The sequence below is a fragment of the Halomarina salina genome (genome assembly GCF_023074835.1).
Classification (GTDB): Archaea; Halobacteriota; Halobacteria; order Halobacteriales; family Haloarculaceae; genus Halomarina; species Halomarina salina.
On the sequence record NZ_JALLGW010000001.1, the window covers coordinates 1,509,135 to 1,620,985 of the forward strand.

The 111,851-nt window shown below is 67.9% G+C and carries 109 protein-coding genes (2 of these 109 cut by a window edge); 46 read left to right on the forward strand and 63 right to left on the reverse strand.

The window, feature by feature from the left end:
• Together MX571_RS07620 and MX571_RS07625 are read left to right on the forward strand one after the other, a co-directional pair.
• Nucleotides 1–891 carry the 3' portion of a branched-chain amino acid ABC transporter permease gene (locus MX571_RS07620; RefSeq protein WP_247415143.1) on the forward strand. The gene continues 48 nt to the left of window position 1, outside the view, so the window shows 891 of its 939 coding nt (coding positions 49–939); the start codon falls outside the window, past its left edge; its stop codon occupies nt 889–891.
• Nucleotides 888–2,000 carry a branched-chain amino acid ABC transporter permease gene (locus tag MX571_RS07625; protein WP_247415145.1) on the forward strand — a complete coding sequence of 371 codons (1,113 nt, stop codon included), beginning with the start codon at nt 888–890 and terminating at the stop codon, nt 1,998–2,000. The genes MX571_RS07620 and MX571_RS07625 overlap by 4 nt, the downstream gene beginning before the upstream one ends.
• 84 nt (nt 2,001–2,084) lie before the next feature.
• Here the strand turns inward: MX571_RS07625 and MX571_RS07630 are convergent, their stop codons facing one another.
• Entirely contained in the window at nt 2,085–2,459 is a 375-nt protein-coding gene (locus MX571_RS07630) for a nuclear transport factor 2 family protein (RefSeq protein ID WP_247415147.1), read from the reverse strand.
• Nucleotides 2,460–2,566: 107 nt separating this feature from the next.
• Between MX571_RS07630 and MX571_RS07635 the strand changes: the two genes are divergently transcribed.
• From MX571_RS07635 to MX571_RS07645, 3 genes are all read left to right on the forward strand, one after another.
• Nucleotides 2,567–4,000 carry an FAD-dependent oxidoreductase gene (locus MX571_RS07635; protein WP_247415152.1) on the forward strand — a complete coding sequence of 478 codons (1,434 nt, stop codon included), beginning with the start codon at nt 2,567–2,569 and terminating at the stop codon, nt 3,998–4,000.
• Complete coding sequence (locus MX571_RS07640) at nt 3,997–5,385, forward strand: MmgE/PrpD family protein (RefSeq protein ID WP_247415153.1); 1,389 nt, start codon at nt 3,997–3,999, stop codon at nt 5,383–5,385. The genes MX571_RS07635 and MX571_RS07640 overlap by 4 nt, the downstream gene beginning before the upstream one ends.
• 68 nt (nt 5,386–5,453) lie before the next feature.
• Nucleotides 5,454–6,230: an IclR family transcriptional regulator gene (locus MX571_RS07645; RefSeq protein WP_247415155.1), complete on the forward strand. Its 777-nt coding sequence runs from the start codon at nt 5,454–5,456 to the stop codon at nt 6,228–6,230.
• Between the two features lie 416 nt (nt 6,231–6,646).
• Here MX571_RS07645 and MX571_RS07650 read toward each other — a convergent pair whose 3' ends face one another.
• The 3 genes from MX571_RS07650 to MX571_RS07655 form a co-directional block, all read right to left on the reverse strand.
• Nucleotides 6,647–6,850 carry a hypothetical protein gene (locus tag MX571_RS07650; RefSeq protein WP_247415158.1) on the reverse strand — a complete coding sequence of 68 codons (204 nt, stop codon included), beginning with the start codon at nt 6,848–6,850 and terminating at the stop codon, nt 6,647–6,649.
• 85 nt (nt 6,851–6,935) lie between these two features.
• A complete protein-coding gene (locus tag MX571_RS22965) occupies nt 6,936–7,547 on the reverse strand; it encodes a hypothetical protein (protein WP_497007252.1) in 612 nt (203 codons plus the stop codon).
• Between the two features lie 772 nt (nt 7,548–8,319).
• Entirely contained in the window at nt 8,320–8,625 is a 306-nt protein-coding gene (locus MX571_RS07655; RefSeq protein WP_247415160.1) for a hypothetical protein, read from the reverse strand.
• A 534-nt stretch (nt 8,626–9,159) separates the two neighbouring features.
• On the opposite strand from MX571_RS07655, the gene MX571_RS07660 reads away from it, so the two are divergent.
• The 5 genes from MX571_RS07660 to MX571_RS07680 all read left to right on the forward strand — a co-directional run bounded on the left by MX571_RS07660 (nt 9,160) and on the right by MX571_RS07680 (nt 12,882).
• Nucleotides 9,160–9,474, forward strand: coding sequence for a hypothetical protein (locus MX571_RS07660; RefSeq protein ID WP_247415162.1), 315 nt, complete (start codon nt 9,160–9,162; stop codon nt 9,472–9,474).
• On the forward strand, nt 9,467–9,802 hold the full coding sequence (locus tag MX571_RS07665; RefSeq protein WP_247415164.1) for a hypothetical protein: 336 nt from the start codon (nt 9,467–9,469) through the stop codon (nt 9,800–9,802). The genes MX571_RS07660 and MX571_RS07665 overlap by 8 nt, the downstream gene beginning before the upstream one ends.
• A 291-nt stretch (nt 9,803–10,093) precedes the next feature.
• A complete protein-coding gene (locus tag MX571_RS07670; RefSeq protein ID WP_247415166.1) occupies nt 10,094–10,339 on the forward strand; it encodes a homing endonuclease associated repeat-containing protein in 246 nt (81 codons plus the stop codon).
• 278 nt (nt 10,340–10,617) lie between these two features.
• Complete coding sequence (locus MX571_RS07675) at nt 10,618–11,277, forward strand: helix-turn-helix domain-containing protein (RefSeq protein ID WP_247415168.1); 660 nt, start codon at nt 10,618–10,620, stop codon at nt 11,275–11,277.
• Nucleotides 11,278–11,508: 231 nt separating this feature from the next.
• Nucleotides 11,509–12,882, forward strand: a complete 1,374-nt coding sequence (locus tag MX571_RS07680) for an aminomethyltransferase family protein (protein WP_247415170.1) — start codon at nt 11,509–11,511, stop codon at nt 12,880–12,882.
• An 84-nt stretch (nt 12,883–12,966) separates the two neighbouring features.
• Here the strand turns inward: MX571_RS07680 and MX571_RS07685 are convergent, their stop codons facing one another.
• Both MX571_RS07685 and MX571_RS07690 read right to left on the reverse strand, forming a co-directional pair.
• Complete coding sequence (locus MX571_RS07685) at nt 12,967–13,833, reverse strand: methylenetetrahydrofolate reductase (RefSeq protein ID WP_247415172.1); 867 nt, start codon at nt 13,831–13,833, stop codon at nt 12,967–12,969.
• Between the two features lie 58 nt (nt 13,834–13,891).
• On the reverse strand, nt 13,892–14,962 hold the full coding sequence (locus MX571_RS07690) for a DUF8073 domain-containing protein (RefSeq protein ID WP_247415174.1): 1,071 nt from the start codon (nt 14,960–14,962) through the stop codon (nt 13,892–13,894).
• 212 nt (nt 14,963–15,174) lie between these two features.
• On the opposite strand from MX571_RS07690, the gene MX571_RS07695 reads away from it, so the two are divergent.
• From MX571_RS07695 to MX571_RS07710, 4 genes are all read left to right on the forward strand, one after another.
• A complete protein-coding gene (locus tag MX571_RS07695; protein ID WP_247415176.1) occupies nt 15,175–17,745 on the forward strand; it encodes a GcvT family protein in 2,571 nt (856 codons plus the stop codon).
• 240 nt (nt 17,746–17,985) lie between these two features.
• The gene (locus MX571_RS07700; RefSeq protein ID WP_247415178.1) at nt 17,986–20,541 is read left to right on the forward strand and encodes a GcvT family protein; all 2,556 of its coding nucleotides are present in this window, start codon (nt 17,986–17,988) and stop codon (nt 20,539–20,541) included.
• 92 nt (nt 20,542–20,633) lie between these two features.
• On the forward strand, nt 20,634–21,896 hold the full coding sequence (ilvA, locus tag MX571_RS07705) for a threonine ammonia-lyase (RefSeq protein WP_247415179.1): 1,263 nt from the start codon (nt 20,634–20,636) through the stop codon (nt 21,894–21,896).
• A 143-nt stretch (nt 21,897–22,039) separates the two neighbouring features.
• Nucleotides 22,040–22,483, forward strand: coding sequence for a universal stress protein (locus MX571_RS07710; protein WP_247415181.1), 444 nt, complete (start codon nt 22,040–22,042; stop codon nt 22,481–22,483).
• Nucleotides 22,484–22,565: 82 nt separating this feature from the next.
• On the opposite strand, the gene MX571_RS07715 is transcribed toward MX571_RS07710, so the two are convergent.
• Nucleotides 22,566–22,727: a hypothetical protein gene (locus MX571_RS07715; protein WP_247415183.1), complete on the reverse strand. Its 162-nt coding sequence runs from the start codon at nt 22,725–22,727 to the stop codon at nt 22,566–22,568.
• A gap of 53 nt (nt 22,728–22,780) precedes the next feature.
• Nucleotides 22,781–23,197: a hypothetical protein gene (locus tag MX571_RS07720; protein ID WP_247415185.1), complete on the reverse strand. Its 417-nt coding sequence runs from the start codon at nt 23,195–23,197 to the stop codon at nt 22,781–22,783.
• A gap of 423 nt (nt 23,198–23,620) precedes the next feature.
• On the opposite strand from MX571_RS07720, the gene MX571_RS07725 reads away from it, so the two are divergent.
• The gene (locus tag MX571_RS07725) at nt 23,621–25,387 is read left to right on the forward strand and encodes a BCCT family transporter (protein ID WP_247415187.1); all 1,767 of its coding nucleotides are present in this window, start codon (nt 23,621–23,623) and stop codon (nt 25,385–25,387) included.
• A gap of 128 nt (nt 25,388–25,515) precedes the next feature.
• Here the strand turns inward: MX571_RS07725 and MX571_RS07730 are convergent, their stop codons facing one another.
• Nucleotides 25,516–26,094: a hypothetical protein gene (locus tag MX571_RS07730; RefSeq protein WP_247415189.1), complete on the reverse strand. Its 579-nt coding sequence runs from the start codon at nt 26,092–26,094 to the stop codon at nt 25,516–25,518.
• Between the two features lie 228 nt (nt 26,095–26,322).
• Here MX571_RS07730 and MX571_RS07735 point away from each other — a divergent pair, with 228 nt between their 5' ends.
• From MX571_RS07735 to MX571_RS07750, 4 genes are all read left to right on the forward strand, one after another.
• On the forward strand, nt 26,323–28,047 hold the full coding sequence (locus MX571_RS07735) for a formate--tetrahydrofolate ligase (RefSeq protein WP_247415191.1): 1,725 nt from the start codon (nt 26,323–26,325) through the stop codon (nt 28,045–28,047).
• A gap of 78 nt (nt 28,048–28,125) precedes the next feature.
• Nucleotides 28,126–29,349, forward strand: a complete 1,224-nt coding sequence (locus MX571_RS07740) for an NAD-binding protein (protein ID WP_247415193.1) — start codon at nt 28,126–28,128, stop codon at nt 29,347–29,349.
• Between the two features lie 103 nt (nt 29,350–29,452).
• Nucleotides 29,453–31,309 (forward strand): BCCT family transporter, encoded by a 1,857-nt coding sequence (locus tag MX571_RS07745; RefSeq protein ID WP_247415195.1) that lies wholly within the window; start codon nt 29,453–29,455, stop codon nt 31,307–31,309.
• A 398-nt stretch (nt 31,310–31,707) separates the two neighbouring features.
• Nucleotides 31,708–32,670 (forward strand): bifunctional 5,10-methylenetetrahydrofolate dehydrogenase/5,10-methenyltetrahydrofolate cyclohydrolase, encoded by a 963-nt coding sequence (locus tag MX571_RS07750; protein WP_247415196.1) that lies wholly within the window; start codon nt 31,708–31,710, stop codon nt 32,668–32,670.
• Between the two features lie 12 nt (nt 32,671–32,682).
• Here MX571_RS07750 and MX571_RS07755 read toward each other — a convergent pair whose 3' ends face one another.
• From MX571_RS07755 to MX571_RS07800, 10 genes are all read right to left on the reverse strand, one after another.
• Complete coding sequence (locus tag MX571_RS07755) at nt 32,683–33,321, reverse strand: helix-turn-helix domain-containing protein (RefSeq protein ID WP_247415198.1); 639 nt, start codon at nt 33,319–33,321, stop codon at nt 32,683–32,685.
• A gap of 102 nt (nt 33,322–33,423) precedes the next feature.
• Complete coding sequence (locus MX571_RS07760; protein ID WP_247415200.1) at nt 33,424–34,215, reverse strand: ABC transporter permease; 792 nt, start codon at nt 34,213–34,215, stop codon at nt 33,424–33,426.
• Complete coding sequence (locus MX571_RS07765) at nt 34,212–35,009, reverse strand: ABC transporter permease (protein ID WP_247415201.1); 798 nt, start codon at nt 35,007–35,009, stop codon at nt 34,212–34,214. Before MX571_RS07765 ends, MX571_RS07760 begins: the two co-directional genes overlap by 4 nt.
• Nucleotides 35,009–35,824 carry an ABC transporter ATP-binding protein gene (locus tag MX571_RS07770; RefSeq protein WP_247415203.1) on the reverse strand — a complete coding sequence of 272 codons (816 nt, stop codon included), beginning with the start codon at nt 35,822–35,824 and terminating at the stop codon, nt 35,009–35,011. Before MX571_RS07770 ends, MX571_RS07765 begins: the two co-directional genes overlap by 1 nt.
• Before the next feature lie 2 nt (nt 35,825–35,826).
• Nucleotides 35,827–36,966 (reverse strand): ABC transporter substrate-binding protein, encoded by a 1,140-nt coding sequence (locus MX571_RS07775; protein ID WP_247415204.1) that lies wholly within the window; start codon nt 36,964–36,966, stop codon nt 35,827–35,829.
• A gap of 179 nt (nt 36,967–37,145) precedes the next feature.
• Nucleotides 37,146–38,240, reverse strand: coding sequence for a LeuA family protein (locus tag MX571_RS07780; RefSeq protein ID WP_247415205.1), 1,095 nt, complete (start codon nt 38,238–38,240; stop codon nt 37,146–37,148).
• Nucleotides 38,240–39,472, reverse strand: coding sequence for a CaiB/BaiF CoA transferase family protein (locus MX571_RS07785; RefSeq protein WP_247415207.1), 1,233 nt, complete (start codon nt 39,470–39,472; stop codon nt 38,240–38,242). Before MX571_RS07785 ends, MX571_RS07780 begins: the two co-directional genes overlap by 1 nt.
• 115 nt (nt 39,473–39,587) lie before the next feature.
• The gene (locus tag MX571_RS07790) at nt 39,588–40,238 is read right to left on the reverse strand and encodes an isochorismatase family protein (protein ID WP_247415209.1); all 651 of its coding nucleotides are present in this window, start codon (nt 40,236–40,238) and stop codon (nt 39,588–39,590) included.
• Between the two features lie 55 nt (nt 40,239–40,293).
• Nucleotides 40,294–42,141, reverse strand: a complete 1,848-nt coding sequence (locus MX571_RS07795) for a hydantoinase B/oxoprolinase family protein (RefSeq protein WP_247415211.1) — start codon at nt 42,139–42,141, stop codon at nt 40,294–40,296.
• Nucleotides 42,138–44,201: a hydantoinase/oxoprolinase family protein gene (locus MX571_RS07800; RefSeq protein ID WP_247415213.1), complete on the reverse strand. Its 2,064-nt coding sequence runs from the start codon at nt 44,199–44,201 to the stop codon at nt 42,138–42,140. The genes MX571_RS07795 and MX571_RS07800 overlap by 4 nt, the downstream gene beginning before the upstream one ends.
• Before the next feature lie 461 nt (nt 44,202–44,662).
• On the opposite strand from MX571_RS07800, the gene MX571_RS07805 reads away from it, so the two are divergent.
• A complete protein-coding gene (locus tag MX571_RS07805; RefSeq protein WP_247415215.1) occupies nt 44,663–45,853 on the forward strand; it encodes a hypothetical protein in 1,191 nt (396 codons plus the stop codon).
• Between the two features lie 99 nt (nt 45,854–45,952).
• Here the strand turns inward: MX571_RS07805 and MX571_RS07810 are convergent, their stop codons facing one another.
• The gene (locus MX571_RS07810; RefSeq protein ID WP_247415217.1) at nt 45,953–46,441 is read right to left on the reverse strand and encodes a hypothetical protein; all 489 of its coding nucleotides are present in this window, start codon (nt 46,439–46,441) and stop codon (nt 45,953–45,955) included.
• 126 nt (nt 46,442–46,567) lie between these two features.
• Entirely contained in the window at nt 46,568–46,810 is a 243-nt protein-coding gene (locus MX571_RS07815) for a DUF6199 family natural product biosynthesis protein (RefSeq protein ID WP_247415218.1), read from the reverse strand.
• 212 nt (nt 46,811–47,022) lie between these two features.
• Here MX571_RS07815 and MX571_RS07820 point away from each other — a divergent pair, with 212 nt between their 5' ends.
• Together MX571_RS07820 and MX571_RS07825 are read left to right on the forward strand one after the other, a co-directional pair.
• Nucleotides 47,023–48,576 carry an aldehyde dehydrogenase family protein gene (locus MX571_RS07820; protein WP_247415220.1) on the forward strand — a complete coding sequence of 518 codons (1,554 nt, stop codon included), beginning with the start codon at nt 47,023–47,025 and terminating at the stop codon, nt 48,574–48,576.
• Nucleotides 48,577–48,922: 346 nt separating this feature from the next.
• On the forward strand, nt 48,923–49,561 hold the full coding sequence (locus MX571_RS07825; protein WP_247415221.1) for a TMEM175 family protein: 639 nt from the start codon (nt 48,923–48,925) through the stop codon (nt 49,559–49,561).
• A gap of 743 nt (nt 49,562–50,304) precedes the next feature.
• On the opposite strand, the gene MX571_RS07830 is transcribed toward MX571_RS07825, so the two are convergent.
• Nucleotides 50,305–50,688: a hypothetical protein gene (locus MX571_RS07830; protein WP_247415224.1), complete on the reverse strand. Its 384-nt coding sequence runs from the start codon at nt 50,686–50,688 to the stop codon at nt 50,305–50,307.
• A 285-nt stretch (nt 50,689–50,973) separates the two neighbouring features.
• Between MX571_RS07830 and MX571_RS07835 the strand changes: the two genes are divergently transcribed.
• On the forward strand, nt 50,974–51,840 hold the full coding sequence (locus MX571_RS07835; protein WP_247415226.1) for a winged helix-turn-helix domain-containing protein: 867 nt from the start codon (nt 50,974–50,976) through the stop codon (nt 51,838–51,840).
• A gap of 66 nt (nt 51,841–51,906) precedes the next feature.
• Nucleotides 51,907–53,016, forward strand: coding sequence for a M23 family metallopeptidase (locus MX571_RS07840; RefSeq protein WP_247415228.1), 1,110 nt, complete (start codon nt 51,907–51,909; stop codon nt 53,014–53,016).
• A 219-nt stretch (nt 53,017–53,235) separates the two neighbouring features.
• Here the strand turns inward: MX571_RS07840 and MX571_RS07845 are convergent, their stop codons facing one another.
• Together MX571_RS07845 and MX571_RS22675 are read right to left on the reverse strand one after the other, a co-directional pair.
• Entirely contained in the window at nt 53,236–54,909 is a 1,674-nt protein-coding gene (locus MX571_RS07845; RefSeq protein ID WP_247415230.1) for a dihydrolipoamide acetyltransferase family protein, read from the reverse strand.
• A 66-nt stretch (nt 54,910–54,975) separates the two neighbouring features.
• Nucleotides 54,976–57,168, reverse strand: coding sequence for an alpha-ketoacid dehydrogenase subunit alpha/beta (locus MX571_RS22675; protein ID WP_368408999.1), 2,193 nt, complete (start codon nt 57,166–57,168; stop codon nt 54,976–54,978).
• Between the two features lie 630 nt (nt 57,169–57,798).
• On the opposite strand from MX571_RS22675, the gene MX571_RS07860 reads away from it, so the two are divergent.
• The 4 genes from MX571_RS07860 (at nt 57,799) to MX571_RS07875 (ending at nt 62,031) form a co-directional block, all read left to right on the forward strand.
• A complete protein-coding gene (locus MX571_RS07860) occupies nt 57,799–58,590 on the forward strand; it encodes a helix-turn-helix transcriptional regulator (protein WP_247415232.1) in 792 nt (263 codons plus the stop codon).
• A 299-nt stretch (nt 58,591–58,889) separates the two neighbouring features.
• Nucleotides 58,890–59,705, forward strand: coding sequence for a hypothetical protein (locus MX571_RS07865; protein ID WP_247415234.1), 816 nt, complete (start codon nt 58,890–58,892; stop codon nt 59,703–59,705).
• Between the two features lie 538 nt (nt 59,706–60,243).
• The gene (locus MX571_RS07870; protein WP_247415236.1) at nt 60,244–60,510 is read left to right on the forward strand and encodes a hypothetical protein; all 267 of its coding nucleotides are present in this window, start codon (nt 60,244–60,246) and stop codon (nt 60,508–60,510) included.
• Nucleotides 60,511–60,585: 75 nt separating this feature from the next.
• Nucleotides 60,586–62,031, forward strand: coding sequence for an MATE family efflux transporter (locus MX571_RS07875; protein ID WP_247415238.1), 1,446 nt, complete (start codon nt 60,586–60,588; stop codon nt 62,029–62,031).
• Nucleotides 62,032–62,088: 57 nt separating this feature from the next.
• On the opposite strand, the gene MX571_RS07880 is transcribed toward MX571_RS07875, so the two are convergent.
• Together MX571_RS07880 and MX571_RS07885 are read right to left on the reverse strand one after the other, a co-directional pair.
• Nucleotides 62,089–63,093 (reverse strand): Cdc6/Cdc18 family protein, encoded by a 1,005-nt coding sequence (locus MX571_RS07880; RefSeq protein WP_247415241.1) that lies wholly within the window; start codon nt 63,091–63,093, stop codon nt 62,089–62,091.
• Nucleotides 63,094–63,496: 403 nt separating this feature from the next.
• A complete protein-coding gene (locus MX571_RS07885; protein WP_247415243.1) occupies nt 63,497–63,640 on the reverse strand; it encodes a hypothetical protein in 144 nt (47 codons plus the stop codon).
• Between the two features lie 96 nt (nt 63,641–63,736).
• Between MX571_RS07885 and MX571_RS07890 the strand changes: the two genes are divergently transcribed.
• Entirely contained in the window at nt 63,737–64,060 is a 324-nt protein-coding gene (locus MX571_RS07890; protein WP_247415245.1) for a HalOD1 output domain-containing protein, read from the forward strand.
• Between the two features lie 259 nt (nt 64,061–64,319).
• On the opposite strand, the gene MX571_RS07895 is transcribed toward MX571_RS07890, so the two are convergent.
• Entirely contained in the window at nt 64,320–64,490 is a 171-nt protein-coding gene (locus MX571_RS07895) for a hypothetical protein (RefSeq protein ID WP_247415247.1), read from the reverse strand.
• A 102-nt stretch (nt 64,491–64,592) separates the two neighbouring features.
• On the reverse strand, nt 64,593–66,068 hold the full coding sequence (locus tag MX571_RS07900) for a lipase maturation factor family protein (protein ID WP_282594600.1): 1,476 nt from the start codon (nt 66,066–66,068) through the stop codon (nt 64,593–64,595).
• Nucleotides 66,069–66,233: 165 nt separating this feature from the next.
• Between MX571_RS07900 and MX571_RS07905 the strand changes: the two genes are divergently transcribed.
• On the forward strand, nt 66,234–67,481 hold the full coding sequence (locus MX571_RS07905) for a sulfite oxidase (RefSeq protein WP_247415251.1): 1,248 nt from the start codon (nt 66,234–66,236) through the stop codon (nt 67,479–67,481).
• 125 nt (nt 67,482–67,606) lie between these two features.
• Here MX571_RS07905 and MX571_RS07910 read toward each other — a convergent pair whose 3' ends face one another.
• Nucleotides 67,607–68,029, reverse strand: coding sequence for a hypothetical protein (locus tag MX571_RS07910; RefSeq protein WP_247415253.1), 423 nt, complete (start codon nt 68,027–68,029; stop codon nt 67,607–67,609).
• 154 nt (nt 68,030–68,183) lie between these two features.
• Here MX571_RS07910 and MX571_RS07915 point away from each other — a divergent pair, with 154 nt between their 5' ends.
• Nucleotides 68,184–69,455: an ATP-binding protein gene (locus MX571_RS07915; RefSeq protein WP_247415255.1), complete on the forward strand. Its 1,272-nt coding sequence runs from the start codon at nt 68,184–68,186 to the stop codon at nt 69,453–69,455.
• 64 nt (nt 69,456–69,519) lie between these two features.
• On the opposite strand, the gene MX571_RS07920 is transcribed toward MX571_RS07915, so the two are convergent.
• The 3 genes from MX571_RS07920 to MX571_RS07930 form a co-directional block, all read right to left on the reverse strand.
• Nucleotides 69,520–70,032, reverse strand: coding sequence for a hypothetical protein (locus MX571_RS07920; RefSeq protein ID WP_247415257.1), 513 nt, complete (start codon nt 70,030–70,032; stop codon nt 69,520–69,522).
• Between the two features lie 288 nt (nt 70,033–70,320).
• Nucleotides 70,321–71,169, reverse strand: a complete 849-nt coding sequence (locus MX571_RS07925; protein ID WP_247415259.1) for a zinc metalloprotease — start codon at nt 71,167–71,169, stop codon at nt 70,321–70,323.
• Between the two features lie 202 nt (nt 71,170–71,371).
• Nucleotides 71,372–71,608, reverse strand: a complete 237-nt coding sequence (locus MX571_RS07930; protein WP_247415261.1) for a hypothetical protein — start codon at nt 71,606–71,608, stop codon at nt 71,372–71,374.
• A gap of 172 nt (nt 71,609–71,780) precedes the next feature.
• On the opposite strand from MX571_RS07930, the gene MX571_RS07935 reads away from it, so the two are divergent.
• On the forward strand, nt 71,781–72,239 hold the full coding sequence (locus MX571_RS07935; RefSeq protein ID WP_247415263.1) for a GyrI-like domain-containing protein: 459 nt from the start codon (nt 71,781–71,783) through the stop codon (nt 72,237–72,239).
• Nucleotides 72,240–72,374: 135 nt separating this feature from the next.
• On the opposite strand, the gene MX571_RS07940 is transcribed toward MX571_RS07935, so the two are convergent.
• The 5 genes from MX571_RS07940 to MX571_RS07960 form a co-directional block, all read right to left on the reverse strand.
• The gene (locus MX571_RS07940) at nt 72,375–73,562 is read right to left on the reverse strand and encodes an ABC transporter ATP-binding protein (RefSeq protein ID WP_247415264.1); all 1,188 of its coding nucleotides are present in this window, start codon (nt 73,560–73,562) and stop codon (nt 72,375–72,377) included.
• A 3-nt stretch (nt 73,563–73,565) separates the two neighbouring features.
• Nucleotides 73,566–74,492 (reverse strand): carbohydrate ABC transporter permease, encoded by a 927-nt coding sequence (locus tag MX571_RS07945; protein WP_247415265.1) that lies wholly within the window; start codon nt 74,490–74,492, stop codon nt 73,566–73,568.
• Between the two features lies 1 nt (nt 74,493).
• On the reverse strand, nt 74,494–75,468 hold the full coding sequence (locus tag MX571_RS07950) for a carbohydrate ABC transporter permease (RefSeq protein ID WP_247415266.1): 975 nt from the start codon (nt 75,466–75,468) through the stop codon (nt 74,494–74,496).
• A 3-nt stretch (nt 75,469–75,471) separates the two neighbouring features.
• Complete coding sequence (locus MX571_RS07955) at nt 75,472–76,914, reverse strand: extracellular solute-binding protein (protein ID WP_247415268.1); 1,443 nt, start codon at nt 76,912–76,914, stop codon at nt 75,472–75,474.
• Nucleotides 76,915–77,192: 278 nt separating this feature from the next.
• Complete coding sequence (locus MX571_RS07960) at nt 77,193–77,978, reverse strand: hypothetical protein (protein ID WP_247415269.1); 786 nt, start codon at nt 77,976–77,978, stop codon at nt 77,193–77,195.
• Nucleotides 77,979–78,078: 100 nt separating this feature from the next.
• Here MX571_RS07960 and MX571_RS07965 point away from each other — a divergent pair, with 100 nt between their 5' ends.
• The gene (locus tag MX571_RS07965; RefSeq protein ID WP_247415271.1) at nt 78,079–78,921 is read left to right on the forward strand and encodes a hypothetical protein; all 843 of its coding nucleotides are present in this window, start codon (nt 78,079–78,081) and stop codon (nt 78,919–78,921) included.
• Nucleotides 78,922–79,080: 159 nt separating this feature from the next.
• Here the strand turns inward: MX571_RS07965 and eif1A are convergent, their stop codons facing one another.
• Nucleotides 79,081–79,365, reverse strand: coding sequence for a translation initiation factor eIF-1A (gene eif1A, locus MX571_RS07970; RefSeq protein ID WP_282594475.1), 285 nt, complete (start codon nt 79,363–79,365; stop codon nt 79,081–79,083).
• Between the two features lie 225 nt (nt 79,366–79,590).
• On the opposite strand from eif1A, the gene MX571_RS07975 reads away from it, so the two are divergent.
• The 3 genes from MX571_RS07975 (at nt 79,591) to MX571_RS07985 (ending at nt 81,102) form a co-directional block, all read left to right on the forward strand.
• Nucleotides 79,591–79,749 (forward strand): DUF1059 domain-containing protein, encoded by a 159-nt coding sequence (locus MX571_RS07975; RefSeq protein ID WP_247415272.1) that lies wholly within the window; start codon nt 79,591–79,593, stop codon nt 79,747–79,749.
• A gap of 13 nt (nt 79,750–79,762) precedes the next feature.
• A complete protein-coding gene (locus MX571_RS07980; protein WP_247415274.1) occupies nt 79,763–80,560 on the forward strand; it encodes a helix-turn-helix transcriptional regulator in 798 nt (265 codons plus the stop codon).
• Between the two features lie 185 nt (nt 80,561–80,745).
• The gene (locus MX571_RS07985) at nt 80,746–81,102 is read left to right on the forward strand and encodes a hypothetical protein (protein ID WP_247415275.1); all 357 of its coding nucleotides are present in this window, start codon (nt 80,746–80,748) and stop codon (nt 81,100–81,102) included.
• Between the two features lie 89 nt (nt 81,103–81,191).
• On the opposite strand, the gene MX571_RS07990 is transcribed toward MX571_RS07985, so the two are convergent.
• The 3 genes from MX571_RS07990 to MX571_RS08000 form a co-directional block, all read right to left on the reverse strand.
• On the reverse strand, nt 81,192–81,632 hold the full coding sequence (locus MX571_RS07990; RefSeq protein WP_247415277.1) for a hypothetical protein: 441 nt from the start codon (nt 81,630–81,632) through the stop codon (nt 81,192–81,194).
• Between the two features lie 195 nt (nt 81,633–81,827).
• Nucleotides 81,828–82,184 (reverse strand): DUF5789 family protein, encoded by a 357-nt coding sequence (locus tag MX571_RS07995; RefSeq protein ID WP_247415278.1) that lies wholly within the window; start codon nt 82,182–82,184, stop codon nt 81,828–81,830.
• 113 nt (nt 82,185–82,297) lie between these two features.
• Nucleotides 82,298–83,491: a redox-regulated ATPase YchF gene (locus MX571_RS08000; protein WP_247415279.1), complete on the reverse strand. Its 1,194-nt coding sequence runs from the start codon at nt 83,489–83,491 to the stop codon at nt 82,298–82,300.
• 438 nt (nt 83,492–83,929) lie between these two features.
• Here MX571_RS08000 and MX571_RS08005 point away from each other — a divergent pair, with 438 nt between their 5' ends.
• Nucleotides 83,930–84,220, forward strand: coding sequence for a hypothetical protein (locus tag MX571_RS08005; protein WP_247415281.1), 291 nt, complete (start codon nt 83,930–83,932; stop codon nt 84,218–84,220).
• Between the two features lie 222 nt (nt 84,221–84,442).
• Here MX571_RS08005 and MX571_RS08010 read toward each other — a convergent pair whose 3' ends face one another.
• The 6 genes from MX571_RS08010 to MX571_RS08035 form a co-directional block, all read right to left on the reverse strand.
• Entirely contained in the window at nt 84,443–85,249 is an 807-nt protein-coding gene (locus MX571_RS08010; protein WP_247415282.1) for a phosphorylase family protein, read from the reverse strand.
• A gap of 46 nt (nt 85,250–85,295) precedes the next feature.
• Nucleotides 85,296–85,946, reverse strand: coding sequence for an HAD family hydrolase (locus tag MX571_RS08015; RefSeq protein WP_247415284.1), 651 nt, complete (start codon nt 85,944–85,946; stop codon nt 85,296–85,298).
• Nucleotides 85,947–85,977: 31 nt separating this feature from the next.
• Nucleotides 85,978–87,177, reverse strand: coding sequence for a M24 family metallopeptidase (locus MX571_RS08020; RefSeq protein ID WP_247415285.1), 1,200 nt, complete (start codon nt 87,175–87,177; stop codon nt 85,978–85,980).
• A 57-nt stretch (nt 87,178–87,234) separates the two neighbouring features.
• Complete coding sequence (locus MX571_RS08025; RefSeq protein WP_379751941.1) at nt 87,235–88,578, reverse strand: metallophosphoesterase; 1,344 nt, start codon at nt 88,576–88,578, stop codon at nt 87,235–87,237.
• Nucleotides 88,579–88,664: 86 nt separating this feature from the next.
• Nucleotides 88,665–89,381 carry a fumarylacetoacetate hydrolase family protein gene (locus MX571_RS08030; protein WP_247415288.1) on the reverse strand — a complete coding sequence of 239 codons (717 nt, stop codon included), beginning with the start codon at nt 89,379–89,381 and terminating at the stop codon, nt 88,665–88,667.
• A 180-nt stretch (nt 89,382–89,561) separates the two neighbouring features.
• On the reverse strand, nt 89,562–90,515 hold the full coding sequence (locus MX571_RS08035) for a D-2-hydroxyacid dehydrogenase (RefSeq protein ID WP_247415290.1): 954 nt from the start codon (nt 90,513–90,515) through the stop codon (nt 89,562–89,564).
• A gap of 81 nt (nt 90,516–90,596) precedes the next feature.
• Between MX571_RS08035 and MX571_RS08040 the strand changes: the two genes are divergently transcribed.
• Complete coding sequence (locus tag MX571_RS08040) at nt 90,597–91,109, forward strand: gamma carbonic anhydrase family protein (protein ID WP_247415292.1); 513 nt, start codon at nt 90,597–90,599, stop codon at nt 91,107–91,109.
• Nucleotides 91,110–91,240: 131 nt separating this feature from the next.
• On the opposite strand, the gene MX571_RS08045 is transcribed toward MX571_RS08040, so the two are convergent.
• Both MX571_RS08045 and MX571_RS08050 read right to left on the reverse strand, forming a co-directional pair.
• The gene (locus MX571_RS08045; RefSeq protein WP_247415293.1) at nt 91,241–91,927 is read right to left on the reverse strand and encodes an SOS response-associated peptidase; all 687 of its coding nucleotides are present in this window, start codon (nt 91,925–91,927) and stop codon (nt 91,241–91,243) included.
• A gap of 133 nt (nt 91,928–92,060) precedes the next feature.
• Complete coding sequence (locus MX571_RS08050; RefSeq protein ID WP_247415294.1) at nt 92,061–92,552, reverse strand: RDD family protein; 492 nt, start codon at nt 92,550–92,552, stop codon at nt 92,061–92,063.
• A 170-nt stretch (nt 92,553–92,722) separates the two neighbouring features.
• Here MX571_RS08050 and MX571_RS08055 point away from each other — a divergent pair, with 170 nt between their 5' ends.
• Both MX571_RS08055 and MX571_RS08060 read left to right on the forward strand, forming a co-directional pair.
• Nucleotides 92,723–93,115 (forward strand): hypothetical protein, encoded by a 393-nt coding sequence (locus MX571_RS08055; RefSeq protein WP_247415296.1) that lies wholly within the window; start codon nt 92,723–92,725, stop codon nt 93,113–93,115.
• 103 nt (nt 93,116–93,218) lie between these two features.
• Nucleotides 93,219–94,460, forward strand: a complete 1,242-nt coding sequence (locus tag MX571_RS08060; RefSeq protein ID WP_247415297.1) for an ornithine cyclodeaminase, nickel-pincer nucleotide-dependent — start codon at nt 93,219–93,221, stop codon at nt 94,458–94,460.
• Here the strand turns inward: MX571_RS08060 and MX571_RS08065 are convergent.
• Together MX571_RS08065 and MX571_RS08070 are read right to left on the reverse strand one after the other, a co-directional pair.
• Nucleotides 94,439–94,702: a DUF7553 family protein gene (locus MX571_RS08065; protein WP_247415299.1), complete on the reverse strand. Its 264-nt coding sequence runs from the start codon at nt 94,700–94,702 to the stop codon at nt 94,439–94,441. The genes MX571_RS08060 and MX571_RS08065 overlap by 22 nt on opposite strands.
• A gap of 40 nt (nt 94,703–94,742) precedes the next feature.
• Nucleotides 94,743–95,141: a universal stress protein gene (locus MX571_RS08070; protein ID WP_247415301.1), complete on the reverse strand. Its 399-nt coding sequence runs from the start codon at nt 95,139–95,141 to the stop codon at nt 94,743–94,745.
• Between the two features lie 51 nt (nt 95,142–95,192).
• On the opposite strand from MX571_RS08070, the gene MX571_RS08075 reads away from it, so the two are divergent.
• Complete coding sequence (locus MX571_RS08075) at nt 95,193–96,584, forward strand: phosphoribosylamine--glycine ligase (RefSeq protein WP_247415302.1); 1,392 nt, start codon at nt 95,193–95,195, stop codon at nt 96,582–96,584.
• Nucleotides 96,585–96,839: 255 nt separating this feature from the next.
• Nucleotides 96,840–97,802, forward strand: coding sequence for a phytoene/squalene synthase family protein (locus MX571_RS08080; RefSeq protein WP_247415305.1), 963 nt, complete (start codon nt 96,840–96,842; stop codon nt 97,800–97,802).
• 17 nt (nt 97,803–97,819) lie between these two features.
• Here the strand turns inward: MX571_RS08080 and MX571_RS08085 are convergent, their stop codons facing one another.
• The 4 genes from MX571_RS08085 to crtID all read right to left on the reverse strand — a co-directional run bounded on the left by MX571_RS08085 (nt 97,820) and on the right by crtID (nt 101,664).
• Complete coding sequence (locus MX571_RS08085; protein WP_247415306.1) at nt 97,820–98,305, reverse strand: CBS domain-containing protein; 486 nt, start codon at nt 98,303–98,305, stop codon at nt 97,820–97,822.
• Nucleotides 98,306–98,411: 106 nt separating this feature from the next.
• On the reverse strand, nt 98,412–99,269 hold the full coding sequence (gene cruF, locus MX571_RS08090) for a bisanhydrobacterioruberin hydratase (protein ID WP_247415307.1): 858 nt from the start codon (nt 99,267–99,269) through the stop codon (nt 98,412–98,414).
• Nucleotides 99,266–100,141: a prenyltransferase gene (locus MX571_RS08095; RefSeq protein WP_247415309.1), complete on the reverse strand. Its 876-nt coding sequence runs from the start codon at nt 100,139–100,141 to the stop codon at nt 99,266–99,268. Before MX571_RS08095 ends, cruF begins: the two co-directional genes overlap by 4 nt.
• On the reverse strand, nt 100,141–101,664 hold the full coding sequence (gene crtID, locus MX571_RS08100) for a bifunctional phytoene desaturase/3,4-desaturase (protein WP_247415311.1): 1,524 nt from the start codon (nt 101,662–101,664) through the stop codon (nt 100,141–100,143). The genes MX571_RS08095 and crtID overlap by 1 nt, the downstream gene beginning before the upstream one ends.
• 154 nt (nt 101,665–101,818) lie before the next feature.
• Here crtID and MX571_RS08105 point away from each other — a divergent pair, with 154 nt between their 5' ends.
• Both MX571_RS08105 and MX571_RS08110 read left to right on the forward strand, forming a co-directional pair.
• Nucleotides 101,819–102,517: an SDR family NAD(P)-dependent oxidoreductase gene (locus MX571_RS08105; RefSeq protein ID WP_247415313.1), complete on the forward strand. Its 699-nt coding sequence runs from the start codon at nt 101,819–101,821 to the stop codon at nt 102,515–102,517.
• Between the two features lie 46 nt (nt 102,518–102,563).
• On the forward strand, nt 102,564–103,433 hold the full coding sequence (locus MX571_RS08110) for a ZIP family metal transporter (RefSeq protein WP_247415315.1): 870 nt from the start codon (nt 102,564–102,566) through the stop codon (nt 103,431–103,433).
• Nucleotides 103,434–103,535: 102 nt separating this feature from the next.
• On the opposite strand, the gene MX571_RS08115 is transcribed toward MX571_RS08110, so the two are convergent.
• The 3 genes from MX571_RS08115 to MX571_RS08125 all read right to left on the reverse strand — a co-directional run bounded on the left by MX571_RS08115 (nt 103,536) and on the right by MX571_RS08125 (nt 105,839).
• Nucleotides 103,536–104,939, reverse strand: a complete 1,404-nt coding sequence (locus tag MX571_RS08115; RefSeq protein ID WP_247415317.1) for a cytochrome P450 — start codon at nt 104,937–104,939, stop codon at nt 103,536–103,538.
• A gap of 149 nt (nt 104,940–105,088) precedes the next feature.
• Entirely contained in the window at nt 105,089–105,415 is a 327-nt protein-coding gene (locus MX571_RS08120) for a DUF7130 family rubredoxin-like protein (RefSeq protein ID WP_247415319.1), read from the reverse strand.
• Nucleotides 105,416–105,518: 103 nt separating this feature from the next.
• Nucleotides 105,519–105,839: a transcription factor S gene (locus MX571_RS08125; RefSeq protein ID WP_247415320.1), complete on the reverse strand. Its 321-nt coding sequence runs from the start codon at nt 105,837–105,839 to the stop codon at nt 105,519–105,521.
• A gap of 90 nt (nt 105,840–105,929) precedes the next feature.
• Between MX571_RS08125 and MX571_RS22680 the strand changes: the two genes are divergently transcribed.
• Nucleotides 105,930–106,556: an HVO_2922 family protein gene (locus MX571_RS22680; RefSeq protein ID WP_368409001.1), complete on the forward strand. Its 627-nt coding sequence runs from the start codon at nt 105,930–105,932 to the stop codon at nt 106,554–106,556.
• Nucleotides 106,557–106,565: 9 nt separating this feature from the next.
• Here MX571_RS22680 and thiD read toward each other — a convergent pair whose 3' ends face one another.
• The 3 genes from thiD to thiE are packed head-to-tail and all read right to left on the reverse strand — an operon-like array spanning nt 106,566 to nt 108,951.
• On the reverse strand, nt 106,566–107,447 hold the full coding sequence (gene thiD, locus MX571_RS08135) for a bifunctional hydroxymethylpyrimidine kinase/phosphomethylpyrimidine kinase (RefSeq protein WP_247415322.1): 882 nt from the start codon (nt 107,445–107,447) through the stop codon (nt 106,566–106,568).
• Entirely contained in the window at nt 107,444–108,310 is an 867-nt protein-coding gene (gene thiM / locus MX571_RS08140) for a hydroxyethylthiazole kinase (RefSeq protein WP_247415324.1), read from the reverse strand. The genes thiD and thiM overlap by 4 nt, the downstream gene beginning before the upstream one ends.
• Nucleotides 108,307–108,951 carry a thiamine phosphate synthase gene (thiE, locus tag MX571_RS08145; protein WP_247415327.1) on the reverse strand — a complete coding sequence of 215 codons (645 nt, stop codon included), beginning with the start codon at nt 108,949–108,951 and terminating at the stop codon, nt 108,307–108,309. The genes thiM and thiE overlap by 4 nt, the downstream gene beginning before the upstream one ends.
• A gap of 124 nt (nt 108,952–109,075) precedes the next feature.
• Here thiE and MX571_RS08150 point away from each other — a divergent pair, with 124 nt between their 5' ends.
• On the forward strand, nt 109,076–109,837 hold the full coding sequence (locus tag MX571_RS08150) for an SDR family NAD(P)-dependent oxidoreductase (protein WP_247415328.1): 762 nt from the start codon (nt 109,076–109,078) through the stop codon (nt 109,835–109,837).
• 41 nt (nt 109,838–109,878) lie between these two features.
• On the opposite strand, the gene MX571_RS08155 is transcribed toward MX571_RS08150, so the two are convergent.
• Together MX571_RS08155 and MX571_RS08160 are read right to left on the reverse strand one after the other, a co-directional pair.
• Nucleotides 109,879–111,606 carry a heme-binding protein gene (locus MX571_RS08155; RefSeq protein ID WP_247415329.1) on the reverse strand — a complete coding sequence of 576 codons (1,728 nt, stop codon included), beginning with the start codon at nt 111,604–111,606 and terminating at the stop codon, nt 109,879–109,881.
• Between the two features lie 116 nt (nt 111,607–111,722).
• Nucleotides 111,723–111,851, reverse strand: partial view of a formate/nitrite transporter family protein gene (locus MX571_RS08160; protein ID WP_247415330.1) — the 3' portion only. 726 nt of this gene lie beyond the right edge of the window; only the last 129 of its 855 coding nucleotides appear in the window; the start codon falls outside the window, past its right edge — the gene reads right to left on this strand; the stop codon is at nt 111,723–111,725.

Sequence of the window (111,851 nt, forward strand, 5' to 3'; positions counted from 1 at the left end):
TTTCTGAGCGACGTGGCTGCGCTCGACCCGCTGATACTCCAGCTGGCGGTCTTCGGTCTCCTGCTGGGGGGTATCTACGCGCTGGCCGCACTGGGTCTCACGATGATCTTCGGCGTGATGGATATCGTCAACTTCGCACACGGGTCGTTTCTCGTTCTGGGGATGTTCTCCTCGTGGTGGGTCGCGACGACGTTCGGTATCTCTCCGTTCATCACCATCGGGGTCAGTGCGCTCTTCTTGCTCCTGGTCGGGGTGGTCGCGAGCGTACTGACCATCGAACCGATAATCGAGGAACCCGCGGAGAACCAGTTCATCGTCACGCTGGGTATCTCGTTCATCATCGTCGCACTGCTCGAGATGCAGTTCGGCGCCCAGTCGCGGTCACTGGGGCTCCAGTTGGGCTCCTACCAGTTTCTCGGTGCGCTCATCCCGAAGGCCCAGCTGTACGCGCTCATCATCGCGGTCGGCGCGATCGCCGCGTGCTGGGGGTTCCTCTACTACACGAAACTCGGGCGGGCCCTCCGAGCGACGGCCGACAATCGCGATGCCGCCTGGTACATGGGCGTCGACGTCCCCCGTGTCGACCACCTCACGTTCGGTCTCGGTGCTGCGCTCGCAGGACTCGGCGGCGGCGCTATCGTGCTGTTCTCGCCGTTCGACCCGTTCGCGGGTGAGAGCTACCTCGTGACGGCGTTCGTCATCGTCATCCTCGGCGGTCTCGGGTCGTTTCCCGGCGCGCTCGTCGGGGGTATCATCATCGGCTTCATCGAGGTGTTCGGCAGCTATTACCTCCCGGGGACGGTGTACCAGGTCGTGATATTCGGACTGTTCGTCGTGTTGCTCTACCTCAAACCGACCGGGCTGTTCGGTGAGGAGGAGGTCGAACGATGAGTTCCGAGCAGTCGTCGCTCGGGAGTATCCGGACGGTCTACGACCGGGTCGACGGCTGGCGCTACGGCTCGGTCCTGAAGCTACTCGTCGTGTTCGGTATCCTCGCGGCGTTGCCGCCGCTGCTCGACGTCTACGTGTTCGGCATCGGCCTGGGGTCGTTCATCAGCACCAACATCCTCATCGTGACCCTGGTGTACGCGACGGCCGGCCAGGCGTGGAACATCATGTCGGGCTACACCGGCTACTTCTCGTTCGGACACGCGGCGTTCTTCGGCGTGGGGGCGTACGCGACGAGCAAGCTGAGTGTCACGTTCGGCATCAGCCCCTGGGTCGGCCTCCTCGTCGGGGGAGTCGTCGCCGCGCTGGTCGGCCTCCTCGTCGGGTATCTGAACTTCCGCTACGGGTTGCGGGGTCACTACTTCGCGCTGGCGACGTTCGCCATCGCGTTGCTCCTGCAGGTCGTCGTCCGAAACATGGGTGAACTCGGCGGGGCCGTCGGTATCTACCGGCCGTTCCCGAGCGACTACGGTGCGGAGTTCGGTCTCATCGCGATGCAGTTCCGGGATGCCACGTCCTACTACTACGTCATCTTCGGATTCCTGGTGGTGGTGACCGTCGCCGCCTGGCTGATCAAGCGCTCGCAGTACGGGCTCTACCTGTTCGCGATTCGCGAGAACGAGGAGGCGGCAGCGAGTCTCGGCATCTCACCGTTCCGCTACAAGATGTTCGCCATCGGTACCTCTGCGTTCTTCACCGCGTGGGCTGGCGCGTTCTGGAGTATGTACGTCGAGATCATCCGCCCGTCGACCGTCTTCGGCATCAATCGGAACGTCCAGATCCTCCTCCCGTCGGTCGTCGGTGGCATCGGGAGCGTCGGCGGGACGATTCTCGGCGCGTTCGTCGTCTTCCCACTCGGCGAGGCGCTGCGTCTCTCCTTCCCGGACACGCCAGGCCTCGACACGGTGGTCTACGGCGGTGCACTGGTGCTCATCGCACTGTTACTGCCGAACGGCCTCGTCTCCCTCGGCGGGGTGTTCGGCCGGGACAGCTCCGACGACGAGGACGGGGACAGCGCGACGAACGACGAACGGGCTCCATCCGACGACTGAGCGAGTCGGTGTCGTGTCGCGGCCATCTGCCTCTTCGTGGTACCGCCGTCCGACGACCACTACGAGACCGACGAGCCGAGCCGGCTACTCTACGACGCCGTCGACGACGAGGTCGTTGTGGACGACCATCCGCTCGACCCGACCGTCGGTCACCTCGTAGACGTCGACGAAGCGAACGCCGTCGAACCGTTCGCCCTTCGAGTCGACGCCGTAGAGGGTCCCGAGGCAGACGACGTCCTTTCCCGAGACGACCCAGCGGTCGAACTCCTTGTCGGCCCACTCGTACCGCGACGAGAACCAGTCGAGCATCTCGTCGGCGGCGTCCGGCCCCTCGAAGCGAGCGGCGGGAAGCGTGATGACCGCCGTCGGGGCGAACAGTTCGCGGATGGTCCCGCGGCGCTGTTCGTCGGCCATCCGCTCGAACAGTTCCTCGACGACCGCGCGTGGTGTCGACGCCATACTCGTTCTCACTGTGGAGGTGGCTAAACTGTTGCTCCAGTCCGACCCGCTGGAGGCGAGTTCCCCGGTGAGGTAGCTTTACGGCGCCCCCGGCCGACGTGTGCTGTATGGCATCACGTAACGACAGCCCCCCGACTATCGAGGAAGCCGACGGTGAAGTCGTCACGGCCGACGAGGTCGACTGGGCCGTAGAGACCGACGTCCTCGTCGGTGGGGGCGGTGGCACCGGTCTCGTCGCCGGACTCGCCGCTGCGGAGAACGAGGCGTTGACCGTGACTATCCTGGAGAAGTCCGGGTCGTTCGGCGGGAACACGTCGCTATCGACGGGGATGATTCCCGCAGCCGGGACGAAGCTCCAGCAGGCGGCCGGCATCGAGGAAGCCCCCGAGGACATGGCCCGCGACATCCTCGAGAAGAACGGGTACGCCGCGGACGAGGAGCGGGTGCACCACCTCTGTCGGGAGAGCGCCCCTCTGATTCACTGGCTGGTCGACGACTGGGGTATCGACCTCCACCTCGTGAACGACTTCAAGTACCCCAAACACTCGGAATTCCGGATGCACGCCCCTCCGGGGCGGAACGGCGACAACCTCGTCTCTCAACTCGTCGACCGGGCGGAGGCGACCGAAAACGTCGAACTGCTCACCGACGCGCCGCTGCGGAAACTGGTCACCGACGACGACGCCGTGGTCGGCGCCGTGACGGGGAAACGGCACACGGAGGCGGTCGCCGCTCGTGCGGTCGTCCTCGCGACCGACGGGTTCGCCGGGAACCGGCGAATGGTCGCGAATCACTGCGAGGAGATCGCCGACGCTCTGTACTTCGGGTCGGACGGGAACACCGGTGACGGCATCCGCTGGGGTGCACAGCTGGGCGGGGAGCTGTCGTGTATGGACGCCTACCAGGCGCACGCTACCGTCGCTCACCAGACGGGGTCGCTGTCGACGTACGCGGTCGTGATGAACGGCGGCATCCTCGTCAACGAGGCGGGACGGCGGTTCGGCGACGAGACGAAGGGCTACTCCGCCTTCGCCGTCGACGTCCTCGAACAGCCCGAGGGGCTGGGGTACGAGCTCTTCGACGCCGACATCTTCGACCGGCTCGAAGGCGAGTTCGACGACTTCGACGAGGCGGCCGCGCTGGGCGCGTACGCTTCGGCCGACGACGTCGCGACGCTAGCCGAGGAACTGGGGTGTGACCCGGCGGAGGCGACGGCGGCCGTCGAGCGGTACAACCAGGCCGTCGAAGCGGACGAACCGGACGAGGTGGGGCGGACCGACGGTCGGTCGACGCTGGAGGCGCCGTTCTACGGCGCGAAGATCACCGGTGCGCTGTTCCACACGCAGGGCGGACTGTCGGTCGACGAGCACGCGCGCGTCGTCCGGACCGACGGGTCCGTCGTCGAGAACCTCTACGCGGGCGGTGGGGCGGCCGCAGGTATCAGCGGTCACGGCCCCGGCGGGTACCTCAGCGGGAACGGACTGACGACCGCCCTCGGCTACGGCCGACTCGCGGGCGAGCACGTCGCGGAGACGCTATGACGCGCGAGCCACCGGAGCCCGTCCGGGAGTGGGAGGCCGCAGTGTTCGAGTTCCTCGATGCCCCGGTGCCCGAGGAGGTGCTCGAACACGGCGCGAAGACGGTCGCCGACGTCCTCGCCGCGACGGTCGCGGGGAGCGCGGCCCCGCCGTACCGTGAGACCTGGGCGGCGATGGACCTCCCGGCAGGACCCGCGACCGTCCTCGGGACCGACCGGACGACCGCTCCGATGCAGGCGGCGGCTCTCAACGGTACCGCGGCCATCGTCCAGGAAGTCGAAGAAGGGCACAACACCGGTGGACACGTCGGCTCGGGTATCGTCGTCGGCGGTCTCGCGGTGGCGGAGGCGACCGACGCCAGCGGTGAGCAGTTCGTGGAGGCGTGTGTCAGAGCCTACGAGGTCTGTGCCCGTCTGGAGGAGGCGCTGTTTCGCATGAAGGGGCGCATCAACGACGCTGTTCCCTGGTTAGTCCGCAATCCGCACGCGACGTGGACCGTCGTGGGGCCGGCGCTCGCAGGTGTCCTCGCGACCGGTGCGGACACCGCGACGGTCCGGGAGACGTTCCGCCTCGCGGCGAACCGCGCCGTCGTATCGATGGACGACCCGTACGCGAGCGGGCCGCCGTCGCGGAACCTCACCGCCGGAGCGAGCGCGAGCGTAGGCGTACTGATGGCTCAGCAAGCGCGGGCGGGGATGACGGGCTCCGGTGGGGTCATCGAGGCCGTCTACGACCCGTTCGACGACGACGAGGCCGACCCTGGGTGGCTCACCGACCGATTCGCCGACCTCGGGGAGCGCTGGGAGTCGACGTACAACTACTTCAAGCCCTATCCGTCCTGTCGGTACACCCACCCGCCGCTGGACGCACTGCGCGACGTCGACGGCGTCTCACAGTTCGACCCCGACGACATCGACCGAATCGTCGTCGAGACGTACGCCAACGCGGCAGAGATGAGGCGACAGGACCCTGATACCCTCACTGGGGCCAAGTTCTCTATCCCCTACGTCCTCGCTCGGTATCTCCAGAGCGGCGAGGTAACGTTGGAGCACTTCGACCCCGAGAGCATCGCCGACCCTGCGGTCAGGTCGCTCGCCGAGCGCGTCGAGGTGCGAGTCGACAGCGCGTTCGAGGCGGCGTTCTCCGAGGACTGGGGTGCGCGGGTGACCGTCGAACTGACCGACGGGTCTCGCCACGCTGCCGAGCGGACGTACCCCCGAGGCGACTACCGCGACCCAATCGACGACGAGGCGTTCGACGAACGGCTCCGGACGCTGCTCGCCTGGGGTCTCCCCGACGCTGCGGTTGCCGACGCACACGACGCGCTCAGCACACTCCGTCGTTCAGCGGTCAGGGACACGGCTACAGCACTCGCTACCGACAGTTGAAATAGCGTTCGCAATTAGCGAACACAAGCGGTACTCCTTTGTCGTCAGTCACCCAATCAGAGACAACCATGTCCAGACCCCCCGAATCCGGGCCCGCCACGGTGAGCGCGACGGAGACGTCGTTCGCAATCATCGAACAGCTGTCCGAAGTCAACGGCGCTGGGGTCTCCGAGCTGGCGACGGCACTGGGCCGCTCGAAGAGCAACGTGCACAAACACCTCGTGACGCTCCGGGAGCTCGGGTACGTCACCAAGGACGAGGACGACACCTACTACGTCGGACTCCGGTTCCTCGGACTGGGCGACCGGGCACGCGCTCGGTCGTCGTTCTATCAGGTGGCGAAGGACGAGACGGATTCGCTCATCGACGAAGTCGGCGAACGCGGGCAGGTGATGGTCGAGGAGGACGGCCGCGGTATCTACATCTACCAGGCGACGACCGACCAGGCGGTACAGACCGACTCACACATCGGAACGGTCGTTCGGTTACACGCGACAGCCGTGGGGAAGTCGTACCTCGCGTTTCTCGACGAAGCGAAGCGTGAGGAACTTCTCGACTCGCTCGACCTCTCCGCAGTCACTGACGGTACGATCACCGACCGCGAGACGCTGGAAGCGGAACTGGCGACGATTCGCGACCGTGGAGTCGCGTTCAACAACGAGGAGCGAACGGTCGGAATGCGAGCCGTGGGGGCTCCGATACTCACCGACCAGGGCGGTGTCATCGGGGCGATCAGCGTCTCGGGCCCGACGACGCGTATCAACGGTGACTGGTATCGGGAGGAGATCCCACAACTCGTCCGGCGGTCCGCTCGGGTCATCGGGCTGAAAGCGACGTACTCGTAGCTGGACCCACCGCCAGATAGCCTGTGGTGGCCCGAGACACCAGTCACCCTCGACGGTCCGACGACGCCGTAGCACTGAGAGTGGGGTCTAGCGTGCACTCCCGGCGGAACTACGAACGTACGTTCGCAATGTCCGAACAGCGTTCGCGGATCGACGGCGCTGGAATAACAGAAATATGTTTGTTATTCGAACCGCGAGGGGATGGACGTATCCGAGTGACAGGAGGTCCTGGCGACCGTCCGCAGGAGGTATCGGGTCGGCGGGAGGATGGAAGGGCAACCCTCCGTCCGAGACGAACCGAACCAATGCAGAAGTAATTGCTCATAACTGTACCGACTCCGACGCTCAGAGAGCTGGTGTCATCGAGTTATCTCGGGCGGGGGTGTTCCAGACCGACGACTGGTGGCGTCGGACGTTCAGAACAGGCGTCTGATGTGCAGGTCCGAGCGCTCGATGACACGTTCGTCGAGCGAGAACTGCTGGACGGGAGGTGGATTGCACCGAGCAGCGTCGAGTCCGCACTCATCGGGGTACCGCTCGCCGGACGCCTCGAACTCGTTCCTGTGTCCTGCTGCGAGGTCCGGCGGTCTATCTGGGCCGAGTCGCATCTCGAACCGCATTTTCGACCGGTCCGCCGTCGAATCGTGCGAGTCAGTCGTAGGCCGTCGTCCGTGAGCCGCCATCTCCCTCCACACTGTCGGTGAGCTACCGTACCGATGGTCGAGCGCCAGTAAGACGGTCATCTCGACACGAGAATCGGTCTGGTCCAGGGCGCTCCGACGACCCCTCTCCGATAGACGATAGACAGCGGCCAGTACGCGCTCGTTGGTCGAACCATTCCGTGTAATCACTTCTGGTGCGAACCGTGGGTCGGCGCCCGGCGTCTGCGAACGGTCGCGAAGCGTCGGCCCCGACTGGGGGTGACTCGGTCGCCGCGAACGCGAAGCAGCGTCGTTCTTTCGCCGTGGCTTCGCGCATCACGTCCGCTCCAGCGAGTGACCAGTGGGGGACCGCTGTGACGTAGTCGGCGTGGAACTGTGGACGGGTCTCCTCGCCGTAGAGATACGCGGGCTCGGAGTAGTGGGCGACCGGACGGATATCGCCCCACGTCGCCGCTGCCCGCTCGAACGCCTCGCGATACGAGAGGCCGCGACTCGCGAACTGGTGGTGGTAGTCGAAGACGACCGTGACGGGCGCTCGCGTCGAGCGAGCAGGCGGGTACGCTGACGCTGCCTCGGTCCCAGAGCCGACGTGACTCGTGGGCCTGCGTGGCCCCACTCGCTCTACCGAGTCGGTAGCGACCGACGGAGGTGCCATTCGCCATGACTGCTTCCGTCGAAACTCGCGCTGCTGGGGGCGGGGACGACCGGGGCGGCGAGTCTATCGCGATGACAGCGCCCGTCGAGACGACCGGCACTGACCAGGTGACGATGTCGTTGAGCGACGTCTCAGGACGGTACTCGAAAAAACGGTATCGAACCAGCGGGAAACTCCCCGGTTTCTCCGCTACGACGCGCCGTTCACGCCTCCCTGGTTCCGGACGAACGAGGTCGGCGTCGCGGTGGACTCCGACAGCGTCCGACGCGCGCTCGGAACCCACCGATTCTCGATGACGATACTCGGCAGCGAGCATTTATCTACGGATATCCGTAATCCACGGCTATCGAGGGCCAGGACGACGACTCGGGTGGTCGTCACTGGACTGGGGGAACACCACGTGCTCACTCAAATTACGATCAAGTGTGTCGAGTGCGATCGAACGTACCGAATCGAAGCGTGGTCTGACGGGCACATCGACGCTCCTGGACAGAGACGGTCCTGCCCGTGTGGCAGCGCCACGTTCGAAGTGGTCGAAAGCGACGTGAAAAGCTCCTGACGGGTGACTTCGACCGATTGGAAGCGGCGGTTCTGGAAGCGCTGCTGAAGATAGTTAGTAGTGGTAGAAGCGGATCTCGTCGATGGCCTCTCCTGGAAGTGATAACGTCTACGAGATACCCTCACCGGCGTCAATAAACGCCGGTGGAGGGTGAGGATTCCTCGGGCGTGATGCAGCCGGCCGTCGGCTGTTCGGTCCCTGTCTCGGTCGTGTTCAGTCGTCACCGACGGCGAACTCGGCGACCGTCGAGTCCGGTGTCGGGGGCGGCGACGGAACGAGTCGCTCGCGGATGCCCGAGCGCAGGTAGGCGAGCAGCGCCCACATCAGACAGCCCAGCCCAGCGCCGGCAGCCGGATACGTCATCCCCATCGACCCGAACATCAGCGTCTTCACGAAGAGGCCTGCCGTCGTCAGACCAGACGTCGCGAGCGGGATGTGTGCGTGTCGGTCGCGAATCGTCGGGAGAACCGAGACCGTCAAAACGAGCGTCACTGCGGTGATAATGTACTCTTGCCACATTGATATCGAACCTCGCTGCACCCAGAGAGCACCGAACCGAGAGGAAGCGAAACCGGGCCGCGATATCTTAACTCTGGTTCGAGCAAATATATATCTTAAGTTGTGAATCCGTGAACGATAGGCCGTCTCACGGGAGAATCAGACACGGACGCACAGTGCTGTGGGGATGACTCGCTCTCGTCGTTCGGGCCACAGAGGGTGCGGGTATAGCCGAGTAGACAGAACACGAGGCGAGTCGCGGACTCGCCCCGTCCCCGAACCAGCGGGCGGCAGGCCACCACTCGCTGGCGCTGACATGGTATGCGGTACTCGGCCGAGCAGGAGCATCGAAATCGCTCCACCGACCGGTGGGTCGGTGACGGGACGCTGGGCGACTGTCCAGTGGGGTATATGACCTCCGCGGTGAACGTCGCGTGAGTGCAACCGGAATTTGTCCCACCTGAAAGCCCACTATACGTGGGCGAGTCGGCCCAGACGCGGTTCCGACGACCGCCCCTCTCTGGCACACAGACTCCCCGGGCCGGTCACGCCACGGTGGGGACGGCGTACCGGCCATCCTCTCGTTTCCTCCGGATCCTCGCTGGCGACGGTGATCGTACTCCGCATCCTCCGCTCCCACGGGAGACGTTCAGAGAGCATCCGAACGAGGAGACGGTCGGCCACGGAGTCGTCTCGAGCCTCGGCGGTCTGGGTCTCTACGAAGCGGGCGGCACGACTGGCGATACTAGTCGCGACCAGTTGCTGGTCGAGGCAAGCATTGACGTATTACGTCTATCGAGAATATCGATGTTGTATGTCGAGCGATACGTCTTCGACGACCGACGAGACGCTTCCCGGACCGATGAGTGACGACGGTCAGTTCGCGATCGACGCTGTCGCGGACGACGATCAGCAACTGGCCATCCTGCGGTGGCTGGACGACAACGCGCCGGTCTCCGAAAAGCAGGTCGCACAGCGAGTGCGCGCCTCTCCAGTCGCGGACCTCGACCTCGGCGAACTGCTCTGGCTGTACCGACGCCTGGGCTTGCTCACGCGAATCACGCGTCCGGATGGCCCGTACCTCGATACGACGTCGACGGTCGAATCGATGGTCTCACAGCCGTCGACCGAACAGGGCGAGCGATCGCGGTCCATCGGGACGACGCCCACTGACCGTTGGGCCCGCGACCTGAGTTGACTGGAAACAGTTTCGGTCAGAGCGACGTGGCTCAGAGGAACCGGGCGCCCGTGCTGATAGACGCGGGGCGTGGACGTGCCACTCGCTCCGCGGTCGGCGACTGGGGAGCTTCGAACCGTGAACTGCCACCGAGGGCTACATCGTCAGTCGTCGTCGGGGGCTGGAGTCTGACCGCCCTCCTGGTCGGAGGACGCCCGGTCACGGACCCCATCTATCAATATAGATGGTGTCACTCTCAGAAATAATACTCGCTCGGCAATGTTTATCTCGTACATCGGGTGAGTTGCGTGTATGACCGTCAGCAGTGAGACGCTCCTCCGGGACCTGGAACGACTGGAAGCGTCCCTCGGTCGGTTTCCGACCGCCAACGACGTGATTCGAGATGGTCACCACTCGGTCAACACCTACTACAAGCGCTTCGGTCACCAGTGGCGAACGGTCGAACAGGCGTACGACGACTGGACGGCGTCGGGTGAGTCTCCCGTCGAAGCCACCCGGTTCGACTGGCGGTCGCTAGAGGGCGCTGCGAAGGACTGATTCGCTGGCGCACTCGGTCTCCCACGTCGCTCCCTTAGTGAGTGAACCGGCCGTGGACGGAGTCGGCCGTCGACTCTCCGTGTCGGCTCTGCACGTCCTCGTCGCAGTTCCCCGTCGTTCTCCTCGGAACTCCTGTACGAAGAGTAATGTGAACGCTGCCGTTGTTTGGAATACAGCTATCCGCCGTGCCGACCTGGCTGCTCACGGCGTATCGGTCGAGCACCCGTCGTGTCGGTCGTCGGGTGGACGAACGTACAGAGACGAGCGGCCCGAACCGTATGTCGATAACCGTAACCATCCACATCTCCCACGACCGGCTCGCTCTCGTCCCGACACTCGGTAGGCTCGCGGACGTGACGATGGAGGTGATTCCACACGGCAACACCAATCCGGGGGCGACGGTGTTCCCGTTCCGTATCGACTACCCCGACCCGGAGGCGCTCGAAGCGGCACTGGACGACGACCCGACCGTCGAGGCCTACGACCTGATCGACCGGACCGGCGACCAGAGTATCTACTACATCGAACACTCCGCCGAGACGAGACTCATCAGCACCGTCGTCACGGACGTGAACGGGTTCCTGCTCCACACCGAGACGACGGGGAACGGCTGGTTCGTCCGACTCCTGCTCCCGGACCGGAGCGCGCTCAACGAGATCTGGAACTACGCCTCCGACCAGGACATCACGCTCGACATCATCGAGATATACGCGAACGAGGACGCGGGGGGCGAGACCTCCTACGGACTCACCGAGCACCAGCGGACCGCGCTGGCGCTGGCGTACGAGCGCGGCTACTTCGAGGAACCGCGAGACGTCTCACTCGACGACCTGGCGTCGGAGATGGACCTGTCGTCGACGGCGATGAGCGGTCGGCTGCGGCGAGGCATCCGGAACCTCCTCGCGGCGACCATCGCGGAACACGACCACCACGAGTGACTCGGCCGTCGACGGAGGCGTCGTAAAGCGCGTCGTTCCGAGACCTGTCGTTCCATCCGGGGGTCCCTCGTGGCTCTCCGCACGGCCGAAGCGGCTACTGCCGACCGCAGAGCGGACGACAATCGACCGCCACCGCTACCGGGTCACACGGCTGTGGTATTGACTAGCATAAAAACACCATGTACTCTCAGCAACCTCGTTTATTAGCGAGTGCAGGGGACTCTCTCAGGTATGTCAGACAACACAAAGCACCCCAACTACCCCAGCGTAGACCAGTCGGACAGAGTGCTTCCCCGGAACCTCCGCCAGAGCGGCGACCCCGGCATCGAGATGCTCGTCTCGACCCGTGTCAGGAAGTCCCCGTTCTTCCACAAGTCGTACAACGAGGAGGGAGCGTGGCGGTGTACCGTGTACAACCGTATCTACCACCCCAGAGGACTCGTCAAACCGGAGGACGGCGGCGCGATGGCGGAGTACGAAGCGCTCACCGAGGCGGTGACGCTCTGGGACGTCGCCGTCGAGCGCCAGATTCGGGTGAAGGGACCGGACGCCGAGGCGCTCACGGACTACGTCATCACGCGCGACGCGACGGCAATCGACCCGATGCGCGGGAAGTACGTCATCCTGTGTAACGAGGACGGGGGCATCCTGAACGACCCCGTGTTGCTCCGCGTCGCCGAGGACGAGTTCTGGTTCTCCATCTCGGACTCGACGCTCATGCAGTGGTTGCAGGGCGTCAACGTCGGGATGGACTTCGACGTCGAGATCGACGAGATCGACGTCGCGCCGATGCAGATTCAGGGACCGCTCTCCGAGGACGTGATGGTCGAGGTCGTCGGCGAGGAGGTCAGCGACATCCCGTACTACGGGCTGATGGAGACCCAGGTGAACGGCTGTGACGTCATCGTCAGTCAGACCGGCTTCTCCGGCGAGAAGGGGTTCGAGATCTACGTTCGCGACGCGATGGAGAACGCCGAGCGCGTCTGGGACCCCGTACTGGACACGGTCAAAGCTCACGGCGGGATGCAGATAGCGCCCGGCCACCACCGCCGAATCGCCGCGGGCATCCTCTCGTGGGGCCAGGACATGGACCACGAGACGTCGCCGTTCCAGGTCAACCTCGGCTATCAGGTCCCGAGCGAGAAAGCGGGCGACTATATCGGCAAGGAGGAACTCGAACGACAGCAGGCGCTCATCGAGGACGGCGAGTACCCGTTCTCGCTGAAACTGGTCGGCCTGAAGATGGCCGGCGAGCCGATTCGCGACTACGCGCCCGACTTCTGGCTCGTCTCGGACCCCGAGACCGGCGAGGAGTGTGGCTACATGACCTCACCGTGGTGGAACCCGGAACTGGAGACGAACATCGGCCTCGGGTTCGTTCCGGCCGAGAAGCTCCAGGCAGAGACCGATTCGGCGCTGAACGACGAGATATACGAGGAGGACCTCGACATCGAGTTCGCGGTCCACCTCCCCGACGAGTACGCCGAGACACCGGGCGAACCGGTGTTCGCGACCGTCGCGGAGGTGCCGTTCAAGGAGTCCGTCAATCCGAGCGCGAGAGAGCAGGCGAAACTCGACGCGCGACGGGACGCGAACGACGACTGAGCGAGTCGAAGTCGAGAGCCACCTCGATTCCCCGCCGATTCCGCTGGCAGTTCGTGGCCGCTCGTCTTCAGGACGATTCCGAGTTCAGGACGATTCCGAGAGCCGTTCGCGTCGCCACGCCTCGGTGTCGGCCGTCTCGTTGAACGTGTAGATGTGCAGGCCACCGATGCCGTACGCCTCGTCGTCCGCGTACGGGGCGAGTCCGTCGACGAGGTCGTCGGGCGTGTACGCTCCCCGCGAGCCGACGAGCTGTCTGACGAACCCGAGGATACCCGACGTCTTCTTGAGGAACTTCACCGAGTCGCCGACGCCGACCTTCTGGGAGATGGTCAGCAGCCGCTGGTACTTCAGCACGCCCGGAATCCCGACCTCTATCGGTAAGTCGACACCTCGGTCACGGACCACTTCGATCCAGTCGACGATGGCGTCCGGGTCGTAGCACAGTTGCGTGACGACGTACGTCGCGTAGGGTTCCTTCGCCGCCATCGCATCCGAGAGCGTCTGGTCGTCGAGGAACCCGTGTCCCTCCGGATACCCCGTGATGCCGACGTGGTCGAAGCCGTACTCGGTCTCCTCGAGCGCTTCGAGCAGGTCGAGCGCCGACTCGAACTCGCCGACCGGTTCGTCGCGGTCACCGCCAGGGACGAAGATATCGGTGATGCCGGCGTCGGTCAGGCGTCGAGCGATGTCCTCGAGGTGGTTCTGGTCGGTGACGTAACGCGCGGCGATGTGTGGCGAGACATCGAACCCGGCGGCGGCCGCCTGCTCGGCTCGCTCGACGGTGCGCTCGATACCGAGCTGCGGCGACGTCGTGATGGCGATGGTCGCGTCGTCCGGGAGGTACCGAATCTCGTCGTCGAAGCTCTCGAACGGCATCAGCTCGAACCGCGCGTTCGTCAGGAGCGTCCCGACGCCCGTCGTGTCGGCGACGGACGACGTCTCCAGCGACATGATGGGTGGAGGGAGGAGACGTTGTATCATCGTTCTGTGGGTGGGTCAGCGAACCCGTTTATACCACCGAGCGGCTGTCGCTCGGTCGTGTCGTCTTCTCCGCGATACGTTCCAGCACCTCCTCGGAGGAGGTCTCCCGCCTCGGGTCGTCGCTGATACGGTGCACCACGAACTCCAGGAGGTCGAACTCGCCGAGTAGTCGTCTCGTCGTCCGTCGGTCGAGCCCGAGGCGCTGCTGGACCTGGTACACCGTGACCGAGGCACAGACCGCGGCGACGAGGTCGTCGAGCGTGACGCCGTCGGGGTGCGAGACGGTCTCGTCGGCGATGCGCTCGAAGCCGTGTTCGATCACCGCGGTGTCGACCGTCTCCTCGTCGGTGGTCGCGCCGCCGTCGACCCGGTCGTCGGTCTGCCGGTCGTCGGTCTGTCGGGCGTCTCTCGCCGTCGTCTCGTAGGAGACCGCCGTGTGGACGCCCGCGTCGATCATGTACCGGCGGACGGTCTCGGTCGAGACGTCCATCTCGACGTATCGGTTCATCTCCGCGAAGGTGTCACAGGACTCGTAGAGCCGGGTCAGGAAGGCGGTGTCCTCGTACGGCGGCAGCGTCTCGTCTCTGACTGTCGCGAGTCGCTCGGCGATGGCAGGGTCGCGGTCGTCGTCACCGCTCGGTGCTGGGGGGTCGTCCGCGGACGAATCGTCCTCGGGCGGGACCGTCACCGTCTGGGCTCCCGCCGTCGAGGGTGGTGTCTCCGCCGGACCGCCCTCGGAGGGGTCGATACACAGGCGCACGGTCAGCACGACCCCGTCGTCGGTGACGACCGTCTCCTCTACGCGTGTGTCGACGGCGTTCGCCGTCGCCTCGTCGAGACCGTCGAGCATCGGGGTCGAGAACTCGATTCGAACGCCGTCCGGTCCGGTCGGTGTCGCGGTCGTCGGTTCGAGACGAGCGCCGGTGTCGCTCCCGGGGGCCGGACAGAACGAGACTGGGAGTTCCAGCGTCGCTTCGAGCCGACCGGCCGCCGTGTCCGTCGTCCGTACCTCGACGTTCTCGACCGCCTGGCCGTGCGACTCGTACTCCTCGACGACTCGAGAGAGGATATCGAACGAGGGGCCGAGTCCCACAATCATGCTACTTCATGACACGTTGTGGAGGATAAGGATAGATGCTGACTATCGAACCCCTTCAAGACCACCCGGTGCGGGCGTCGCGTCGCCCGTCACTCCCGCTGTGGCGGTCGAGACCCGCCCGCTCGACCGGTACGGTGTCGGATACGTCGAGGAGTCGGCCGAGGGTGGCAGTAACTATATTGTCACACCTGCGGCACATCCGAGGGAGATTCATGAACCCAACCGAAAGCCTTCCGACGGACGCGTCTACGGTCGTCGTCGGTGCCGGTATCGTCGGCTGTAACGTCGCCTATCAGCTGACGGCACTCGGCCGAGAGGACGTGGTGGTGGTCGACCAGGGACCGATGCCGACGACGGGCGGTTCGTCGACCCACGCGCCGGGCATCATGTTCCAGACGGCCGAGGAGAAGATCCTCACCAAGTTCGCCGACTACAGCCGCCAGCTGTACTCGACGCTCGAAGGGGCCGACGGTGAACAGGCGTACCGCGAGGTCGGTGGCATCGAGGTCGCCCGGAGCGACGAGCGCATGGACTTCCTCCAGCGCCGCGTCGAGAACGCGCTGGCGTGGGGTATCGACGAACCACAGGTGCTCGGCCCGGAGGAGGTGGTCGAGCACCTCCCGCTGGTCGACCCCGAGGCGATTCAGGGGGGGTACTACTCCCCGACCGACGGTCAGGCGTCGGGCGTCGTCGCCTGCGACGCGCTCGCTCGGGAGGCGATGGACCGGGGTGCGACGTTCGTCCCCCACACGCGAACCGAGGACGTCGAGGTCGGAGCCGACGGGGTCGAGGCGGTCGTCACCGAGCGCGGCCGCATCGAGTGCGACGAGGTGGTCGTCGCGACGAACATCTGGGCACGCCAGCTGGGCGAGACGTTGGGCGTCCACCTGCCCGTCGCACCGGTCGAACACCAGTACACGATGACCGAACCGCTCGCGGAGCTCGCCGACAACGCCGTCGACGTCACCGACCACCCGCTGTACGAGAACTACGAGAACGTCTCGGGCGAGAAGGCCGAGCGACTGCTCGCGGCTCCCGACCGGCCCATCCTCCGCGACCAGGACAACGCGATGTACTACCGGACGCACGGGGACTCCTACGGTATCGGATCGTACAACCACGACCCGGTCGTCCCGAACCCCGAGGAGCTCGGCGGCAACGACCCCGACGGCAACCAGGCGTCGGTACACGACTTCACCGAGCGGTTCATGAACGAGGCGACACATCCCGACCGCCCGGACAAGGCACCGCGCCAGGCGAGCGACGAACTCATCCCCGCGACGGCCGGGAAGGACCTGGAGTTCAAGTACAACGGGATGTTCGCGGAGTCGCCCAACGGCCTCCCCGTCATGGGTCCCGTCGAGGGGTACGACGGGCTCTGGACGGCCGCAGCCATCTGGATTACACACGCGGGCGGGGCGGGGAAGGCCCTCGCGGAGTGGATGGTCAACGGCACGCCCAGACTCCCCGACGGTCCCATCGACCTCGCACACGCCGACGTCAACCGGTTCGACGAGCACGAGGGGAGCTGGGAGTTCACCCGCGACATCGGCGGCGAGCAGTACCGTATCGTCTACAACGTCATGCACCCGAAGTGGGTCTGGGAGGACACGCAGCGGGACATTCGGCGGACGCCGATGTACCACGTCCACGAGGAGTACGACGCCGAACTGTGGGCTGAGGCCGGGTGGGAGGTCCCCCAGTGGTTCGAGTCGAACGCCGACCTCCTCGAGGAGTTCGGCGACCGCATCCCCGACCAAGAAGGGTGGGAGGCGACGTACTGGTCCCCGCTCGAAGGCGCGGAGGCGCTGAACGTCCGGGAGAACGTCGGGCTCCACGACATGACCTCGTTCAACAAGATCGAGATCGTCGGCCCGGACGCCGGCGAGTTCGTCCAGCGCCTCTGTACGAACGACATGGCCATCGACGTCGGGCAGGTGCGCTACACGCTCATGTGCAACGAGTCCGGCGGCGTCCGTGCGGACGTCACCGTCACCCGGACCGACGAGGACCGATATCTCCTGCTGACGACCGGTCGCGAGGTGGGGAACAACCACGTCGCGTGGGTGCGCGAACACGCCCCGGCGGGCGTCGTCGTCACCGACGTCACCTCCAGCCTCGCCGCGATGGTCTGTACCGGCCCGAACGCTCGCGACGTCCTCTCTGAGGTCACGGACGTCGACCTCTCGGACGATGCGTTCCCGTTCTTCACGAGTCAGGAGTGCTTCGTCAGGAACGTGCCCGTGACCGCTCTGCGCGTCTCCTACGCCGGCGAACTCGGCTGGGAGCTGTACACCCCCTCGGAGTACGGCGAGACGCTCTGGCGGTACCTGCTGGAGGCGGGCGAGGACCACGGACTCCGACCCTACGGCAACGGCGCGCTGAACGCGCTGCGCATCGAGAAGGGGTTCCGGCTGTGGGGCGTCGACCTCGACACCGAGCAGAACCCCTACGAGACGGGACTGGGGTGGGCCGTGGACCTCGACACCGACTTCATCGGGAAGGAGGCCGTCGCGGCGGCCGCCGACGGCGACCGCTCGAAGCGGGTCGCCTGCATGACGCTGGACGACCCGGAGGCCGTCGTCCTCGCCGACCGGCCCGTCCTCGACGGCGACGACCCCGTCGGCTACGTCCACAGCGCGGAGTACGGCTACACCGTCGGGGCCTGTGTCGCCTACACCTACCTCCCGCCCGAGTACGCCGAGCCGGGGACCGAACTCGACGTGCGCTACGAGGGCGACCGGTACGCGGCGACCGTCCGCGAGGAACCGCTCGTCGACTGACCTCGGTCGGCCGCACGACCGGCGTCTCCTCGTGTGTCGATTCTGTCACGCTGTGGTTCGTGGACGCGTCGAGGTGCAGTCGGGCCCCCGACAGAACGCAGTCGGCCGACCGTCGAGGTACTGACCGAGAAATGCCGCGTCGGCGCTCCTGAGGCGTCTTCGACACCGTTTCGTCGTGAGCGCCGGCCCGCCCGCCGGAGTACTTAATATTCCGAGCGTTCGAGATTGTGACCGATTGACATGAGTTCTGGCGAGCTTCCATCCAGTGCCGAGACCGTCATCGTCGGTAGCGGGGCGGTCGGGTGTAGTGTCGCGTACCACCTCTCGGAACTCGGTGCGCAGGACGTGGTCGTCGTCGACCAGGGACCGCTGCCGGTGACCGGCGGGTCGTCGGTCCACGCGCCGGGCATCATGTTCCAGACGTCGCCCTCGAAAGTGCAGACGAAGGCGGCTCACTACACGAGTCGACTGTTCTCGGAGATGGGCGTGTACGACGAGGTGGGCGGTATCGAGGTCGCTCGGAGCGACGAGCGCATGGACTTCCTCCAGCGCCGCGTCGAGAACGCACGCTCGTACGGATTGCCGGACCCGCAGTTGCTCGGCCCCGAGGAGGTGGTCGAGCACCTCCCGCTGGTCGATTCCGACGAGATTCTCGGCGGCTACTACTCGCCGACCGACGGTCGCGTCGACGGTATCGGTGCCCTCCAGTGGTACATCGAGCACTCGGACGCGACGTTCTACGGCGACACCGAGGTGACCGACCTCGTGGTCGAGGGTGGGACGATTCGAGCGGTCGAGACCGACCGTGGACGCATCGACTGCGAGCGGTGCGTCGTCGCGACGAACAACTGGGGCTACCAGACGGGCCGTCTCGCGGGTATCGACCTCCCCATCGCCCCGGTCGAACACCAGTACGTCGTCACCGAACCGCTCGACGAACTGTCCGAGTACGGCAGTTCCGTGGGCGACAACACCACCGACCTCGACGTGCCGGGGAACCGCGACATCCAGGAGTTCATGAGCGAAGCCCCCACGCAACCCGTGGGCCGCGACCAGGACCACTCGCTGTACTTCCGCAACCACGGCGACGCCCTCGGGATGGGGTCGTACAACCACGAGTCGCTCCCGGTCGACCCCGAGACGATGGGGGCGAACAGCGAGGACCGCCAGGCGTCGGTCCGGGAGTTCTCCCGACGACACTGGGAGCGGGCGACCCACCCCGACCGGGACACGTCGGCGAAGCAGGCGTTCGACGAACTGCTGCCCGCCAGCGTCGACGCCGAGTACGCCGTGACCGAGAACGGCATCTTCGTCTTCACGCCGGACGGGATGCCCGCCGTCGGACCGACCGCACAGGTCGAGGACCTCTGGAGCGCGCTCGCCATCTGGTGGACCCACTCCGGGGGGTACGGTCGCCTGGTCGCCGAGTGGATGGAGAACGACGTCCCGCGCCTCCCGTCGGGGCCGGTCGACGTCGGCGGTATCCACGTCCGCCGGTTCGCACCGCACACCGGGGAGAAGGGGTACTTCGTCGACCGGGGTTCGACCCGGTATCGGCAGGTCTACTCCATCGTCGAACCGCGGTGGCAACCCGAGGACCACCGCGGCCTCCGACGGAGTCCGTTCTACGACCAGCAACGCGAGTTGGGTGCGAACTTCGTCCAGAGCGGCGGGTGGGAGAGCGCCCAGTGGTACGAGTCGAACGCCGACCTCGTCGAACGGTACGCCGAGGAGATTTCCGAGCAGGACGGGTGGGAGTCCATCAACCGGTCGCCCATCGAGGGGGCGGAGCACCTCCACACCCGCGACGCGGTGTCGATGTTCGACATGACCTCGTTCAGTTCCATCGTCGTCGAGGGGCCGGACAGCGGGGCGTTCCTCCAGCGCACGTGTAGCAACGACGTGGACATCGACGTCGGACAGGTCCGCTACTCGCTGCTGTTGAACGAGGGCGGCGGCATCCTCGCCGACGTCACCGTCGTCCGACTGGACGACGAGCGGTACATGGTGACGACGGGCGGGGGGAACTCGCCGGGCATCCACGGTACCTGGCTGAGGGAACGCGCTCCGGACACGGTCTCGGTCACCGTCGAGGAGGGCGCGAGGTCGACGGTCGGCCTGTGGGGACCGAAGGCGCGGCTCCTGTTGCAGCGCTGTACCGACGCCGACATCTCGAACGGAGGTCTGCCGTACTTCCGGGCGAAGCGGCTCTACGTCGGCGAGGTGCCCGTCGTCGCACTGCGGGTCTCGTACGTCGGGGAACTCGGCTACGAACTGTGGGCACCGGTCGAGTACGGCCAGCGCCTCTGGGAGACGCTGTGGGAGGCGGGTCGTGACCTCGACGTCCGACCGATGGGCGGTGGTGCCCTCGAATCGATGCGACTGGAGAAGGGCTATCGACTGTGGGGGACCGACATCGACACCGACGCGAACCCGTTCGAAGCCGGTCTCCCGTTCGCCGTCGACCTGGACACCGACTTCGTCGGGAAGGCGGCGCTGGAGGAGGCCCGCGAATCGGGCGTCGAGAGCCGAATCACCCCCATCACGCTCGACGACTCGACGGACATCCTGTCGAGCGGGCGTCCCGTCTTACACGACGACGGCGAGGCCGTCGGCTACGTCCAGGCGGCGGACTTCGGCTACTCCATCGGGGAGTCCATCGCCTACACCTACCTCCCGAGCGAGGTGGCCGAGGCGGGGACGGCCGTCCAGGTCCTCTGTGAGGGGGTGACCTACGACGCGACCGTCCGCGACGAACCGCTGTTCGACCCCGGACGGGACCGTATCCTGCGATAACGAGGGACGGACCGACGACCGACATCGACACTCGGCCCAGACGACCGACACCCGGCACAGACCACTACCCTCGACCACACCACGACAGACTCATGCCACCGACCGACGCCACCGACGCACCCGACCTGCCCGTGACGTACCGGGACATCGAACGAGCACGCGACCGCCTCGACGACGACACCGTGGTCAAACAGACCCCCGTCGAGACGAGTACGTCACTCGGTGCGCTGGTCGACGCGGAGGTGTTCCTCAAGATGGAGCATCTCCAGTGGACGGGGTCGTTCAAGACCAGAGGCGCGTACAACAAGATCTGTCAGGACACCGACCGTGGCGTCGAGTCGTTCGTCGCCGCGAGTGCCGGAAACCACGCGCAGGGGGTCGCCCTCGCCGCGACGAAGTGCGGGGCGTCGTCGACCATCTACATGCCGGAGACCGCACCGCAGGCGAAGGTCGACGCCACGCGAAGCTACGGGGCGACGGTCGAACTCGTCGGGAAGGACTTCCAGGAGACGATGGCGCACGCCAAGGCGGCCGTCGAGGAGACCGACGCCGAGTTCGTCCACGCCTACGACGACCCGGACATCATCGCCGGACAGGGGACGCTCGGCACCGAACTGTACCACGGCTGTCCGCACATCGACACGGTGGTCGTCCCCATCGGCGGCGGCGGCCTCATCAGCGGTGTCTCGACGGCCATCAAGCACCTCTCGCCGGACACTCGCGTCGTCGGCGTTCAGGCCACGGGTGCGGAGACGGTCCACGAGAGCCTCGAGAAGGGGATGCCGGTCACCCTCGACGAGGTGGACACCATCGCCGACGGCATCGCCACGGGCGGCATCAGCGAGACGACCCTGCGCATCATCGAGCGGAACGTCGACGAGGTCGTCACCGTCACGGACACCGAGATAGCGCAGGCCATCCTGCTGCTCCTGGAGCGGGCCAAGCAGGTCGTCGAGGGGGCGGGCGCGGCGTCGGTCGCCGCGATACTGAGCGACTCGCTCGACGTGTCGGGCGAGACCGTCGTCCCCCTCCTCTGCGGCGGGAACCTCGACATGACGAGACTCCAGACTGTGTTGGTTCACGCCCTGACCGCCCGCCAGCAGATACTCAGACTCCGGATCCGGATCGACGACCGGCCGGGGACGCTGCAGGACATCGCCGGGACCATCGCCTCGTTCGGGGCGAACATCCACGACGTGCGCCACGACCGGTCGGTCGACGACCTCGAGATCGGCGAGGCGTATCTGGTCTTCAGGGTCGAGACGAGCGGGGAGAGCCACGCGGCGGCCATCGTCGAGGCGGTCGAATCCAGCGGCTATAGCGTCGAGAACATCGCGACGACCCTCGAGACGTAGGCAGTCGGACGGGCGGAGTGCGGAGCAGTCGGGTCAGCGGGGTGAGACGACACTGGCCGCGACCGGGTTCGACCGCCGCTCGCGCCCCTCGCTCGTGGCAACATATAACATGGGTCATTTAGAACTACGAACAGGTGTCACGGATGTACCAACATATACTGATACCCTACGACGGGAGTGAAGAGGGGCTTCGAGGAGCGACGCACGGTATCGAACTCGCGAGTGCGGTGGGTGCGACGGCCCACGCGCTGTACGTCATCGACCTGCCGGGGGTACCCCGTGCCCTGTCGCTTCGTGACGACGAGGAGCAACTCAGAGAGGAGTACAACGCGTACGCGGACAAGATCCTCGACCAGATACAGGAGGTGGCGGCGGAACACGGCGTCGAGTGCGAGACCGACCGTCGAAGCGGGTCGGTCGCCGAGGAGATCTCCGACTACGCCGAGGAGAACGATATGGACGTCATCGTACTGGCGTCGGCGTACCGCGGCCGAATCGGGACGCTCCTCGGGGGGACGACGGACAAGGTGGTGCGGACGGCGACGGTACCGGTCCTCACACAGCGGATGGGCTACGACGAGATCTGAGGGGGTCTACCGGCCAATCGACGGTCGGCGGCCCCCAGGGACCGACGGCCAGGTGGCGGACAGACGGGCCCGTCCTCGTCGGTCAGTGCGCCACGAAGAACCGCTCCCGGAGGTAGATGACGATGCTGGCGCTCAGAAAGCTGACGCCGGCGATTCCGAACTCACCGCCGGTCATCGCGAGGGCGGCGAAGCCGATGAGGACGGCGGCGACGAGCGCCGCCACCGCCGCCGGAACGTTCACCATGTCTCCCGGTCGGTGACACGACGACATGAAACTGTACGCTCTCCGACCGGTCGCTAGAACAGGTGGCCGAACTCCCAGTGGTACCGACACCGGTGACAGGTCGCCCACTCGGGGACGTCGAACGCGTTGGGGTGTCGGATGCCGTGTTCCATCGCGTCGCCACAGACCGGACACTGGAGTCGCCTGAGCGTCAGGTCGGCGAACTCGGCGGGGGGAAACACCGCCACGCAGCGGGGACAGTCGATCTTCTCGCGAGCGTCCCGCTGGTGGATGTCCGCCCCGCACCGCGGACACGCCAGCCAGGCCGACGGCCGACTGGCCCACCCCGTGTCGCCGTCTATCGTCGTGTTGTGCGTCTCGGGGATAGCGAGGTCGAACTTCGTGGCGTCGGGGTCCTTCCTGAGTGGCCCGACGAGGATGCCGACGAGCCGTTTCAGTTGCCCGAACAACACCCCGAAACGGTCGCTCATCGCCGGTACTAGCAGGGCGGTGTGGATACGCTCAGCGCTCGTCAAAGAGCAAGAGTGTCTCGAAAAATTGATAGTCGTGTTCCATACGTCCACGGCTCTGTCAGAACTCCATGGATTCCTCTCTTCTCTGCCGATTTACCGGTTCATCCTACACGTGGTGCCCGGAAATCACGCGAACACTTATCATACCACGATTACATTTTGGGGGGTGAGGGTGTGTGGCACACTCATACGGCTCCCGGCCGTACTGTGTAGAGCGTCGTGTGCGAGTGGAGTCGTGGTCGCGTCGATGTGCTGTCCGGTCGACAGGGCAGTGGCCTCGACCGGGGCCGTACACGAACGAGCGAACGAGAACGGACACGAGGTCAATGATTCAACTCGACAACGGACGGGCGACAGGGTATCTGTACCGTGGGGTGACCGATGGCGGATAAATCCGATGCGACGGGGGAGATGTCCGAGGGGCTCCAGGTGGAACTGTTCCACCCGGACTCCGACCGGAAGCCGGGCGACACGAACTACCAGGGCTACGGGTTCGACGTCCACCCGATCGTGTTCCCGGTGGCACTACTGATAATCGGCGTGTTCGTCGCGGTGACGATCCTGCTGGGTGAGGGTGCAGGGGAGATGTACAGCGCGGTCAGATCGTTCTTCGAGACGACGTTCGGGTGGTTCTTCCTGCTGGCGGTGAACATCTTCATCGTCACCATCCTCTACTTCGCGTTCAGCAAGTACGGGAAGATTCGAATCGGTGGGGTGGAGGCGAGAAAGGAGTTCAGCGACTTCTCGTGGATGGCGATGCTGTTCAGCGCCGGCATGGGCATCGGGCTCATGTTCTTCAGCGTCGTCGAGCCGGTGTTCTACTTCAACAGTCCGCCGGGCTTCTTCGGGGCGGAGGCCGGAACCGGTGCGGCCGCCTCCGCCGCGATGGCACAGACGTTCTTCCACTGGGGGTTCCACCCGTGGGCCATCTACGGCCTCGTCGGGTTGGGGCTCGCGTTCTTCTCGTTCAACCGGGGGCTGCCGCTGACCTTCCGGTCGATCTTCTGGCCGCTGCTCGGTGACCGCATCTACGGCTGGCCGGGCCACGTCATCGACCTGGTGACGGTGTTCGCGACGCTGTTCGGTCTCGCGACGTCGCTCGGACTGGGCGTGGCGCAGGTCAACGGTGGTCTCGCGTACGTCAGCGGTGACGCGGTCCTCGGTGTGGCATCGATTCCCCAGACGACGTTGATTCAGGTGCTGCTCATCGCCGGAATCACCCTCATCGCGACGGCGTCCGTCGCGGCGGGGCTCGACAGCGGGGTCAAGCGCCTGAGCACGCTGAACCTCTACCTGATGCTCACGCTGCTGGGGTTCCTGCTCGTCGTGGGACCGACGGTGTACATCTTCGGCACGTGGGTCCAGGGGCTGGGGACCTACTTCGGCAACCTGCTCTCGCTGTCGTTCTTCACCGGCGCGCAGGGGTCGGGAGGAGACATCGTCCAGGGGTGGACGATCTTCTACTGGGCGTGGTGGATCGCGTGGTCGCCGTTCGTCGGCATGTTCATCGCGCGCATCTCGAAGGGGCGAACGGTCCGTGAGTTCGTCATCGGCGTGCTGTTCCTGCCCAGCATGTTCTCGACCATCTGGCTGTCGACGTTCGGTGGGAGTGCGCTGAACAACGCGCTCGCCGGCGGTGCCGTCCAGACGCAGTACAACGCGCTCGAGTACGGCGTGTTCGAGACGCTCGGCATGTTCATCGCGCTGAACCAGTACCCGCTCGGTGCCATCTCGGGCATCCTCGCCACACTGCTCGTCATCACGTTCTTCGTCACGTCGTCGGACTCGGGGTCGCTGGTCATCGACCACCTGACCTCCGGGGGCAAACACGACGTGCCACGTGCCCAGCGCATCTTCTGGGCGCTGACCGAGGGGGGCGTCGCGGCACTCCTGCTGTGGGGTGGCGGTCTCAACGCGTTGCAGACCGCCTCCATCGCGACCGGCTTCCCGTTCGCGGTCATCCTGCTGTTGATGTGCTACACGGTGTATCTGGGGCTCAACAACGAGTACGAGATCCTGGAGTCCGAAGAGTTCGCCGAACGCATCCAGGACGTCACCAGGCGTGACGAGGTCGACGTGGTGTCGAGCGGCAGCGACGTGGTGACCGACGTCTCGGGAGGTGGTTCCGGCGCGGAAGGCAGCGACTGACGCGACGACGGCGACCCGACCCCTCCTTCTTTCGACCGACGACCGCGACCGGCGTGAGCCCGCGAGCGACTGCTGTCGCGGTCGTCACGGGCCACCCACGCGCCGTCGTCGTGAGGAGGGTCGACGGCTCACCCCGGGGTCGCTTCCGCCTCGTCGGCGTGTATCCAGCGCCGCGTCGGTCCGCCCACGCCGAGGCACGCGAGGGCCAACCAGACGACGGCGGCGACTGCGAACGGGAGGACGAGCCAGACCGTCGCACAGACGAGCCCGACCGCGACGAGGCCGACCCAGGGTTCACGACCGCCGACCGCCGTCGTCAGCCACGCGCCGACGACGACGAACCCGAACCCGGACAGCGAGAGGACGAGCAGACACAGTACGATGAGTAGCAACGTCGCGAGCACGCCGGACGCGACACCAAACCGCGACAGCTGGCTGACCGCGTAGCCGACGAGGAAGACGACCAGCCCGAACGCGACGAGTCCGTAGACGACCGACACGAGGGGGTTCGCCATCGAGGCGTCGACGGCGTCGTCGATGCGACCACCCGCGACGGAGAGGACGGCACCACCGGAGAGGACCGTCGCCACGAACGCGAGCGTCGCCAGAACCGGACCAGAGGCGTCGAGGATGGCGGCCGGCTCGACTGCCTGCACGGCGGTGAACCAGCCGTCGGACCCGACGCCGAACGCGGCAGTGCCAGCCACAGTCATATCTCGTGACTGTGACAGGTGGTGCTGAAAAGCTATCGACCGCCTGCTCCCCGGCCGTCACGCGCCGTCGGGTCCCCGTCTCGACGTCGGCATCCTCGGTCCGTCGGGTTCCGGAAGTGTCGTGGCTCGGTCGGCTCGACCGCACGACGACGACCACATCGTCTCTCGATTCTGGCAGGTGTACCAACGTTCTTGTCGCGGTGCTCGGAAGCTCACTGCGAGATGTCATCACCAGACGAGGTAGCGGGGCCGCTCCCGACGGACTACGAGATCGCACAGGCGACCGAGATGGAACCGATCTGGGAGCTGGTCGAGCCGTGGGGGCTTGGACTCGACGACCTCCAGTACTTCGGCTCGTACACGGCGAAGGTGAAACACGACGCCATCGACCGGCTTCGAGAGCAGGCCGAAGAGCGGCCCCGGAACCTCGTGCTTGTGACCGGGATGACGCCGACGCCGAAGGGTGAGGGGAAGACCGTGACGACGGTCGGTCTCGGTCAGACGCTGAACCACATCGGCGAGGAGGCGATGATAGCGATTCGGGAACCCTCGCTCGGGCCGGTGTTCGGCGTCAAGGGCGGGGCAGCGGGCGGCGGCCGGTCGCAGGTCCTCCCGATGGAGGAGATCAACCTCCACTTCACGGGCGACCTGCACGCGCTCACCTCGGCGCACAACCTCATCGCGGCGATGCTCGACGCGAAGATAGCGCAGGGCAACGACCTCGACATCGACGTCAACGATGTCTCCTGGCCGCGAGCCATCGACATGAACGACCGCGTGCTCAGGGAGACGGTCGTCGGTCTCGGCGGGAAGACCGGCGGGACGCCGCGGGAGAACCAGTTCCTGCTCACCGCGGCGTCGGAGCTGATGGCCGTCCTCTGCATGGCGAGCGGGCTGGCCGACCTCAAAGAGCGCGTCGCACGCATCATCGTCGCCTACGACGGCGAGGGGGACCCGGTGACGGTCAACGACATCGAGGCCACGGGCGCGGTGACGATGCTGCTTCGGGACGCCATCAAGCCGAACGTCGTCCAGACCATCGAGGGAACACCGGCCTTCGTCCACGGCGGTCCCTTCGCGAACATCGCCCACGGCACCAACTCGCTGATGGCCGACAAGGCCGCGTTCGGGATGGCCGACTACCTCGTCACCGAGGCCGGGTTCGGCTCCGACCTCGGAGCCGAGAAGTTCCTGAACATCGTCTGTCGACTCGGCGAGATGGAACCCAACGCCGTCGTCCTCGTCTCGTCGGTCCGGGCGCTGAAGTACCACGGCGAGAACATGTGGCCCGCCGACTACGACGACATCGACGCCGCCGGAACCGGTGCGGTCGAGCGCGGGCTGGAGAACCTCGACAAACACGTCGAGAACCTCCAGAAGTTCGGCGTCCCCGTCGTGGTCGCCGTCAACCGCTTCCCCGACGACGCGGACGAGGAGGTGCAGGTCGTCCTCGACCACTGTCGCGACGACCTCGACGTCCCCGCCGCGGAGTCGACCGTCTTCGAGGAGGGGAGCGAGGGCGGCGTCGACCTCGCAGAACGCGTCGTCGAGGCAGTCGAGAGTGGAGAGGCGGAGTACGCGCCGCTGTACGAGGACGAGGACTCCATCAAGGAGAAGATACACACCGTCGCGACCGAGGTGTACGGCGCGGACGGCGTGAAGTACACCGGCGGTGCCGACCGGGACATCGAGCGGATGGAGGACCTGGGGTTCGGCGACTTCCCGGTCTGTCTGTCGAAGACGTTCCACTCGCTGAGCGACGACGCGAGCAAGAAGGGCGCGCCGACCGGGTGGGAACTCGAGATTCGCGAGGTGTACCCCTCGGCGGGCGCGGGGTTCCTCGTCGCACTCACCGGCGACGTCCTGACCCTCCCCGGTCTGCCGAGCGACCCCGCCGCCGCGGGGATGGACATCGACGCCGACGGGAACATCTCGGGCCTGTTCTGAGTCACCGAGGCGGCCGAGTGTCCCCGTCGGGCGATGGCCGACACGCCGCGTTCCTTTTGTACCACCTCGACGAACTGTATGGTAGTGAATAGCTCGCAAGGCGAAGGGGACGAGCGCGCGTACGAGGCCCTGTTCTACCGGACGGACCGGGTCGCGCTCGTCGAGTGGCGACAGTTCTCCGGGGCGAAGCCGACCGTGTTGCTGGTCGGCGTCGTCGCGCTCCTCGCGTTCGTCACCGGGCTCTCGAACATGACCCAGCAGTCGCTCGTACTGGCCGGGCCGCTGGCGGGCGTCGTGCCGGACGCGGTGGTGTTCGCCCGGTTCGCCGGCGTGCTGTTCGCGTTCCTGTTGGCCCCCCTCACGCTCGGTCTCCAGCGGCGCAAACGGCTCGCCTGGCAGGTGGCTGTCGTCTCCCTCCCGGTGCTGGCGACCCTCCCGCTCGTCACCTTCCAGACGACGGACGTACCGCTACTGCTGGCGCTGGTCGCGGCGTATCCGCTCCTCGTCGTGAATCGGGGCGAGTTCGACCGGCCCATCGAACTCTCGCCGCTCCAGGTCGCGTCGCTGGCCGCCATCGTCGGCGTCGGCCTGTACGGGACGGTCGGTGCCTACGGCCTCCGCGAGCAGTTCCTCGGCCTCGACGACTGGGCGGACGCCGTCTACTACGTCATCGTCACCATCGCGACCGTCGGCTACGGCGACATCACGCCGACGACCCCCGAAGCGCAGTGGTTCTCGCTCTCGGTCATCGTCCTCGGGACCGGCGCGTTCACCGTCGCCATCGGGGCGCTGGTCGCCCCGGCAATCGAAGCCAGAATGGCAGCCGCATTCGGAAGCATGACCGCATCAGAACTCACACTCCTGGAGGATCACGTCGTCGTACTCGGGTACGGCGACCTCACCGCACCGTTACTCGCTCGACTCGCCGACGAGACGTCGTTCCTGGTCGTCACGCCCGACCCGGACGTCGCGTCCTCGCTCACGTTCGACGGAATGAACGTCCTCACCGGCGACCCGACCGACGAGGAGACGCTCGAAGAGGCCCGCGTCGACGTCGCCCGCGGCGTCGTCGTCTGTAGCAACGACGACGCGAGGGACGTGCTCGCCGTCCTCGCCGTCAAGAGCCTCGCACCGGACGTCCGGGTCGTGGCGGCCGCGAACGAGGAGAAACACGTCCCCAAGTTCGAGTCGGTCGGTGCCGACGACGTCGTCAACCCGCTCACCATCGGCGGTCGACTCCTCGGCGCGTCCGTCCTCGGCGCATCCTCCCCCATCGCCGACGCGATGGACGACGACGGGTGACTCCCGGAGGCTCCCGATGGTGGTGACACACCGTTCTCGGGTTCCTGACGTTCGTCTCAGCTGCTAGGAGGATACTTGGCCTCCCAGTGGAAACTGACAGCGTATGAGCGGGAGTGAGGCCGGAGAGACCGGTGGCGTCCTCGCTGGAGTGTTGCTCCCGCTCTGCATCGGGTCGGGGGCGGTCGTCGTCGCGGGGTTCTTCTTCCCGGAGTTCGTCGGCGACGCCGTCGACGGCCACGTCTGGCTGGTCGTCGCGCTGACGTTCTTCGGCTCCGGGCTGGGCTACCTCGCCGTCCTGCCACACGCAGCGACGGCCGGCGAGGAGCACCGGCCACCGGCGCTGCTCCGAATCAGGCGACACTCCGTGCGTGTGACCCTCGGCGAGTTCCTCGCCCGTCACGACCCGGTCGTGCTCGGCGTCCCGGTCGCCGTCTTCGCCCTCTTCTGCGCGTCGCAAGCGCTGTTCCCCGGAGCGACGACGGCCGTCGTGGACGGCGTCTCGAACACCGTCCTCCTCGGTGGCGGTCCGCTGTTCCTCGGCGCGATGTTCCTCGCGGTGTGTTACTGCCTGGTCCTGCTCGTCGGCCCCTGGGGCGACGTGAGACTCGGTGCGCCCGACGCCGAACCGACGTACACCTACCCGACGTACTTCACGCTCGTCTTCACCGCCGGCATCGCCGCCGGGGTGGTCGTCTGGGGGCCGGCGGAGGCGCTGTTCCACTACCGGACGCCCCCGCCGACCGTCGACGCGCAGCCGCAGTCGGCGGCGGCAATCGACGGAGCGCTCACCTACGTCCTGTTCCACTGGGGGCTCTCGGCGTGGAGTGCGTACGCGGTCATCGGCCTCCCCATCGCGTACTTCGTGTTCAGACACGACGCCCCGCTCCGGGTCTCGACGATTCTGGCCCCGTTCCTCGGCGTCGACGGCCTCGACTCGCTGTGGGGTCGCCTCGTGGATACGCTCGCCGTGTTCGCGACCATCGGTGGCATCGCCACGTCCGTCGCGCTCGTGAGCGAGCAGTTCCTCGCCGGCATCACCTTCCAGTGGGGGGTGACGACCGGCCGGACCGGGTCGGTCGTGTTCATCGCTGGGCTGACGCTCGTCGTCCTGCTCTCGTGTGTCACCGGCGTCCACCGGGGCATCCGGCGCATCGCCGCGCTCACCGTCGCCCTGTTCGCCCTGTTCGCTCTCGTCGTGTTCGTCGTCGGGCCGCGGTCGTTCGTCGTCTCGCGGGGCCTCGACGCGGTGGGCGCCTACGCGCTCGGCTTCGTCCCGCTGAGCCTCACCCTGGGAGACGGGTGGGTCACCGACTGGACCGTCTGGAACTGGTCGTGGTGGTTCTCGTGGGCCCCGTTCGCGGGGCTGTTCGTCGCCGCGCTGTCCCGCGGGCGGCGGATTCGGACCGTCGTGGTGACGAGCGTCGTCGCCACGTCGGCGGCGACCATGGTCTGGTTCCTCCTGCTCGGTGGGACGTCGCTCTGGCTGCAACACCGGGGCCGGACGGACGTCCTCGGGACGCTCGCCGACAGCGGTGGCTCCGAGGCGGTGGTGGGGTTCCTGGTGTTCGACGCCCTGCCGCTCGGCGACCTCCTCGTGTTCCTCTTCCTCGGCCTCGTCGTCGTGTTCATGGTGACGTCGGCGGACGTCTCGACGCTCGTCACCGCGTTGCTGGCCACCCGTCGCGGCCTCGCCCCGACGACGGGGAGCATCGTCTTCTGGGGGACGTTCCAGGGTGCGGTCGCCGTCTCGGTGCTCCTCTTGGGGGGCATCGAGACGCTCCAGGCGCTCGCCGTCCTGACCGGTCTCCCGTTCGCCGTCCTCTCGGTGGTCGCGCTCGGCGGGCTCACCCTGACGTTCGTCCGTGAGGAGGGCGGCCACACGTCGCTCGTCGGGCGACTCCTCGCGAAACTCCCATCGGTCGGGTTACACCACGACATCGACCCACCAGACGAGGAGTGAGGTGGCTCCCGCACCACCTCGTCGCGCGACGTTCGCTCACCGGGTCTCGGTCCGGCCACACTCCGGGCAGACGACGGTGAGTCCCTCTCCCTGGTCGCGCTCTCCCTCGACGACGCCCTCCCCGTCGCACAGTCCAGATGCAGACTCACCTGGTGGTCGCCGTGGTCCCCGAGGACGAGGTCACCCGGCTCGTCCGGAAGAACGATACCCCGGCAGTAGTAACACTCGCTTGTCATGGGTTGTCAATCGTGGGTCGTGGTCAAGTATCTGCCCCGTGACCGACACATCGGGCGCGAGACGGTCGTCGAGCGTCGACACTCTCCTCGACCCGACCGGCCCTGGTCTCGCCGGCCTGTCTCGGCGACGCCTCGGCGAACGGACGAGCCAGGTGTCGCCGGGTGACGTCCCCGACTCTGCTGACCGGCGACCGGGCCGCCGAACGGATTCTGTCGACCGTCCGGAGTGACGTGGAGACCCTCCGTGCACACGGCGTCGTCCCGACGCTGGGGACGGTGTTAATGTCGGACGACGAGACGCAGACTCGGTTCATGGAGCTGAAACACGAGCGGTGTGCCGAACTCGGCATCGAGACGAGGCGTCGCGACGTTCCGGCGGACGCGCCCGCGTCGACGCTCTACGACACCGTCCGGTCGCTCGGGGCGGACGACGACGTCACCGCGCTCTTCGTCCAGGTTCCGCTCCCCGACCACGTCGACGGTCACCGGGTCCACTCGCTCGTCCCGATTCAGAAGGACGTGGACTGCTTCGCCCCCGAGAACCTCGGACGACTCGTGACGGGGGAGCCACGCGTCGTCCCCGTCACCGTCCGCGCCGTGGTGGAACTGCTCTCGGCGTACGGCATCGAGACCGCGGGCCGCCACGTCGTCGTCGTGGGCCGGGACCCGACCATCGCTCGGCCGCTCGCGAACCTGCTGCTGAAACGCGGCCCCGGCGGCGACGCGACGGTGTCGGTCTGTCACACCGCGACGACGGACCTCGCCTCGGTGACGCGCCGTGCGGACGTGCTCGTCACCGCAGCGGGCGCACCGGGACTGGTCGACGGGTCGATGCTCGGCGACGGCGTGGTCGTCGTGGACGTCAGTGCCACTCGCGTCGACGTCACGGAGTCAGCGGCGTCCGGTTCCGAATCGAACGGTCCCGGGACGAGGTCCGAGTCCGGTGCAGAGCGGCGGTTCGAACTCGTCGGTGACGTTGACTTCGACAGCGCTGCAACCAGAGCGAGTGCCATTACTCCTGTTCCCGGCGGCGTCGGTCCCCTCACGCAGGCGATGCTCGTCCGGAACGTGGTCGACGTGACGGCGAGGCGAACCGGGGCGTCCGCACTGCTCACGTCGCCCTGACCGACGTCCCGCTCACCGGGTGTTCATCTCGCCGGTCGGGAGCGCACTGCTCAACGCCTCGTCGATGAGTTTCTTCTCGGCCTTGCGGAGGTGTTCGAGGAACGTCGAGTGACAGATGCCGAGTTCGTCGGCGAGCGTCTCGGCGTCGACCTGCCGCGGCCAGTCGAAGTAGCCCGCCTCCTTCGCCAGGGTGATGACCTCCGACTGGCGAGCCGACAGCGAGAGCGTCGGGTCGCCGATGGGCTGGAGTCGCCCGAGGTGGACGTCGCCCAGGTCCCGCAGTTCCGCTATCATCTGCTTGAGCTCCTCGCGGCTGAAGACGATGACGTCGAACGTGCGGTGGGTCCCGTCGAACTGGTTCATCTGCTGGAGCATGCCGTGGTTCGCGCGGATGACCGGGAGCACCCCCGACGAACGCTTGGTGATGACGAGCTGTGAGTCGGGGACGTACTTCACGTCCTGCACGGCGTCGCTCTCCCGGAGGACGTCGGCGATGGCGTCGCGGTGGTCACCGGCGTCCATGACGAACCGGATGTTCTCGTGGTCGATGGTCTCGAAGTAGTATATCGGGAACCCCCCGTTCGTGATGTCGGTTATCTCGCTGAGGACGTGGTCCTCGTCGAGGTTGATGTGGATGGTGGCTGTGAACATGGTCCGTTGAGGGTCAGCGTTTCGCGTCCGTCGGCATCAACGTCGCGCCAGCCGTCCGGTCGCCGTCGGACGGTCGGCCGTCGAGTGGTCCCGGCATGGTGGTCAGGCCATCTGTGCAGTGTCGGCACTCCGGGAGCCGAGGCGGTTCTCGAGGACGAAGAAGCCCACGTTGACCACGGTGGCGACGAGCACGAGCACGACGATTATCGCCAGCATCGGTGCGGTCTGGACGCCCGCGATGTACTCGACGAGGGTGTAGCCGAGTCCGGCCCGCGAGGCGAACATCTCCCCGAGGACGATGCCGAGGAAGGTGAGGTTGAACCCCAGTCGGAGGCCGATGACCAGCCCCGGCAGGATGGAGGGGACGATGACGTGACGGAACGTCTGCCAGCGCGACAGCCTGAGCGAGCGGGCGACGTCGAGGTGCGTCTCGTCGATGGTCCCCATCGCGGACATCGTGAGGATGGCGACGGGGAACACGCCGTGGAACCAGCCGAACGCTATCTTCGAGTCCATCCCGAACTGGAAGACGAACAGGAAGATGGGGAACAGCGTCACCTTCGGGATGGCGTAGGTTCCGAGGACGATGGGCTCGAACACGTCGTGCCAGAAGTCGCTGAGGCCGAGGGCCACGCCCGCCCAGATGCCGACGACGATGGCGAGGACGTACGCGACGAGGAGTTCCGTCATCGTCCGCTCGAACCCCTCGACCATCCACCCCGAACGGATGCCGTCGAGCAGGGCGTCGAACGTGTCTGTCGGCGTGGCGAGGGCGAACCCGCTGACCGACATCGCCAGCACCTGCCAGAGCGCCACGACGACCAGCGGGACGGCCAGTCGCCCGAACAGGACGACGTCGCCGTCGAACCGGAACCGCGAACTGCTGGTGCTCATCCCCTCACCCGCCGGTAGAGGCGGTTCTCGACGTAGCTGAGCGCGCCGTTCATCACGAGCGCGAGGACGACGACGAACAGCATCGCGGCGTACATCCCGCGGACGTCGAAGTTGTTGTAGTTGTACGCGATGAGCCAGCCGAGGCCGCTGTCGGCGAGGATGAACTCGCTGGCGATGGTCCCGATGAGCGCGTAGACGAACCCCAGTTTCAGCCCCGTGAACACGTACGGCACCGACGCGGGGAAGTAGACGTATCTGAGCAACTGCCAGCCCGAGAGGTTCATGTCCCGGCCCGCGAGCACGTACGCCTCGGGGATCTGGCTCAGTCCAGACGCCGTGTTCGTGACGATGATGACGACGCTGAACCCGAACGCGATGAGCAGGATGGGCGCGATGCCCAGGCCGATGAGCGCGATGAGCAGCGGGTAGAACGCGAAGAACGGTATCGCGTAGTAGATGAGCAGGTACGGGTCGAGTATCTGCTTCAGCCACGCCACCTTCCAGAGCAGGACGCCAGCCGAGACGCCGACGACCAGCGCCAGCGCGAACGCGCCGAACACCGCCGCGAACGTCTGGACGATGTGTGGCGTGAGCGTCCCGGACTGGAGCAGCGTCACCAGTTCGTCGACCATCTCCGAGAGCGGGATGAGCGTCGTCGACGAGACGAGACCGAACCGCGGCGCGAACTCGACGAACCCGACGAGCGCGAGGACGACGATGGCCTGTGCGAGTCGGACCTTCCGCGTCCGCGAGAGGCCGACGGTCACGCCGGCCTGCTGGGTCACCTCGGACATCAGTTGTCGGCTTCGGCCTGTTCGGCCTGCTGGGTCTTCTGGGACAGTCCCTTCTTGCTCTCGTCTTTCAGTACGTCCCACAGCTCCCTGACGAGTTCGTTGAACCGGTCGGTCGACATCGTGTCGTCGTCCCGCGGCCGGGGGATGTCGTTCTCGACGATGGTCTTGAACGTCCCCGGCCGGGCGCTCATCACCGCGATGCGGTCCGAGAGCTGCACCGCCTCGTTGATGTTGTGGGTGACGAACAGGATGGTCGCGCCCGTCTCCCGCCAGATGCGCAGTAGCTCCTCGCCGAGGATGAGGCGGGTCTGCTCGTCGAGCGCGCCGAACGGTTCGTCCATGAGGACGATGTCCGGCTCCATGACGAGCGTCCGGGCGATGGCGACGCGCTGGTTCATCCCTCCCGACAGCTCGGTCGGGTCGGCCTGTTCGAACCCCGAGAGGCCGACGAGGTCGATCATCTCCTCGGCGCGCTGGCGGGCCTCCTGCTTGCCGACGCCGTTCCGCCGAAGGCCGAACTCGACGTTCTCGACGACCGAGAGCCACGGGAACGTGCTGTGGTCCTGGAACACCATCCCGATGCGCTCGTCCGGCCCTTCCACGCGGGTGCCCTCGATGGACACCTCGCCCGACGTCGGGTCGACCAGGCCGCCGATTATCTCGAACAGCGTGCTCTTCCCACAGCCGGTCGGGCCGATGATGGAGACGAACTCGCCGCGGTCGATGGAGAGGTCGATACCGTCCAGGGCGACGATGGTGCTGACCCGGTCGTCGCCGAGGCCGTACGTCTTCGAGAGGTCGGCTATCTCGAGCATCGTCAGTTCAGTTGGCTCAGGTCGACGTGCTTCTCCTCGGGGAGGAACGACTGGTCGATGAGCTTCGACCACTCGACGTCCCGGTCGATGAGGTCGATGTTCTTCATCCCCTCCTCGATGGTCTGGAGCCCCTCGACGCTGAACTCGTTCTCCACGTAGTAGTCGTCGGGACCGACGTTCTCGATGGCGGCGGCCATCGTCGCCTTGTCGTACCCGTCGTTGTACGACGCGAATATCTCGGCCATCTCCTCGGGGTTCTCGCGCACGAACTTGACGCCCTTCGCCCGCGCCCGGAGGTAGCCACGAACCGCCTCGGGGTTCTCCTCCAGGATGTTCCCGCCCGCGATGATGCACGTCTGCTGGAACTGCTCGATGTAGTCTTTCGCCCAGAAGACCACCTGCCACTGCTCTTCGTCCTGCTGCTGGGAGCTGAACACGGGGTCGAGGTTCGCCGCGGCCGCGATGGAGCCCTTGTTCAGCGCCGTCAACCCCTCGCTCACCCCGCCCATCGCCTTGAACGACACGTCGTCGGGCGTGATGCCGTCGGCGCGTTTCACCGAGAGCGCCGAGGTGTTCTGCGTGACCGACCCGGCGCTGGTGAACCCGGCCGTCTTCCCCTTCAGGTCGGTGATGTCCTGGACGTCCGACCCCTTTGGCGCGACCCAGTTGATGGTCCCCGGCGTGTTCGTCGCCCCACCGATGATGGTCAGCGGCGCGCCCGCGTAGTAGGCGTTGACCGCCGCCGGCGTCGCCACCTCGCCGAACGCCAGGCCGCCGGTCACGACGTTCCGGACCGTCGTCCCGCCGCCCGACGAACCGACGAAGCCCTCGATGGTGATGCCCTCCTCCTCGAAGTAGCCCTTCTCCAGCGCCGCCTGGTACGGCGGCGAGTACATCAGGATGGGCCAGTGAGTGACCGTCGCTTCCGTCGAGAAGGACGCGCCGCCCCCGCCACCACCGCCGTCGGTGCTCCCGTTGCCGCCGTCGCCGCCACCGCCGCCGTCGTTACTGGTTCCTCCGCCGTTCCCCTCGCCGTCTCCCCCGCCGAGACAGCCAGCGACACCGAGTGTCAGTGCCGTTCCTGTCGCGCCCAGTAGCTGTCTGCGGGTCGTGGTACCCCCGTTCGTGTCACCACTTGACATAGGCGCCGATTTACGCCGATTCGCCTTACGACTTTAACCGACACTTGTGGGGACTTTATCAGAGGGGCCGAGAGTGGGTGCTCGGCGGGTGCCGTGTTCGGACTCGGGTCGGGCGGGACGCGTCGCTGTCCGACTGTCCTCCGAGAACGAGTTCGAACGCAGTTCGACAGACCGGGTCGTCACTCCCGACCGACGGTCGCTCGCGCGAGGTCCAGCGCTCCGTCCAGGCCGAGGGGACCGTGGTCGGCGAGGGCCTCGGTGTACGCCGCGACGGCGTCGTCGGTGACCTCGACGCCAGCCCGGTCGAGCAGTTTCCGCGCGCCGCTGGTCCCGGTCGACGCGCCGAACACGAGTCGTCGTTCGCCGCCGAACCGTTCGGGGTCGTACGCCTCCATCGTCGCCGGGTCGCTGAGCATCGCCGTCGTGTGGATGGCGGACTCGTGCTCGCTGACGGTCTCGCCGAGAACGGCCCGCCGGTCGTCCCACTCCTCCCCGAGCGTCTCCAGCACCTGGCGGCAGGTCGGTATCAGGGCGGACTCGTCCACGCCGAAGTCGACGGTTGCGTCGACGCCCGCGGCCACGACGACCGACTCCAGGGGGCTGTTGCCCGCCCGTTCGCCGAGGCCCGCGACGCTCACGTCGGCCTTCCCGACGCCGGCGTCGGCCGCCGCGAGGACGTTCGCCGTCGCGCAGTCGAGGTCGTCGTGGAAGTGGACGCCGACGCGGCCGAGGTCGACGGCCTCGCCGAGCGTGTCGAGGTACTCGCGGACGCTGCGGGGCGTCCGCGCCCCGACGGTGTCCGCGAGCGTGAGATACTCCACCTCCGGAATCGCCTCCTCGACGGCGAGGACGTCCTCGGCAGGTGTCCGGAAGGCGTCGGCCAGCGTGACGTGCGCCGTCCCGCCGCGGTCGTGGACGTGTTCGACGGCCCCCGCGAGCATCTCGTGCATCTCCTCGCGGGTCTTCCCAAGTAGCCGGTCGAGGTGGCGGTCGGACACCGAGACGAACAGTTCGACGACGTCGGCGTCCGTGTCGAGGACGGCGTCGACGTCGCGGTCCAGCGCCCGTGCGAGACCGATGACTTCGGCGTCCGTCGTCCCGGCGAGTTCCGAGAGGACCCGCTGGTCCGTCTCGCCCGTCGCCGGGAACCCCGCCTGGACGTAGTCGAGTCCCAGGTCGTCGAGCGCCCGCGCACAGGTCAGTTTCTGGTCGGCGGTGAACTCTCGCCCCGGTAGCTGGTCGCCCTCCCGGAGCGTCACGTCCGAGAGGCGCATCAGACGACGCCCTCCGACTCCAGGTCGGCGAGTTCGGACTCCGAGAGGCCGAGTTCCCCCCGGTACACCTCCTCGTTGTGCTCGCCGTGTCGCGGGCCGAGGAACTCCACCTCGCCGGGCGTCCGCGAGAACTTCGGGATGGGCGCGAACGTCGTGAGGGGACCGACGTCGGGGTCGTCGACCTCCACGAAGTCCTCGCGCGCCCGGAACTGCTCGTCGTGGAAGATGTCCTCCATGTCGTAGACGGGGCCGACGATGGCGTCGTGGGCCTCCAGCACCTCGATGGCCTCCTCGGTCGTCCGCTGGCGCGTCCACTCCGCTATCTCGGCGTCCAGCGCCTCGACGTTCTCGACGCGGGTCTCGTTGTCCTCGAACCGCGGGTCGTCGACGAGGTGTGGTTTGTCGATGGCGCGGGCGACCCGCTCCCATATCTTCTGGTTCGAGGCGGACATCGTCATGTAGCCGTCCGCGGTCTCGTAGATGTTCCGCGGGGCGGTGCTGGAGTGTCGATTCCCGTTGCGCTCGCTGACGTACTCCATGCGGTCGTACGCCTCGACCGCGCCGAAGAACAGTCGCCAGAGCGGTTCGGTGAGCGAGACGTCGATGACCTGTCCCTCGCCGCTTCCGCCGCGCCCGACGTCGCGTTCGAAGATGGCCATCATCGTCGACTGGAGGGCGAACTGCGCCGCCGTCAGGTCGGCGAGGCTGATGGGCGGGAGGAGCGGTTCGCTGTCGGCGAACCCGTTCGCGTGCGCCCACCCGGAGATGCCCTCGGCGACGGTGCCGAACCCCGGTTTCTCCGACTTCGGTCCGGTCTGACCGTACCCCGACAGTCGGACCATGATGGCCCGCTCGTTGACCTCGTGGACGTCGTCCGGGCCGAGTCCCCACCGCTCCATCGTCCCCGGTCGGAAGTTCTCGAAGACCACGTCGGCGTCCGCGACGAGTTCGAGCGCGAGGTCGCGGCCCCGGTCGGCGCTCAGGTCGAGCGTGATGCAGCGCTTGTTGCGCCCCAGGGACTTCCAGGAGAGCGACTCGCCGTCCTCGGTCTTCTGGGGCCACTCCCGGATGGGGTCGCCCACCTCCGGGTGTTCGACCATCACCACGTCCGCCCCGAAGTCGCCCATCATCGTCGTCGCGAAGGCCCCGCTGATCATCCCCGACATGTCGATGACACGGAGACCGTCGAGCGGTCCCTGCCGTTCTCGTGCACTCGTCGTCTCCTCGTTCATCGTCTCCTCGTACCTCCCTCCAGCGGAAAAGCAGTTCCACCGACCAGTGTCGGGCGTTTATAAGTCATCGTCGTCGGTAACGTGTGTGTCTGTCTCACGGTGGTCGCGTCGGTCGTCATTCGTCGGTCGTGGTCTCGCGTCGGTCCAGTTCCTCGAGGACGGCGTCCGTCTCCACGACGTCGCCGTACTTCGCGTCGATGTCGAACAGGTTCGCCCGGTGTGGCCCCTCTGCCCGGTCGCCGACGGCGTCGGCCGGGACGATCGTCCGGTAGCCGTGCTGGAGGCTGTCGACGGCCGTCGCGCGGATGCACCCGCTCGTCGTCACGCCCGCGAGGACGAGCGTGTCGACGCGGTCGGTCGTCAGTTCGGTCGCCAGGTCGGTGCCGAAGAAGGCGCTCGCGTACTTCTTGAGGACGACGCGCTCGTCGTCTCGGGGTTCGATTCGCTCGTCGACGGCGACGCGGTCGGTCCCGAGGCGGAGTTCGCGCAGCGCCGGCACCTTCTCGACGAACACGCCCGCGTCGCCGTACGACTCCTCGTAGGCGACGGTCGTGAAGTAGCGTGGAAGGTCAGCCTCGCGGAACGCCGTCAGCAGTCGCGCCGCCTGTGCGACCACGTCGTCGACGTCCGACCCGAGGTTCGACGACGGGTCCGTGAACGCCTCGATGAGGTCGACGACGACCAGTGCCGGTCGCTCGCCGAAGCCGACGCTGCTCGCGAACTCGCGGTTCGCGTACAGTTCCTCCGTGTCGTCGATCCAGTCCATCGGTGGTCTTCTCGGGGGGTGGTGAAGGCTGTTCGGTCGCGGGCGGTGCGCCGGCTCAGCGCCGCTCGAACTCGCGGCGCTCCTCGGCGATGTCCTCGGCGAGGTCGTCGTACTCGGGCAACGGGCCGTAGTCGAACTCTCCGGGCTCCTGACGGGACGAGCGGAGCGTCTCGCGCCGGTCGGCCGTCGCGTCCTCGTCGACGTTCCCGTCGTCGAGGACGACGCCGTAGGACTCGCGAGCCGCGTCCTCGGTGACGAGTCCACGCCGGACCTCCTCGGCGACCACCGACGGGTCCCGGTCGAGTGGGTCGCCGAGTCCGCCGCCGCCCGCGGTCCGGAAGACGAGTCGGTCGCCGGCCTCGACGGCGACGTTCTCCACCTTCGAGGGGAGCGACTCTTCGGTCCCGTCGGTCCGAATCAGCGTCTTCTCGCTGGTCTGGCCGTGGGTTCCGCCGTCGACGCCCCACGGGTACGTGTGCGCCCGGTCGTCCTGGAACGTGATCGCGCCGTCCTCCTCGAAGGTGTACACCTTCGTGATGCCGTGGCCGCCCCGGAACTCGCCGGGACCGCCCGTGTCCTCGCGCGTGCTGTACTCGTCGATGGTCAGCGGGTAGTACGCCTCCTGGTACTCGGCGGGGACGGTCCGGAACAGCGGCCACCACGAGTGGCCGTCCAGCCCGTCGCCACCGGGACGTGCGGGAATCCCGCCGTAGAGGATCTCGAGCATCTGGAACTGGTTCCCGTCCGAGTCCGTCCCGGCGTACACGAGGTTCGGCGAGGTGCCGTAGCTCCCGGCGACGGAGAACTGGTCGATGAGCTTCGAGAACGTCGCCTGGAGCACGTCGAACTGCCGCGCCATCATCGGCAGGCGGTTGCCGAGCGCGGCTGGGTACTCCGGTTGGACGACGGTCCCCTCGGGGAGCGTCACCTCGAACAGGTCGTAGTACCCGTCGTTGAACGTCAACAGCGGGTCGAACGCCATGATGAGGAAGACGCCGGTGAACATCTTGAACATCTTCTCGTTGAGCAGGAAGTTGACCGTCCCCGGCACCTGCTCGTCGGTGCCCGTCCAGTCGAGGTACACCGTCTCTCCCTCGCGGTAGATCTCCAGGTGGAGTTTGATGGGGCCGTTGCCCATCCCGTCGTCGTCGACGTAGTCCTCGAACGTGTAGCGCTCGCCTTCGGGGACGAACTCCTCGATGAGGTCTATCATCCCGTCGCGCGTCCGGTCGAGGATGGCGTCACACGCGTCGAGATACGTCTCCCTCCCGAAGCGGTCGCAGAGTTCCTGGACACGCTCTTCGGCCGTCTTCGTGCCCGCGGCGAGCGCCTTGATGTCGGCCTCGGCGTGCTCCGGGAGGCGGGTGTTGTGCGCGAACGTCGCCAGCAGTTCCTCGTCCAGGTCGCCGGCCTCGTACAGTTTCACCGGTGGGAGGCGCACCCCCTCCTCGAACACCGTCGTCGCCTGGACGGGCATGCTCCCGGGGGTCTTCCCGCCGACGTCCATCAGGTTCCCCCACTGACTGGAGAAGCCCACGCGCTCGCCCTCGTAGAAGATGGGACGGAGCAACAGCATGTCCGGGGTGTGCGAGACGGCACCCGCACAGGAGTACGGGTCGTTGGTGGCGACGACGTCGCCCTCCTCCAGGTCGTCCCAGTCGAACGATGCGTTCTCGATGATGGTGTCGATGGCCGACCCGAACTGTCCCATCACCATCCGGCCGTGGCGGTCGGCGATGAGCGGGAACTGGTCGGACTGCTCGCGGATGACCGGCGAGATGGCCGTCGTCTCCAGCACGCGGTCCATCTCGTAGCGGGTGTTCTCCAGCGTGCTCTCGATGATGTCGAGCGTCGTCGGGTCGACGTCGTGGTCGCCGACGAACTCGGGCGTCTCGGAACTCATCGTCCCTCACCTCGTTCGACCGCGAGGTTGCCGTAGCGGTCGACGGTCGCCACGTGGTCGGGTTGGACCACGACCGTCGAGTCGTCGCCAGTGACGATGGCGGGACCCGGTACCTCGTTCCCCGGTCGCAACGCCGTCCGGTCGTAGATGGTCGTGTCGCGGTAGGCGTCGTCGAAGTAGACGTCGTGGCTCCCGGTGACGGCGTCGCTAGCGTCGGCCTCACCCGGTTCCTCCGCTTCGATTTCGACGCCCTGTACCGCCCCCTTGCCGACGACCCGCAGGTTGGCTATCTCGAGGGGCGCGTCGAGCGAGAAGCCGAACTGCTGGTCGTGCCTCGCCTCGAAGTCGCCCTTTATCTCGGCCAGACCGGTCTCCCGTCGGAGTTCGTCGGCGTCGACCGGGATGGACATCTGGATGTCCTGGCGGTAGTACCGGCAGTCGGCGTAGTAGTCGAACGTGCGGTCCGCCTCGTCGACGCCCTCCGAGGCCAGCCAGTCGGCGGCCGCCTCGCGAATCGTCTCCAGTTCCTCGAAGACGTCCTCGCCGGTCACCTCGTCGTCGGTCCGGAGGTACGTCTCGGAGAACTCGTTCTGGACGTCCGAGGTGAGGAAGCCGAACGCCGACATCACGCCCGGGCCGGGCGGGACGATGAGCGGGTAGGCGCCCATCACGTCTGCGAGGGCGTTGGCGTGCATCGGGCCCGCCCCACCGAAGGCGACGAGACCGAACTCGCGGGGGTCGTACCCGCGTTCGACCGACACCACCCGCAGCGCGCTGTACATGTTCTCGTTGACGATGTCGAGGATCGCCTGTGCCGCCTCCTCGACGGACGTGCCGCGTTCCTCGGCGATACTCTCGACGACGTCGCGGGCGGCCTCTCGGTCGAGTTCCATCCGGCCACCTAGCTGGACCGACGGCGGGATGCGCCCGAGGGCGACGTTAGCGTCGGTCACCGTCGGCTCCTCGCCGCCGAGGCCGTAACAGGCGGGCCCGGGGTCCGCCCCCGCGCTCTCGGGACCCACCTGCAACGACCCGCTGAGCTGGACGCGGGCGATGGAGCCCCCGCCCGCGCCGACCGTGTTGACGTCGACGGCGCGGGACTTGAACTCCCGATAGCCGACCTTCGTCTGGCGCGTCGTCCCCGGTTCCCCGCCCTCGACGAGCGAGACGTCCGTCGAGGTCCCACCCATGTCGAGGGTCAGGACGTCCGGGACGCCCGCCGCCTCGGCGATGGTCGCTGCCCCGACGACGCCGCCGCTCGGTCCGGACAGTGCGAGTTCGACCGGTCGGTGTTTCGCCGCCTCGGTACTCATCAGGCCGCCGTCAGAGCGCACCACGTTCATCGTCGCCGTCGACCCCGCCGATTCGAGCGACGACCGCAGGTCGTCGAGGTAGCCGATGACCTGCGGCCGGGCGTAGTCGTTGATGACCGTCGTCAGCGTCCGTTCGTACTCGCCGTACTCCGGGACGATTTCGGACGATATCGACACCGGGAGGTCCGGGGCCTCCTCGGCGACGATGTCGCGAATCCGCCGTTCGTGCGTCGGGTTGAGATACGAGTTGAGCAGGGCGACGGTCAGCGCCTCCACTCCCGCGTCGCGCAACTCGCCGACCGCCTCGCGGACGCCGGCCTCGTCGAGCGGTTCTGCGACAGTCCCGTCCGGTGCGCTGATGGCTCCGTCGACGCCACGCGTGTCGACGAGGTCGGCCAGCGGGTCGGGTTTCTCCATGCCCATCCACCCGTAGAGCGGGCCGGGCGTCCAGGCCCGTGCGAGGTGGAGGACGTCCTCGTGTCCGGCCGTCGTGAGGAGTCCCACTCGCGACCCGGTCTCTTCGAGGAGCATGTTCGTCACCACCGTCGTCCCGTGGAACAGCAGGTCGAGCGCCGCCACGTCGGTCCCCGCCTTCTCCACCGCCGATTCGATGCCGTCGACGACGCCCGTCGACGGGTTCTCCGGCGTCGACAGGACCTTGTCGACCGTGAGTTCGTTCGTGGCCTCGTCGAACACGACGACGTCCGTGAAGGTCCCACCGACGTCTACTCCGAGATTATGTGTCATATGGTATCGTATGGCTAGACGCTCCACGTCCCTCGGCGTAAGCGTTCTCCCAACTTCTGTCGGGGGTTTATGTGCCCTCACCGGTGGGCTCCGTCCCGTCGACCCGAGATCCGCCAGTCAGGACCCGGTGACGCGCCCGACGCCCGACCGCTCGCCCTCGCGTTCGACGGGTCGGCAGTGACGTCGCTGGTGGACTGCCTCCCGCAGCGGTCGGCGTCTCGACGGCGTTCTCCATCGTCCGGTGGTCACTCCCGTCTGCTCCCGGCCGGATGCGCTCTCGCTCGGCGGACGGTGGCGAACGGAGGGACGGGATGACTGTCCGCGAAGTCGTGTCGGATTCCGGCGTTCTCTGCCGGACCTACGGATGACTGTCTGCCCCTCGGCGGGGTAATCGTCCCTTTTCCGACTATGTACTCGCTACTGCGAGAGTAACTAACGGCGTTCGACGACCTGTCCCTACGATGACATCTGAACTCCCGGGTAGTCCTACTGCCCGGACCGTACCGGACGCTCGTCGCGACGGGCCGAGGCGGAGTTTCTACGACCTGTTCGGAACGCTCCGGTTCGAGGTGCGGGGCGAGGGCGGCCGGTCGACCGCACAGTTTCGCGAGATGTTCCGGGCGTTCGAGACTCCTGCGCCGACTCGGCCGCCGGACGTCGTCGTCGAACGGACGACCGAGGAGGTGGACTGCACGTCGATACTGGGTGGACCGACCGACCACTACGGCTGGACCGGGGACGCGTTCGTCGTCCGGAACGGAGACGAGCACATGCGCGTCGAACCGGGATGGGACCACATCTGGGTCACGCCGGACTGGGAACCGTTCTACGCGGTCTATCCCGTCGAGTTCCGACTCAGGCAGCGACTGGTCGAGGAGGGTCGCGCGCTGGTCCACGCCGCCGGGGTAAGACACGACGGGCGGACGACGCTGTTTCCCGCGTGGCGTGGCGCGGGGAAGACGAACACCACGTTCGCCTTGCTCCGAGAGGGGGCCGAGTTCCTCGCCGACGACCGGCTCTGGGTCGGCGCGGACGGTACCGCACGGGGCTACCCGCTCGCGGTCAACCTCCACCCCCGGAACGCGCGGTCGTTCTCGGGCGTCGAACTGCAGTACGACGGCCTCCAGAGCCGACTGCGGGCGTCCGTCGACCAGCGGATACAGAATCGGTTCGGAGACGGCGACGCCCTGGTCGACACCGCGCTCAGCTATCTCAGCAGCCGATTCGTGGGGGAGTCGGTTCGATACCTCCGCGACGTGCGGTCCCTGTTCCCGCGAGCGACGTCCGTCGACGAGGCGCCTATCGACGATACGGTGCTCCTCGCGACCGACCCGAACGCGAGCGACGTCACCGTCGAACGCGTCTCCGACCGGGAGATGCTGGCGGCGCTACGGGCTATCGCCTACTACGAGTGGAACGAGCGCCTGGGGGAGTACTTCCACGCCTACGACGCGCTGGTCCCGGGTGGGTCGGCCGTGGACGAACTCCACCGGGTCGTCGACGCCGAGACGCGTGTGCTCCAGGAGTCGCTCGACGGCGTCGGGACCTACCGCGTGACGCTTCCCCGGGCGGCGGACTGGAGCGAGAACGACCTCGGCCGGGCGGTGGTGCGCGCGGTCGAGTCGCTCGGTCGGCCGACGGCGACGCCCTGATTTGGGGGTCGTCCCGGCGAATCGTCCGGCCGTGCCGAGGGAACGAGCCGGTTCGCTCGCGGTCGATCGGCAAGCCGCGTGCCCCGGCTACCGGAACGTTCAGCCGTCGTCGGACCCGCGTTCGACGACCTCGTAGAGCGTCTCCCGGTCGTCGAAGTACGCTGGCGCGTCGTGCTCGGCCTCGAAGCGGACCACTCGCTCCAGGGCATCCTGCGGGTCGTTCTCTCCCTCCCGGAGGTCCTCGGCGAGTTCGGTGTAACCCGACGCGAGCCGCTGGAACAGTCGAATCCGCGTTTCGGTCGCCTCGACCTCCGCCTGCCGCTCTTCGAGGCGGGCCTCGTGGCGTTCGACGCTCCCGACGTCGACCGCGTCGTTTCCGGGACTGTCCGTCGAGTTCGGTCCCGTCGGACCGTCCGTCTCGTCGGCCGGCCGCCCGAGACGCGACCTGATGTCCGCCATCTCGTCGTCGATGTCGTCGAGCAGCGCGTCGGCCTCCTCGGTCATCGTCTCGACCGACCCGAACAGCAGTCCGGCCTGTATCCGGCAGTACTCGACGACCTCCTCGACGGCTGGCGAGGACCGGTTCATACCGACCGACCGGCCCCGCCGCGGAAGTCAGTTCCGTCGGCGGCCGAGGCGTCGGGTCGACGCGACCGCCGGCGCGGCCTCCTCGCTCCCGCGACTACGGAGCAGCGACCAGGAGAACGTCTCGCGTTACGCGGCGTCTACGGACGAGGTCGCCGTTCCACCAGGCGTTGCCGCCTGTCGCCGTCGCCTTCGCCGCCGTCGGAGCGCCCAGAGGACGATGACCACTCCCTCGATGCGGGCGACGGTGTACACCCACGGTTTTATCTCCACGTCCTCGCCGTCCTCGACGGCGTAGCCCATCCAGAAGTCCACCATCTTCCGGGGGAACAGTACCCCGACGAGACCGAACAGCACCCAGAGCCCCATCATCGAGACCGCTTCGCCGGCGACCCGATTAACTGTTGCCCGACCGTCACTACTGCTGGTCAGTCGGCGGTTCCGAGGTGCCGTCGTGTCGTGGCCACGTTCCGGCACGGACGGGCACTGTAAACCACCGGGTATCCCCGTGGTCACTGTTAACCCCGAACCGGCCGAGGCTCCGCCAGCTACGTGGGCACGCGCCCCGTTGTCGGACCACAGCCATGTCACGTGAACACGAGGCAGACGGGAGCGAAGGGGTAGCGTCGGACATCGTCGAGAAACACCGGTCGACCGCCGAAGCGGCCGTCCCGGAGGAGGAGTACGGCCTCCTCGTCGGGGGCGAGTGGCGGCAGTCGGCCGACACCGAGACGATGGAGACACTCGACGCGACGACCGGCGAGGTGCTCGCCCGCATCCAGCGCGGGACGGCCGAGGACGTCGACCGGGCGGTGGCGGCCGCCCGCGAGGCGTTCGAGGGCCGCTGGGGCCAGCAGTCGCCCAGACAGCGCTCGGACCTGCTGTTCGAGGTGGCCGACGCGCTGGACGAGGAGAAGCTTCGAATCGCCCGCATCGACAGCCTGGAGATGGGCAAGCCCAACCAGCACTCGGCGTTCGTGGACGCGGAGATCATGGTCGAGCAGTTCCGCTTCTTCGCGAGTCTCGTCCGCAGCGCCGACGAGGGCGGGCTTCCGCCGATGGGAAGCGACAAACTCGCGTACACGAAACGGGAGCCACACGGCGTCGTCGGCCAGATCAGCGCGTGGAACTTCCCCGCGATGTTCGTCGGCTGGAAGATGGCTCCGGCGCTCGCCGCCGGCAACACGGTCGTGTTCAAACCCTCCTCGCGGGCGGCGCTCTCGACGCTCGAAATCGCCTCCGTCGTCGACTCGGTGCTCCCGGCCGGGACGGTCAACGTCGTCACCGGGCCGGGGAGCGAGGTGGGCGACGCCATCACCTCCCACGAGGACGTCGACAAGGCGTCGCTCACCGGGTCGACGCAGGCCGGGACGTACGTGATGCAGAACGCCGCCGAGACCATCACGCCCGTCTCGCTCGAACTCGGCGGGAAGAGCCCGAACGTCGTCTTCCCGGACGCCGACCTGGAGAAGGCCGTCGAGGGCACGGTCCTCAGCATCTGGTTCAACCAGGGCGAGCAGTGTACCGCCGGGTCCCGACTGTTCCTCCACGAGGACGTCTACGACGAGTTCCTCGACCGGTTCGTCGAGCGGACCGAGAACCTCGCGGTGGGCGACCCGCTCGACGCGACGACCGACGTCGGCCCGCTCGTCGACCACGACCACCGCGAGGAGGTGCTCTCGTACGTCGACACGGCGGAGGCGGAGGGGGCGACGGTGCGCTACGGTGGCGGGACCCCCGACGACTCGTCGCTCGACGGCGCGCCGTTCGTCGAACCGACCGTCCTCGAAGGCGTCGAGAACGACGACACGGTGGCGTGCGAGGAGGTGTTCGGTCCGGTCCTCTCGGTCATCCGATGGTCCGACGAGGAGGAGATGATCGAACAGGCGAACGACACGCGGTACGGCCTGGCGTCGGGCGTCTGGACCGAGAACGTGGAGACGGCCCACCGGGTCGCGGACCGACTGGAGGCCGGGACGGTGTGGGTCAACACCTACAACGACCTGTTCGAACCGGTCCCCCACGGCGGGTTCAAGCAGTCGGGGCTCGGCCGCGAACTCGCCCGAGAGACGTTCGAGGAGTACACGCAGACGAAGTCCGTGATGATGAACTTCGGGGACCTCCCCCGGATGGGCTGACCGCACTCGCACGGTTCCCGTAGTGGCTCGTCGGTCGCCGTCGGTGACGTGACACTCGCCACCGAGTTCTAGCGATGCGAATACTTTTCCCGGTGAGTGTCTAGCAGTTCCCATGGTTCACAGCCGAACACTCGCCGCCCTGGTCGTTCTCTCGGTTCTCCTGACGTTCCGGCTGGACAGGCGCTCGTGGTGTCCGGACTGTGAGCAGACCTACGTGCAGTCGGCGGTCAGGCAACGGTGCGGATTCTGTCGGTTCTGACGGGCGTCATCGGTCCGGTCCTCGACCCGAACGAAATCGGACGTGAGGAGGCGTTTTACGCACGCTCGTCGTACTCTACCCGGTGGGATGGCGACCGACGACTACCGACCGGACACCCGACGACTCGCAGCCCTGAGCGACGGCGTGTTCGCCATCGCCATCACGATACTCGTCCTGAGTATCGACCTCCCGTCCGGCTCGGACGCGGGCCCGGTGACGGTCGAGATGGTCGCCCGCGAGTGGCGCGACGCGGTCAGCTACGTCCTCAGTTTCCTCGTCGTCGGTAACTTCTGGACCGAACACCGGCACGTCTTCGACCACGCTACGCACCACACGCGCGACGTCGAGTGGCTCAACATCCTGTTCCTCATGGCGATCGCCTTCCTCCCGTTTCCGACGTCGCTGCTGGGCGACTACGGCGGGCTGGTGCCGGTCGTGTTCTACGCTGCGGTGATGACGACGACGGGACTCCTCCTCTACGCGCTCTGGTGGGTCGTCGCCCGCAACGAGGCGTTCTTCGAGGAGGAGCTGGCCCCCGAACGCGTCCGCTACGACAGGCTCCGCTTCCTCCTCTACCCGTCCGTGTTCGGCGTCTCCATCCCGGTGGCGCTGTTCGTCTCGCTGGACCTCGTCTACGTCTGCTGGGGGTCGCTGTTCGTGTTGACGCCGCTGTTACAGCGCCGACTGCTCGCAGACGGCGGTGAGACGCTCCCGGGCGGGCGATAACTGGGGTGTACGCTCTCGGCGGAACGCTCGAACCCTCGATAGTTAGGCTCGGGGTCTATTGACGTGCCCGTCGTCGACCAATCCGGCACGCAGGCGGTGATGGTCGGCCTTCCCGTTCATCACGACTGCCTGTAGCCGCTTCCGGCAGGGGGATACAGCGGCGCGCTGACGGTACCGATGGACGGGGCTTCACGTCGGTATTCGGTGTCCATCGACCCGTTTCACCTCGCCGCGTCCCCCTGTCTTCGACATCGCCCACGAGCGGCGCGTGGGATTCAGTCCCGGCAGGTCCAGTGCCGGCAGGTCCGGCCTCGACGGGTCGGGGTGTGACGGGGAGCAGCGTGACGAACCACACGATGACGAACGGTATCGCGACGAAAAGGGCGAGTGGACCTCTGTCGGTGGTCGAGGGGCTTCGCGAGAGGCCATCACCCGGTCCAGACGTTCGAGTGAACGCAAAAATACCTGATGGCCGTGGCGTCCGTGGTACGCGTGACCGCACGCGGCGCGTCCCGGTGCCGGTCCGCTCACCGCGCCGTGTCGTACTCCCGTGGCTACACGTGTAGTGACAAGGACTGTATCGTCAGTGGCACAGTATCGAACTGCGGGCTTCGTGAAGGGCTCGCAGAGCGTGTGGCACTACGGACCCCGCTGACACTCTTACAGCGGGCCTCTCTTTCGTGTGGTCTCTCACGGTGAGTCGCTACGAGCAGGTTCCCGTTACCGAACGTTACCCTCGCTCGCTACGGGACGCGGCGGTCGTCGCGTTCCTGGCTCCCAACGCCCTGGCGCGGCGGTCCGTCGTAGAGGCAGGAGAAGTGTTCGTCGCAGAGCCGGAGCGTCGCCTCGTCGACCCGGTAGTCGACCTTGCAGACCCGTCTGCCGTCGACATCCTCGCAGTACGGTTTCCACTCCGGGAGTGCGTAGAACCCGTCGCGGTCGCAGAACGCACAGCCAACCGTCGTCTCCCAGTTTCCGCGGCCGAGGCTGCGGCCGAACTCCCGCTCCTCACAGCGGAAACACAGCCCACCGAGTTCCCTGCCCAGCGCCGTGTCGACGACGGCCCGGTTGTAGCCCGCCTGCAGTCCGCAGTCGATACACTCCGTCACCGACTCGTCCCCTAGCATCCCACCGCCTCGCTCGTGTGCCCGCTCATTCTGCCTCGGGAGAACTACTACGACGGATTAACGTTGCGGGCTTCACTCATTGAGTCGGGAGAAGAGGCGGTCGAGGGGACCTGCTCCACCGTTCCGACGGTCCCGGTCGCACTCGTCCTCGGAAAGCGGCGTCTGCCGAACGTCCGACTCTCGTCAGACTCCCCTAGAAACCCCTCTATTTCCACTGGAGATACACGTACGGCGTGGGTGGTCGGAGACGGCCCGATTGATATCGTCGGGTCGCCAGTTCCCGACATGGACGACTCCGCGCCCGAGTTCGTGAGCGACCCCGACGCCGCGTTCGCGGCCGTCGCCGACCCGACGCGCGTCGACGTCCTCCGGGCGCTGGCCGAACACGTCCGGGAGACGGGCGAGCAGGTCTGCCGGTTCTCGACGCTCCGGAAGCGTGCGGGCGTCGAGGACCCCGGTCGCTTCCGCTACCACCTCGAGGAACTCCGCGGCCACTTCGTCGAGAAGGTCGACGACGGCTACCGATTCACCTACGCGGGCGGCGAGATCGTGGGTGCCATCCTCGCCGGTCGCTACACCGACCACGAGCGCCTGGGACCGACGCCGCTCGACGGCCAGTGCAGCGTCTGCGGCGAGGACATCGCCGGGCGGTACGAGCAGGGCCGCATCGAGGTCGACTGCGAGGCGGGGCACCAACTGTTGAGCTGGCCGCTGCCGCCGAACGCGGCCACCCACGCGACCGTCGCCGAACTCGCCGGGGTGGCGACGAGCCTCGTCCTCCACGCGGTCGACCTGTCGCTGCAGGGCCACTGCCCCCGGTGCTACGGGCCGACGACGGCGCGAATCGAACCGTCCGACGAGGGGGAGATGCCACAGTTCCGGGCCGCCTGTGACACCTGTGCGGGACTGGTCGTCGGCCCCGCCTGGTTCGCGCTCACCGTCCATCCGACGGTCGAGGCGTTCTACCACGACCACGACCGGCCCATCCGCGAGGCGATGCTGTGGGAACTCGCGCACGTCGACTACGAGGCGACGCCCGCCGACGGCGAGGGCGTGGTCCGTCTCTCCGCACGACTGGACGACGAGGTGCTCCACGCCGTCCTCGCCGAGACGGGTGCGGTGCTCTCGACGCGGGTCGAGCCCGTCGAGTAGGTGACAGTCCGTTTATAGAAGAGCCGTTCGCCAAACCCTCATCTACCGGTCCGTGCATCTGGTGGTATGCTGTCGAAGCTCCTCTCTGACGCCTCCGGCGGCGACGGTCGGCCCTCCCCCAGCGACCCCGGACCGGCCGACGGCGACCGGGCCGCCACCGAGGGCTCCCGACCACCGACAGAGACGCCCGACGAGCAGGAGTCCGGCTGGCGGCTCCCCGACCCGACCAACCTCGCGCTGCTCGGCGTGCTCTCGATTCCGGGGTTCCTCGTCCCGGACCTCGACCAGTTGCGCGGGTTCGCGCTATTCTTCCTGTTCGGCTTCTGGCCGCTCGTGGCGATGCTGCTCCCGTCCCGCGAGGAGTCGGGGACGGACTGGGTGCGGACCGGCGACCGCTGGACCACCGCCCGGTTCCTGCTGTCGACGCTGGCGCTGCAGGTCAACCCGTGGGTCCAGACCCAGGCCCTCCGGCAGCTCGCCGGGCACGGGGCCATCTACCTCCGGTACCGGTTCGACCTGCCCGCCCCGGACTCCTTCGACCAGCGGACGACCTACCGCCTGCCCGTCGAGGGCGAGTGGACCGTCGTCAACGGGAGCCACGACCGCTCCGCGTCCCACTCGTGGAGTATCCTCGGCCAGCGCTACGCCTACGACCTCGTGCAGACCGACGCCGAAGGGCGGACCTACACCGGCGACGGCGACGACCCGGCGGACTACTACTGCTGGGACGAACCGGTCGTCGCGCCCGCAGACGGCGTCGTCGTCGCGGCGAACGACGGCCACCGCGATACGCCGCGGACGAAGGGCTGGCTGGACCTGCGCCAGCGCGACATCCGGGGCAACTACGTCGTGGTCGAACACGCGGGCGGCGAACACTCCGTCCTCGCCCACCTCCGTGAGGGGAGCGTCGCCGTCGCGGCGGGCGACCGCGTCGTCGCCGGCCAGCGGGTCGGTCGCTGTGGCCACTCGGGCAACTCGACGGAGCCACACCTCCACTTCCACGTCCAGGACGACGCGTCGTTCTACCGCGGGATGGGCCTCCCGGTGACGTTCTCGCACGTCGCGGTGGCGAGCGGTCCGAAGGAGGAAGTAATCCGGCACGACGAGGCGGCCGTCGCGGTCGGCCAGCGCGTCATCCACGCTCCCGAAGCGGCGTCCGTCGAGACGACGGACTGAGCGACGGGTCCTCGGCGGCGCCCACCGGCCGCACCACAGCTATTTCGCGTCCGGTTCGAGACCTGGGGACTGCGATAGCAGTTCTCGAACGACGGTGTCGAGGGGACCCAGACAACCGGTGAGCCTCGCAGCTCCAGCGACCACCGACGAGAGGAGGGCACGGCGGTTCACGTCCGATAGTTCAGATACGCTGACAAATCCTTTCGGGTGCTCGTCGCTCTACAGGCGAGCGACGAGCGTGTCGGTGTCCTCGATGCCCTCGATGACGTACTCCATGAACTGGTTCGCCGTCGCGCCGTCGACGAGGCGGTGGTCGAACGAGAGGCTGAGGTCGACCCGCGGTTGCACCTCGACCCGGTCGTCCTCGGTGGCGACCGGCTTCTTCCCGACCCGGCCGATGCCCATGATGGCCGCCTCGGGGTGGTTGACGATGGGCGTGCCGTAGGTACGGTGCTCGCCGAACGTCGCCTGGTTCGTCACGGTGAACGTCCCGCCCCGCAGGTCCGCGGCGTCGATGGAGCGGTCGCGGGCCTGCTCGGCGAGGTCGTTCATCTCGCGGGCCACCTCGACGATGGACTTCCGGTCCACGTCCTGAATGACCGGGACGATGAGTCCCTCCTCGGTGTGGGTGGCGAACCCGACGTTGTAGTAGTGCTTCTCGACGATCTCGTCGGTCGTGTCGTCGATGCTCGCGTTGACGATCGGGAACTCCTTGAGCGCCGGCACGACCGCCTTCAGCAGGATGGGCGAGTACGTGATGTGGACGTCGTGTTTCTCGTCGAGTCGCTCCTTCAGGTCCACGAGGTCGGTCGCGTCCGCCTCGAACCCCGAGGTGACCTGCGGGACGACCGACGCCGACCGGGCCATGTTCTCGGCGATGCGGCCACGGAGTCCGGACAGCGGGCGGCGCTCGGAGCGCTCCTCGTCCTCGTCGACGGCGACAGCCTCTATCTCGGTGGTCGGGTGCTCGATGGTGTACGCCGACCCCTCCTCGGCCGCGGCGCTCGCTGGCTGGTCGCCCTCGTCTGTACTCGCTTCGCTGGCACGCTCGCTCTCGTCGCCGCTGGTCTCTGTCTCCCCTGCGCTCTCGGAGAGTCGCTCGTCGATGTCCGCCTGCAGGACGCGCCCGTTCGGCCCCGACCCGTCGATGTCGGAGATATCCACACCCTCCTCGCGGGCGTACGTCCGCGTTCGCGGGGCGGCGAACACCCGCTCTTCGTCCGACCCGGGCGTCTCACTGGTCTCGCCCTCTGCGTCGCCCTCCTCGTCGGACTCTGATTCGGACTCGGAATCGGCCGCCTCGGCCGACTCGTCGGCGTCTGCTGCCGACTCGTCTGCTGTTTCCTCCTCGTGCTTCTCGGGTTCCTCTTCCTCCGTCTGTTCGACGGCCTGCTCTACGTCCTCGCCCTCACCACGCTCGGCATCATCCTCCACATCTTCGTCTTCGGCCGCTTCCTCGTCGGTCTCTGCCTCCTCTGCTTCGGCCCCGTCACCTTCGGCCGCGTCCTCGTCGGACTGCGCCTCCGACTCGTCGGCGTCCACGTCGTCCTCCGCATCCGCTTCCTCGCTCTCGCGTTCGACGTCCTCCTCGTCTTCGGACCGTTCGTCCGCCTCCGCGGCGGCCTCGGCCTCGTCACCGCCGCTCGGCGGCGAGTCGGTCTCGATGACGACGAACACCTCCCCGACCTGCACGGTATCGCCAGCGTCGGCCAGCAGTTCGTCGACGGTGCCCGGACACGGCGAGGGGACCTCCGTCACGGCCTTGTCGGTCTCGACCTCGCAGAGCACGTCGTGCTCCTCGACCTCGTCGCCGGACTCGACGTGCCACTCGACGATCTCCGCCTCGGTCAACCCTTCGCCGGGGTCGGGCAGTTCGAACTCGTACCTCGTCATCGGCGTCCCTCCGCGTCGCGCGGGTCGCCGCCGGTCGATACCGCTCTCTCGGGTGTGGTGGGTCGGTCAGAACTCATAGCTCATCACCGCCTCGATGGCGTCTGCGGCGCGGTTCGCGTCCGTCAGGTAATCGTCCTCCGCGTCGTTGCCCGGGAAGTGAACGTCGTAGCCCGTCGCCCGCTTGACCGGGGCCTTCAGTCGGTCGAGCGCGTACTCGTTGACGAGTGCCGAGAGTTCGGCCCCGAGGCCGAGCGTCCGGCGGGCCTCGTGGACGACCACGCAGCGACCGGTCTTCTTCACGGACTCCAGAATCGTCTCGACGTCGAGCGGCGAGAGCGTGACGAGGTCCACGACCTCGACGTCGGCGTCCACCTCGTCGGCCGCTCGCTCGGCCTGCGGGACCATCGCCCCCCAGGTGAGTACCGTCACGTCCTCGCCTTCCCGGACGGTCCGGGCCTCGTCGAGCGGGACGGTGTACTCGTCGGTCGGCACCTCCTCCTCGATGCCCCGGTAGATGGACTTCGGCTCCATGAACACGACCGGGTCGTCCGAGCGGATGCTCGACGCCAGCAGCCCCTTCGTCTGGTAGGGGCTGCTCGGACAGACCACCCGGACGCCCGGCGCGTGTATCTCGAACGTCTCGGTCGACTCCTGGTGGTACTCCAGGGCCTTGATGCCGCCGCCGTACGGCATCCGGATGGTCATCGGCATCTCGACCTCCCCACCCGTCCGCTTGTTCATCTTCGCGACGGCGTACATGAACTGGCCGAACGCGGGGTAGAAGAAGCCCATGAACTCGATTTCGGGCACCGGCCGGTCGTCGCGCATCGCCATCCCGGCGGCCGCCCCGACGATGCCGTTCTCCGACAGCGGGGTGTCGATGACGCGGTCACTCCCGTACTCGTCGAGCAGGTCGTCGGTCGCCCGGAACACGCCCCCGAGCGGTCCGATGTCGTATCCGAGCACCCGGACGTCGTCGTCGCGGTCCATCTCCTGGTGGAGCGCCCGGTTGACCGCCGTCACGACGTCCATCGACTGCGCCTCCACGTCGTCGTCGCCGGGGTCCCGCGGCGAGAACTCGACGTCGAGACCCGGACCGTGGTCGGCCCACTGCTCGGTGTCGAACGCGTCGCCCGTGAAGTCGGTGAACGGGTTCTCGCCCGCCTGTTCGCGCTGGAACTCCGTGCGCTGGTGGGCCTCGCGCCAGGAGGTGCCGTGGAGGTGGTTGTCGAACATCGTCGCCGGGTCGGACTCGCCGACCGACCGCGCCTCGTCGAGGGCCTCGTCGATGTCGGCGTCGACGTCCTCCTCGATCTCTTCGCGTCGGTCGTCGTCGAGCAGGTTGCGGTGGCCGAGATACGTCGAGAACCGGTCGATGGGGTCGCGTTCGGCCCACTCCTCCTTCTGTTCCTCCTCGTCGCGGTAGAGGCTCGCGTTGTCGGAGGTGTTGTGGTTGCCCATCCGGTAGGTGACGGCCTCGATGAGCGTCGCGCCGCCGCCCTCGCGGGCGCGCTCGACGGCCCGACTCGCCGCGTCGTACATCGCGAGCACGTCGTTGCCGTCGACGCGTTCGTGGGGGACGCCGTACGCCTCGGCCTTCTGGGCGAACGTCTCCGACCCCGTCTGTCGCTTCGAGGGTTCGGAGATGGCCCACTGGTTGTTCTGGACGACGACGACCACCGGGGCGTCGAACACGCCCGCGAAGTTCATCCCGTCGTGGAACGACCCCTCGCTGGTCGACCCGTCGCCGATGAACGCCATCGAGACGGTGTCGCGGTCACGGAACCGGTCGGTCATCGCCGACCCGGCCGCGTTGGTCACGTTCACGCCGACCGGCGTGTAATCGGGCGAGAAGTTGACCGGCGACTCCCAGTCGTCCAGTCCCTCGGCGACCGTCTCGGGTTCCTGCCCGGTCGTCCCGGCGATTATCTTCGCCATCGGGACGTCCCAGTGGACCAGCGCCGAGTTCTGTCGGTAGGTGTAGAACACCCAGTCGTCCTCCTGCAGGGGCGCTGCGGCACCGAGCGCCACGGCCTCCTCGCCGCGCGAGCGGGCGACGAGGCTCGCCTCGCCGCTGCGCTGGATGTCGAGCATCGTGTCCTCCAGCGACCGGGTGGCGACCAGCGTCCGGTAGAGGTCGACGAGTTCGTCGTCGTCGAGCGACGGGACGTCCGCGCCGTCGAGGACGCCGCCGTCGTCGTCGAGCACCTGGTGGTAGTCGGGCGGCGGGTCGCGCTCCGACCAGGTCTCGTCAGCCATCGCTCCCCCCTCGCACTCGGTGGCCGCGACTCGTCGGTGGTTCCGTGCCGGTACCCCCCGCGACAGTCCTCGGTGGTACAGTCGGTGTGGTCATGGTCAGTTCGACCGCCGCTGGTGCGCACCAGTCGTCGAGTGTGTCCCGAACACGCAACCGGGACTGTTGCCGTCAGTCGTTGCGTACGCAAGCGTCGCCCGTGGTGCGGCCGAACGGTGGCGCGTCGATGCGCCTCACGCTCCTTCGGTGTCTCTCACGCCGGGTCGAGCAGAACTCTCCGTTGACCAACTTCCCCACAATGAGCGCCCGCTCTCGCATCACGTTCTCACCGCCGTCGGGTGACGCATGAGGTGGACGGACGGGACGGACTCGTCTGCACCCGTACCGGCTCGGCCGTCCCGGACGGGGCAGTGGATGCCAACAGCGTGTCCGACCGTCGCTCGCCCACGCTCGCTCGAAGGAGGGCCGCTCGACCCAAAAGCGATTCCTGAAACTCGTTTCAGCAAGCGTTCAGTCCTGTTGTTTCCCCCCCGACGGAACTCCCCGGGCTGGACGCTCACCACGGCGGAACGGTCTGTGGTAGCGGAATATTGATGCTCCAGTCCTCGCTACGTGGGGGCAAGCGAACTCCACCGATGTCGTCGCCCCTCTCGGACCTCGAATTCCTCGCCCGCTCGGAGAACCGGGTAGCGGTGCTGGCGGCGCTCCGGGAGGGGGCGGCGACGCGGCGGGACCTCAGAGAGACGCTCGACGTCGAGCGGGTGACGCTCGGGCGCATCCTCGCCGACTTCGAGGAGCGGTCGTGGGCGGTCGACGCCGACGGGACGTACCGCCTCACGGTCGTCGGAGAGATCGTCGCGGATACGCTTGCGGAGGCGGTCGACGCCATCGAGTCGGCGCGCACGCTGGAACCGCTGGTCGGCCTGCTCCCGTTCGAGGAGTTCGACGTCGAGCCGACCCGATTTCAGGGGGCGACGGTGACCGAGGCAACCGTCGGCGACCCGTACCGACCGGTCCGGCGGTTCATGGAACTGCTCGACGGGTCGTCGTCGCTCCGGGGGTACGACACGACGACCATCGCGCCGCTCTACGTCGACGACGTGCGCGAGAACGTCCTCGGCGGGATGACGACGGACGTCGTCTACCTGCCGACCGTCGCCGAACAGCTCGTCGAGGACTACCGCGACGCGGTCGCGGCCGCCGTCGAGGCCGGGCACCTGCGGCTCCGTGTCGACGACTCGCTGCCGTTCGGCCTCGCGGTGTTCGACGACCGCGTCGGCGTCGGCGTCTACGACGACGCGAACGGGATGCTCTCGGTGTTCGTCGACACCGACGACCCAGCCGTCCGCGAGTGGGCCGTCGAGAGCTTCGCTACCCACTGGTCGCGGGCGACTCCGCTCGACGCGTGGGCCGCCGAGTCGTCGTGAGCCTGGCGGGACGCTCACCGACTCCCGCCGTTGGGTCTCCACCGACTACCGCGGCCGGGTCTCGACCGACTCCCATCGTCGTGTGACCCGGACCGAACACGGCGTGAACACCGCTCGTGTCATGAACGCAGTATCTTTATCGTGACTCACAGCCTGCGAGTGGTATCGGTCGGAACGCGGGTGCCAGTTCCTGTGTGGCCGCGTCTCGACGATTCGACCATGAGTGACGACCACGACTCCCCGACGGTTGTATCGACCTTCCCACACCTCTCGCGTCCGGTGGTCGCGGAGGGCTGGCGATGACCCGCTCTCGACTGCTCGCCCTGGTGCTGTGTCTCTCGCTCGTCCTCGCCGGCTGTGCGGGGACGGGTGGGTCTGCCGACGACGGCGCGGACCCGTCGACCACCGGCAGCGACGACGGCGCGGACGCCTCCTCGGGGGGCGACGGGAGCGGTGATAGCGGGAACGACGGGAGCAGTGAGAGCGGGAGCGGCGACGGCGACACCGTCACCGCCTGGGAGCGCTTCTCGTTCGCCGAGGGCGAGTTCTACCAGTTCCGCGTGAACGACGTGCGGAACGACCGCGACGTGCTCCTCACCTGGGACGTCGTCGCCGTCGACGGGAGCGAGGTCACGGCGGACGTCACCTACGACGACGGGACCGCCAGCTACACGTACACCCTGACCGGCGAGAACGCGACTATCAGCACGCAGTTGATACAGGCGGCGATGCAGGAGAACCCCGAGGACGAGGCGGCGATGGAGGCGGCGACCAGCGCCTACGGCTACCTCACGCTCGGTCCGTTCAACCCCATCTCCAGCTACTTCGCGGCTCGGGACCTCGCCGTGGGTAACAGCTGGAACCTCGCTGGCAGCGCGACGGACGGTTTCATGACGGCGAACGTCGAGGGCCGCGACGAGTACGCGGGCAAGGAGTGCTACGTCTCGACCATCCGCGTCCCGGACAACGAGGCCTGGGCGGAGTCGGACTCGAACGAGTGGGTCTCCTGCATCGCCCCCGACGTCGGCCTGTCGCTGTACTCGGCGTACTACGACGCCGAGACCGGCGAACTGACGGCCGAAATCACGCTCGAGACGTACCGCTCTGGGGAGTGAACTCGCCCCGGAGCGTGAACTGGCCGGTCGGGTGAGTTTTCCGACGGACGAGTGTCCCACCGCGAGTCGTTCGTCGCAGCGGTGTCGATGGAACGACCGGGTGATTCGGCCGATGGCTGGGCCTCGATTCAGCTAGGCAAGCACGGCGACATCGACACCGGCCTGCTGGCCGGGTTCGAAACGACTCCGGACACCTCACGCGCTCTCGGTACCGACCGTCCGTTCTGGCGGTTATCTGGTCCGTTCCAGTCGAAACGAGGGGGTTGTGAAGAACCGTTATATACTGTTGCGGTGACGGACTGTCGCACACCGACGACACTCCACGGGGACGATGTATCGCGCTGGACGCTCGCCACGTTTCACGTCGGTCGCGTGTCTCCTCCGAGACGACGGCCGCCGCTCTCCCGCGGGCCGTCTCCCGTCGGTGCCGGTGCGGTGCGTTCGACGCGCTGTCGAGGCCCACCGCGAGCGATACGGGTCGCTTCACGACGCTGGCGCTCCGGTTCGCACGCGAGGTTCGACTCCTCGGGCCGACCTGATGGACGCGACCACCTTCGCGGTCACGTACGACGTGACCGCCGACCACCCGGTGACCGCTATCGACCGCGCGACCGACCGCCTCGCTCGCGCACTCCCTGCCGACGTCGAGTACGTCGTTCGAGGCGAGCGCGTGAACTCGCTGGAGGCGGACGGGGGGGAGTTCGCGGTGACGCTCCTCGTCAGTCTCACCCGCGTCGCGCCGCGCATCCGGACGAATCTCGCCTTCCACGCGTTCTTCCCGAACGCCGATATCGAGGCCGTGTGAGCCTCACACGCATACTTTCCGACCGTACTGACCGACAAGGATATCCGTGCCCACTCACGACACCTGACAACTTCCGTGCCCTCCCTCCCGAACCCTATCAGACTCCTCGTCGCCTTCGTCGGCCGTCTCCTCGTCCGGCTGGGCCTCCTCGACCACGAACGCGCCCGCCGAACGACCGACCTCGCCTGGCCCCGCATCGTCACCGGGCTCGCCCGGATGTCCCGGAGCGCCGTCGACGTGGCGATGGTCGGCGTCGCCCTCGGCGGGACGGCCATCGGCGGCGTCGGTCTCGCCAGCCCGTTCTGGGGGCTCGCGTTCGCCCTCGGCGGCGGCATCGCGGCGGGGTCCATCGCCCTCGTCTCCCAGCGCTACGGCGGCCACTCGCTCGACGGCGTCGGCCAGGCCGTCCGCTCCAGCGCCGCGCTCGTCGTCCTGCTCACCGTCCCGCTCGTCGCCGTCCTCTGGACGTTCTCCGTCGACCTCGTCGCCCTGCTGAGCGACGACGCGGCCACGATTCGCTACGGTGCTGACTACCTCCGCGTCGTCTCGCTGGGCGTCCCGTTCGCGGCGCTCAACCTCATCGGCAGCCGCGTCTTCATCGGCGTCGACGACGCGTGGACGCCGATGGTGTTCCGGTCGGGCGGCGCGCTCCTGAACATCGCCATCAACGCGGTCCTCATCTTCGGGTTCGGGATGGGCGTCGTCGGCGCGGCGCTCGGAACCGTGCTCTCGAACGTCGTCGTCACGGCGGTGTTCGCGGGCACGCTCGTCAACGGCGGGTTGCCCGGTTTCACCGCGTTCCCCGTCAGCGTCGACCCGTTCGGGCGCTACCTCGACCGGGACGTCCTCGGCCAGCTCCTCGACATCGGCCTGCCCGTCATCGGCCGGAGCGGCGTCTGGACCGTCGCCGAGTTCCCCATGCTCGCCATCGTGGGGCTGTACGGTCCTGGCGTGCTGCCCGCGTACGTCATCGCGCGGCGCATCTGGGGGCTGATGAACACCCCCGGCTGGGGGTTCGGGCTGGCCTCCAGCAGCCTCGTCGGGCAGGAACTCGGTCGCGGCGACGAGCGCAGCGCCGAGGCGTACGGCCGCGAGATAATCCGTTTCGCCGTCGCGGTCTACCTGCTGTCGGCCGTCATCGTGTTCGCGTTCGCCGACCCCATCGTCCTCGCGTTCAGCGACGACCCGACCGCCCCGTCGGTCCCCATCGCCGTCTCGCTGGTGTCGGTCGCCTGCGGAGCCGTCGTCTTCCAGGGCGTCTCCGGCGGGGCGGCGGGACCGCTCGACGCCAGCGGCGACACCCGCTGGCCGTTCGTCAGCCAGTTCGTCGGCATGTTCTGCTGTTCGATACCGCTGGCGTACCTCGGCACGACCACCGCACTCGGCATCACCGGCCTCTACCTCGCGTTCGTGGCCGAGACGTCGATTCCGGCCCTCCTCAACTACTACCGCTTCCGCTCGAACACGTGGAAGCGCGTCAGTCGGAGCTACCGGCCGAGCGCCGCGCCCGCCGACGACTGACACTGCACCGCCGCCGACCGCGGCTCGTCGCTGGTCCACGTCGACGGGGGTCCGACCTCAACGGGTGAGTCGGTACGTTCGCGCCCGGTTCTCGCCCTCACTGGCGACGAGGTCGTACTGGATCATCTTCTGGAGGTAGTTTCGGACCGTCCGTCTCGTCATCGGGTCGTCGACGCGCTCTTCGTAGCGGGCGTACAGTTCACCCGCCTGCTGGCGGCCGAACTCGTCGAGCACGTCGTACAGCGTGCGCTGGTGTGGCGTCAGCGTCTCGACGGTCTTCTGGTGGATCTCCTGGCGGGTGTCGGGAATCGCGTCGTCGACCACCGTGTCCTCGATGCTGTCCGCGCCCGCCCTGGTCGCGTCGCGGGCGGCGTTGCGCAGGATGCCGAGAGCGACGCGGGCGTCCCCGGCGGCCGCGTCCGCGATGCGCCTGAGCAGGTCGTCGGTGACGGCCCCCGGTTCCAGTCCCCAGTCCACCCGGTCGCGCATGATGGCGACGAGTTCGTCCTCGCCGTAGTGGTCGAACCGGATGCGACGGGCGCTCTGGAGGCGACTCACGACTCGGTCGTCCAGGTCGACGAACAGCTCCTCCTCGCGGTTGGCGACCAGGATCATCGACAGGTTCGGAACGCGGTAGAGGTCGTACAGCACCGCCGAGTCCTGTAGCTGGTCCACCTCGTCGAGGACGACCACGTAGGGCGGTCCCTCGTACTCGCGCAGTCGGGCGAGCAGTTCGTCGTGTGGCGTCGAGCGCCGGTGGACGTCGATGGTCTGGTTCAGCCCTTCGAGGATGCGGTAGAGCGCCCGGAACCGCGAGTAGTTCTGCCAGCAGTTGACGTACTGGTACTCGATGTCGACGACCGCCTCCCGGAGCTGTTCGACGGTGTACTGGGCGATACAGGTCTTGCCGACGCCGGAGGGGCCGAACAGGAACGCCGTGTCGCCGCGCTCCCCGTCGACGATGGGGTCGAGCGCGTTGGTCAACTGGTTGACCTCGGCGTCGCGATGCTGGACCTCTCGGGGGACGAACTCCGGTTGCAGGACCCGGGCATCGCGTATCATGTCCTACAGGTTCCACAGCGACCGGGATAAACGAAACGGGGTCGGTTCCGATTCTTCCGATTCCCTCGACGCTCGCCACGCCTCCCGGACCGTCCGGGTCGGGCCGTCCGGGTCGGACTGCACCGTCCGGTCGTCACGAGTCGCTACTGTGCACGCCAGTCTGTACCGCTCGGTCTGTCCGCTCCCGCCTGCACCTCTGGTCGTGTCCACCGTGCCGACGGGTCCGTCCGGACGCACCGACCGTCGGTTCCTCGACGTTCGTGCAACAACGATGAGTCGACCGTCGCAGCGACGGGTCCTCGGTGCCCGGTGCGCCGTCCACGTCGCCGTCTCGACACCGGACTGCGGGGCGAGGTCCGAATCCACGTCACGGCTCGTCCCGGACGAAAGCCCGAGCGACCGCTCAGCCGTCCGGTGCCACCAGTTCGACCTCGTGACCAGCGGCGTCGGTGTGGACGGCGGCGAGTCGTTCCGCGAGGTCGCGTTCGGCGGCGCGTCCGCGAAACTCACACTGGGTGCAGACGAGGCGCCACCAACCCTCGTCCATACCGGGTAGTGACCACCGACGGTGATTACTCTTTACCAATCGTCCGCTTCTCCGCTTCCAATCGTTCTTTATCGGACGCCCGTGCAGTGGGTGCGCATGGGTCGGGAGCAGCGTGCGCCGGACGGACCCGCAGCGGGGGGCCGCCGAACGCTACGTCATCGGTCGACGTTCGACCCCACGGGGGAGGAGTCGCTGCTGGGGGCGGTCACCGACGGGCTGTCCGAGGTCGTCGGGACGGATCCGAAGTCGCTCGACCCACCACTCGCGACCGTCGCGGCGTGGGAGGCCCTCGAACGGCTCGTCGAACGACACGCCGACGCCGACCCCGCACCGATCCACTACGTCCAGTTCGACTACCGCGAGTTCGTCGTCGCCGTGAGCGGCGACGGCGAGATCGTCATCTACGACGCCGAGCAGTGACCGGTCCGGGGTCCTCTCGGCGGTGTCTGGGACGCGACCGGCCGGACTCCGACAGGCACAACTCACACCACGGCCGAGTGTCGGCCGGCCGATGACGACCCACTCCGTCCGAACCGGACTCGGCACCCGGTGATGACGACCCCTATGAGTGCCGAGGCCACGTCTCTCTCCACGTAACCTGGAGCGAGCGACGGCGTCACAGTACCTACCGTACTACTCGCGTCGAGACACCCCGAAGCCACAGTCGACGCCGTCTCGCTCAGTAGTCGAGTTCGTCGTAGATACCCGCACCGAGACCGCAGCAGCCGACGACGACGAGGACGACACCGAGCAGCCAGAGCGGTGCCCATCGCTCGACGAGGGACACGACCCAGAGGCCGGCGAGGAGTGTGAGGCCGCCGGCGACGAGGACGCGGACGAACCGTTCCATGTCGGGCTCGTCTGCCGCCGCGCGGATGGATGTACCGACGGCCAGCGCTCAGACCGACGAACGGCGTGGGTCACGGTGCGGTCCTGTGCCTCCGAGCGGCTCTCAGACCGTGGTCGACCGACGATCGGGTTCGCCGCCCGACTGGAGGTCCGCCAGCGTGACGGGCGGGACGTAGGTACCGATTCGCTCGCGCGTCCACCACTCGCCGGTCTCGGCTCGCTCTTCAGGCGTCGTGAACGCGTAGCGATAGCGGCTCACCCGGACTCGCTCGGGCGGGTCGTCCGGGAACGGGTTCTCCCCGAGCAGGGAGCAGGTGCCGTCGTCGCCACGCAGGAGGTCGGCGAGGAACGCGAGGAACCACCGCTGGCGCGGCCCCGGCCGCGGGCGCATCGCCGCGAACCAGAGCTGCCAGTCCAGCCGGAGGTGGTACGGTGCCCACTGCGGTGGTCGCTCGTCCGTCCTCACGGGCTGGCCAGCGAACTCGTAGGCGGTCCAGTCGCCCTCCTCGGGTCGCTCCGCGTCGGTCCCTTCGACGACGAGCTGGTATCGGGTCCGCGTGATGGAGCCGAACGCGCCGTACGTGTTGACGAGGTTGAGCGGGTCGTACGAGGAGTTCATCCGCTGGGTCGTCGAGAGCATGTTCCGGACCGGTCGGATACTCAGCGCCACGACGACGACGGCGACGACCACCGCCAGCACCTCCTGAGGGAGCGGTGTCGGCGTCGTCGCAGGGGCGTCGACGGGCAAGACGGCGGTGAGGACGCCGTCGCTGAACGTCGCGATGGCCTGCACGATGGTGAGCGCGTTCAGCCACGAGAAGTTCCCGGTGAGCATGAGCCACGCCTGGAACAGTATCGTCGCCGTGCCGCCGATGGCGGCGTACGGCTGGGGGGCGAAGTAGAGGAACGGGACGGCCAGTTCGACGACGTGGTTGCCGAGCGTCTCGAACCGGTGGAAGCGCTTCGGCAGGTTGTGGGCGACCCAGCTGCCGGGGTTCGGCATCGGCTGGGTCTCGTAGTGGTAGTCCATGCTGGTCAGGTCCCGCCAGCAGTCGTCGCCGCGGATCTTGATGAGGCCCGCACCGAACATGTTGCGGAACAGCAGCCACGCGAACAGCCAGACGACGACCGTCGGCGGCGCGGCCGACCCGGCCCCGAGGAAGATAGCGAGGAAGCCCGTCTCCAGCAGCATCGACTCCCAGCCGAAGCCGTAGAACAGCTGTCCGGCGTTGACGAACGACTGGTAGAGCGCCCACAGCACCGCCCAGAGGCACATCGACGCCGGAAGCGCCGCCCGGTCCGGGAGCCAGTACGGGACGGCCAGCAGCGCCACGATGGAGAGACCGACGCCGGTCCAGGCGCTCGCGCCGACCACCCGGTCGTCGGGGACGAGGTAGAACAGGCTGGGGCGCTCGCGGAACGAGGCCCGCTCCACGTAGTCGCCGAGGGGGAGGAGACCGTCCTCCCCCGAGAGCGGTCGGAACTGCCGCGCCGCGACGAGGAACGCCGCGAGGTAGACGACCGCGAGCCCACGCTGGAGGAGGAAGCGAACGAGCCAGTAGGATTCGTCCGTCGGCAACACGAACCGGGGTGACTCGCGGGTTCGTGAAAGGGATGTCGAGAGACTGCGGTCGACGCCGACAGCGGCGTCGCCACGCTGTCGGGCGTCGGGCTCGCGTCACGGCGCGACCCTGGTTGCTGAGGCAGGGTGCAGTCGCTTCCGTCTCCCAGTCGATGAGACCCCATGAGCGAGAGACCACACGGCCGGTCGGCCCCCGAGGACCGTCCCGCTCGACTCGTCGACCGCGAGTCGTTCGACGGTCGGTTCCCGGGCCTCCAGGTGCTCACCGAGGACCCGGAGAACGCCGAGATGGCCGACCGCGCGTTCGACCAGTTGCTGACGACCCGTGCGTCCCACTACGTCCGGAGCCACTACCCGGTGCCGGACCTCGACGGCGAGGACTGGACCGTCTCGCTGACCGGCACGCTCGAGGAGGCAGACCTGTCGATGCGGGCGCTCCGCGAGGAGTACCCGACCGAGACGGTCGCCCACACGATGGAGTGTTCGGGCAACGGGCGCTCGGCGTTCGAGCCCGACGCCGAGGGGCACCAGTGGACCGTCGGGGCGGTCGGGACCGCGCTCTGGACCGGGACGCCGGTCTCGGCCGTGCTGGAAGCACACGACGCGGACACGAGCGACGGGATGTGGCTCTCGGTCGTCGGTGCGGACGCCCCCGAGGGCGAGGACGCCTACTGCCGGTCGGTGCCCGTCGAGAAGGTGGCTGACGACGCGCTCCTCGCCTACGAGATGAACGGGCTCCCGCTGACCCCCGAACACGGCTACCCGGTTCGGCTGCTCGTCCCCGGCTGGTTCGGCAACAACAGCGTGAAGTGGGTCGAACGGCTCCACCTCATGGATTCGATGGTCACGGGCGACGAACTCCCGCCGGGGCACGCCCACTACCAGCAGGAGTCCTACCGCATCCGCCCCGACTCCGACGAGGAGGTGACGTACCACGAGACGCTCTCGACGTACGACACGCAGGCGCAACTCGACGGCGACGAGGTGCGCCACGCCTACCTGCTCGACCAGTTGCCGAAGGCGGCCATCGGCACCCCCGCCGACGGCGCGAGCGTCCCGCCCGGCCAGACAACGATTCGCGGCGTCGCATGGGGTGGCGAGGACCCCGTCGAGCGCGTCGAGGTCTCGACCGACGGTGGCGCGTCCTGGGACGCGGCCTCGCTCGCCGACCCGGCGCTCGGCCGGTACGCGTGGCGTCGGTTCCGCTACCGGTGGGACGCCACGCCGGGCGACCACGACCTGCTGGCCCGTGCCGTCACCGCCGACGGCCGGGGCCAGCCGGAACGCGTCGCCGCGCCCGACGAGGGGCCGCTCGCCATCACCGACGAGACCTACCCCTGGAACTACAAAGGGTACGGGAACAACGCGTACCGGACGTACGGCGTCCGGGTGACGGTCGAAGACGACTGACCCGGCTGACTCGGAGTGTCGTCTCCGGTCGTCTCGTCTCCTCCCGGTCGGGTAACCCGTGGTGAGAACGCGTCGTCGCGGCGACTGGCGCGACTGGTTCGCGCCGGCACGCGGACCGGGCCCGACTACCCCGAGACGAACTCACGCCAGTGGCTCAGTCCCCAGTAGACGATGCCGGTCCAGACGAGGCCGATGGAGAGCAAGTAGAGCACGAGCTGGGTCGAGAACACCTCCTCGTAGTACGTCAGCACGTACACCGTCCCCTCGCCGACGAGGAACAGCAGCGTCCCGCCGACCAGCGTCAGGCCGAGCGTCGAGGTGATGATGCGCCGGCCGTCGAACCCCCGACGCTCGAACGTGAACACGAGCGCGACGAACACCACCGACGACCCGAACAGGTAGATGGGCAGTCGGCCGCCCTGCCCGACGACCTGGCCCCTGAGAATCGCGACGATGCCGAGCAGGGCCAGCGTCACCAGCACCGTCGACCCGACGACGAGCGCCACCGCTCGCTGCCTGACGAGCGACGGCACCGAGGGGGCTTCCATTAGCAACTCTCATCGATGACGAAATGATAAAGATTCGGTATCAGAGTTCCGTCACGCTCGTGACAGAACGAATCAACCTTTCGAACGGGAGACTATACGCTTCGACAGAAAGCATTTGTCAGTCGATTCGGAAGGTGTGGTAGACTGGCCGCCCATGGAATCGCTCCCGAAGACCATCCAGGTGTCCGACGACGGCTACTCGCTCCCCATCGCCGACCTGATGACGGGTCGGGGTGCGGCGTTCGGGAAGTCGGGGAGTGGCAAGTCCAACTCCGTCAGCGTCGTCGCCGAGGAACTGCTCTCGCTCGGCCTCCCCATCGTCGTCGTCGACATCGAAGGCGAGTACTGGGGGCTCACCGAGCGGTTCGACGTCACCTACGCAGGGACGCGAGCGGAGGCCGACGTCGCACCGTCGATGGACGTGGTCGACGACCTGGTCGAGAGCGTCCTCGTCGACAACGAGCCACTCGTCCTCGACGTGTCGGGCATCACCGACGCCGACGAGATAGACGCCCTCCTCACGGCGTTCGTCACCCGACTGTTCGAGCGCGAACTGCAGGCACAGAAGCCGTGCCTCCTGTTCGTCGAGGAGATACACGAGTTCCTCCCCCAGTCCGGCGGGTCGGGTAACCTCTCCGAGATGCTCATCACCGTCGCGAAACGCGGGCGGAAGCGTGGACTGGGGCTGTGTGGCATCTCACAGCGCCCGGCCGCGGTGGACAAGGAGTTCATCACGCAGTGCGAGTGGATCGCCTGGCACCGCCTCACCTGGGAGAACGACACGAAGGTCGTCGAGAAGATACTGGGACGCGACGCGGCCGACCGAATCACGACGCTCGACACCGGCGAAGCGCTGCTGATGTCCGACTGGGACGAGTCGCTCCAGCGCGTCACGTTCCGCAAGAAGCGGACGTTCGACGCCGGCGCGACGCCCGACCTCTCGGCCTTCTCCGACGACGACCTGCAGTCCTCCGAGCGAGCGGCGGGGGAAACGCCCAGCACGGCCGCGGCCAGCACGACCACGACCACCACGACGGAGACGGGCGACGGTACGGGACGGTCGACGGAGACGCGGTCGTCCGGCGGGTCGACCGGTTCCGCCACGTCGTCCGCGTCCGGCAGCGACGCCTCGGCGTCGTCGAGGAGCGCGCCGAGCGGCCCGCCCGGGGACGCGTACGAGTTCCTCGACGAGGCGGCGTCGTTCCTGTTGTACCTCGGTGGGGCGATCCGCCGCTCCCTCGGCGGCGGGGTTCGGCGGGCCAGGTCGGCGGTCTCCGAGCGGCAGGACGTGGCTCACGGCGGGCGACGGGAGTCACGGACCGAGGGCGGTCCCGACGATACCGGGGACTACCGGTACGGGACGCTGCTGCTCGTGACGCTGCTCGGTCTCCTGCTGTGCCTTGCGTACGTACTCGGCGGGTTCTGACCGACCTCGACCCGCTGGTCCGGCCATGCTCGACGGCGCAATCGTCGCGTGACGGAGCGGCGAGTCAGGAGTCTCGGTGACGGTACTGGGTCAGTACGAACAGAGGGCCGGCGACGACGGAGGAGAGGACCAGCGAGGCAGCGACGGCGGCGAACAGCAGTTGGTACCGCTCGACCGACCGGGTCGTCCCACTGGAGAGCGTCTCCAGCAGCAGTATCGAGACGAGCGACACGACGACCCAGCCGACGAGGACGAAGTACTCGGGACGAACCCCACGGTCGGGACGCCACTCTCGGCCGTCTCCCGCGTGGTCGAAGAGCCGGAACGCGACCCGCAGACAGGCCCAGGTCAACGCGAGGGCGCCCACGCAGACGGCCAGGTTCCGTACCCCCGCCGAGACGGTCACGCCGCCGACCGACACTCCCGCTGCGACGACGGCGAAGCACACCAGCAGGCAGAGCGGTGACAGTGCGACCCAGTCGACGGCTTCGTGCTGGCCGTCTGCGTCGTCCGCTCGTCGCTCCTGCTGCCTCGACTCGGCCGCGCTCCGCCGACGGTCTCCGTTGCTGTCGTTCACTGTGGTTCACCATCGCTAACCGGGCGGGAGTCCGGGCCAGTTCCACCCACGCACCGCAGTTCGACGGACAGCGATGCCACTGGGCGACGCAAGGCTTATACCGGCGTATGGAGAAACTTCGAGTGTCCTACCACTTCGGTTCTCCGTTGGGCTCCTGATTAGCCTCTGGAGATTTCTCAGAACACCTAATAGTGTTTTTGACAAGGGTGAATGCTGTCGTCTCAATCCCAGAACGTCGACTCTCTCGCTCACGAGGCCCCTGCTCGCCAGATTCGTACCTTCCCGCGGTTACCGCTCCGATAGCCGTGCCAGGTGCGTGCAGGTTCCACACGCCGAGAGCGACGCCCGGTCGAGCAGGTCGCCGACCGACGGTCGATCGACGGGCGTGGCGGAGAGGTCCGGGAGGCGATAGCGGTACAGACCACGACGCTCGCAGTCGTCGAACTGCATCAGGAGGCGAGGGTCACGCCCGTTCACCGGTGGATACGGACGGCCACACCGGTTGGCCTCGAAGTCGAACTGCTCGCGTCGGACCGGGCCGGAGGCCCACGCGTAGCCGCTGACCATCGGGCTGACGACCGCCGCGGTGTCCGCCTCGCGGATGCTGCCGTGGTCGTGGCGGAGGCCGAGCGCGTGCCCGCACTCGTGGAGGAGTATCTGGACCGTCCGCGTCGAGAGTCGGTCCGGGACGACGGCGTCGCTCTCGTCGGGGTCCGGTGCGCGAACGATGTGACGCGCGCCGCCGACGGCCGCGACGTAGGGGATGCCCGCGCCGGTCGGTGCGCGGCGCATCGAACTGTCGGTGACGAGCAGGTTGACGCCGTCGACGGGGTCGACGGTGCCGTCGGTGACGCTCGAGAGGAGACGACGCGGCCACGCACCGCCGGTGACGAGTCGGTAGGCGTTCTCGGTGGGGAACGACGTGACACCGCCGTACGAGACGTCCATCGAGAGCCTGCCGTCGTCGAAGCCGTGTTCGAGGTAGGCCTCGACGCGCCGACGGAGTCCCGAGTGCTGTGCGGCCTTCGGGGTCGCCCACCAGCGGACCTCGATGTCACCGACGAGGGTGGCAGCGACGCCGGCCGACCCGACCGCGCCCGCCGCGCCGAGTTTGAGGAGGAGGCTACGCCGCCGCATCCCGCCACGACTGGCGGCCGCCGTGGCGACGGCCGCAGGCCTGGGTCCACCTCCTCGCTCTAATCATACCGACCGTCCGAACGACGGTGACTTGATTCTGGTGGAGGGGACTCTCAGGGCGTCCCGACACTCCTCGCCGGCAGAATCGAGGTTCGGGAGCCGTCGCTCGCCGTGAGGCGGTCAGCTACGAAAACGTGCTACGTCAGGTCGTTCGACCGGCCCTCGCCGGTTCGTACACCGGGAGCTGTCCCCCGCCGACCTGGACCCACTCCAGTCGGAGTCCCTCGGAGTCGACCAGTTGCTGGACGAGCTCCTCGACCTCGCGCGTCCCGAACGGGACCGCGCCCTCTATCTGCTCGAACGAGGGGGCGACCGGCTCCCGTTCGCAGTGTCGTTCGACGAATCGTCTCACCATCGCCGCGTCGGTACGTGCCTCCATGTCTTACCCATCCCCCCGATGCTCTCGGGTGGTTGGTTGTTCACGAGGAGTCATCGGTAATGACTCTCACGGTTCCGGCGCGGCGTGTGGTGTCGACTCGCCGAACAGTCCGGAGCGTTCAGTTCCGCACCGCTCGGCGGACGTTCTTGGTCTCCCGGCCCACGTGGTCGGTATGGACGAACCAGCGATGCGGTCGAGAGACGCGTTCACCGTCGTCGGGCTGGGGTATCGCGGGGCCAACGAGGACGGCGAGATATCGGCGCTCTGGGCGCGCGTGACCGACTACACCGACGAGTTCGCGGCGCTCGCGACCGGAGACGAGTGGTACGGCGTCTGTACGGAGGTCGACGAGTCGTCGGGGACAGTCTCCTACGTCGCGGGCGTCGCGGCGGGCCCGGACGCGACGGTCCCGGCGGAGATGGAGGCGGCCGACGTTCCGGCCAACGAGTACGCGGTGTTCCCGGTGACGCTGGCCGACCTGGAGTCGGACCTCGACGCTATCTACGGCGAGTGGCTCCCCGAGGCGGCGTACCGCCGGGCCGACGGTCCCGAGTTCGAGTGCTACGGGAGCGCGTTCGACGGGACGCCCGAATCGGAGTTCGAGTACTTCCTCCCGGTCGTCGAGGGGTGACCGGCCGCGACGGCGAGCCCCTGGCGAACCCACGGGTCGTGCGGGCACGTCGTCCACCAGGCGTTCGACGCCCGGCGGTGAGAAGCGGTTCGGGGTGGTCGGCGAGACGGCGAGGTGTCGGTTCGACGGCCGCGTTCAGTCGCTCTCCGCTCCCTGCTGTTCGGGTTCCGTGGAGACGCCCTCCAGTCCGTGGAGGATGGCGTCTCCCGACTCGTCGAACAGGTGGACGCGTTCGCGGTCCATTCGGAGTCGGTGCGTATCGCCCTGGATGTCCTTCGTCAGGCCGGTGTCCGGCGGCGCGCTCAGCAGCAGTTGCGTGCCGCCCGAACTGGTCTTGCCGGCGGCGCTGACCTCCTCCGACCGGTCGCCGAGGACGTAGTAGATGAACACCTCGTCGCCGACCGGTTCGACGACGTCAACCGTCGCCTCGAACGGGTCGGTCGGCGCGGCGAGCGACGCTTCGTTGTCGGCCATCGCCAGGTCCTCGGGTCGGATACCGAGCGTGATAGGATCCCCCTCGGTGACGTCGTATCCGGCGGGGTCGAACGCGACGTCGAGGAACTCGGTGTGGACCGTGTCTCCGGAAATCTCTCCGTCGAAGAAGTTCATGCTCGGCGAACCGATGAACCCGGCCACGAACCGGTTCGCCGGACGGTTGTAACACTCCAGCGGCCCGGCGAACTGCTGGACCTCGCCCTCGTTCATCACCGCCAGGCGGTTCGACATAGTCATCGCCTCCTCCTGGTCGTGGGTGACGTAGACGACGGTGGTGCCGAGTTCCTTGTGGAGGCGCTGGAGCTCCGTCCGCATGTGGACCCGGAGTGCGGCGTCCAGGTTCGCCAGCGGTTCGTCCATCAGGAACACCGCCGGTTCGCGGACGATGGCCCGCGCGATGGCGATGCGCTGGCGCTGCCCGCCGGACAGTTCGTCGGGCATCCGGTCGAGCGTCCCCTCCATCTGGACCGTCTCGGCGGCGCGCTCGACTCGGTCGTCTATCTCCTCGTCGTCGTAGTCGCGCAGTTCGAGGCCGAAGCTGATGTTCTCGCGCACGCTCAGGTGCGGGAACAGCGCGATGTTCTGGAACACCATCGCGATGTTCCGGTCCTTCGGCGGGAGGCGCGTCACCTCCTCGCCGGCGATAGACACTTTCCCCTCCGAGGGAGTGGTGAGCCCCGCTATCATCTCGAGGGTCGTGGACTTCCCACACCCCGAGGGACCGACGAGCGTCACGAACTCGCCGTCCTCGATGTCGAGGCTCACGTCGTTCACTGCCGTTACGTCGTCGTACCGTTTGATCAGGTGTTCGAGTGTTACGTCTCCCATGAGTTACTCCTTGAGCGCCCCCGAGGTGAGGCCGCTGACGATCTTCTCCTGTGCGATGACGACGAGTATCGCGATGGGGAGCACCCCGATGATACTCGCCGCGGCCATGAGGTTGTACAGGTCGGCGTACTGTCCCTGAAACTGCAGGATACCCCAGACGACGGGGGCCCAGTTCTGAGCCTGACCGTCGGTCATCAGGTAGCCGAAGAAGAACTCGTTGTAGACCGAGATGAACGTCAGCACGCCCGCCGTGGCGACGCCGGGCGCCGACAGCGGCATGATGACGCGGAACAGCGCGCCCAGTCGGGTCGTCCCCTCGACGCGCGCCGCCTTCTCCAGGCCGTCCGGAATCTGGCTGTAGAACGTCGTCAGGATGAAGATAGAGAGGGGTAAGAACAGCGCGCTGTAGGGCATCACGAGCGCTCCCGGCGTGTTGAACAGCATCGGACTGGAGACCTCGCCGCCCCCTGGTAGCGTCAGGAACGTGATGTTCCCCGTGAACAGGCGGAACAGCGGCAGCAGGAACGCCGCTGGTGGGAAGTACGACACCGCCAGCAGCAGCAACATCAGCGGTGTGCGTCCCGGGAACTCCAGTCGACCGAACACGTAGCCGGCGAGGCTCGCGAGCACGAGTACGATGACGGTCGTAATCAGTCCGAGCACGATGCTGTTGAGCACGTAGACGTGGAACGGCACCCGTTCGAAGACGGTGACGAACGCTCCCGGGTTGAACCCGTTCGGAAGCAGCCCCACGTTCGAGAGCGCGTCCTGCGGGGTGAGCGCGAGGACGACGAGCCAGTAGAGGGGGAACAGCGTCGTCAGCAGGAAGAAGATCATCGCGACGACGAACATCGCGCGGTAGACCTTCTCGGGGTTGGTGATGGAGTCGTCGACCCAGCGCTGGAACGGACTGGAGGAGTCGGTCGACATCTCAGAACCCCCCACTATCCGCGTCCGCGTACTTGATGACGTACACCGAGACGACCAGTGCGATGATACCCGCCGTCACGAACGCGATGGCGGCCGAGGTGCCGTACTGCCGGGCGCTGAACGTCGTGACGACGAGACACGACAGCGACGGCACCGTACTGCAGCTGGAGACGGTCTCGATGAGGCCGTAGACCCGCATCGACTGGATGGTCCGGAACAGCATCGCGATGATGACCGTCGGCAGGACGATGGGGAGCGTCACCTTCCGGAACATCTGGAAGCGAGAGGCTCCCTCGACGCGCGCCACGTCGTAGAGGCTCCGGTCGACGCTCTGGAGGCCCGCCAGAATGAGCAGCGCCATGAACGCCGACGTCTTCCACACGTCGGCGACGATGATGATGATGGTCGAGTCCACGCTGTTGACCGTCGGCGTCGCCGAGAACACGCCGAGGTTCTGCAGCGGTTCGACGAGGAAGCTGATACCGGGCTGGAACAGCAGGAAGAAGATCATCCCCTGGATGACGATGGGGATGGCCCACGGCAAGATGATGGCCACTCGAACCCACCGCCGTCCGGTGAACTCCTTGTCGAGCACCAGCGCCTGGCCGAAGCCGATGGCCGTCTCCAGGAGGACGCTCACGACCGTGAAGATGAGCGTCACCGTCAGCGCGCTCGTGAACGGCTGGTTCAGGTCGAAGAACGGCCTGGTGAGTTCGGCGTTGATGTCGCCGGTCAGGAGCGCGACGTAGTGGTCGAGGCCTACGAACGCGCCGAGCGGGTCCGCCCCGTACAGGGCGTCCGCGTGCAGCGACATCCAGAACGTGCTCGCCAGCGGCCAGAACGCGATGACCGTCATCAGGAGCAGCATCGGCAACAACAGGAGATACGCGAACTGTGCCTCGCTCAGGTTCTCGAGCCAGCGACTGGAGCGCGTGATGACACCCGTTCGGCCGCTGGTCTGGGATTTCGTAGCCATCTCTCAGTTCTGCCTCCGTGTCTCCGCGGCGCTGTTCTCGATGTCGACGAGCGTCCGCTTCAGGTCCTGCAGCGCCGGGCCGGGTGCCTGCTCGCCGCTGATGGTCGCACTGACGCTCTGGGAGATGCGCGGCGACTCCCGCGGCCAGACGACGCTCACCGGTCGCGGCACCGCGTGCTCACCGGCGTACTTCAGCGTGTCGACGTACCGGCTGACCACGTCGATGCTCTTCGCCTGCTGTGACGTGACCAGGTTCGGCTTCGGCGGGACGTAGCCCATCTCCTCCATCATCCGGAGGTAGAAGCTGTCGGTGCTCATCGCCCGCAGCACCTCCTTGGCCGCGTCGGGATGCTTCGCGTTCGGGTTGAGCGTGACGTTCCATCCGCCGAGCGCCGAGCAGGACCCGCCCATCCCGTCGAACTGTGCCTCCTCCGGCGAGACGCCGTAGGGCATCGGCATGACCCCGAGGTTCTCGCCGAACGCCTCCTCCGCGCCGGCCGCCAGCACCGAGTACGGCCAGTTGCGGTGGGTGACCGCGTCGCCGTCCATGAACGCGCTCAGCGAGGACTGGTAGTTCCACCCCAGCACCGCCTGCGGGGCGATGTTGCCCGGCATCCCGTCGAGGGCGTGCGGGTCGTCCTCGCCGAGGATGAACGTCCGGGCCATCCGACTCGCCGTGACCGACGGTTCGGCGTCGACGGTGACCGGCCGCTCGCCGACGTTGTTGACGAGGTTCTCCTTCGCGCCGAAGTACGACCCGCCCCACGTCGTCATCCACTCGTTGAACGTACAGCAGGACAGCGCCTCGGCGACGGGGGCCTGGAAACTGAAGCCGTACGTGGTCCCCGCCTGCTCTTTCGTCCGTTTGGTCACCTGCGCGAACTCCTTCCAGGATATCGGGCTGGTCGCCCACCCGCTCGGGTCGAAGCCCGCCTGCTCCACGAGGTCCTTGCGGTACAGGATGAGCCCGAAGTCCGAGAAGAACGGGATACCGTGTATGCCGCCGTCCCGGCCGGTCAGTGTCTCCATGCTCGCCTGGAAGAAGTTCTCCTCGGCTCTGCTCGCCAGGTCGGGCATCTCCTCGCTCAGGTTCACCACCTGGTCGCGGACGATGAACGGGATGGTCCACCCGCTGTCCATCCGGAACAGCGAGGGCTGCTCCAGTCCCGCCGCCAGCCACTGGGAGTACTGTTGCTGTGCCGTCGTCGACGGCACTGCCAGTATCTCGACGCTGATGTCTCCCGGAAGCCCCGCGTTGTGGAGTGCGTCGTTGATAGCGTCGGACACGCCCTTCGCCCCCGAGTCGGCGACGAACTGGACGACGGTCCCGCTCCCGCTGGGGCCGGTCACCTGGCCGAGGGTACACCCGGCCAGGCTGGTGGCGACTCCCGTCGCCGCCGCTCCCTTCAGGAACGAGCGCCGCGAACGTCGACCAGTAGAGCTCATCTCAGCCCGTTCCCACGCAGTGTTCTGGGACCGTGGGAGCGTGCCGACAACCGTTCGACGGGGATCGACCGACTCTCTCGCCGGTCCGGTTCCGTCCGACCGACTGTCGAGTCACGGCGTCCCCGGTGAGCGATAGGCATCTCCTCCGTGGTGCTCGACCCGTGCGAATAATCATGACCCTTGCGTGTGAAGGCCGCCACGTCGGTTTCGGGCCGTCTACTGCGACGGCTCCGGCTCCACCGGCCGGGCGAGTTGGGGAGCGTCCGAACCGTCGCACTTCACCCGCCGTACGCGTCGAACGACCGGACCTCGCCGACGGAGGCGGCCGGGTCGGCGTCGAGGTCGTCGGTGTAGACGACGGCAACGTCGGCGTCGGGTCCGAGGGTCACGTGTTCGCCGACGACGGTCTCGGCGTCCGTCGCGTCCAGAGCGACCGTCCCTCCCTCGACGGTACCGACGGTGAACGTCCCGTCGTCCGACCCGACGAACCGTGCGAGGAGCGAAGGGTCGTGGTCGCCACGGCGGACACGAATCTCGGCACCGCTGACGGTCTCGGCGGTCGAGTCGTCGTGGACGTCGAACTCGAACGAGTCGGCGGCGACGTCGCCCGCATGGAGCGCGCCGTCGACCGTGAACGCGTCCGCGTTCACGTCGTCGAACCGTCCCACGCCGTCGACGGTCAGCGTCGTTACGTCCGTCAGGCCGCCGACCGCGACTGTACCGTCGAAGCGTGCCCCGGACGCGACGAGGCTCCCGGCGATCTCGGTCGCACCGTCGCCGTCGACCTCGTGTACGTCGAGGTTCCCTCCGACCTCGGTCGCGCCGTCGAGGTGGACCACGTCGACGTGGACGACACCGGCGACGGTGAGCGACCCGTCGGCGTCGAGTTCGCGGGCGTCCACCCGGCCGCCGACGTCCGTCGCGCCGTCCACCAGTACGCGGTCGGCGAGGACGTCGCCCGCCACGCTACAGGTCCCGTCGACGTCGAACGTCTCGCAGTCGACGTCGTCGAAGCTCCCGATACCGTCCACGCTGACACGCTCGCCACGGTCGAGTTCTGTCATGCTCACACGTGAGTCAGCATATACCTTGAATCTTCGCGCTAGTGTGCGTCGAGCATGAGTATACACGCACAGTTAAGGTATATCGGACGCAACCGGTGGTATGAGCAGGCAGATCCGTATCAGTATCGAGGACGACGAAGTGTTCGAGCGGCTGAAGCGCCGGAAGGACGCGCTGGACCTCTCGTGGGAGGACGTGCTGCGACGGGGTCTCCGGGATAGCTCCGAACCGCCGCGCGGACCGAATCGACCGACCCCACCCAACCGGACGGACCGCGCGAACCGGAGCCGTGACTCCGAGGAGGGCCGGGACGACCACGGCTCCCGTCGAGGTCCGCGACACCCCCACGGGGGGTACCGGGGCCGCTCACACGCACACGGCTCGCACCGTAGTCGGGGACGTCGTCACGGCCGCGAGCACACGCGAGACGAGGTACACGCACACCATGCCCACTCGCCGTTCGCCCCCGAGTTCGGGGAGCGACTCGCCGAGAACATCCGGTCGTCGCTGGAGAGCGCACTCGGTGGGGGGGCGACCGTCGGGTCGTCGGGCGAGTCCCCGCTGTTCGGCGCGATGGGTTCGATAGACGACGAGATAGACCGGCTGGAGGAGGCCGAGGACGCAGTGCTGGTCCTCGGTGAGGACCGGGCCGCGAGCGTCCCGCTCCGTGTCGAACTGCACATCGGTGCCGACGGGATGGACGTCGACGTCGTCGCCGTCCGTACCGGGAAGGACACGGGAGAGATGAACCGGTTCGGCGACGGCGCGCGTGCGGTCGTCGCCAAGCGCCTGGCACGCGGTGACACGGCGCGACTGGAACTCGCCGACGGTGACGAGACGTACGACGTCCGGCCGGACCTCACGTGGGCGCGTGGCCCGGACGGCGTCCCCGTCGTCGCGGACGCGGCCATCCGGAGCGTCGTCTTCGACGAATCCGAGGACTGACCATCCGCGTCCCTCGCGACACCGTCCGCACGGAGAGTCCGTCGTCGGTCACTCCCGTGGTGTCCGCGCGATGGTCTCCGGCGTCGTCACTGTCGAGTCACGTCGTAGAAGCGCCTGCGTCGTCACTCGGGGGAGTGCGACGCGGATGTGAGAACGGTGTCAGTCGATGTGGCCTTCGCGGCGGAGCTGGTCGGCGTCCTGTCCGGAGTAGCGCCACTCGATGTTCGCCTTCTCGTCCTGCCAGTCCCACGGCTCGACGATGACGACGTCGCCCTCGTTGATCCAGGTCCGGTACTTCATCCGACCGGGGATGCGGCCCATTCGGTTCTGGCCGTCCTCGCAGCGCACGCGGACGTGGTTCCCACCGTTGTGTTCGGTGACGACCGCGAACAGTTCGTCGTCGTTGGGCATGCGGAGGTTCCGACGCCCTGACTCCTCGCTCATACAGGTACTACGTGCCGGTACGGGTAAGTCATCTGATACACATGGTAACGAGACTCACGTGAGGTGTTGGCACTCTCTCGGGCAGCGTCCCTCCTTCTCGGACCCGCGAGAGCGTGCTGTCGGTGAGCAGCCGTGGCCCGACGACCCTCGCGTATGACACCTTCGGCGGTGGCTCGACGGCCCCAACGCGGAGAGGTTATTACCACACCCCTCATTACCGAATGCATGCCACACGAGTTCGAATGCTTTCAGGACGGCTGTAACTTCGGTGTCCGCGCCGACAGCGAGGACGAGGTGGTCCACCTCGTCAAAGAACACGCCGAGTACGTCCACGACCTCGACATCGACCGGGGCGCGATCGTGAGCGAGATCGAGACCACGTGACCGCATCGGCGCGATGAGCGACGACGCCTCCGACGACGCTCCCGCCGACGCTCCGGATATCGATGGCCTCGCCGTCGAGGCGGTGACTCGGCCCGACCTCCTCGACGCGCTGCGAGAAGGTGCGATGACCACCGGTGACCTGGAACGGATGCTCGACTGCTCTCGATCGACTGTCCACCGGGCGGTGTCGCTGCTCCGGGAGAGCGGGGCCGCCGTCCAGACCGACGACGGGTACGCGCTCACGGGCGTCGGGCGGAGTGTCGCAGCGGAGACGAGGCGGTACCGGGACCGACTCGGGACGGCGGCGCGTCTCGGCCCGTTCCTCAACGCGCTCCCGGTCGACGCCCCGGAACCGCCGCTCGACGCGTTCGCCGACGCGACCGTGACCGAACCGGACGGTCGCCGACTCCACCCGTCGCTGTCCCGCCTGCGTGACCTCGTCGCGGACTCCGACCGGGTCCGGTTGCTGTCGAGCGTCATCTCGCCGGTGTACGTCGACCTGCTCCACGAGGCCGTCCTCGACGGCGCACGGGTCCAGGCGGTCTTCGACCCGGCAGTGGTCGAGATAATCTTCGAGGAGTACGCCGGCGACGTCCGTGATGCGGCCGACACCGGGACGTTCGAGGTGCGCATCGGCGACGACTGTCCGTTCGAACTGTTCGTCTTCGAGCAGCGGGTCGCGCTCGCCGTCCACGACGAGGCCGGGCACCTCCGGGCGTTCGTCGAGTCGAGCGACGACGACGCGTACGCGTGGTGCGAGCGACTGTTCGACCGGTACCACGACGCCGCCGACTACGCGACGGTCATCTGAGGCGTCCCACCGGCCCACGGTCGCCTCCACCGTTCGCCACGCGAGGGCCGTTCGACGAATCGAACGCGTCCCACGAAAGGAACAGAATCGGCGGTAGAGGCTCCAGCAATGGCTTTTTCAGTATGCAGGCGATATGAACGAATAGGTAGCCGGGCCCCGGAGACGCCCGGCGACGAACTCCCACAATGAGCGCACGCTATCCCGACGACCCGAACGACCAGAACGGCGCCGGCGGTCCCGCCGACAACGACACCACGGTCGACGGCAGGGTCTCGAACGACTCGGACAGCACCGGGGACGAGGCACCGACGAACGTCTGTCAGGTCCGCTACGGCGACGACGTGGGCCGAGCCCTCTGCGTCGCCATCGACGACGCTATCGTCGGTGTCGGCGCCGAGGAGGCCCGGTTCCAGGTCGCGGCGGTCATCGACGTCGAACGAGTGGAACAGCTGACCGACGGGACGCCGTTCATGGTCGCCGTCCCACTCGCTGGGGGTACGCTCGAGATAACCGAACAGACGGTGGTGTACGACCGGCGGTGACCGGCCGGTCGTCACCTCGCTTGCTCTGACTCCGATCCCGTCGACTGCCGACCGACCGGGTTCGGTCGGTCACCCGGCTGCTCCCGGACTCACTCCTCGTCGTCGGGGGTGTCGATGTCGATGGTCGTCGGTTCCTCGTCTACCACCGTCCCCGCCTGCTCGTTCGTCAACTCCTGCAGTGACGTCACTATCGTCTCCGGGTCGACCGTCTCCACCAGATACTCGACCAGCGACGCGCCGACGCGTCCGGCTATCTCGCGGCCGACGAGGCCCGTAACGCCGCCTCCGACCACGCGGTCGGCCAGTCGTCGCGCGACGACCTTCCCGACCGGGCCACCGAGCGCCTCGTGGAGTTGCGCCTCGTCGACCGCCTCCTCGTAGGCGACCCCGTTCTGGAGCGCCTCGAAGTCGACGGCCTCGAACAGCTCTCGCACGACGTCGACGAGCGCCAGCGCGTCGAGCCCCGTGTCGAGGCTGTCGAGCGCGTCGTCGGACCCGGAGTCGTGGCTGCCGGCTGCGTCCTCGCTCATCGGACGTCCACCTCGCTGTGTCGTTCCATGCGGGACACGACCAGCGCGCGACGGATGGGGGCGCGGCTTGCGTCAGCATCCTCCAGAACTGTGCCCGCGTCGGGGGCTCCGCTCCCGCCGCCAGACGGCCGTTCGACGTCGAACGCGGGGCGTGTGTGACTCTCGGGGCACCGACTGCTGTTACAGAGACTGTCGCTACAGCGACTCCGTCTCCTCGACGTCCTCGGCTATCTCGTCGAGGTTCCGCTCCTCGTTCGCCTCCGACTTCCCCTCGGTTCTGCCGGAGAGTTCGCCGTACAGCGCCTCTCGGACCTCCTCGGGCGTATCGTACTCGTCGCGCTGGCTCATGCGGTCGAAGACGCTGCCGAGCGACTCCGTCTCGTTGGGCATGTCGAGTGGCTGGTCGGCGTACTGTTCGGCGAGCTCCTCGTTGCGGACGGGGTACTCCTGCTCGCCGAGGTCGCGCTCGACGTCCTCCATGATGCGCTCGACGCTCTCCGCGCGGTCGTGCTTGCGCTGCTCTGACCGGTCCTGAACGTCGTCTCGGGACATGCCCTCGGCTACGGGTCAGCGACTGAAAGCCGTGTGGGCTGCCTGCACGCGGTGTGTTGAGGGGGAGCACCGACGGTCCCGTCCGAAGAGGGCGACGTGGCGAGTCGAGGTGGTCAGTTCGTCGAGACGATCTCGACGACGTCGCGGTGGTTCAGGTGGTGGCCGGAGCCGATCTGCCGTTTCGAGCGGCAGTCGACGCCGTGGAGGAGGCCCTCGCCGATGTCCGAGTGCAGGAAGTACGCGAAGTCCTCCGTCGTCGCCTCCGGGGGGAGAAGGAAGCAGTCGCGGAGCACCTTCCCCTCGTCGGTGACGACGCCGTTCGAACTGCCGGGGAAGATGGCCTTAACGCCGAGCTCGTCGAACAGCGCCGTCTCCAGCGCCGCCTGCACGCCCGTCTGACCGAACGCGTCCAGGAAGTCTCGTATCTGTTCGAGCCCCTGTTTCTGCTCCATCGAGCAGTCCGCGAGGATGTCGAAGTCGGCCTCGCCGGGCGTGTAGTCGACGACGCCCTGGTCGTCGGCGCTCTTGAGCGCCTTCTCCGCGTGTGCGCTCGCGGGGACGATTTCGAGGTGTTCGTACTCGGGGTCGCTGGTTATCTCCTCGAAGTTCGCCTGCGCCGCGGGCGTGTCCATCTTGTTCGCTGCAACGACCATCGGCTTCGTCCGGATGCGCATCTCGCGGGCGAGTGCGAGGCGGTCGTCGGCGTCCCAGGTCGCCGGGTCGAGGTCCAGGCCGAGTGCGAGAATCACCTGTTTGACCTGGTCCTTGTTCGTCCCGAACGCGTTCATCTGGTCGGCGACGTACTCCTCGATGGCGGGTTCCGTGCCCGCGTACGCGTTCTCGAACTTGTCGACGGCCTTCTCCAGGATGCCGAGGTACCACTGGTCGAGCTCCTCTTCGAGGAAGTCGATGTCGACGCGCGGGTCGTGGCCCTCCGTCGCCTCGCCCTCGATGTCGGTCGTCCCCGAGAAGTCGACGACGTGGACGAGCACGTCGGCCTCGTTGAGGTCCGAGAGGAACTGGTTGCCGAGGCCCTTCCCCTCGTGCGCACCCGGAATCAGGCCCGCAACGTCGACGAGTTTGACGGGGACGAACCGCGTCCCGTCGTCGCAGTAGCCCGTCTCGGGCGTGCAGGTCTCGCCGAACTCGGGGGCGGCGCAGTCGACGCGGACGTACGCCTCGCCGACGCTCGGGTCGATGGTCGTGAACGGGTACGCGCCCTCCGGTACGTCGTTCATCGTCGCGGCGTTGAAGAAGGAGGATTTCCCCACCGACGGTTTGCCGACGAGGCCGATCTTGTAACTCATTGGGCGGGTTCGGCGAGCGGGGTGCTAAGGGGTTGCGACTCCGACTCGCTTCGGTCCGTGTGAACGCGGCGCTCTATTCTGGTGGAGACGCACCAGATGGTCGTCGCCGACGCCCGCCCGACTCGGTCGGACACTCGCCACACAAAATAACTACAGAAGAATCTATATAGAAGAAATCATTCCAAGTCATTTCGGACAGATATTATCAGACCTGTCGGAATACGTCACGGTCGTTGTTGAGATAGACACGTTGGCATGGTACTTCTTACAGGGTGGTTCAGGGCGTGAGAATCGCAATCACTCGTCACGTGTGTCAACACTTCTCAATTCTTATCACATACACGAAATGTTTTTAGTACCTGGGGCTCGTTCTACAGAGTGTGGTCGGGTCGCTCCTGGTGGCCCGGCCCAAGTTGGCACCGAACGGCTCCCCCAACCATGTCACGACAACTCCACATCGACGGCTGGACCGACCCTCGAACGCCCTGCGACACGACGTCGCTCCTGACGACGTTCGCGCTGAGCGCGGTCGTCCCCATCGCCCTCCTGGCGGTGGAGTTCCCCGCGCTCACCGCGCTCGTCGGTGCGACACTGCTCGCGCTGCTGCTCGCCGCCCGGTACGCCGTCCCCGCCGCCGCACGACGGATGGACGGCCGTACGGCCGCCTTCCGCCTGCCCGGTCTCGACACGCAGGTCGAGGTCCGACTCGCGGCGCGACCGAACCGGTAGACCGAGCGACCGCACGACTGCACCGCAGGCGTTCGACGCGCGAGGCGGCCGTCGCTTCGTCGTCGGCAGCGTCGTGACACAGTCCCTCTCGCACGCGACCGGGGCACCCGCTACTGTCATTCCCCGTTCCGGTCGCGCTCGCTTCTCACCCGCCGAGCGATGCGACTCCCGTGTACTCCCACCGACCGCCAGTCTTCGTTGGGCGGCGTCGAGCAGGACCGTTCAGCGCGCGAGCAGTCGCTCGACGAGCGCACGCCCGACGCGGTAGGCGTTCTCGGCCGCGTCGTGGTTGGCGTGGTCGCCCGTCTCGAGGTCGAGGTTCTCCAGGGCCGCCCGGTCGACGGGCGGCCGGTCGTAGTTCGCCACCCCTCGAACCACCGTGTACCGGTCGAGCGCGTCGAACCGGTCCACGGCGACGGCCGTCCCCGCGGCCTCCATCTCGGTGACGCGGTACTCGCCCGCGTCGTAGGCGTCGACCAGCCACTCGGCCTGTTCGGCGAGCCGGTCCCCGTGCCAGAACTCGTCGCCCGAGACCACCGTCCCCCGCGTGACCCGTGGCGGGTCGTCGGCGACGGGCCGGAGGTCGGTCCCCTCGGCGACGTCGACGGCGAGGTCGGCGAGCGTCGGGTCGAGGTCGTAGACGTAGTCGCGCTCGCGCCAGTACAGCAGGTCGATGGGCTGGTCGTCGTCGCTGACCCGGTGTTTCTTGTCCCAGTCGACCACGCAGTCGCCGACACACACCGACCCGAACGGACCGCTGTCGGGTGGCCCGCCGGCGATGCCGACCGTCAGGACGAACGCGTCCGAGCAGTCGACGCGTGGCGAGGTGAACAGCGCGGTGAGCGTCGTCGCGGCGTCGGCCTTCCCGATACCGGTCGGGACGACGCCGACGCCGTCGTCGGTGACGCGGAGCGGAGCGCTCAGGCCGGGGAGCGTGCGCTCGTCGGTGAACTCCAGCCCGTCGAGCCAGGGGCGAAGTTCGAGGCCGATGGCCGGGAGGACGACGACGCGGAGCGAGAGAGGGGCCATACTCGTCGTCGCGCACGGACCGAGAAAACCGTTCGTGGCTCGCCGCTCAGACGAGGTCCGTCAGCGGGTGGAGCGTCTCGAACTCGTAGGTGGGGTCGACCGAGAGGGTGAGGTCGGACCGGTGCTCTCGGCGGAGGAACACCGAGTCGACGCCCGCGGCGTGGGCCGCTTCGACGTCGGTCTCGCTGTCGCCGACGTAGACGGCGTTCTCCGTCCCCACGTCGGCCAGCGCCCGCTCGACGAAGTGTGGGTCCGGTTTCTTGCGCCGGACGTCCTCGACGGTCGGCTGACGGCCGTAGTAGGTGACGAACTCCTCGCGCAGGTCGTAGTGGTCGAGGATGTACTCGATGGTCGCGTGCTGGTTCGAACTGACGATACCCAGGGGCACGTCGAGGTCGCGGACCACGTCGGCGTCCTCGTACATGGGTTTGCGTCCCTCGCGGACCTCGCGTTGCTGGACGGTCGTGTAGTTCGTGTCCCGGCGGTGCCAGAAGTCGGCCGGGTCGAGGCCGTGACGTGCGCACGTCGCCTCCAGTCCGTCGACGGTGACGCGCGAGGCCACCGCCGAGAGGTCGTCGTCGCTCGGGTCGACGTCGAAGTGCGAGAAGGCGTCGCGGGCGGCCCCTCGGAGCACGTCCCAGTCGGTTATCTCGGTGAGCACCCCGTCGTTGTCGAAGACGACCGCGTCGTAGGTCACGCCCGGCTCTCGCCGTGGACTGACAGTCAACCTATCGGATGACGTTCGATTCGAGGTCCCGCGGGAAGTACGTCAGCACCTCGGAGCCGTCCTCGGTGACGACGACGGTGTCGGAGTGGCGGTAGCCCGCGTCGTCGGTGTAGAGGCCCGGTTCGATGGTGTAGATGTGCCCCGGCTCCATGCGGGCGTCCGCCTCGTCGTACTCGGTCGACTCGGACTCGCAGTGGGCGGTCCAGCCACGGTCGACGTACGGCGGTTCGTGGCCGTCCATCCCGATGTTGTGCCCGACGTGGTGCTGTGCGAGGTCGGCGACGCCCTGTTCCTCGAAGTAGTCCGACACCGCCCGGTCCACGTCCGCGAGGAGGACGTCGGGGCCGAGGGCCTCAATGGCGATGGTCTGCGCTTCGAGCATCACGCCGAAGTAGTGGACCTGCTCGTCGGTCGGTTCGCCGACGAACATCGTCCGTTCGAGTTCGGAGTGGTAGCCGTCGACGTTCGCCGACGCGCCCGTGACGAGCACGTCGCCCTCCCGGAGTCGCTGGTTGGGCGTGTGGCCGTGCGGGAGGCGGGTCTCGTGGGCACTGATGAATCCCGCCGTCACCGGCCCGTCACCCCGAACGCGCTCGACGTAGCGACTCCCCAGCGTGTCGAGCATCGCCCGCGAGGCGTCCGTCGACGCCCGCTGGCTCACCGTCGCCGGGTGCGCGCCCGGTTCGGCGAGGTCCGCGAGGTAGCGATGGCCGAGGTTCGCCCACTTCGCCGACTCGCGAACCAGCGCCACCTCGTCGTCCGTTTTCGCCCAGCGCATCCGCGGGACCCACGACTGCGTCTCGACGTCGAGGAACTCGCTCAGCGGCGGGCCGGTGTAGCCCATCGTCCCCGGCGCGCCGTCGGCGTCTGCGAGGACGGATTCCGCGCCCATCTCGCGGACCATCGACGCGGCCGCCTCGACGGGTCGCCCGCCGGGGTAGTCGAAGTAGTGGTGGACCGCGTCGACGCGCGGGTTGTCCTGCACGCGGTCGACCTCCAGTCGCGGGACGGTCAGTTCGCAACGCTCGGGCGTGACGCCGAGGACGACCGGTCGCTCGGTCTGGATGTGCGCGAACCCGGTGAGGTACTCGATGCTCGTCGCGCCGAACCAGACGCCCGCGTCCGCGTCGCTCGCCGCGATGCGCTCGCGGACGGCCGCGAGACGGTCGTCGTACGCCGATTCGGGGAGCCGTGTTGCCATGAGGGAGCGACCCGCGCCCCCGACAAAAGCGTTCCCGCGGACGGTCGTTCCCGGCAGTCAGTCCGCCTCCGCGGTCGCCGACTCGGCACCGACCGACCGGTCGACGACCGTCCGCTCGGGAATCGGTTCGGGGGACTTCGCACCGACCGAGAACAGTCGCTCGAGCCAGGAGAGTTCCTTCGGGTTCGCCTTCGGGACGACGTGGTAGTCGACGGCGAACTCGCCGTCGGTCTCGTGGAGGTGGAAGTAGTTCAGCCGGAACCGCGGTCGATACACGCGAGGGAGGAAGGTGAACGGCGTCCGCACGCGCTGGAGTATCTTCAGCCACGTTCCCGTGTTCAGCACGTATCGGCCGTCGAGTTCGGTCAGCGACGCGCGGTGGGTGTGGCCGTAGACGAACGCGACGACCCGCGGGTGCTCGGCGAACACCTCGCGGGCGGCGTCGAGGTACCGTTCGTCGGGACCCTCCTCCTCGTCGAGCTCCTCGTCCTCGTCGGGGATGAACCGGAACCGTCTGAGCGTCCTCCGAGCGTCCCGCGCGAAGAAGAACAGGGGGACGGCGAACACGAGCGACAGCAGCACGAACAGGATGTTGATGCCGATGACGACGTTCACCGCGTCGCCGACGACACCGAGCGCGGTGAGGTACGTCTCCAGTTCGAGCGCGCGGATGCCCGTGACCGTGGCGGCGACGTCCGAGGCCAGCACGAGCAGACTGACGTAGAACGTCACCAGGAACGGCACCGAGGCGTAGCGGAGCAACGGACTCATCTCCCGGTAGTAGTAGTTCGACGCCATCCACCGGGGAATCTCGGTCATCGGCTGGACCGACTGGATGTCCTTCAGCCAGTTGTACCGCCCCCGGTCCGACAGTCGACCGGCGGTGCTCGTGACGTGCCGGTTGACGAAGTAGCCCGCCGGGTTCGCGTACGGGTTGCCGAAGTCCGGGATGTGGTTGTTCGGGTCCTGTTGCATCCCGTGTTCGATCCAGATCTGTCGGCCGTCGAGGTCACGCACCAGGTGGAGTTCCTGTTCGAGCGTGACGTTGTACGCCGCGAGACGGTCCACCCACGCCGGGTCGCAGGCCAGTTCGTAGTCGTGGTTACCGGGGATGAACGTCACCTCGATGCGCTCGCCGGTCGTCCGCAACTGGTCGAAGAGCTCCGGGTACGACTCCACCAGCACGTCGAACTTCGCGAGTCCGTCGACCTCCGTGAACTCCCAGAGACCGAACGCGTCCCCGAGGACGACGAGTTCCGTCGTCTCGTCCGCGGGGGCCGCCGCGGCGCTCGCTTCGAGGCCCCGGAGGAAGGCGACGAACTCCGACTCGAACTCGCAGTGGCGCAACTGCTCGTCGCCGCCGATGTGCAGGTCGCTGACGAGGTAGTAGTCGGTCGCCATCCCTTCTGACTGCCAGAGGGGTTGGCGCGCCCGGAGCATCAATCTCGCGCGGGAGCCACCGAACCGTGACTCACCGTCCCGCGTGACTACTCGACGACGGTGTTCCGGAGCGTCCCCACGCCCTCGTAGGTGATCTCGACCTCGTCGCCCGGTTCGAGCAGACCGGGGTTCGCGGGACTGCCGAACGAGACCACGTCGCCGGGTTTGAACGTGAACCGCTGGGAGAGGTGGGCGACGAGTTCCTGCGGCGTGAAGAACATCTGTGCGGTGGTCGCCTCCTGTCGCTGCTCGCCCGCGACGTACGTCTCCATCGCCATGTCGCTCACGTCGGCGTCCGTCTCGACGTACGGGCCGAGCGGCGCGGACCCGTCGAACGCCTTCCGGGCGGTGCGGCCCACCTGGTCGAGACAGTCGAGGTCGTTCATGACGGTGTACCCGCGGAGCACGTCGTCGACCTCACGCTCGTCGAGTTCGTGGCACTCCTCGTCGATGACGGCGGCGAGTTCGCCGGCGTAGGTGAACTCGTCGGTGAACTTCGGGTACTCGATGGGCGCACCGGGGGCGAGCACCGACACCGGCGGCTTGATGAAGAAGTCCGGTTCGTCGGGCGTGTCGTAGCCCATCTGCTCGACCTTCTCGCCGAAGTTCCGCCCGACGCAGTAGCAGGCCGTCGGTTCACAGGGTGCGAGCAGGTCGTACTCCGACTCCTCGTACCGGTCGCCGTCGTCGGTCGTAACGCCGCCGTCCTCGTAGCGCCCCGTCCGGACGCCGTCGTCCGTCGAGATGCGGGCGAGTTTCGCCATGGTCGGGTCTCTCGTGGGTGTGTGGTAGGTGTTGTGTACGCGGTTCGGAGCGAGCGAGCGAAGCGAGCGCGTGAGAACCGCGGAACGGCGAGCGGTGAACGAAGTGAACCGCGAGCAGCACGCCGTGAGCGAGCGCGGGGCCCGTCGCAAGGAACGGGCCGCGCCCGTCCGCGACAGCCCTCAGTTGGCGAGGTTCCGGAGGTGGGCCTTCGTGCCGCCGTTCTCGTACAGTGTGCGGTAGTTCGCGGCGACGATGGTGGCGGCGCGCTCCATGTACTTCGGCGACGACCCCGCCATGTGCGGCGTCAGGATGACGTTCGACAGGTCCCACAGCGGCGAGTCGGCGGGCAGCGGTTCGGTGGCGAACACGTCGAGCGCAGCGCCGCCGACGACGTGGTACTGGAGCGCGCTGACCAGCGCGTCCTGGTCGACCACCTCCCCGCGGGCGACGTTGACGAGCACGCCGTCCTCGCCGAGCAGTCGGAGCTCCTCGCGGCCGACCAGCCCCCGTGTCTCGTCGGTGAGCGGGCAGGCGAGCAGGAGGTAGTCCGAGCGCTCGCAGACCTCGGCCAGTCCGTCGGGGCCGAAGCACTCGTCGACGACGCCGTGGTTCGTCGACGGGTCGCGCTTGACGCCGAGCAGGTTCATCTCGAACGCGTCCGCGAGTTCGGTGACGCGCGTCCCGATGGCACCGAGGCCGACGATGCCGAGGGTCTTCTTCATCAGTTCGCCGCCCGAGTAGCGCTCCCAGACGGTGCGGTGTTGCTGGTGCATCCCGGTGAGCAGGCCGCGTTCGAACGCCAGCAGGTAGCCGACGACCTGCTCTGCGACGGGTTCGGAGTGGACGCCCGATAGCGTCGTCAGCGCCACGTCCCGCTCCGCCAGCGCGTCGCGGGGGTAGCTGTCGACGCCGGCCGAGAGCGCCTGTACCCACTCCAGCTCGGGAGCGTCGTCCAGCAGCTCCTCGGGGAACCGGGCGGAGACCACGGCTTCGGCGTCGCGTAGCGACTCGCGGAACGCGTCTTCGGTACGTGGGTGCTCGACCGTCACGGCGGGCAACGCCTCGGCGAGCGCCTCGCGGAGTTCGTCAGCCGCGGACCGCGAGACGGTGTGTGTGAGCAAGAGCCGATTCATAGCGTCGGGTCGCGGTCCCCCACCAAGAGTACTCGGGATAGGGGCCGCCAACGCTTTGACTGTGGGAGCTAGTCACACAGTATGGACAGCCGACACTACCCGTTCGGTGGGAAGCGGCCGACCGTCGACGACACGGCCCACGTCAGTCGGGAGTCGACGCTCGTCGGCGACGTGCGCGTCGGCGCGCACGCGAGCGTCTGGCCGGGGGTCGTCCTCCGGGGTGACGTCGGGCCGGTCGTCGTCGGGCGCGAATCGCACGTCGGCGACAACGCGACGCTCCACGCCTCGACGCTCGGCGAGCGAGTGATGGTCGGTCACGGCGCGGTGCTGAACGAGTCGACCGTCGACGACGGGGCGCTCGTCGGGTTCAACGCCGCCGTCTCGGAGGCGACCGTCGGCGCGGACAGCATCGTCGCGATGGGGACGGTCGTCCTGCCCGGTACCGAGATACCCCCTGGGTCGTTCGCGTTCGGCACGCCCGCGAGCTACGTCCCGCTCTCCGAGTCGGGCGTCGACCCGGAAGCGGTGTTCGAGGACTACTCCTCGGGCGGGTACGCGGACCTCGCCGACCGCCATACCGAACTGTTCGATTGAACGAAGCGCAATCGAGCGGGGAGCAACTCGTTGCGATCGAGTTCGAGTGAGCGGAGCGAGGTCGAGCCAGTGAATTCTCGATTCACGCTGTTCGAGTGAGGGGAGCGAGGTCGAGCCAGTGACTCGGCGACTCAGCCCAGCTCCTCGACGACTTCCGGCGAGTCGTTCGAGGGGTCGTTCACCGCCGTCGACACCGGGTACGCCCGGAACGCGTCGTCGTCGGGGACCGACACCTCGTCGACGCTCGCGCCGTCGAGCCACGCAGTCTCGTCGTCGCGGTCGAGGACGAGCGCCATCCGGTGGTGGTAGTCGGCCATGAACGGCGTCGGCTCGCGGGTGACGACGGTGAACGTCTCGATGGGGTCGGCCTCGCCGTCGGGGCTCCCGCTCGCGAACTCGTCCAGGCCGGTCTGTTGCTGTTTCGGCGTCCACTCCTGGTACAGACCGGCGAGCGCGAACGCCTCGCCGTCGCGGCGGGTGATACGGTAGGGCTGCTTCCCGTTCGCTCCCTGTTTCCACTCGTAGAACCCGTCGGCGGGGACGAGACAGCGACGCTCGCGGTAGGCGTCGCGGAACGCCGGCTTCTCGGCGAGCGTCTCCGCGCGGGCGTTGATGATGCCGTCGTTCTCGTCGTCTGCCCACGGCGGGAGCAGGCCCCAGCGCGACTCGGTGATCTGGTCGGCCGAGACGTCCCGGACGACCGGGAGCGACTGGCTGGGGGCGGCGTTGTACCGGGGGCGGTACTCGAACGTCAGGTTCGCGCCGAACCGGTCTTCGAGGTCGTCGGGGGCGACGAAGAGGCTGTAGCGACCACACATGTGTGCTCAGAGGGGCGAGACGGACAAGAGCGTTCGCTCACCGAGACGAGTCTACCACCGGCGAGGAGTGGTCCGGTCGGTCGCGGGCGGGCGCGGTGAGCCGTTCCCCCCGAGAGCGCTCGCCCGGCGTTCGTCAGAGTCGCCGTCCGCCGTCCGCCCGTCGACCGCGTGGCGTCCGCGCTCCCCCTCGTAGTCCGCCGGTCCGCTTCGCCGGGACGACGACGGTGCCGGCGACGAGGTCGCCGAGGCGCTGACGGCGGCGGCCGACCGTGACGACCGAGCCGACGAGGTTGAGCGACAGCAGGTCACCGACACGGACCAGTTCGCGGAGCGCGGCCCGTCGGTAGCTACACGCGCTGCCGTCGGTCGTCGCCACGACGACGCCGACGAGGTGTTTCCCCACGGTCTGGCCGAACCGTCCCTGTGCTGCGACCACGTACGTGAACCACGCGACGACCCAGAACACGGCCGCCGGGGCGACGTTCATCTGCTCTACCGAGAGCGCCACCGCGACGACGACGGCCGCCAGCGTCACGAGGGCCACGTCGACGAAGAACGCGACGACGCGGTCCCGCAGCCCGGCGTCGGTTCTGACGTCCGGTATCGCTCGTTCGATCCCCTCCATGGTCAGTCCGGGAGAGGTGGATGGCCAAAAACGCTCGGGAGATGTCAGACGGGGGACTGACGCGTGGCGGTCGAGGCTCGGCGTCGACACCCGTCCCGTCCCCGACACTGGCGGCGGGTCGGGACTGTTCAGCCCGCGAACTTATCCCGGATGACGAGCAACGAGGGCACGTGTCACACGACCCGTCGTTCGAGCTACCGGCCCGTCCCACCCGCAACTACTCGCGGACCACCGTCGAGTACGAGGGGTCGGTCGTGTTCGCCCTCTCCCCGGACGGCCGCGAGGTGTCCGACGACGTCCTCGACGGCCTCCTGCTCGACGTCCTCGACGACGGGCCGTACCGCTACGGCGACTGGTTCGACCTCCCGATGCCGCTGTACACCGTCCACGACGACGCGACGGGCGACACGTTCCGCGTGTCGGTCCGCGACGGCACCGTCGAACTGCACGTCCTCCCGGCGACCGAACCGCCCGGACTGGCGGCGCTGTACGACCGCCTCGTCGCCGCGACGGACCACGAGTGGACGGTCGACTGCCGGGCGGAGGACTGTCCCGAGGAGTGAGGCTCGGTCGCCGCGTCGGGCGACGGTCTCCGCGCGGAGGGTCAGGGTGGCGAGAAGAACCGCGACCAGCAACCCCTTTCTCCCCCCGCGTCGACTCGCGTGTATGACTGTCTCTCGCGTGGTCGAACTGGAGGGCCACATCATCGACTCCGGGATGATGCAGGCCTGTTTCGGTATCGTGATGGACCTCGGCGGGGCGTTCGACGTCGAGGAGTTCAGCGTCGGGCGCTCGAAGACCGAGGAGTCGTACTGTCGGATGACCGTCTCCGCGGACTCAGAGGCGACGCTCCGCTCCATCGTCCACGAACTCCACCAGCACGGGGCGAACCCCACCGACCCGAAGGACGCCGAGTTGACCCCCGCTCCCGGCGACCGGGAGGTCCCCGAGGGGTTCTACTCGACGACCAACCACCCCACCGAGATACGCTTCGAGGGCGAGTGGCTGGCCGTCGAGCGCATCGAGATGGACTGTGCGGTCGTCGTCCACCCCGGTGACGATTCGTCGAACGACGGCTCCTGGGCCGAGACAAAGGTGCTCAACGCCGTCGAGGCGGGCGACCTCGTCGTCACCGGCGAGACGGGAATCCGCGTCCATCCGCCCGAACGCCCCCGTGAACGGCGGGCCTTCGGGTTCATGCAGGGTGGCGTTTCCGCCGAACGCCCCTCCGAGTCGACCATCGCGCGCATCGCCTCGGAACTCCAGGAGGTCAAGGACGAGGGCGGGAAGGTGCTGGTCGTCACCGGCCCCGCCGTCATCCACACCGGGGCGCGCGAGGCGCTGGCCGAACTCGTCCGCGAGGGGTACGTCGACATGCTCTCGGCGGGCAACGGCTTCGCCGTCCACGACATCGAACGCGACCGGTACGGCACCTCGCTCGGGATGGACACGGAGACGCTCGACCACCCGCGAAAGGGACACAAACACCACATCTACACCATCAGCGAGGTCATCCGGGCGGGCGGCATCCGCGCGGCCGTCGACGAGGGTCTCGTCGGGTCGGGCGTCATGTACGAGTGCGTCGAGAACGACGTGGACTACGTCCTCGCCGGGTCCATCCGGGACGACGGGCCGCTGCCCGACACCATCACGGACGCCATCGAGGCGCAGAACGCGCTCCGCGAGCAGGCCCACGAGGCGGACATGGTGATGATGCTCTCGACGCTGCTGCACTCCGTCGCGGTCGGCAACTGCCTCCCATCGACGACGCGCGTCGTCTGCGTCGACATCAACCCCGCGACGGTGACGCAACTGCTCGACCGCGGGAGCGCGCAGGCGGTCGGGATGGTGACGGACGTCGGGACGTTCCTGCCGACGCTTGCCGACTACGTGCTGACGCGCTCGTAGCGGTCGAGGCTCCGCTGGGCCTGCCGCACCGACGCCACGGCCGACCCCGAGAGCCTGCGCTCCAGTGTCCCGAGCGTCCGCCGGAACCGCTCCACGTCGGTCTGTCCCCCGTCTCTGGCCACGTCGGCGAGTTCGCTCGCGAGGAACGAGAGCGTCGACCGCGTGCCCACGTCGCGGACGACGTCGGCGCTCGTGTCCAGTTGCTCGCTCGCCTGCCGCAGATAGTGACGGGTGTCCTCCATGTCCGTCACAAAATTTGCCACCGAGTTAGGTAGGCGGTGCTTACCGCTCGGTGTCGAGGGGGACGGCGACGACCGGCCGGTCGGTCGAGAGCAGGACGTCCTGGGCGACCGACCCGAACACGATCTTCCCGGTCGGGTTGCGTTTCCGGACGGCGATGCAGATCTCGTCGGCGTCGTACTCGTCGGCCGCCGCGAGGATGTCCTCGGCGGGGCTGTTGCCGCGGACGAACTGGTGGGTCTCGACCGGAACGTCGATGCCCTCGGTCAGGACGTCGAGCGCGTCGGTCCCGCTCCGAATCTCGTCGGCGTCCGAGTCGTCCCCGCCTTCCTGGGAGTTGACGACGTACACCTCGTCACCGTCGGTCAGGCGACCGCGGAGGTACTCGTTGATCGGTTCGCTCGTTTCGACGCTCTTCGTCGCGACGACGAACGTTGTCATACTCCCCACAACATCCCCTATGGTCATAAACGTCCCCGCCAACGCCGGGGTATGAACGTACTGTTCGCCTCGAAGGACGGACTGGTCGGAGACGTCGCGTGGCGGGTCCAGCGCGAGGGTCACGACGTCCGGTACTGCATCGAGAGCGAGAGCGAGGCCCGAATCGCCGACGGGTTCGTCGAGAAGGTCGAGGACTGGCACGACCACGAGTCGTGGGCCGACCTCGTCGTCTTCGACGACGTCTGGGGGTTCGGCGCGGAGGCCGAACGACTCCGCGGCGACGGCGTCCCCGTCGTCGGCGGGACCGAACTGACCGACCGGCTGGAGGACGACCGCGGGTTCGCACAGGAGGTGCTCGCCGAGGCGGGCGCGGACGTGCTCCCACACCGCGAGTTCACGTCGTTCGAGGCGGCCCGCGACTGGGTCCGCGAGACGCCCGCGCCGTACGTCGTCAAACCGTCTGGCGAGGTCCAGAACGTGAAACGCCTCGTCTACGTCGGCCGCGAGGAGGACGGTAGCGACGTGCTGGACGTCCTCGACGCCTACGAGACGGCGTGGGGCGACCGGATTCGAGGGTTCCAGCTTCAGCGCCGGGCGACGGGCGTCGAGGTGGCCGTCAGCGCGTTCTTCGACGGCGAGCGGTTCGTCGAACCGGTCTGCGTCAACTTCGAGCACAAGAAGCTGTTCCCTGGCAACGTCGGCCCCTCGACGGGCGAGATGGGGACGAGCGCGTTCTGGACCGAGCGCGTCGAACTGTTCGACCGGACGCTCGGGCGCTGTGCGGACCTGCTCGCCGACGAGGGCTACGTGGGTAGCATCGACCTGAACTGCATCGCCACGCCCGACGACATCTACCCGCTGGAGTTCACGCCCCGCTTCGGTTACCCGACCATCTTCGTCCAGGCGGAGTCGATGGAGACGCCCCTCGGCGAGTTCTTCTACGGCCTCGCGACGGGTGACGCGCCCCACCTGACGGTCGAATCGGGCTACCAGGTCGGCGTCCGGGTCTGCGTCCCGCCGTTCCCGTTCGACGACGAGACGACGTTCCGCGAGACGTCCTACGACGCCGCCATCACCTGGGAGGGCGGCCGGTCGGCGGGCACCGCCGACGCGACGAGCATCGACGCCCGCCCCGACGGCCTGCACGTTGAGGACGTGAAGCGCGTCCGCCCGGACGGGACGCCGACGGCCCCCGGCGAGCGTGGGCAGTGGCGCGTCGAGGGGACGTCCGGCGTGGTGCTCACCGTCGCCGGCTGTGGCGAGACGATGCGGGCCGCACAGCGCGAGGCGTACGAACGCGTCTCGAAGGTGGTGCTCCCGTCGATGTACTTCCGCGACGACATCGGCGACCGCTGGTTCGACGGTGGCGGAACGCCGCGAGCGCTCAACACCGAGCGCGCGGGAGACGGGGACCGACTCGCGGCGTGGGGGTATCTGCGGTAGGCCCAGTGACGTAGCGAGTCGCGAGCCTCGCGGCGGGTTCGGTCGTCGTCGTGCTGTCGCTCTGGCACGTCGTCGACGCCGTGTCGGGTGATGTGTTGCGGTGAGCCACTCGACCGGGCGAGAACGGCCGACCGGACCGTTCTGTCAGTCGGATTCTGAAACTCGCCGACAGCAACGCACCCCGGTTCGTAATCCGTCTCCGGCGCACAAAGGCATAAGCCGGTCCCGGCCCTAGTTTACATCCTACGAGGCCCCATGGTCAACAAATCGCAGCTAGCCCAGAGCAAGTCGATTCACCGGCGGACTGGGAAGACCTTCTACTTCGCGACGAGGGTCCTGCCAGAACGGGTCCGACGGTCGACCTACGTCCTCTACGCGTTCTTCCGCATTGCCGACGAGGTGGTGGACGACGAGGACAACGCTCTGACTCCAGACGAGCAACGAGAGCGCCTCGAAGCCATCCGGGCGGCTGCGCTCGGCCACGAGGAGACCGACGACCCCGTGCTCGCGGCGTTCTGCGACCTCCGCGAGGAAACGGGCATCAGCGACGAGGAGGTGAACACCTTCGTCGACGCCATGCTCACCGACGTCGAGAAGACGCGCTACGCCGACTACGGGGAACTGGAGTCGTACATGCGCGGGTCGGCGGCCGCCGTCGGACAGATGATGACGACGCTCATGGACCCCGACCCGGAGGACGAGGAACGTGCTCGACCACGGGCGAGCGCCCTCGGCGAGGCGTTCCAGTTGACCAACTTCGTGCGGGACGTGCGAGAGGACATCCGCGACCGGGGCCGCATCTACCTCCCGCAGACGACGCTCGACCGCCACGACGTCACCGACGAGCAGATCGCGAACGCCGAGTTCGACGACGACGTCCGGGCGGTCGTCGAGGAGGAGCTCCGCCGCGCCGAGGCGCTCTACCGCGAGGGCGTCGCGGGCATCAAGTACCTCCCGGAGGACTGCCAGTTCGCCGTCCTCCTCGCCGCCGTCCTCTACGCGGACCACCACCGGGCCATCCGCCACCACGACTACGACGTGCTCTCGACGACGCCGCAGTTGAGCACGCGCCGGAAGCTCTCGCTCGTCGTCCGTACACGCGCCTACTGGGCGTTCTCGAAGGACCCGGAAGCGGTGTTCGCGCGCGTCAGCGCCGTCCCGATGACCGACGAGCGCCGGTCGGGCCACGAGGCCGGCGGCCCCCACCCGGTCCAGTAAGCAGCGTTTTCTGCCGCTCAGACGCCGCGGCGCTCGTCGCGCAGTGCACCGATGACGTCCTCCCGCGTCACGATACCGACCAGGGTCCCCTCGTCGAGCACCGGCAGGCGGTTTATCGTTCCCGAGAGCAGGTCGAGCAGGCGGTCGACGTCGTCCTCCGGCACGACGGTGACGACGTCCGTCGTCATCACCTCGCGAATCGGTTTGTCGACGTTACGGGCGAAGTCGACGCCGAGGTCGAGGTCCTCCCACGAGACGTCGACGGCGTAGGTCACCGTCTCGGTGAACGGCGGGAGACCGATGGGAATCCAGAGGACGTGTTCGTCGGTCTGGAACAGGCGCACGAGGTCGCCCTGCGTGACGATGCCGACCAGTTCGTCCCCGTCGAGCACCGGGAACCCGTTGAACTCCGCCTTCGCCAGTTTCGAAAGCACGTCGCCCACGTCGTCGTCCGGTGCGACCGTCTCGACGTCTCGCGTCATCACGTCGCGTGCGGTGAGCATGGTCGCCGTTGGTCGTGGCGTCGGGTATCCCTTCTGGTGGGTCTCACGGACCGAGAGCTAGCACGACGGTGGCGCGAAGGGCAGGGGTGGTACGGGGTGACTCGACTCACCGGGTCGGAATCGAGTCGCGCACGTCGAAGTCGAAGCGGTCGGTCCGGACCAGACCCAGGCCGAACAGGGCCGCGACGAGCGCCGCGACCCAGTTCGCGTAGAACAGGTTCACCGCACCCCAGAGGATGACGAAGCTCACCAGGTCGTCGAGCATGAACTCGCAGTCCCGGACCCGACGGAGGAGGCCCGCCCGCGAGAACCCCCAGTCGAACGCGAGCACCGACACGGCCGCCGAGACGACCCAGCCGAGGTAGTTCGAGACGGGGACGCCGTAGTACGGCCCTGGCGGGTCGTACGCCCAGAACTGGACCGAGACGGCCGCCGGGTCGAGGACGAGGTCCATCGCGACGACGGCCGCGACGGCGACGGGCAGGCGGACCAGCGCGCGGTTCGCCCGGTCGCCGAGCAACAGCAGGCAGAGGAGGTAGCTGTTGAGCACCAGCGGGAAGAAGAACACCGGCAGGGCGACGGGAATCACGCCGAACAGCATCGGTCCCAGGTCGATGGTGTACTCGAAGCTGCCGTAGGGCTGGCCCGTCGTCACGCCGAGGTACTCGATACCGTATGCGTAGGCGGTCAGCGCGAGCAGTGCGACGGTCGCCTTCCGGTCGACCAGCGGCGCGACGCCCGCCACGAGGGGCAGGCGCATCACGCAGACGCCGACGAGGATGAGGTAGGGGTTGAACCCGAACGGCGGCGGGAGCAGGCCCTCCGCGCTGGCGACGAGCAGGACGGCACCGACGACGGGGAACACCACCGAGATGGTGAAGCGGTTCTCGCGGACGAGCTGGTCCAGCCGGTCCTCGACCCGGTCGCGGGTCCACTCCCGGTTCGCGGTCGCGCCCTCGGTCATGGATAGATAAGCACCCACAACCCAGCGAGCGTGATGGCCATCCCGACGAGCGTGTTGATGGCGGGGTACCACCAGTACGCCTCGCTCGCGTCGACGCCCGACCACGCGATGCCGAAGACGACCAGCGGGTAGACGCCGAGCACCGCGGCGAAGAACGGGTGGACGAACCAGAACGCGACGGCCGCCGCCAGCCAGCAGAGCGCGCAGTAGGCGTAGGTGCGGCGCTCGCCGAGCACCGTCGCCGTCGTCCGGATACCCGCTCTCCTGTCGGGGACGATGTCCGGGATGGCGGAGAACGTGTGCATCCCCATCGTCCACAGCCACCCTCCCAGCACTGCTTCCCACGGCGGGAACTCGCCCGCGAGCGCGGCGAACGCGACCACAGCGGGGAGGACGTAGAGGCCGTTCGACGCAGAGTCGAGCAGCGGTGTTGTCTTGAACCGCAGCGGCGGGGCGCTGTACTCGACCGACAGCAGGCCCCACGCGAGGAAGGCGACGAGCGCCTCCGTCGGCAGGACGAACGCGAACGGGAGCGCGAGCAGCGCGCAGACGACGACGCTGGCGACGACGAGTCGCCCGCCCTCGTAGCGGACCTCGCGGCCCTCCTTCTTCTCGTTGAACGCGTCGACGTCCGCGTCGAACACGTCGTTGACGCCGTAGAGCAGCACGTTCGCGGGAACCAGGAAGTACGCGAACAGCGCCAGCGCGACGGGCGCGAACAGGTCGGCGGGCGTCGCCGCGGCGTATGTGACGCCGACGACGACGGGTCCGGCGAGGTAGAACCAGAACCGCGGCCGCGACAGGCGCAGGAGGTAGCCGACGCGCGACTCCTCCGGGGGGAGGACGTCGCGAAGGCCGGGGGCCAGTTCCATCACTCGTCCTCTACGAGCGCTGTCGCCGTATGCTCACCGCTGATGAGGCACATCGGGACGCCGATGCCGGGCGTGGTGTAGCCTCCGGCGAAGTAGAGGCCGTCGAGGGCCTTCGAGCGGTGACGCGGACGGAGCAGCGCGGTCTGGCGGAGCGTGTGGGCGATACCGCCCAGCGCGTTCCCTTCGTAGGCGTTGTAGCGGTCCGCGAAGTCGGCGATGGAGAACTGCTCCTCGAAGACGACGCGGTCGCGCAGGTCGACGCCGGTGTTCTCCGAGAGGTCGTCGAGGACCATCTCGCGGTACTCCTCGCGGACGGCGGGCGTGTCGTCCAGCCCCGGCGCGACGGGGACGAGGACGAACAGGTTCGCGTGCCCGTCGGGGGCGACGGTGTCGTCGGTCACGCTCGGCGCACAGACGTAGTACGCGGGGTCCTCGGGCCAGTCGGGGTCGTCGAAGATTCGCTCGAAGTGCGGGTCCCAGTCGGTCGGCAGGACGAGCGTGTGGTGGGCCAGCGGGTCGATGTCGCCCTCGACGCCGAGGTAGAGCAGGAACGCCGACGGCGAGTACGTCTTCTGCTCCCAGTAGTCGTCGTCGTACTGGCGCTCGTGTTCGGGGAGCAGTTCGCGCTCGACGTGGGCGTAGTCGGCGTCGCTCACCACGCGGTCGGGTCGGTAGACGTCGCCGTCGACCGTCTCGACGTGGAGGCCGGACCTGCGCTTCGTTATCTCGACCACCTCGCTGTCGGTGACGAACTCGACGCCCAGCTCCTCGGCCAGGTCGACGATGGCGTCCACGACGACGCCGATACCGCCGCCGTCGCGCGGGTCGTCGTCGCGCCGCCGGGGGTACCAGACGCCCATGTTGAAGTCGACGTGGCTCATGATGTTGTAGAGCGCGGGCGTGTTGGCCGGTTCGCCCCCGAGGAAGACGAGGGTGTACTGCATCAACTGGCGGAGCTTCGGGCTGTCGAAGTAGTCGGCGACGTAGTCGTCCATCGTCCCGACGAGTTTCAGGCCGATGGGTGCGGCCTTCATGACGTCCGGGTCCACCCAGTCGCGCAGGCGCGGCCGGTCGGTGTAGACGAAGTCGTCCATCGCCGTCTCGTAGTGGAGCTGGCTCGTGTCGAGGTAGTCGAGGAGCGCGCCGCCCGCACCCGTCTCGTACTCGTCGAACGTCTCGACCATCGCCTCGACGTCCGGGACGACGTCCATCCGGTCGCCGTCCTTCCAGAAGATGCGGTAGTGCGGGTCGAGTCGCTCCAGGTCGTAGTAGTCGCTCGGCGTCTTGCCGAACTGCCCGAAGAACCGCTCGAAGACGTCCGGCATCAGGTACCACGACGGCCCCATGTCGAAGGTGAACCCGTCCGCTTCGAGGCGGGAGGCGCGGCCGCCGACCTGCTCGTTCTTCTCCAGCAGCGTCACGTCGGCCCCGTCGCGGGCGAGGAAGCACGCCGCCGACAGTCCGCCGAACCCGCCGCCGACCACGACCACCTCGCGGCCGCGGAGGGCGTCTCGTTCGCTCATTGGAGAATCGACGCCCGGAACCGCCTAAAAGGGACTGTTCGGTCCGTCGTCGAACCACAGGTTCCGTCCGCGAGCAGTCACACCACTCTCCGGCGAACTCACCCTACCGACGCCGTTACGTAACGGCCAAGCGACCGCCGCCTCTGACCTGCCCATGGACGGAACCACTGCGGTCGTCACGGGCGCGAGTCGCGGACTCGGCGCAGCGGTCGCTCGTCGATTCGCCGACGCGGGCGCACACGTCGTCGTCTCCGCACGCGACGCCGACGCCATCGAGTCGGTCGCCGCCGACATCCGCGAGGGCGGCGGGAGCGCGACGGCGCTCCGCTCGGACGTACGCGACGAGTTCGACGCCGAACGCCTGCTGGAGACGGCCGCCCGCGAGGGCGAGGCGGGTGGCGTCGACACCGTCGTCGCCAACGCCGGGGTGTACCACGGCGACCCCGGCGACACGCCGCTGGCCGACGACGCCTACAGCGCGTTCGACCAGCACTACCAGACGAACGCCCGCGGCGTGTTCGCCACGGTGAAGGAGTCGCTCCCGCACCTGACCGCCGACGCGCGTGTCCTCGTCCCGTCGGGGAGCGTCGCCCGCGACGCGACGCCGGGGTTCGGCTCCTACGCCGCCTCGAAGGCGTTCGCGGAGGCGCTCGTCCGCCAGTTCGCGGTCGAACTCGACGTCACCGTCGGCGTCGTCGACCCCGGGCAGGTGGCGACGGAACTCACCGGCGGCGCGGGCCGTGACCCCGCGGACGTCGCCGACCAGTTCCACTGGGCAGCGACCGACGCGCCTGCCGAGGAACTGGACGGGCAGGTCCTCGACCTGCGAGCGTGGAGGGGTGCGACACGCTGAGCCGTCTCCGAGGATTTATTAACTACGACATTAGAATTAGTAACGAATGGGTACGACAGAGACGTTCGGTAGCAGGTCGGGGCTCGGTCGACCGTCGTGGGTGGGCGTGCTCGCCGTCGCCCTGCTGGTCGGGGTGTCGGCGCTCGCGGTGACCGCGGACCTCTGGAAGGTGCTGGTCGTCGCGTGGGTCGCGTTCGCGGCGATGGCGCTAGCCATCCCCCTCGGCGTCGCGTCGGAGGGGTCGGTGGGCGCACGTCGACTCGTCTGGGGGTACGGCCTCGCCAGCGGCGCGATGCTCACCAGCGCCGCGGCGTTCCTCGTCCCGCAGGCCATCGGTCTGCACCCGAAACTCGGCGGGTTCGGCATCGCCGCGGGCGTCGTCGTCGGCTTCGGCGGCCACACGCTCGGTCACCGCCTCTCGCACCTGGACCTCCCGTTCGACAGCACGGCGGCCCAGCTATCGGCCCACGCGCTGTCGGCGGGCCTCATCATCGGACTCATCTACGGGTCGATGCCGGGCGTCGGCCTCCTCCTCGGCCTCGCGATCGTCTCGCACAAGGGACCCGCGGGCTACGCCGCCGCCCGGCGACTCGTCCGCTCGGGTCGCTCGCCGTGGGTGATTCTCCTCCCCGCCGCGGGCGTCGGCATCGCGGCGATTCCGTCGGCGTACGTCGGCCTCCCGAGCGTGGACGCCGTCAACGCGGCCGTCTTCGGCTTCGCCGCTGGCATCTTCCTCCACGTCGCGCTGGACTTCCTGCCGCGCTGTGAGGTCGGCAGCGAGGTGTCGGAGGTCGCGGGCATCACCGAACACGACCACGCGCTGCTCGACCAGTTGCGGACGCACGCCGTCGTCTCGACGACGGTCGGCGCGCTGGTGGTGTTCGTCGCCTGGACGCTCCTCGAAGGCGGGTTCTGAACGCGTCACTGGCTCTCGGCTCGGTCTCGTGTCGCGGCGGTATCCGAGTTCCGCCCAGGCTCACCGCGGTTCGGGTCGACCGCCGCTCGGCTCCACCGCCGCTCAGTTCCTCGGCGTCGCCACCCGTTCGCGGACGACGAGGTCCAGCCCGTCTCTCGGGCGGAGCGTCGTCCCGAACGCGAGTGCTAGCGGGTCGCCGCTCGCCGGTTCGAACGACACCTGCTGGGCCATCGTCGCGACGACGAGCGTCAGTTCCTGCATCGCGAACCGCTGCCCGACGTAGTCGCGGGTGCCGCCGCCGAACGGGAAGTACGCGAACGCCGGACCGTCCCACGTCGCCCAGCGCTCCGGCCGGAACGTCTTCGGCGCGGTGAACCAGCGCGGGTCGTTGTGGACGACCCACTGGGGGAGGACGACCGTCGCGTCCGGGGGAACGCGGTAGCCGGCGAGCTCGGTCTCCTCGGCGGCCCTGCGGACCGTCGCGTACTGGGGTGGATACCGCCTGAGCGACTCCCGGACGACGCGCTCGGTGTAGCCGAGGTCCGGCAGGTCAGCGGCCGTCGCCGACTCCGTCCCGAGGACGGCGTCGACCTCCGCCTGCAGTCGGTCGGCGACGCCGGGGTGCGTGGCCAGCGCGTACGCCGTGAACGTCAGCGCGGCCGCCGTCGTCTCGTGCCCGGCGACGAGGAGCCTGACCAGCTGGTCGCGGATGGCCGACTCGTCGAGGTCGACGTCCGAGTCGTCGGTGTGCAACAGCACCGAGAGCACGTCGTGTCGGTCCTCGACACGTTCCTCGTGTCGCCTGGCGACGAGGTCCGCCACCACGTCGTCGAACGCCGACAGGGCCTGCCGGTAGCGGCGGTTCGTCCGCGTCGGCACCCAGTTCGGGACGAGCGGGGTCGCCGACAGCGCCTCCAGCGCCTCGTCGAACGCGTGAACCGCTTCGCGGATGCGCTCGCTGTCGCCCAGGCGCTCGCTCACACGCTCGCCCCGGTCGCCTCCGTTCTCCAGTTCGGAGCGTCGCTGCTGGTGGTCCGCGTCCGCCCCGAACAGGGCGTCGACGAGGACGTCCAGCGTCAGTTCGCGCATCGCTTCGTCGACGGGGACCGTCTCGCCGTCGTCCCACAGCGCCGCCATCGTCTCGGCGTGACGGACCGTCGTGTCGGCGTACGCGGCGACCCGGTCGGCGGTGAACGTCGTCTCCACGACGTTCTGCAGTCGTCGCCAGCGGTCGACGCCCGCCGTCCGCGGCCCGTCACCGAACAGTCCCACGGTCCGTTCGGAGAGCAGGTCGGGCGTGCGGTAAGTCGCGTCCTCGGAGACGAGCACCTGCTCGACCAGGTCAGGGTGCGAGACGACGTAGCGCTCGTCGCGGCCCACCTGCGCCCGGACCACGTCGCCGTACTCGGCGCAGGTCTCGTAGAACCCGCCGGGGTCGCGGAGGTACTGGAGGGTGTTCCCGAGAACCGGCAGACCGTCGGGTTCTGGCGGGTCTCCTCGGCTCATTGCCACCTCCTCGTCGCCCGATTTGATAACAGTTGGCTCTACAACTGTGGGTCAGCCCGACTGGGGACGGACAGGACACCCACCTCTTCGACGAGGGAGAACGCAGGGGAGGAGCGGATACGCCCCGCGACGCGCGCTCGTCCGGTCGGTCAGTCCTCCTTCCACTTGTAGACCGCCTCGGAGCCACAGTCGGGACACCGGTCGGGGAACCCGTCGTCGAGTTTCCCCATCTCGCCACAGTCGTCACAGCGCCACATGATGTAGCCCTCGCCGAACTCGTGTCCGGGTTCGTGTTCCTGCTCGGTCTCCTCGGCGTCGGCGACCTCCGAGTCCCACTCGTCCTGGTCCGTCGAGACCTCGAATCCGCGGCCCGTCAGTTCCACGATGACGCCGAGTTCCTCGCCCGAGTCGTTGTAGACGGTCACGCCCGTCTCGATGGGTACCTGTTCGTCCTCGGCTGACTGCTCTGGGGTCATGTCCGGTGGTCGGTGTTCCCCTCGCTTGACCCCGAGGCCTGCGTGCACTGGGGGGACGCGCTCGTCTCCCGAAGACGGTCTCCAGGCCGACGCTCTCGGCGGTTCAGCTGTAGCCGCGCCACCGGTGGCCACACTCGGTGCACTTGAAGAAGCGCGTCGGCGGTTCGTCGGCGCTCCCGGTCTGCTTGATGGTGTACCACGCCCGGTCGTTGCCACACTGGTCGCAGGTCTCCTCGGCGGTTGGTTTCCCCTCGTCGGCGGCGTCCTCGGTCGTCTCGATGACGTCGTCGAACGTCTGTGACTCGGTGGAGACGTACTTCGCCGCCTCCGCCTCGTCCTTCACGACGCGGGCACCACACGACGAGCAGACCATCTCGCCCCCATCGGCGTGCATCAGCGAGCCGCAGTCGTCGCAGAACTGCATGGCCTCCGGTACGCGCCGGCGGTGGAAAAGTGACCGGGAGCGCTCTCGTCTCGGGCGTGAACCTTTCCTCGCGGAGAGCGTAGTGGAGCTATGACAGACGAGACGCGCGTGACGGCGCACCTGACCGTCGACGTGGACGAGGCGGACCTGTCGCTCGGAACGTCGGCCGTCGAGGACGCGGTGACGGAACTGGTCGGCCCCGGCGTGGCGGGCGAACTCCGACTCACCGTGCGACGGTCCGGAGGGGGCGCAGGCGAGGCCGGGACCGACGTCGCGGAAGCCAGCACCTCGCCAGAGGACCCGACGAACGTGGTCGAGACGGACGAGGACGGCGACGAGTCCGGTCCGTCGGCCAGCGAAGCAGAACCCAGTGACGCCAGCGACGCTGGCAACTCTACCGACGCCACCGACGCCACCGACACCACCGACGCCACCGACGCGAGTGATTCTGCCGACGCGAGCGACTCCACCGGCGACGGCGGAGACGCCGCCGAGGAGACGCCCGGTCCCGCACCCACCGGCTCGCCGTCCGACGAGACGAAGGCCAACTTCGAGGTGTACGAGGACCGCGCCGGGCAGTTCCGCTGGCGACTCGTCCACGACAACGGGAACGTCATCGCCGACTCCGGCGAGGGCTACTCGACCTGGGCTGGCGCGGAGAACGGCCTGCGGAGCGTCAAGCGCAACGCGCCCGGCGCGGCCGTCGAACGCCTCTAGCGCTCCCGGTCACCCCACGTCGATACCCGGGAGCGCGCCCTCGGCGTCGACGAGGTGGTTGACGCTCCCGCGCTCGCCCACGTCGGCGGGGCTGGCGATGGTGGCGTGCGTGAACGCGAGGCCGCGTTCGACGGCCGCCTGCAGGTCGTCGCCGTGGGCGAGTCGAGCCGCGATGGCGCTGGCGAGCGTACAGCCCGACCCGTGGGTCGAGTCGGTGGCGACGCGGTCGCTCTCGAACACGGCCTCGTCGTCGCCCGTGACGAGGGTGTCCCTGACGGTATCGTCGGTGTCGACGTGCCCGCCCTTCAGGAGCGTCGCGTCGGCTCCGCGCTCGCGGAACCCGGCGGCCGCGTCGCGGACGCTCGCGGCCGAGTCGGGGCGGACGCCGGTCACCGCCTCCGCCTCGTCCGCGTTCGGCGTGACGAGCGTCGCCCGCTCGAACAGCGCGTCGTAGGCGTCGACGGCCGCCGGGTCCAGCAGCGTGTCGCCCGCCGAGGAGACCATCACCGGGTCGACGACGACCTGTCCGTCGAAGTCGTCGAGCAGCTCGGTCACCGTCCGCACGATGGACTCCGTGGCGAGCATCCCGACCTTCACCGCGCGGACGTCGAAGTCCTCGGTGACCGCCTCGAACTGCGCGCGCACCTCCTCGGTCGGGAGCGTGTGGACCGAGTCGACGCTGTGGCTGTTCTGGGCGGTCAGCGCGACGCAGACCGACCCGCCGTAGACGCCGAGTCGGGTCATCGTCTTCAGGTCGGCCTGGATGCCCGCGCCGCCCCCCGAGTCGCTGGACGCTATCGTCAGCGCGTACGGCGGGCGTTCCGGCGTCGGTTCGGCTCCCTTCTCGCCACCGTCTACGCCGTGCTCGGAGCCGCCACCGTCGTCGCTCATCGGCCGACCACCCGCTCGACGCGCTCCTCGCCAGTCTCGGGCTCGGTGCCGGCCAGTCCCGCCACCGCGTCGCGGAACGCCGTCTCGTAGCTCGCGGGGCCGTGGTACTCGCCGAACTCCTCCGCGGCGGCCGCCTCGCCGGCGAGTCCGAACGCGACGGTCCCCGCGAGCGCCGCACGGTGGGTGTCCAGGTCGCTCCCGGCGAACGCGGCGAGCGTCCCGCCGAGCATACAGCCGGTGCCGACGACGGTTCCCATCGCCGGGTCGCCCGCGTGGACCTCGTGGGCGTCGTCGCCCGTCGCCACCACGTCCACCTCGCCCGAAGCGACGACCACGGCTCCCGTCTCGCGGGCCAGTGCGACGGCCGTCTCTGCGATGTCGGCGTACTCCCCGACCGACTCGACGCCCCGGACCTCGCCCGCGCTCCCGTCGTGGTCGGCGACGTCGGCCGCGAGCGCGCTCACCTCGCCGTAGTTGCCCTTGACGACGGCGGCGTCCAGATCGGTGACGAGTCGAGCCGCGACCCGCGAGCGCGTCGGGGTCGCACCGACACCGACCGGGTCGACGACGACGGGGACGCCGTGGTCGTTCGCCGCGTGCCCCGCCGCCAGCATCGCGGCCTCGCCCGTCTCGCTGACGGTGCCCATGTTGAGCAGGCACGCCTGCGCCCCGGCGACCATGTCCGCCACCTCGCGTTCGTCGTCCGACATCACCGGGAGGCCGCCCCAGTGGAGGATGACGTTCGCCACGGCGTTGACCGTCACCTCGTTGGTGAGCGCGTTCACGAGCGGCGTCGCGTCGGCGACGGCCGCGAGCGCGTCCGGGACGTCCACGGTGACGCCCGAGGGTGCGGAGCTACTCACCGCCCGGCCCTCCCCGCGGCGACCGCCTCGCCCAACTGCTCGGTCGCCCGCCGCGGGTCGTCAGCGGCCGTGATGGCGGAGATGACGGCGACGCCGTCGGCCCCTGCCGCGGCGACGGACTCGGCGTTCGCGACGGTGATACCGCCGATGCCGACGAACGGCAGGGCCGTCGCCTCGCGGATGGCTCGAACCCGGTCGAGACCGACCTCGGACTGCTCGTCGCTCACGTCCTTCGAGTCGGTGCGGAACACCGCGCCGACGCCGAGGTAGTCCGCGCCGGCCGCTTCGGCGTCTCGTGCCCCCTCGACGGTCGAGACGGACCGCCCGACGATGGCGTCCTCGCCCAGTTGCTCGCGGGCGACGCGCACCGGCAGGTCGTCGTCTCCGAGGTGGACGCCGTCGGCGTCGACGGCGCGGGCGAGGTCGATCCGGTCGTTGACGACGAGCGGGACGCCCGCATCGCGCGTCGTCGCTCGCAGTTCGCGACCGAGGTGGTACCGCTCGCGTGCCGTCGCTCCCTTCTCCCGCAACTGCACCGCGTCGACGCCGCCGTCGATGGCCGCCTGTACCACGTCGACCGTCGAGCGCGCCCCCGAGCGCGCTGCGCCCGTGACGAGGTACGTCCGGAACTGGTGATTCATTGGTTGTAGTCGCCAGTTGTGGCTCGCCACGCAAACGACTACCGGCCGCAGGTGCCGGTCGCTGGCTGGCCGAGTGGCACACCGTCAGCAGCCTGAAGTCCTCGAACCACCTCTAGAGGGCGTCATGAGCAACGCTGGGTGGGGGCGGGTCGTGGTCGTCACGGGTGCGAACGAGGGTATCGGCTACCACCTGTCGAGCGCACTGCTGGACGACGGCTACCGGGTCGCCGGACTCGACGTGGCGAGCGAGGGGTTCCGACGACTGGAGGAGCAGTATCCCGAGTCGGCGCGCTACTACGACTGCGACGTGACCGCGGACGACGACGTCGAGCGAGCCATCGACGCGGTCATCGACGAGTGGGGGCGCATCGACGTCCTCGTCAACAACGCCGCGATCTTCGAGTTCGGAGCGTTCGAGGAGCAGTCCATCGACGCGACCAGACGCGAGTTCGAGGTGAACTACTTCGGCTACACCCGGACGATTCGCGCCGTCCTGCCGCATATGCTGGCCCGGGGGAGAGGCATCGTCCACAACGTGAGTTCCGGCGTCGCCCTCGTCGGACATCCCGGTCTCTCGGGGTACGCATCGACGAAGGGCGCTATCGAGGCGCTCACTCGCTCGCTCCGGATGGAACTGCACGGCACTGGCGTCTCGGTGACGTCGATGTATCCGCCGCTGACGAACACGCGGTCGGCCGCCGAACTCGACTACCCGTCGTTCGCGCTGAACGACCCGGCCGAGGTGGGTCGAAAGCTGGCCGACCGTATCGAGTCGACCGGGCCGGAAATCTACGCCGACTGGCAGACGAGAATCGGGTTAGCTCTCACCCAGCGAATCCCCTCTCTCGCACGGAAGGGAACAGAACGGTTCGTCCCGGCGAGGTGAGCGTGCCCTGACGACGAGACAGGGGACGGTGAGCGACGTGCTCAGGCGAGGAAGACGTGTCGGGGTCGGTCGGTGAGGATGTCGCGACCCCACTGGACGGTGTTGCGGAACGCGTCCGAGCGGAAGAACTCCATGGCGTCCTCGCGGGCGCGCCACTGGCTGGCGATGAACATGTCGTTCTCGTCGGCGAGGTTCACCATCAGGTCCGTCTCGTCGTGGCCCTCCATGTCGTCGAGCAGGCCACCGACGGTCTGGAACTTGTCGACGAACTCCTCGCGGTGCTCGGGTTTGACGGTGTAGAACATCCCCATCGTGCCGAAGCCGCTCTCCTCGCCCGCGCGAGCGACGATACCGGGGAGGTCGGCGAGGAACCCGGCGGCGGTGTCCGCGGCGCTCGACGTCTCCCAGATGCTCACGACGGCGTAGCGGTCGGTCGCCTGCCCCTCGTACACCGAGGTCCGGACGTGGGTGTCGTAGCGGTCGAACCCGTCCGAGAGGTCGTCGACCTCCTCGGTGAGCGTCTCGCCGTCGGCCTCCGAGTAGAGGACGATTGCGTAGACGTCCTCGCCGTGGGGTTTGCCGGCGTAGATGTCGAGGTTGGCGAGTTCGCCGCGGATGTCGTCCTCCTCCGCTGCCTGTTCCGTTCGCGTCGTCGCGCTCGCCCCGCCTCCGAGCGGACCGGTCTCGGTGCTCGTGACGCCGGGCAGGTCGGCGAGGAAGCCGCTGGCGGTGTCGGCGGCGCTGCCGGTCTCCCAGACGCTCACGACGACCGTCCCCTCGTCGGTCGACTCGACGGTCGTGCCGAGGTGGCTGTCGTAGTGCTCGAAGTTCCCGCGCAGGCCGTCGACCGCCTCCTCGACGTCGTCCGCGTCGGCGTCGGAGCGGACCAGTACCGCGTGGGCGTCCTCGGGCGCGTCGATATCGACACCGAGCGCTTCGACGTCCTCGCGCAGACCGTCCTCGACCCCCTCGTCGCCATCGTCGCCCGTCTCGGTGGGAATCTCCTCGCCCGCGAGGAGGGCGGGCAGGTCGCTGGCGGGGAACCGACGGCCGAAGTAGAACTCGCCGAAGTCGGCGTACTTCGAGGAGGAGGGGTCGAAGCGCATCTCGTACAGCAGGTCCTTGATGTCGGTGGGGTCGTCGGCGAACAGCGTCACGCCCCACTCGTAGTCGTCGAGGCCGAGACTGCCGGAGATGATCTGACTCACCTTCCCCGCGTAGCCCCGGCCGATGTCGCCGTGGCCCGCCATGAGGTCGGCCCGCTCGTCGAACGGCAGGTCGTACCAGTTGTACTCGGGGTCCCGGCGCTTGTCCATCGGGTAGAAACAGACGTGGTCGGCGTCGGGGAGGTCCGGGTAGATGCGCGACTCGATGTAGCGCTTCAGCCCCTCGTCCTCGATGTCGCCGTCCTCGAAGTAGTCCCGCGCGGACTCGGAGTAGCCGGAGGCCTCCGTCACCGACACGTAGGACGAACTCTGGGTGGCGTAGTCGGCGAGCGTCGTCTGCTGGAAGCCGCGTTCGAGCGTGTCGAGTTCGCGGGTCGTCGGCCGGAGGTGGAGGACCATGAAGTCGGCCTTGTGGCCGAGGACGGAGAAGACGGCCGTCCACCCCTCGCCGTCGTGGTCGGCGTGTTCGGTGAGGTAGTCGATACCCTCCTCCAGCGCGCGCTGGCGCTTTTCCTCCGGAGCGGCGCGCCAGGCGGCCCAGTTGACCCGTCTGAAGTCGTGGAGCACGTACCAGCCCTCGTCGGTCCGTGGTGGTTCTGGCATACGCGAGCTAGGAAGCGGCCTGACAAGGGGTTTGTGAGTCCGGGCCGACGGTGTCGCCCGACTGTCGTCGGTTCGAACGGTGAGTCGGGCGGCCGTTCGGTCGGTCGCGCGGTCGCTCAGTTCTCGGTCGGCGAGTCCTCGGTGTTCGGCGTGATTTCCACGTTCTGCTCCTCAGCGGTCCTGACCGTGTGACCGTACATGAACAGCGCGACGAAGACGACGCCGCCCACGACGTTCCCGAGGAT

Excerpts from the sequence above, each read along its gene's own strand:
- MX571_RS07810 (WP_247415217.1), bottom strand. The coding sequence starts at position 46,441 with ATGAACCGGTCCTCGCCAGCCGTCGAGGAGGTCGTCGAGTACTGCCGG.
- MX571_RS07780 (WP_247415205.1), bottom strand. The coding sequence starts at position 38,240 with ATGCGCCTCTCGGACGTGACGCTCCGGGAGGGCGACCAGCTACCGGGG.
- MX571_RS07940 (WP_247415264.1), bottom strand. The coding sequence starts at position 73,562 with ATGGGAGACGTAACACTCGAACACCTGATCAAACGGTACGACGACGTA.
- MX571_RS07930 (WP_247415261.1), bottom strand. The coding sequence starts at position 71,608 with ATGGAGGCACGTACCGACGCGGCGATGGTGAGACGATTCGTCGAACGA.
- MX571_RS07910 (WP_247415253.1), bottom strand. The coding sequence starts at position 68,029 with ATGGAAGCCCCCTCGGTGCCGTCGCTCGTCAGGCAGCGAGCGGTGGCG.
- MX571_RS08045 (WP_247415293.1), bottom strand. The coding sequence starts at position 91,927 with ATGTGTGGTCGCTACAGCCTCTTCGTCGCCCCCGACGACCTCGAAGAC.
- MX571_RS08110 (WP_247415315.1), top strand. The coding sequence starts at position 102,564 with ATGGGTACGACAGAGACGTTCGGTAGCAGGTCGGGGCTCGGTCGACCG.
- MX571_RS08005 (WP_247415281.1), top strand. The coding sequence starts at position 83,930 with ATGTCACGACAACTCCACATCGACGGCTGGACCGACCCTCGAACGCCC.
- MX571_RS22675 (WP_368408999.1), bottom strand. The coding sequence starts at position 57,168 with ATGGCTGACGAGACCTGGTCGGAGCGCGACCCGCCGCCCGACTACCAC.
- MX571_RS07735 (WP_247415191.1), top strand. The coding sequence starts at position 26,323 with ATGTCATCACCAGACGAGGTAGCGGGGCCGCTCCCGACGGACTACGAG.
- cruF (WP_247415307.1), bottom strand. The coding sequence starts at position 99,269 with ATGACCGAGGGCGCGACCGCGAACCGGGAGTGGACCCGCGACCGGGTC.
- MX571_RS07725 (WP_247415187.1), top strand. The coding sequence starts at position 23,621 with ATGGCGGATAAATCCGATGCGACGGGGGAGATGTCCGAGGGGCTCCAG.
- MX571_RS07865 (WP_247415234.1), top strand. The coding sequence starts at position 58,890 with ATGACCCGCTCTCGACTGCTCGCCCTGGTGCTGTGTCTCTCGCTCGTC.
- MX571_RS07830 (WP_247415224.1), bottom strand. The coding sequence starts at position 50,688 with ATGCTAGGGGACGAGTCGGTGACGGAGTGTATCGACTGCGGACTGCAG.
- MX571_RS07990 (WP_247415277.1), bottom strand. The coding sequence starts at position 81,632 with ATGAGCGAGGACGCAGCCGGCAGCCACGACTCCGGGTCCGACGACGCG.
- MX571_RS07800 (WP_247415213.1), bottom strand. The coding sequence starts at position 44,201 with ATGACACATAATCTCGGAGTAGACGTCGGTGGGACCTTCACGGACGTC.
- MX571_RS07995 (WP_247415278.1), bottom strand. The coding sequence starts at position 82,184 with ATGTCCCGAGACGACGTTCAGGACCGGTCAGAGCAGCGCAAGCACGAC.
- MX571_RS07740 (WP_247415193.1), top strand. The coding sequence starts at position 28,126 with ATGGTAGTGAATAGCTCGCAAGGCGAAGGGGACGAGCGCGCGTACGAG.
- MX571_RS08070 (WP_247415301.1), bottom strand. The coding sequence starts at position 95,141 with ATGACAACGTTCGTCGTCGCGACGAAGAGCGTCGAAACGAGCGAACCG.
- MX571_RS07635 (WP_247415152.1), top strand. The coding sequence starts at position 2,567 with ATGGCATCACGTAACGACAGCCCCCCGACTATCGAGGAAGCCGACGGT.
- MX571_RS08040 (WP_247415292.1), top strand. The coding sequence starts at position 90,597 with ATGGACAGCCGACACTACCCGTTCGGTGGGAAGCGGCCGACCGTCGAC.
- MX571_RS08075 (WP_247415302.1), top strand. The coding sequence starts at position 95,193 with ATGAACGTACTGTTCGCCTCGAAGGACGGACTGGTCGGAGACGTCGCG.
- MX571_RS07745 (WP_247415195.1), top strand. The coding sequence starts at position 29,453 with ATGAGCGGGAGTGAGGCCGGAGAGACCGGTGGCGTCCTCGCTGGAGTG.
- MX571_RS07960 (WP_247415269.1), bottom strand. The coding sequence starts at position 77,978 with ATGACAGAACTCGACCGTGGCGAGCGTGTCAGCGTGGACGGTATCGGG.
- eif1A (WP_282594475.1), bottom strand. The coding sequence starts at position 79,365 with ATGAGCGAGGAGTCAGGGCGTCGGAACCTCCGCATGCCCAACGACGAC.
- MX571_RS07710 (WP_247415181.1), top strand. The coding sequence starts at position 22,040 with ATGTACCAACATATACTGATACCCTACGACGGGAGTGAAGAGGGGCTT.
- MX571_RS07870 (WP_247415236.1), top strand. The coding sequence starts at position 60,244 with ATGGACGCGACCACCTTCGCGGTCACGTACGACGTGACCGCCGACCAC.
- MX571_RS07935 (WP_247415263.1), top strand. The coding sequence starts at position 71,781 with ATGGACGAACCAGCGATGCGGTCGAGAGACGCGTTCACCGTCGTCGGG.
- thiE (WP_247415327.1), bottom strand. The coding sequence starts at position 108,951 with ATGAATCACCAGTTCCGGACGTACCTCGTCACGGGCGCAGCGCGCTCG.
- MX571_RS07640 (WP_247415153.1), top strand. The coding sequence starts at position 3,997 with ATGACGCGCGAGCCACCGGAGCCCGTCCGGGAGTGGGAGGCCGCAGTG.
- MX571_RS08060 (WP_247415297.1), top strand. The coding sequence starts at position 93,219 with ATGACTGTCTCTCGCGTGGTCGAACTGGAGGGCCACATCATCGACTCC.
- MX571_RS07645 (WP_247415155.1), top strand. The coding sequence starts at position 5,454 with ATGTCCAGACCCCCCGAATCCGGGCCCGCCACGGTGAGCGCGACGGAG.
- MX571_RS08095 (WP_247415309.1), bottom strand. The coding sequence starts at position 100,141 with ATGGAACTGGCCCCCGGCCTTCGCGACGTCCTCCCCCCGGAGGAGTCG.
- MX571_RS08080 (WP_247415305.1), top strand. The coding sequence starts at position 96,840 with ATGGTCAACAAATCGCAGCTAGCCCAGAGCAAGTCGATTCACCGGCGG.
- MX571_RS07885 (WP_247415243.1), bottom strand. The coding sequence starts at position 63,640 with ATGGACGAGGGTTGGTGGCGCCTCGTCTGCACCCAGTGTGAGTTTCGC.
- MX571_RS08050 (WP_247415294.1), bottom strand. The coding sequence starts at position 92,552 with ATGGAGGGGATCGAACGAGCGATACCGGACGTCAGAACCGACGCCGGG.
- MX571_RS07905 (WP_247415251.1), top strand. The coding sequence starts at position 66,234 with ATGAGCGAGAGACCACACGGCCGGTCGGCCCCCGAGGACCGTCCCGCT.
- MX571_RS07685 (WP_247415172.1), bottom strand. The coding sequence starts at position 13,833 with ATGTCGCTGGAGACGTCGTCCGTCGCCGACACGACGGGCGTCGGGACG.
- MX571_RS07815 (WP_247415218.1), bottom strand. The coding sequence starts at position 46,810 with ATGATGGGGCTCTGGGTGCTGTTCGGTCTCGTCGGGGTACTGTTCCCC.
- MX571_RS07670 (WP_247415166.1), top strand. The coding sequence starts at position 10,094 with ATGACCGTCAGCAGTGAGACGCTCCTCCGGGACCTGGAACGACTGGAA.
- MX571_RS07860 (WP_247415232.1), top strand. The coding sequence starts at position 57,799 with ATGTCGTCGCCCCTCTCGGACCTCGAATTCCTCGCCCGCTCGGAGAAC.
- MX571_RS07955 (WP_247415268.1), bottom strand. The coding sequence starts at position 76,914 with ATGAGCTCTACTGGTCGACGTTCGCGGCGCTCGTTCCTGAAGGGAGCG.
- MX571_RS08035 (WP_247415290.1), bottom strand. The coding sequence starts at position 90,515 with ATGAATCGGCTCTTGCTCACACACACCGTCTCGCGGTCCGCGGCTGAC.
- MX571_RS07765 (WP_247415201.1), bottom strand. The coding sequence starts at position 35,009 with ATGTCCGAGGTGACCCAGCAGGCCGGCGTGACCGTCGGCCTCTCGCGG.
- MX571_RS07985 (WP_247415275.1), top strand. The coding sequence starts at position 80,746 with ATGAGCGCACGCTATCCCGACGACCCGAACGACCAGAACGGCGCCGGC.
- MX571_RS07845 (WP_247415230.1), bottom strand. The coding sequence starts at position 54,909 with ATGACGAGGTACGAGTTCGAACTGCCCGACCCCGGCGAAGGGTTGACC.
- MX571_RS07675 (WP_247415168.1), top strand. The coding sequence starts at position 10,618 with ATGTCGATAACCGTAACCATCCACATCTCCCACGACCGGCTCGCTCTC.
- MX571_RS08065 (WP_247415299.1), bottom strand. The coding sequence starts at position 94,702 with ATGGAGGACACCCGTCACTATCTGCGGCAGGCGAGCGAGCAACTGGAC.
- MX571_RS07700 (WP_247415178.1), top strand. The coding sequence starts at position 17,986 with ATGAGTTCTGGCGAGCTTCCATCCAGTGCCGAGACCGTCATCGTCGGT.
- MX571_RS07820 (WP_247415220.1), top strand. The coding sequence starts at position 47,023 with ATGTCACGTGAACACGAGGCAGACGGGAGCGAAGGGGTAGCGTCGGAC.
- MX571_RS07945 (WP_247415265.1), bottom strand. The coding sequence starts at position 74,492 with ATGTCGACCGACTCCTCCAGTCCGTTCCAGCGCTGGGTCGACGACTCC.
- MX571_RS07630 (WP_247415147.1), bottom strand. The coding sequence starts at position 2,459 with ATGGCGTCGACACCACGCGCGGTCGTCGAGGAACTGTTCGAGCGGATG.
- MX571_RS07950 (WP_247415266.1), bottom strand. The coding sequence starts at position 75,468 with ATGGCTACGAAATCCCAGACCAGCGGCCGAACGGGTGTCATCACGCGC.
- MX571_RS08030 (WP_247415288.1), bottom strand. The coding sequence starts at position 89,381 with ATGGCGAAACTCGCCCGCATCTCGACGGACGACGGCGTCCGGACGGGG.
- MX571_RS08000 (WP_247415279.1), bottom strand. The coding sequence starts at position 83,491 with ATGAGTTACAAGATCGGCCTCGTCGGCAAACCGTCGGTGGGGAAATCC.
- MX571_RS07715 (WP_247415183.1), bottom strand. The coding sequence starts at position 22,727 with ATGGTGAACGTTCCGGCGGCGGTGGCGGCGCTCGTCGCCGCCGTCCTC.
- ilvA (WP_247415179.1), top strand. The coding sequence starts at position 20,634 with ATGCCACCGACCGACGCCACCGACGCACCCGACCTGCCCGTGACGTAC.
- MX571_RS08085 (WP_247415306.1), bottom strand. The coding sequence starts at position 98,305 with ATGCTCACCGCACGCGACGTGATGACGCGAGACGTCGAGACGGTCGCA.
- MX571_RS07795 (WP_247415211.1), bottom strand. The coding sequence starts at position 42,141 with ATGAGTTCCGAGACGCCCGAGTTCGTCGGCGACCACGACGTCGACCCG.
- MX571_RS07785 (WP_247415207.1), bottom strand. The coding sequence starts at position 39,472 with ATGAACGAGGAGACGACGAGTGCACGAGAACGGCAGGGACCGCTCGAC.
- MX571_RS07625 (WP_247415145.1), top strand. The coding sequence starts at position 888 with ATGAGTTCCGAGCAGTCGTCGCTCGGGAGTATCCGGACGGTCTACGAC.
- MX571_RS07895 (WP_247415247.1), bottom strand. The coding sequence starts at position 64,490 with ATGGAACGGTTCGTCCGCGTCCTCGTCGCCGGCGGCCTCACACTCCTC.
- MX571_RS07755 (WP_247415198.1), bottom strand. The coding sequence starts at position 33,321 with ATGTTCACAGCCACCATCCACATCAACCTCGACGAGGACCACGTCCTC.
- MX571_RS08150 (WP_247415328.1), top strand. The coding sequence starts at position 109,076 with ATGAGCAACGCTGGGTGGGGGCGGGTCGTGGTCGTCACGGGTGCGAAC.
- crtID (WP_247415311.1), bottom strand. The coding sequence starts at position 101,664 with ATGAGCGAACGAGACGCCCTCCGCGGCCGCGAGGTGGTCGTGGTCGGC.
- MX571_RS08105 (WP_247415313.1), top strand. The coding sequence starts at position 101,819 with ATGGACGGAACCACTGCGGTCGTCACGGGCGCGAGTCGCGGACTCGGC.
- MX571_RS07840 (WP_247415228.1), top strand. The coding sequence starts at position 51,907 with ATGCTGTCGAAGCTCCTCTCTGACGCCTCCGGCGGCGACGGTCGGCCC.
- MX571_RS07770 (WP_247415203.1), bottom strand. The coding sequence starts at position 35,824 with ATGCTCGAGATAGCCGACCTCTCGAAGACGTACGGCCTCGGCGACGAC.
- MX571_RS08155 (WP_247415329.1), bottom strand. The coding sequence starts at position 111,606 with ATGCCAGAACCACCACGGACCGACGAGGGCTGGTACGTGCTCCACGAC.
- MX571_RS07790 (WP_247415209.1), bottom strand. The coding sequence starts at position 40,238 with ATGGACTGGATCGACGACACGGAGGAACTGTACGCGAACCGCGAGTTC.
- MX571_RS07760 (WP_247415200.1), bottom strand. The coding sequence starts at position 34,215 with ATGAGCACCAGCAGTTCGCGGTTCCGGTTCGACGGCGACGTCGTCCTG.
- MX571_RS07965 (WP_247415271.1), top strand. The coding sequence starts at position 78,079 with ATGAGCAGGCAGATCCGTATCAGTATCGAGGACGACGAAGTGTTCGAG.
- MX571_RS07690 (WP_247415174.1), bottom strand. The coding sequence starts at position 14,962 with ATGATTGTGGGACTCGGCCCCTCGTTCGATATCCTCTCTCGAGTCGTC.
- MX571_RS07880 (WP_247415241.1), bottom strand. The coding sequence starts at position 63,093 with ATGATACGCGATGCCCGGGTCCTGCAACCGGAGTTCGTCCCCCGAGAG.
- MX571_RS22680 (WP_368409001.1), top strand. The coding sequence starts at position 105,930 with ATGACAGACGAGACGCGCGTGACGGCGCACCTGACCGTCGACGTGGAC.
- MX571_RS07835 (WP_247415226.1), top strand. The coding sequence starts at position 50,974 with ATGGACGACTCCGCGCCCGAGTTCGTGAGCGACCCCGACGCCGCGTTC.
- MX571_RS07980 (WP_247415274.1), top strand. The coding sequence starts at position 79,763 with ATGAGCGACGACGCCTCCGACGACGCTCCCGCCGACGCTCCGGATATC.
- MX571_RS07650 (WP_247415158.1), bottom strand. The coding sequence starts at position 6,850 with ATGCGGTTCGAGATGCGACTCGGCCCAGATAGACCGCCGGACCTCGCA.
- MX571_RS08120 (WP_247415319.1), bottom strand. The coding sequence starts at position 105,415 with ATGACCCCAGAGCAGTCAGCCGAGGACGAACAGGTACCCATCGAGACG.
- MX571_RS07775 (WP_247415204.1), bottom strand. The coding sequence starts at position 36,966 with ATGTCAAGTGGTGACACGAACGGGGGTACCACGACCCGCAGACAGCTA.
- MX571_RS07655 (WP_247415160.1), bottom strand. The coding sequence starts at position 8,625 with ATGTGGCAAGAGTACATTATCACCGCAGTGACGCTCGTTTTGACGGTC.
- MX571_RS22965 (WP_497007252.1), bottom strand. The coding sequence starts at position 7,547 with ATGGCACCTCCGTCGGTCGCTACCGACTCGGTAGAGCGAGTGGGGCCA.
- MX571_RS07805 (WP_247415215.1), top strand. The coding sequence starts at position 44,663 with ATGACATCTGAACTCCCGGGTAGTCCTACTGCCCGGACCGTACCGGAC.
- MX571_RS08010 (WP_247415282.1), bottom strand. The coding sequence starts at position 85,249 with ATGGCCCCTCTCTCGCTCCGCGTCGTCGTCCTCCCGGCCATCGGCCTC.
- MX571_RS08025 (WP_379751941.1), bottom strand. The coding sequence starts at position 88,578 with ATGGCGACCGACTACTACCTCGTCAGCGACCTGCACATCGGCGGCGAC.
- thiD (WP_247415322.1), bottom strand. The coding sequence starts at position 107,447 with ATGAGCGACGACGGTGGCGGCTCCGAGCACGGCGTAGACGGTGGCGAG.
- MX571_RS08115 (WP_247415317.1), bottom strand. The coding sequence starts at position 104,939 with ATGAGCCGAGGAGACCCGCCAGAACCCGACGGTCTGCCGGTTCTCGGG.
- MX571_RS07695 (WP_247415176.1), top strand. The coding sequence starts at position 15,175 with ATGAACCCAACCGAAAGCCTTCCGACGGACGCGTCTACGGTCGTCGTC.
- MX571_RS07825 (WP_247415221.1), top strand. The coding sequence starts at position 48,923 with ATGGCGACCGACGACTACCGACCGGACACCCGACGACTCGCAGCCCTG.
- MX571_RS07975 (WP_247415272.1), top strand. The coding sequence starts at position 79,591 with ATGCCACACGAGTTCGAATGCTTTCAGGACGGCTGTAACTTCGGTGTC.
- MX571_RS07680 (WP_247415170.1), top strand. The coding sequence starts at position 11,509 with ATGTCAGACAACACAAAGCACCCCAACTACCCCAGCGTAGACCAGTCG.
- MX571_RS07925 (WP_247415259.1), bottom strand. The coding sequence starts at position 71,169 with ATGCGGCGGCGTAGCCTCCTCCTCAAACTCGGCGCGGCGGGCGCGGTC.
- MX571_RS08020 (WP_247415285.1), bottom strand. The coding sequence starts at position 87,177 with ATGGCAACACGGCTCCCCGAATCGGCGTACGACGACCGTCTCGCGGCC.
- MX571_RS07665 (WP_247415164.1), top strand. The coding sequence starts at position 9,467 with ATGAGTGACGACGGTCAGTTCGCGATCGACGCTGTCGCGGACGACGAT.
- MX571_RS07890 (WP_247415245.1), top strand. The coding sequence starts at position 63,737 with ATGGGTCGGGAGCAGCGTGCGCCGGACGGACCCGCAGCGGGGGGCCGC.
- MX571_RS08125 (WP_247415320.1), bottom strand. The coding sequence starts at position 105,839 with ATGCAGTTCTGCGACGACTGCGGCTCGCTGATGCACGCCGATGGGGGC.
- MX571_RS07720 (WP_247415185.1), bottom strand. The coding sequence starts at position 23,197 with ATGAGCGACCGTTTCGGGGTGTTGTTCGGGCAACTGAAACGGCTCGTC.
- MX571_RS07915 (WP_247415255.1), top strand. The coding sequence starts at position 68,184 with ATGGAATCGCTCCCGAAGACCATCCAGGTGTCCGACGACGGCTACTCG.